This is a genomic window from Algibacter luteus, assembly GCF_900141715.1.
In the GTDB taxonomy this organism is placed as follows: Bacteria; Bacteroidota; Bacteroidia; order Flavobacteriales; family Flavobacteriaceae; genus Arenitalea; species Arenitalea lutea.
The window spans coordinates 57672-145786 of the sequence record NZ_FQYK01000007.1; the positions used below are offsets into that span (position 1 = coordinate 57672).

General features: G+C 33.0%; 85 protein-coding genes and 1 tRNA gene. 32 read left to right on the forward strand and 54 right to left on the reverse strand.

Annotation, left to right across the window (positions count from 1 at the left end; genetic code table 11):
* Window positions 1-109: 109 nt before the first annotated feature.
* The gene (fbaA, locus tag BUA46_RS12690) at window positions 110-1177 is read right to left on the reverse strand and encodes a class II fructose-bisphosphate aldolase (RefSeq protein WP_019387900.1); all 1068 of its coding nucleotides are present in this window, start codon (window positions 1175-1177) and stop codon (window positions 110-112) included.
* Window positions 1178-1380: 203 nt separating this feature from the next.
* Window positions 1381-3930 carry a translocation and assembly module lipoprotein TamL gene (gene tamL, locus BUA46_RS12695; RefSeq protein WP_019387899.1) on the reverse strand — a complete coding sequence of 850 codons (2550 nt, stop codon included), beginning with the start codon at window positions 3928-3930 and terminating at the stop codon, window positions 1381-1383.
* A gap of 117 nt (window positions 3931-4047) precedes the next feature.
* On the opposite strand from tamL, the gene BUA46_RS12700 reads away from it, so the two are divergent.
* A complete protein-coding gene (locus tag BUA46_RS12700) occupies window positions 4048-4770 on the forward strand; it encodes a TrmH family RNA methyltransferase (RefSeq protein ID WP_019387898.1) in 723 nt (240 codons plus the stop codon).
* A 55-nt stretch (window positions 4771-4825) separates the two neighbouring features.
* Here the strand turns inward: BUA46_RS12700 and porT are convergent, their stop codons facing one another.
* On the reverse strand, window positions 4826-5557 hold the full coding sequence (gene porT, locus BUA46_RS12705; RefSeq protein WP_019387897.1) for a type IX secretion/gliding motility protein PorT/SprT: 732 nt from the start codon (window positions 5555-5557) through the stop codon (window positions 4826-4828).
* Window positions 5558-5561: 4 nt separating this feature from the next.
* Window positions 5562-6287: a bifunctional demethylmenaquinone methyltransferase/2-methoxy-6-polyprenyl-1,4-benzoquinol methylase UbiE gene (gene ubiE / locus BUA46_RS12710; RefSeq protein ID WP_019387896.1), complete on the reverse strand. Its 726-nt coding sequence runs from the start codon at window positions 6285-6287 to the stop codon at window positions 5562-5564.
* A 137-nt stretch (window positions 6288-6424) separates the two neighbouring features.
* On the opposite strand from ubiE, the gene trkA reads away from it, so the two are divergent.
* Together trkA and BUA46_RS12720 are read left to right on the forward strand one after the other, a co-directional pair.
* Window positions 6425-7774 carry a Trk system potassium transporter TrkA gene (gene trkA, locus BUA46_RS12715; protein ID WP_019387895.1) on the forward strand — a complete coding sequence of 450 codons (1350 nt, stop codon included), beginning with the start codon at window positions 6425-6427 and terminating at the stop codon, window positions 7772-7774.
* A gap of 13 nt (window positions 7775-7787) precedes the next feature.
* Entirely contained in the window at window positions 7788-9281 is a 1494-nt protein-coding gene (locus BUA46_RS12720; protein ID WP_026010063.1) for a TrkH family potassium uptake protein, read from the forward strand.
* A 222-nt stretch (window positions 9282-9503) separates the two neighbouring features.
* Here the strand turns inward: BUA46_RS12720 and BUA46_RS12725 are convergent, their stop codons facing one another.
* Window positions 9504-10688 (reverse strand): pyridoxal phosphate-dependent aminotransferase, encoded by a 1185-nt coding sequence (locus BUA46_RS12725; RefSeq protein WP_019387893.1) that lies wholly within the window; start codon window positions 10686-10688, stop codon window positions 9504-9506.
* Window positions 10689-10724: 36 nt separating this feature from the next.
* Window positions 10725-11819 carry a fatty acid desaturase family protein gene (locus BUA46_RS12730; RefSeq protein WP_019387892.1) on the reverse strand — a complete coding sequence of 365 codons (1095 nt, stop codon included), beginning with the start codon at window positions 11817-11819 and terminating at the stop codon, window positions 10725-10727.
* Between the two features lie 226 nt (window positions 11820-12045).
* On the opposite strand from BUA46_RS12730, the gene rsmG reads away from it, so the two are divergent.
* On the forward strand, window positions 12046-12675 hold the full coding sequence (gene rsmG, locus BUA46_RS12735) for a 16S rRNA (guanine(527)-N(7))-methyltransferase RsmG (protein ID WP_019387891.1): 630 nt from the start codon (window positions 12046-12048) through the stop codon (window positions 12673-12675).
* On the opposite strand, the gene BUA46_RS12740 is transcribed toward rsmG, so the two are convergent.
* Window positions 12676-13635: a tetratricopeptide repeat protein gene (locus BUA46_RS12740; protein ID WP_162129535.1), complete on the reverse strand. Its 960-nt coding sequence runs from the start codon at window positions 13633-13635 to the stop codon at window positions 12676-12678.
* Between the two features lie 265 nt (window positions 13636-13900).
* On the opposite strand from BUA46_RS12740, the gene BUA46_RS12745 reads away from it, so the two are divergent.
* On the forward strand, window positions 13901-18844 hold the full coding sequence (locus BUA46_RS12745) for a DUF8202 domain-containing protein (RefSeq protein ID WP_019387889.1): 4944 nt from the start codon (window positions 13901-13903) through the stop codon (window positions 18842-18844).
* 67 nt (window positions 18845-18911) lie between these two features.
* Here BUA46_RS12745 and pruA read toward each other — a convergent pair whose 3' ends face one another.
* Window positions 18912-20540, reverse strand: a complete 1629-nt coding sequence (gene pruA / locus BUA46_RS12750; protein ID WP_019387888.1) for an L-glutamate gamma-semialdehyde dehydrogenase — start codon at window positions 20538-20540, stop codon at window positions 18912-18914.
* A gap of 151 nt (window positions 20541-20691) precedes the next feature.
* Between pruA and BUA46_RS12755 the strand changes: the two genes are divergently transcribed.
* Entirely contained in the window at window positions 20692-21414 is a 723-nt protein-coding gene (locus BUA46_RS12755) for an NRDE family protein (protein ID WP_019387887.1), read from the forward strand.
* Window positions 21407-22399: a DUF6695 family protein gene (locus tag BUA46_RS12760; protein WP_019387886.1), complete on the forward strand. Its 993-nt coding sequence runs from the start codon at window positions 21407-21409 to the stop codon at window positions 22397-22399. Before BUA46_RS12755 ends, BUA46_RS12760 begins: the two co-directional genes overlap by 8 nt.
* 122 nt (window positions 22400-22521) lie before the next feature.
* On the opposite strand, the gene apaG is transcribed toward BUA46_RS12760, so the two are convergent.
* Both apaG and BUA46_RS12770 read right to left on the reverse strand, forming a co-directional pair.
* The gene (apaG, locus tag BUA46_RS12765; RefSeq protein WP_019387885.1) at window positions 22522-22908 is read right to left on the reverse strand and encodes a Co2+/Mg2+ efflux protein ApaG; all 387 of its coding nucleotides are present in this window, start codon (window positions 22906-22908) and stop codon (window positions 22522-22524) included.
* A 169-nt stretch (window positions 22909-23077) separates the two neighbouring features.
* Window positions 23078-24328 carry a type IX secretion system plug protein gene (locus BUA46_RS12770; protein ID WP_019387884.1) on the reverse strand — a complete coding sequence of 417 codons (1251 nt, stop codon included), beginning with the start codon at window positions 24326-24328 and terminating at the stop codon, window positions 23078-23080.
* Between the two features lie 162 nt (window positions 24329-24490).
* Between BUA46_RS12770 and BUA46_RS12775 the strand changes: the two genes are divergently transcribed.
* The 7 genes from BUA46_RS12775 to BUA46_RS12805 all read left to right on the forward strand — a co-directional run bounded on the left by BUA46_RS12775 (window position 24491) and on the right by BUA46_RS12805 (window position 31479).
* Complete coding sequence (locus tag BUA46_RS12775) at window positions 24491-25846, forward strand: Na(+)-translocating NADH-quinone reductase subunit A (protein WP_019387883.1); 1356 nt, start codon at window positions 24491-24493, stop codon at window positions 25844-25846.
* 74 nt (window positions 25847-25920) lie between these two features.
* Window positions 25921-27147, forward strand: coding sequence for an NADH:ubiquinone reductase (Na(+)-transporting) subunit B (locus BUA46_RS12780; protein ID WP_019387882.1), 1227 nt, complete (start codon window positions 25921-25923; stop codon window positions 27145-27147).
* Between the two features lie 2 nt (window positions 27148-27149).
* Window positions 27150-27911, forward strand: a complete 762-nt coding sequence (locus BUA46_RS12785; protein ID WP_019387881.1) for a Na(+)-translocating NADH-quinone reductase subunit C — start codon at window positions 27150-27152, stop codon at window positions 27909-27911.
* A gap of 3 nt (window positions 27912-27914) precedes the next feature.
* Window positions 27915-28562, forward strand: a complete 648-nt coding sequence (locus BUA46_RS12790) for an NADH:ubiquinone reductase (Na(+)-transporting) subunit D (RefSeq protein ID WP_019387880.1) — start codon at window positions 27915-27917, stop codon at window positions 28560-28562.
* A gap of 74 nt (window positions 28563-28636) precedes the next feature.
* Complete coding sequence (nqrE, locus tag BUA46_RS12795; RefSeq protein ID WP_019387879.1) at window positions 28637-29359, forward strand: NADH:ubiquinone reductase (Na(+)-transporting) subunit E; 723 nt, start codon at window positions 28637-28639, stop codon at window positions 29357-29359.
* A gap of 1 nt (window position 29360) precedes the next feature.
* Window positions 29361-30668 carry an NADH:ubiquinone reductase (Na(+)-transporting) subunit F gene (gene nqrF, locus BUA46_RS12800; protein ID WP_026010062.1) on the forward strand — a complete coding sequence of 436 codons (1308 nt, stop codon included), beginning with the start codon at window positions 29361-29363 and terminating at the stop codon, window positions 30666-30668.
* A gap of 433 nt (window positions 30669-31101) precedes the next feature.
* Window positions 31102-31479 (forward strand): DUF8840 domain-containing protein, encoded by a 378-nt coding sequence (locus tag BUA46_RS12805; protein WP_019387877.1) that lies wholly within the window; start codon window positions 31102-31104, stop codon window positions 31477-31479.
* Between the two features lie 45 nt (window positions 31480-31524).
* Here BUA46_RS12805 and BUA46_RS12810 read toward each other — a convergent pair whose 3' ends face one another.
* Complete coding sequence (locus BUA46_RS12810; RefSeq protein WP_019387876.1) at window positions 31525-31974, reverse strand: hypothetical protein; 450 nt, start codon at window positions 31972-31974, stop codon at window positions 31525-31527.
* Window positions 31975-32164: 190 nt separating this feature from the next.
* Between BUA46_RS12810 and BUA46_RS12815 the strand changes: the two genes are divergently transcribed.
* Window positions 32165-32542, forward strand: coding sequence for a DUF8840 domain-containing protein (locus BUA46_RS12815; protein ID WP_019387875.1), 378 nt, complete (start codon window positions 32165-32167; stop codon window positions 32540-32542).
* A 9-nt stretch (window positions 32543-32551) separates the two neighbouring features.
* Window positions 32552-33529: an FAD:protein FMN transferase gene (locus BUA46_RS12820; protein WP_019387874.1), complete on the forward strand. Its 978-nt coding sequence runs from the start codon at window positions 32552-32554 to the stop codon at window positions 33527-33529.
* Here BUA46_RS12820 and BUA46_RS12825 read toward each other — a convergent pair whose 3' ends face one another.
* From BUA46_RS12825 to gpmI, 5 genes are read right to left on the reverse strand one after another with little or no spacing between them, the layout of a single operon-like run.
* Entirely contained in the window at window positions 33530-34294 is a 765-nt protein-coding gene (locus tag BUA46_RS12825; RefSeq protein WP_026010061.1) for a class I SAM-dependent methyltransferase, read from the reverse strand.
* 7 nt (window positions 34295-34301) lie between these two features.
* The gene (locus BUA46_RS12830; protein WP_019387872.1) at window positions 34302-35114 is read right to left on the reverse strand and encodes an SUMF1/EgtB/PvdO family nonheme iron enzyme; all 813 of its coding nucleotides are present in this window, start codon (window positions 35112-35114) and stop codon (window positions 34302-34304) included.
* A gap of 48 nt (window positions 35115-35162) precedes the next feature.
* Complete coding sequence (gene map / locus BUA46_RS12835) at window positions 35163-35981, reverse strand: type I methionyl aminopeptidase (protein WP_019387871.1); 819 nt, start codon at window positions 35979-35981, stop codon at window positions 35163-35165.
* A 41-nt stretch (window positions 35982-36022) separates the two neighbouring features.
* Window positions 36023-36427 carry a BT0820 family HAD-type phosphatase gene (locus BUA46_RS12840; protein WP_019387870.1) on the reverse strand — a complete coding sequence of 135 codons (405 nt, stop codon included), beginning with the start codon at window positions 36425-36427 and terminating at the stop codon, window positions 36023-36025.
* Window positions 36428-36479: 52 nt separating this feature from the next.
* Window positions 36480-37997, reverse strand: coding sequence for a 2,3-bisphosphoglycerate-independent phosphoglycerate mutase (gene gpmI, locus BUA46_RS12845; RefSeq protein WP_019387869.1), 1518 nt, complete (start codon window positions 37995-37997; stop codon window positions 36480-36482).
* 252 nt (window positions 37998-38249) lie between these two features.
* On the opposite strand from gpmI, the gene BUA46_RS12850 reads away from it, so the two are divergent.
* Window positions 38250-38660: an ankyrin repeat domain-containing protein gene (locus BUA46_RS12850; RefSeq protein WP_035106395.1), complete on the forward strand. Its 411-nt coding sequence runs from the start codon at window positions 38250-38252 to the stop codon at window positions 38658-38660.
* Window positions 38661-38725: 65 nt separating this feature from the next.
* Here the strand turns inward: BUA46_RS12850 and BUA46_RS12855 are convergent, their stop codons facing one another.
* Window positions 38726-39493: a M48 family metalloprotease gene (locus BUA46_RS12855; RefSeq protein WP_019387867.1), complete on the reverse strand. Its 768-nt coding sequence runs from the start codon at window positions 39491-39493 to the stop codon at window positions 38726-38728.
* A 91-nt stretch (window positions 39494-39584) separates the two neighbouring features.
* Entirely contained in the window at window positions 39585-40061 is a 477-nt protein-coding gene (locus tag BUA46_RS12860) for a GNAT family N-acetyltransferase (protein WP_019387866.1), read from the reverse strand.
* Between the two features lie 15 nt (window positions 40062-40076).
* Between BUA46_RS12860 and BUA46_RS12865 the strand changes: the two genes are divergently transcribed.
* A complete protein-coding gene (locus BUA46_RS12865; RefSeq protein WP_019387865.1) occupies window positions 40077-40502 on the forward strand; it encodes a GNAT family N-acetyltransferase in 426 nt (141 codons plus the stop codon).
* A gap of 48 nt (window positions 40503-40550) precedes the next feature.
* Window positions 40551-40623: transfer RNA gene (locus tag BUA46_RS12870), tRNA-Gly, on the forward strand.
* 176 nt (window positions 40624-40799) lie between these two features.
* On the opposite strand, the gene pepE is transcribed toward BUA46_RS12870, so the two are convergent.
* On the reverse strand, window positions 40800-41507 hold the full coding sequence (gene pepE, locus BUA46_RS12875) for a dipeptidase PepE (protein WP_019387864.1): 708 nt from the start codon (window positions 41505-41507) through the stop codon (window positions 40800-40802).
* Between the two features lie 108 nt (window positions 41508-41615).
* Between pepE and BUA46_RS12880 the strand changes: the two genes are divergently transcribed.
* The 6 genes from BUA46_RS12880 to BUA46_RS12905 all read left to right on the forward strand — a co-directional run bounded on the left by BUA46_RS12880 (window position 41616) and on the right by BUA46_RS12905 (window position 49035).
* Window positions 41616-42416, forward strand: coding sequence for a carboxypeptidase-like regulatory domain-containing protein (locus BUA46_RS12880; RefSeq protein ID WP_019387863.1), 801 nt, complete (start codon window positions 41616-41618; stop codon window positions 42414-42416).
* A 96-nt stretch (window positions 42417-42512) separates the two neighbouring features.
* Entirely contained in the window at window positions 42513-43316 is an 804-nt protein-coding gene (locus BUA46_RS12885; protein WP_019387862.1) for a peptidase associated/transthyretin-like domain-containing protein, read from the forward strand.
* 58 nt (window positions 43317-43374) lie between these two features.
* Entirely contained in the window at window positions 43375-43878 is a 504-nt protein-coding gene (locus tag BUA46_RS12890; protein WP_019387861.1) for a DUF6702 family protein, read from the forward strand.
* 107 nt (window positions 43879-43985) lie between these two features.
* Window positions 43986-46244: a M1 family metallopeptidase gene (locus BUA46_RS12895; protein WP_019387860.1), complete on the forward strand. Its 2259-nt coding sequence runs from the start codon at window positions 43986-43988 to the stop codon at window positions 46242-46244.
* 83 nt (window positions 46245-46327) lie between these two features.
* Window positions 46328-46615, forward strand: a complete 288-nt coding sequence (locus tag BUA46_RS12900; protein WP_019387859.1) for a Sec-independent protein translocase subunit TatA/TatB — start codon at window positions 46328-46330, stop codon at window positions 46613-46615.
* Between the two features lie 152 nt (window positions 46616-46767).
* Window positions 46768-49035, forward strand: coding sequence for a tetratricopeptide repeat-containing hybrid sensor histidine kinase/response regulator (locus BUA46_RS12905; protein ID WP_019387858.1), 2268 nt, complete (start codon window positions 46768-46770; stop codon window positions 49033-49035).
* Window positions 49036-49051: 16 nt separating this feature from the next.
* On the opposite strand, the gene BUA46_RS12910 is transcribed toward BUA46_RS12905, so the two are convergent.
* From BUA46_RS12910 to kynU, 9 genes are all read right to left on the reverse strand, one after another.
* On the reverse strand, window positions 49052-49696 hold the full coding sequence (locus BUA46_RS12910) for an O-methyltransferase (protein WP_019387857.1): 645 nt from the start codon (window positions 49694-49696) through the stop codon (window positions 49052-49054).
* A complete protein-coding gene (locus BUA46_RS12915) occupies window positions 49696-50778 on the reverse strand; it encodes an amidohydrolase family protein (protein WP_019387856.1) in 1083 nt (360 codons plus the stop codon). The genes BUA46_RS12910 and BUA46_RS12915 overlap by 1 nt, the downstream gene beginning before the upstream one ends.
* Window positions 50779-50816: 38 nt before the next feature.
* Window positions 50817-51350: a 3-hydroxyanthranilate 3,4-dioxygenase gene (locus tag BUA46_RS12920; protein ID WP_019387855.1), complete on the reverse strand. Its 534-nt coding sequence runs from the start codon at window positions 51348-51350 to the stop codon at window positions 50817-50819.
* Between the two features lie 195 nt (window positions 51351-51545).
* On the reverse strand, window positions 51546-52328 hold the full coding sequence (locus BUA46_RS12925) for an SDR family oxidoreductase (RefSeq protein WP_019387854.1): 783 nt from the start codon (window positions 52326-52328) through the stop codon (window positions 51546-51548).
* 97 nt (window positions 52329-52425) lie between these two features.
* Entirely contained in the window at window positions 52426-53865 is a 1440-nt protein-coding gene (locus tag BUA46_RS12930) for an aldehyde dehydrogenase (protein WP_019387853.1), read from the reverse strand.
* A 64-nt stretch (window positions 53866-53929) separates the two neighbouring features.
* Entirely contained in the window at window positions 53930-54250 is a 321-nt protein-coding gene (locus BUA46_RS12935) for a GIY-YIG nuclease family protein (protein ID WP_019387852.1), read from the reverse strand.
* Between the two features lie 42 nt (window positions 54251-54292).
* Complete coding sequence (locus tag BUA46_RS12940) at window positions 54293-54694, reverse strand: RidA family protein (RefSeq protein ID WP_019387851.1); 402 nt, start codon at window positions 54692-54694, stop codon at window positions 54293-54295.
* Window positions 54695-54696: 2 nt separating this feature from the next.
* Window positions 54697-56097, reverse strand: coding sequence for an FAD-dependent oxidoreductase (locus tag BUA46_RS12945; protein ID WP_019387850.1), 1401 nt, complete (start codon window positions 56095-56097; stop codon window positions 54697-54699).
* A gap of 71 nt (window positions 56098-56168) precedes the next feature.
* The gene (gene kynU / locus BUA46_RS12950; protein WP_026010057.1) at window positions 56169-57437 is read right to left on the reverse strand and encodes a kynureninase; all 1269 of its coding nucleotides are present in this window, start codon (window positions 57435-57437) and stop codon (window positions 56169-56171) included.
* A gap of 117 nt (window positions 57438-57554) precedes the next feature.
* Between kynU and BUA46_RS12955 the strand changes: the two genes are divergently transcribed.
* The gene (locus BUA46_RS12955) at window positions 57555-57974 is read left to right on the forward strand and encodes a (4Fe-4S)-binding protein (RefSeq protein ID WP_019387848.1); all 420 of its coding nucleotides are present in this window, start codon (window positions 57555-57557) and stop codon (window positions 57972-57974) included.
* Window positions 57975-58129: 155 nt separating this feature from the next.
* Here BUA46_RS12955 and BUA46_RS12960 read toward each other — a convergent pair whose 3' ends face one another.
* Complete coding sequence (locus BUA46_RS12960; protein ID WP_019387847.1) at window positions 58130-58789, reverse strand: hypothetical protein; 660 nt, start codon at window positions 58787-58789, stop codon at window positions 58130-58132.
* A 76-nt stretch (window positions 58790-58865) separates the two neighbouring features.
* On the opposite strand from BUA46_RS12960, the gene BUA46_RS12965 reads away from it, so the two are divergent.
* On the forward strand, window positions 58866-59666 hold the full coding sequence (locus tag BUA46_RS12965; RefSeq protein WP_019387846.1) for a class I SAM-dependent methyltransferase: 801 nt from the start codon (window positions 58866-58868) through the stop codon (window positions 59664-59666).
* 247 nt (window positions 59667-59913) lie between these two features.
* On the opposite strand, the gene BUA46_RS12970 is transcribed toward BUA46_RS12965, so the two are convergent.
* From BUA46_RS12970 to BUA46_RS12990, 5 genes are all read right to left on the reverse strand, one after another.
* On the reverse strand, window positions 59914-60102 hold the full coding sequence (locus tag BUA46_RS12970; RefSeq protein WP_019387845.1) for a KOW motif-containing protein: 189 nt from the start codon (window positions 60100-60102) through the stop codon (window positions 59914-59916).
* Window positions 60102-61016 carry a TolB family protein gene (locus BUA46_RS12975; RefSeq protein WP_019387844.1) on the reverse strand — a complete coding sequence of 305 codons (915 nt, stop codon included), beginning with the start codon at window positions 61014-61016 and terminating at the stop codon, window positions 60102-60104. The genes BUA46_RS12970 and BUA46_RS12975 overlap by 1 nt, the downstream gene beginning before the upstream one ends.
* A 118-nt stretch (window positions 61017-61134) precedes the next feature.
* Window positions 61135-61794 (reverse strand): peptide-methionine (S)-S-oxide reductase MsrA, encoded by a 660-nt coding sequence (gene msrA / locus BUA46_RS12980; RefSeq protein WP_019387843.1) that lies wholly within the window; start codon window positions 61792-61794, stop codon window positions 61135-61137.
* Window positions 61795-62032: 238 nt separating this feature from the next.
* Window positions 62033-62812, reverse strand: coding sequence for a zinc ribbon domain-containing protein (locus BUA46_RS12985; protein ID WP_019387842.1), 780 nt, complete (start codon window positions 62810-62812; stop codon window positions 62033-62035).
* Between the two features lie 3 nt (window positions 62813-62815).
* Window positions 62816-63910, reverse strand: a complete 1095-nt coding sequence (locus BUA46_RS12990; protein WP_019387841.1) for a Nif3-like dinuclear metal center hexameric protein — start codon at window positions 63908-63910, stop codon at window positions 62816-62818.
* A 47-nt stretch (window positions 63911-63957) separates the two neighbouring features.
* On the opposite strand from BUA46_RS12990, the gene lpxK reads away from it, so the two are divergent.
* Window positions 63958-64956, forward strand: coding sequence for a tetraacyldisaccharide 4'-kinase (lpxK, locus tag BUA46_RS12995; RefSeq protein WP_019387840.1), 999 nt, complete (start codon window positions 63958-63960; stop codon window positions 64954-64956).
* Here the strand turns inward: lpxK and BUA46_RS13000 are convergent.
* From BUA46_RS13000 to BUA46_RS13045, 10 genes are all read right to left on the reverse strand, one after another.
* The gene (locus BUA46_RS13000) at window positions 64946-67147 is read right to left on the reverse strand and encodes an ATP-binding response regulator (protein ID WP_143148136.1); all 2202 of its coding nucleotides are present in this window, start codon (window positions 67145-67147) and stop codon (window positions 64946-64948) included. The two genes, lpxK and BUA46_RS13000, sit on opposite strands and share 11 nt — an antisense overlap.
* A gap of 63 nt (window positions 67148-67210) precedes the next feature.
* Window positions 67211-68227, reverse strand: a complete 1017-nt coding sequence (gene gap, locus BUA46_RS13005; protein ID WP_019387838.1) for a type I glyceraldehyde-3-phosphate dehydrogenase — start codon at window positions 68225-68227, stop codon at window positions 67211-67213.
* A 2-nt stretch (window positions 68228-68229) separates the two neighbouring features.
* Window positions 68230-69108 carry a lipoyl synthase gene (gene lipA, locus BUA46_RS13010; RefSeq protein WP_019387837.1) on the reverse strand — a complete coding sequence of 293 codons (879 nt, stop codon included), beginning with the start codon at window positions 69106-69108 and terminating at the stop codon, window positions 68230-68232.
* Window positions 69109-69387: 279 nt separating this feature from the next.
* Window positions 69388-69933: an RNA polymerase sigma factor gene (locus BUA46_RS13015; RefSeq protein WP_019387836.1), complete on the reverse strand. Its 546-nt coding sequence runs from the start codon at window positions 69931-69933 to the stop codon at window positions 69388-69390.
* Window positions 69924-71036: a glycosyltransferase gene (locus BUA46_RS13020; RefSeq protein ID WP_019387835.1), complete on the reverse strand. Its 1113-nt coding sequence runs from the start codon at window positions 71034-71036 to the stop codon at window positions 69924-69926. The genes BUA46_RS13015 and BUA46_RS13020 overlap by 10 nt, the downstream gene beginning before the upstream one ends.
* A 6-nt stretch (window positions 71037-71042) precedes the next feature.
* A complete protein-coding gene (locus BUA46_RS13025) occupies window positions 71043-71246 on the reverse strand; it encodes a hypothetical protein (RefSeq protein ID WP_019387834.1) in 204 nt (67 codons plus the stop codon).
* Between the two features lie 176 nt (window positions 71247-71422).
* Window positions 71423-72211, reverse strand: a complete 789-nt coding sequence (locus BUA46_RS13030) for an anti-sigma factor (RefSeq protein WP_019387833.1) — start codon at window positions 72209-72211, stop codon at window positions 71423-71425.
* 8 nt (window positions 72212-72219) lie between these two features.
* Entirely contained in the window at window positions 72220-72753 is a 534-nt protein-coding gene (locus tag BUA46_RS13035; RefSeq protein ID WP_019387832.1) for an RNA polymerase sigma factor, read from the reverse strand.
* Window positions 72754-72824: 71 nt separating this feature from the next.
* Window positions 72825-73838 carry a UDP-N-acetylmuramate dehydrogenase gene (gene murB, locus BUA46_RS13040; RefSeq protein WP_019387831.1) on the reverse strand — a complete coding sequence of 338 codons (1014 nt, stop codon included), beginning with the start codon at window positions 73836-73838 and terminating at the stop codon, window positions 72825-72827.
* Window positions 73838-75028 (reverse strand): pyridoxal phosphate-dependent aminotransferase, encoded by a 1191-nt coding sequence (locus BUA46_RS13045; RefSeq protein WP_019387830.1) that lies wholly within the window; start codon window positions 75026-75028, stop codon window positions 73838-73840. Before BUA46_RS13045 ends, murB begins: the two co-directional genes overlap by 1 nt.
* A gap of 123 nt (window positions 75029-75151) precedes the next feature.
* Here BUA46_RS13045 and BUA46_RS13050 point away from each other — a divergent pair, with 123 nt between their 5' ends.
* On the forward strand, window positions 75152-76477 hold the full coding sequence (locus BUA46_RS13050; RefSeq protein ID WP_019387829.1) for a retropepsin-like aspartic protease: 1326 nt from the start codon (window positions 75152-75154) through the stop codon (window positions 76475-76477).
* Window positions 76478-76537: 60 nt separating this feature from the next.
* On the opposite strand, the gene BUA46_RS13055 is transcribed toward BUA46_RS13050, so the two are convergent.
* Entirely contained in the window at window positions 76538-76954 is a 417-nt protein-coding gene (locus tag BUA46_RS13055) for a DUF1573 domain-containing protein (RefSeq protein ID WP_019387828.1), read from the reverse strand.
* A 305-nt stretch (window positions 76955-77259) separates the two neighbouring features.
* Here BUA46_RS13055 and BUA46_RS13060 point away from each other — a divergent pair, with 305 nt between their 5' ends.
* Window positions 77260-79896 carry a valine--tRNA ligase gene (locus tag BUA46_RS13060; RefSeq protein ID WP_019387827.1) on the forward strand — a complete coding sequence of 879 codons (2637 nt, stop codon included), beginning with the start codon at window positions 77260-77262 and terminating at the stop codon, window positions 79894-79896.
* A 10-nt stretch (window positions 79897-79906) separates the two neighbouring features.
* On the opposite strand, the gene BUA46_RS13065 is transcribed toward BUA46_RS13060, so the two are convergent.
* The 7 genes from BUA46_RS13065 to rsfS all read right to left on the reverse strand — a co-directional run bounded on the left by BUA46_RS13065 (window position 79907) and on the right by rsfS (window position 85172).
* Window positions 79907-80293, reverse strand: a complete 387-nt coding sequence (locus BUA46_RS13065) for a hypothetical protein (RefSeq protein WP_035106387.1) — start codon at window positions 80291-80293, stop codon at window positions 79907-79909.
* Between the two features lie 73 nt (window positions 80294-80366).
* Window positions 80367-80633 (reverse strand): acyl-CoA-binding protein, encoded by a 267-nt coding sequence (locus tag BUA46_RS13070; RefSeq protein ID WP_019387825.1) that lies wholly within the window; start codon window positions 80631-80633, stop codon window positions 80367-80369.
* Window positions 80626-81282 (reverse strand): phosphatidylserine decarboxylase family protein, encoded by a 657-nt coding sequence (locus BUA46_RS13075; protein WP_019387824.1) that lies wholly within the window; start codon window positions 81280-81282, stop codon window positions 80626-80628. Before BUA46_RS13075 ends, BUA46_RS13070 begins: the two co-directional genes overlap by 8 nt.
* Entirely contained in the window at window positions 81272-82096 is an 825-nt protein-coding gene (locus tag BUA46_RS13080) for a phosphatidate cytidylyltransferase (RefSeq protein WP_019387823.1), read from the reverse strand. Before BUA46_RS13080 ends, BUA46_RS13075 begins: the two co-directional genes overlap by 11 nt.
* 1 nt (window position 82097) lies before the next feature.
* Entirely contained in the window at window positions 82098-82706 is a 609-nt protein-coding gene (locus BUA46_RS13085) for an LUD domain-containing protein (RefSeq protein ID WP_019387822.1), read from the reverse strand.
* A 121-nt stretch (window positions 82707-82827) separates the two neighbouring features.
* Window positions 82828-84792, reverse strand: a complete 1965-nt coding sequence (ftsH, locus tag BUA46_RS13090) for an ATP-dependent zinc metalloprotease FtsH (RefSeq protein WP_019387821.1) — start codon at window positions 84790-84792, stop codon at window positions 82828-82830.
* 8 nt (window positions 84793-84800) lie between these two features.
* The gene (gene rsfS, locus BUA46_RS13095) at window positions 84801-85172 is read right to left on the reverse strand and encodes a ribosome silencing factor (RefSeq protein WP_019387820.1); all 372 of its coding nucleotides are present in this window, start codon (window positions 85170-85172) and stop codon (window positions 84801-84803) included.
* Between the two features lie 93 nt (window positions 85173-85265).
* Here rsfS and BUA46_RS13100 point away from each other — a divergent pair, with 93 nt between their 5' ends.
* Window positions 85266-85997 (forward strand): biotin--[acetyl-CoA-carboxylase] ligase, encoded by a 732-nt coding sequence (locus BUA46_RS13100; RefSeq protein WP_019387819.1) that lies wholly within the window; start codon window positions 85266-85268, stop codon window positions 85995-85997.
* Here BUA46_RS13100 and BUA46_RS13105 read toward each other — a convergent pair.
* Window positions 85994-86389, reverse strand: a complete 396-nt coding sequence (locus tag BUA46_RS13105; RefSeq protein WP_019387818.1) for an SRPBCC family protein — start codon at window positions 86387-86389, stop codon at window positions 85994-85996. The genes BUA46_RS13100 and BUA46_RS13105 overlap by 4 nt on opposite strands.
* A gap of 65 nt (window positions 86390-86454) precedes the next feature.
* Window positions 86455-87099 (reverse strand): orotate phosphoribosyltransferase, encoded by a 645-nt coding sequence (gene pyrE, locus BUA46_RS13110; protein ID WP_019387817.1) that lies wholly within the window; start codon window positions 87097-87099, stop codon window positions 86455-86457.
* Window positions 87100-87348: 249 nt separating this feature from the next.
* Between pyrE and BUA46_RS13115 the strand changes: the two genes are divergently transcribed.
* Window positions 87349-88115: hypothetical protein (locus BUA46_RS13115; RefSeq protein WP_218587871.1), on the forward strand; the 767-nt coding region annotated here is incomplete at its 3' end.

The window sequence follows — 88115 nt, forward strand, 5'->3', positions numbered from 1 at the left end:
GTAAAACAGGATTTTATATATTATTTGTGTTAAAGAATCAAAGCAATGTTTCTTTCCGTTAACATTCGGGAAAGAATTAAAAATTCAACCCTTAACAAACGCCCTAATATTATAGAGTATTTACATTGTTTAAATCTTCAAAAGCCTTTTTTAAACGCTCCACAAAAGTTTTTTCGCCTTCACGTAACCAAACTCTTGGGTCATAATATTTTTTGTTAGGAACATCGTCTCCATCTGGGTTTCCAATTTGTCCTTTTAAATAATCAGCTTTAGAGTTCATATAATCTCTAATACCACTCATAAATGCATATTGTAAATCGGTGTCGATATTCATTTTAATCACTCCGTAGCTAATACCCTCACGAATTTCTTCAACTGTAGAACCAGATCCGCCGTGGAATACAAAATCGATATGATTATGCTCTACACCGTATTTTTTCGAGATATATTCTTGAGAATTTTTTAAGATTTTTGGAGTTAACTTGACATTTCCTGGTTTGTAAACACCATGTACATTACCAAAAGCCGCAGCAATAGTAAATTGATCGCTTACTTTACTTAATTCTTCGTAAGCATAAGCCACCTCTTCAGGTTGTGTGTATAATTTAGAATCATCAACATCGGTATTATCCACACCATCTTCTTCACCACCTGTAATACCAAGTTCTATTTCTAAAGTCATGCCCATTTTAGACATTCTTTCTAAATATTGCTTACAAATTTCGATGTTTTCTTCAATTGGCTCCTCTGAAAGGTCAATCATATGTGAACTGAATAATGATTTTCCAGTTTCTTTATAATGTACTTCACTAGCATCTAATAATCCATCAATCCATGGCAGTAATTTTTTAGCACAATGGTCTGTATGTAAAATAACAGTAACACCGTAAGCTTCAGCTAAGGTATGTACATGTTTTGCTCCAGCAACTGCTCCTGCAATGGCTGCTTTTTGCCCATCGTTGCTTAAACCTTTACCTGCATTAAATTGTGCACCACCATTAGAGAATTGTATAATTACAGGCGCATTTAAATCTCTAGCCGTTTCTAAAACGCCATTTATAGTGTCTGACCCTATTACGTTTACTGCTGGTAACGCATAGTTATTAGCTTTTGCGTGGTTGAAAATAGCTTGTACTTCTTTGCCTGTAGCAACCCCTGGTTTTATGTTGTGTCCCATTACTTATGTTTTAAATTTAATTAGTGATTAGTAAAATTCAAAAGTAATCAATTTTATAATAATTAGTGTCGGTTTTTACCTTTGAAAGCGTAAAGTTTGACTAAAACGTTTTAGTAGAATTTTGAGTTTAGTGACTTGTTATTATGAGTTTTACAGTGGTAATAAATAAGTTTAAATAGTGATAAAGGTAGAAACTGTATCTATTAAAAAGGGTAGTTGATACCAATATTATAAACAGCGTTGGTAAAGTTAAAGTCGTTTAACCACCTGTTACCCTCACTGTAAGAGGGGTCGTAGGATTTGAAACCAACATCAAATCTGAATATAAAAAAACTAAAATCGTATCGTAACCCAAAGCCAGAACCAACCGCAATGTCTTTTAATGAATTAAACCCTGAAAAAGTGGCAGCATCATCTTCAACATTGTCTAAAACATTCCAAATATTTCCGGCGTCAACGAAAATAGCGCCATTTAAATCGCCAAAAACATTGAATCGTTGTTCTACACTAAAAGCTAGTTTAAAATTAGCTTCATTGAACTCGTTCGTAGATTCAGAGCTTCCAGGACCTAAATTATAGGCACTCCACGCACGATTATCGTTAGGTCCACCGGCAAAGAAACTCTTTGCAAACGGAATACTGTTGGAGTTGCCATATGGAATAGCTATACCCACAAATCCTCTAGCTGCAAGTACATTTTTTTTGCCTAAATCCCAGTGTTTAATATAATCAAGTTCGGTTTTAACGTATTGGGAATAGGCAACATCAAGAAATTGATAACGACCTTCATCATCTTTTTTCAATCCTAAAAGTTTTGAAGTGCTAGCTAATACATTGCCTGCCAATTCAAGTTTTGCTCGAAAAATAGAAAAATCATTATCAAATAAATTCGTTCTATCATCTTTTGAATAACTAAAACTAGACGATAAAATTAAGTTGTTTTCTGTTAATCTGTTTTTACGTTCGCTGATGCCCGAAACGGCTTGATAGTCGGTTGAATTACTTGATTCATAGTTGGTATCACTCAAAACTAAATCGATAAAATCGTCTGCTTTTTCCTCTATTAAACTTTCAGCTCCAGCTTCATTTGTTGAAATATATTCTGAAGGAGTATTATAAGAGTCGAGTGCAATATCTTCCAAACTATCAAAGGCATTGGTATAAACACTAAAGTAATTATTTGGGTTTTTATTGTTTACAAATTGAATATTAAACAAGTCTAATCTGTTTGTAACCTTGGTGCTGGGATACCAATTATAACTAAAATTACCACTAAAAGTTTGCTTATCTAATCCTATGTTGGTTTGACTAGTGGTAGCTAAGCCAATACTTGTACTAGGAGACATGTATTTTGGAATGATGTTTTCTGTATAAAACGGAGAAAACAATCTTGGGATGGTTAATTTTACGTTTAAACCATATTCTACGATATCAAAAAACGGGTCGCCTTTTTCTCGAGCATCTTCAGATGCACCAATAGAACCAATACCCGATAACGACAAGGTTTCAGCGCCTTTAAAAATATTTCTAATTTGTAAACTTGGGTTAAGCGAAAAACCTACTTGCTGAATATTACTTTGCGATACATCGGCACTAAAATTTAAATTAAACTTTTTTAAAGGCGACAGTCGAATGGTATCTGTTAATGTGTTATCTGGATTCTCAAAATATTCAATATTAGGATATTTAAACGTACGAAGCTCAGTTAAATAACGATAGGTTCTAGTTCGGTCTATGTTTCGATAAACCGCTCCTGGAGATATAAAAATAGCATCTGTAATGGCCTTTGGTCTATATCGCATTTTACCATAACTGAACAATTTATAACCACCATACGACACCGAATCTTGAAAGGGTTTGTTTCGGTTTTCATAACTATAATCGGTAATAATATTGACATCACTAATTCTATAAACTTTAAAAGGTTCTCGTCGTATAGAATCTGGAGTTCTTATGGCTCTGTCTTGTATTTTAATGCCAACATTTACTTTTTTGTTGGTGCCTATAGTATCCATTTCAAAGGTGATATAATCTTGATTGAAATGATAAATACCAGAATTTAATAATTCATTTGATATGCGTTCGCGCTCTTGTTCAAAATTTGTTACTCGATATTGTTCTCCAGTTTTTATTAATGCATTTTTCTCAAACCTTTTGTACAAGGAATCAATAATTGGCGACTTTATAGTTTCTGTTATTGAATCTATTAAAAAGGCTTGTTTTGTTGCGACTTCGTAGGTTATTTGGGCACGTTTATTATCTTTTTTTTCAATATTATAGTCTGCTTCAACATCAAACCACCCATTGCTTATGTAATAATCTTTAAGTCTACCAACCGATCGTTTGGTTTTTTCTTCATTAACAATAACCGGGGCTTCTCCGGTTTCTTTAAGCCAATTATTAAAACCAACTGCAGTCTTTTTAAGCTTATCTACTTGCTTTTGCGAAAAACGTTTAGTTAGTTTTTCTCTTCGTTTAGGTTTTTTATCTAACCAAGATTCAAAAAGAGAATCTCGATTCGGTCTGGCCTTATTGTAAATATGGAGGCGAAGTGGAATACCGGCTATTTTTCTGTTGGGTTTTTGATATAGTAAATTGTTTATGGTTTCGGTATTATCTTTTTTCTCATTAACAACAACAGTCGTGTTAGTTAGTAAATACTCGTCTTCAGCAACTCTTTTCACTGCGTTACAAGAGTATAAATAACCTGCAAGTAATGCTAAAATTAATATTTTTGAGAGCTGTTTTTTCAAATGAAATTAATAGTTAATTTAAGTTTTAGACTTTTAAAGACGTCAGTATTTGTAAGTTTGTAATTGAAATGTTGATAATCGATTCAAAAATACATTATTTAAACATAAAAAATATAAATGCTTTCTAAAAGTCAAATAAAATTAATAACGAGTTTAAAGCAAAAAAAATATAGACAACAGCATGGTTTTTTTGTTGTTGAAGGAATTAAAACAATAAAAGAATTATTGCATTCAGATTTTAAGCTTCACTTATTATTTACTACAGAATCGTTCAATATTAATGCCAAAGATGAAGTTTTAATCACGGAAGTAGATTTAAAGCGCATTAGTTTTTTAAAGACCCCAAATAAAGCACTTGCAATTTTTAAAATACCAGAATTTAAAGCTATAGAACAGTCTGGTCTTATTGTTGCTCTTGATGCCATAAGAGATCCTGGAAATCTAGGTACCATTATTAGATTATGTGATTGGTTTGGTGTTAAGGAGTTGGTTTGCAGTAAAGAAACTGTAGATTGTTATAACCCCAAGGTTATTCAGGCAACTATGGGTTCAATTACACGAGTAAATATTTCTTATGTTGATTTGGTTTCGTTTTTAAAAGAAGGCAATTTACTTGTTTTCGGTGCGTTTATGGAAGGTGAAAATGTTTATAAAACTACACTCCCTGAAAAAGGTATTTTAGTGATGGGTAACGAAGCCAATGGCATTTCAAACGAAGTTGAAAAGTTTGTAACAGAAAAAATATCAATTCCAAGGTTTGGAGATGTTCAAGCAACCGAAAGTTTAAATGTAGCTACAGCAACTGCTATTTTATTAAGCGAATTTTGCAGACGATTCTAAAATAACAATCACGTAACAAATTAAAAATAATTATTGATTCTTTTTTACTTGTAGCTTATTGAAACGTAAAGTTTATAAAAACACCACGTGTCTGCATACCTGCTATATTACTTGTCCAAGGGCTATTAGGGTCGTTATCTCTAACTAATTCATCGTTAATTCCGAAAAGCCCACGAATAGAAGGTGTAAATTTAAAGTTGTACAAATAGAAGTCGATACCAAAACCTAATTCGTAGAAAATAGAATTTTTGGTTGTTCTAAATTGTCCGTTGCTATTGTCTTCAGGGTTGTTTTCGTTGCTAGATAGATTGAGTGCTGTTGAAAACCCGCCAACAATAAAAGGTTTAAAATTATTAACTCGTTTCGTCGATACTTTTAATAATAAAGGGATATGGATGTATGTCGATTTTACCTCTCTTACTAAATCTGAAGCTTTAACATCTGGTTCGTTTTGAAACCATTCTTGCCCATAATATAATTCTCGAGTCGTAATAAGTAAACCAGGTTCTAAACGCAAATCAATAAAACTATTTATACGTAAATTACCAATAAGACCAACGCTAAAGCCTGGGCTTCGTTTTACATATATATCGCGTAAATCGGTGTTATAGTCAAAATTAAAATCGTAATTATTAATGCCTAAAAAGTACCCCCAGCGTAACAAATTGTTATCGGTAGATCCTCGTCCTTGGTTGGCGTCATAGGTCACTTTTTCTTTCTTAAATAACTGAGCGTTAGAAGTTTCTATGATGAATAAAAAAGAAATAAAGGCAAAAAAATACTTCATATAATTACTTAGACGATTTATAAATAGTTGCAACACCAAAGGTTTGAGGGAAATCTTCAACATTTATAAACCCAATATTACGTAAAATATTGTTTAAGGCTTCTCCATATGGAAATACGGATGCAGAATCACTTAAATATTTATAGGCACTTCGGTCTTTAGAAAAGGCTTTACCAATAAGCGGTAAAATATTTTTGGTGTAAAACTTATAACCCTGTTTGAATGGTGTTTTTGTGGGAACAGAGGTTTCTAAAATCACAAATGTTCCATGAGGTTTTAAAACTCGGTATATTTCTTTCAAACCGTTTTCAAGAGTTTCAAAGTTTCTCACACCAAAAGCAACGGTAATAGCATCAAATGAATCATCTTCAAAAGGCATGTTTTCAGAATCACCTAAAACCATTTCAATTTTAGATTCTAATGATTTTTTGTTAATTTTTTGTTTCCCAATTTCAAGCATACCACTGCTAATATCCAAACCTACAATTTTAGTTGCATTGGTTTCAGCAAGATTTATAGCTAAATCGCCGGTGCCAGTAGCGATATCTAAAACAGTGTCAGGATTCGACTTTTTAACTATTTCAACAACTCTTTTCCGCCATTTAATATCAATACCAAAAGATATCACGCGGTTCAAACCATCATAATCACCAGAAATGTTGTCAAACATTTGGGTAACCTGTTCTTTTTTACCTAAGTCGCTGTTTTTATAAGGCTTTACTTTCGACAAATCTTAAATTTTTTCAGCAAATATAATCTTTTAAGAAAGCTAAACATAATAAGAATTCTAAATATTATAATAATCAATTTCCATCTTCAATATTTATTTTATACTATCTTTGCTATACTTTTTATGATAATTAAATAATGAAAATAATTATTGCTGGTGCTGGTGAAGTAGGATTTCATTTAGCAAAATTATTGTCTTACGAATCCCAAGAGATTACTTTAATAGACATAGATAAAGAAAGCTTAGCATACGCAGATACGCATTTAGATATTAAAGTTTTAAGAGGAGATACAACCTCAATTGCTATTTTAAAGGAAGCTAAAATAGACGTCTGCGATTTATTCATTGCCGTAACAGCAATTGAAACTACCAATATTACCGTTTGTGTTTTAGCGAAACAGTTAGGTGCAAAAAAAACCATAGCAAGAATTACCAATACCGAGTTTATAAATTTTAAAGATGAAGTCGGGTTTACAAAATTTGGTATAGATGAATTAATTTCTCCCGAATCGTTGGCAGCAGCAGAAATTGAACTGTCATTAAAACAATCTTCCTTTAATGAAACTTACGAGTTTGAAGATGGTGCGCTTACTATGGTTGGATTAACACTTTCTAGTTCTGCCTCTTTTGTTGGTAAAATGGTGAAGGAAGCAGCCGAAATTTTACCAGAAATTCATTTTATTCCTATAGCTATTCAACGATTTGGCACACAATATACTATCATTCCAAGAGGAGATACTGAATTTAAACGAGGCGATAATGTGGTATTTATAACCTCTGAGGGTGGAGCCGAAGAACTTTGTAAACTTACAGGAAAAGATAATACAGATATTAAAGATGTTATGATTCTGGGCGGAAGCCAAATAGGTTTTAAATCGGCCAGAGATTTAAGCGATAAAGGTTTTAATGTTAAACTTTTAGAAGCGAATAAAGAACGTGCTTTTGATATTGCTGACGATTTACCAAATGTATTGGTTATTCAAAGTGACGGACGAAATGTAGATATTCTTGATGAAGAAAATATAAGTGGTATGGATGCTTTTATTGCGGTTGGCGATAATTCTGAAACCAACATCATGTCATGCCTTGTAGCTAAATCAAAAGGAGTTAAGAAAACCATTGCACTTGTTGAAAACATGGATTATTTCGAGCTTTCGCATTCTGTTGGTATTGAAACTTTAATCAACAAAAAACTACTTGCTGCAAATAACATTTTCAGATATATTAGAAAAGGCGAAGTGCTTGCAATGACAAAGTTGAGCAACATGAATGCTGAAATACTAGAGTTTGAGGTAAAAGCTTCTTCGTCTATATGCAATAAATACATAAAAAATATCGACTTCCCTAGATCTGCAATTATTGGTGGTGTTATTAGAAACGACGAAGGTGTTATTGCTTTAGGCGATTTTAAGATTCAAGAAGGTGATAAGGTTGTAGTTTGCAGTTTATTACAATCCATTAAAGGTGTTGAAAAACTTTTCCGTTAGTATGCGCAAATCCATGAAGCTTAATTACAAAATTATTTTCCATTTTTTGGGATTGCTCATGTTGTTTAATGGTGGTTTTATGCTTTTGTCTTCTTTGGTAAGTTATATTTATAAAGATGGTGTATCACTTCAAATATTTTTAGCAGGTCTTGCTACCTTATTCTTAGGAGCTATCGCTATGGTTTTTACAAAAAATCATACCAAAGAAATGAATAAGCGCGAGGGCTATATCGTCGTTAGTTTTGGTTGGATTATCATGTCACTTTCAGGAACGTTGCCGTATGTTTTTACAGAAAGTATTCCAAGTTTTACAAATGCTTTTTTCGAAACCATGTCGGGTTATACAACAACTGGAGCTTCAATTTTAAACGATATTGAAGCAGTGCCAAAAGGTGTATTGTTCTGGCGAAGTTTAACACATTGGATAGGAGGTATGGGTATTATTGTTTTAGCCATTGCCATTTTACCATTGCTAGGTATTGGAGGAATGCAGCTTTTTGCTGCCGAAGCTCCTGGTCCAAATGCCGATAAATTGCACCCCAGAATTACCGATACAGCAAAACGCCTTTGGTTAATTTATTTTGGTTATACCGCTGCAGAAACTTTATTGCTAAGTGCTGCAGGTATGTCGTTTTTCGATGCTATAAATCATGCGCTTTGTACACTATCTACAGGTGGGTTTTCAACCAAAAATGCGAGTGTTGCTTATTGGAATAGCCAGCCAATAATTCAATACATCATCATCCTGTTTATGTTTTTAGCAGGTACAAACTTTGTATTAAGTTATTTTGCGTTTAAAGGTAAAGTTCAAAAAGTTATAAACGACGAGGAGTTCAAACTCTACTTCAAGTTTGTAGCTATATTTACAATAATAGCGGCATTAATTATATATTTCAGAGCCGATGTTTCGGCGTCTTCAGTAAATCATCCTATGGTTTGGGGTGAGGGCGAAAGCGCCTTTAGGCATGCCTTATTTCAAGTACTTGCTATTATAACAACTACAGGTTTTGTAACTGCCGACTATACCATGTGGACCCCCTTTTTGGTGGTCTTCTTTTTCGGATTAATGTTTCTAGGTGGTTCTGCAGGAAGTACCTCAGGAGGTGTAAAAGTAGTACGTCATTTAATCCTAATTAAAAACGGATTTTTAGAGTTCAAACGCACCCTACACCCAAGTGCTATCTTGCCAGTTCGCTATAACAAACGCGCCATATCTGGCGATATCGTATTTAATATCCTAGGGTTTTTCATCCTTTACATGCTCTCTTTCATTATTGGTTCTTTGGGCTTCTCTATTTTGGGCATCGAGTTTAAATCTGCCATCGGTTTAGCGGCCTCGACATTAGGTAATGTAGGTCCTGCTTTAGGCGATTATGGCCCTATAAACAACTACGCACCACTGCCATCCTTAGGTAAATGGTGGGCATCATTTTTAATGCTAATAGGGCGTTTAGAGCTCTTTACCGTCCTCATTTTATTCACCCCATTTTTCTGGAGAAATAGATAATAAGTTGGCTCCTGTTATTTGGGCGCCTGCCTGCCGATGGGCAGGTTACCGCAAGGGTCGGGCTTTTCATTACTAGTTTTGGCTCGATGCGCGCCTCGCCAAAAGCTAACCATTACAATCCCTAACGCGAGTGTTTCGTGTTAGTTTTCACAAATTAGAAATATCTTAAAACAAAAAAAAGCCACTATTTTAGTGACTTTTTTTGTTTTGTGTTATATCAACTTAACTAACGGCATCTTTAATTCGTTTAATAGCTTCAATTATTTGTTCTTGCGAAGCAGCATAAGAAATTCTAATACAATCAGGATTTCCGAAGGCTTCGCCGGTAACTGTTGCAACAAGTGCTTCTTCTAATAAATATAAAGAAAAATCAGTTGCATTATTAATCTTCTTTCCTCTTAAAGTTTTACCAAAAAAATAGGTAACGTCAGGGAAAATATAAAAGGCGCCATCTGGAGTGTTAGATTTAAATCCTTCAATCTCGTTAACTAATTTTAAAATTAAATCTCGACGTACCTTAAATTCATCAATCATGTATTGTACACGAGAAGCCGGTTCATTTAAAGCTGTAATTACCGCACGTTGTGCAATACAGTTGGCGCCACTAGTTATTTGTCCTTGCATTTTGTTACAAGCTCTAGCAATTTTTTCAGGAGCACCAAGGTATCCAATACGCCATCCAGTCATGGCAAAAGCTTTCGATACACCGTTTACTGTAATGGTATTGTTGTACATATCATCAAACTCTGCAATACTTGCATGTCCTTCACCATAGTTTATGTGTTCATATATTTCATCAGAAACCACATAAATGTTTGGATGTTTCACCAATACATCAGCTAATGCTCTTAATTCAGATTTACTGTAAACAGAACCACTTGGATTACATGGCGAGCTAAACCATAACATTTTTGTTTTTGGTGTAATAGCGGCTTCCAATTGTGCCGGTGTCATTTTAAAATCGGTATCAATCGAAGTTTCTACCTCTACAGGAACACCATCATTTAATTTCACAATATCAGCATAACTTACCCAATACGGGCATGGTAGTATAACCTCGTCGCCCTCATTAAGCATCACACCTGCGATATTAGCTAAACACTGTTTAGCACCAGTAGATACAACTATTTGTGTAGGGGTGTAAGTTAAATTATTATCACGTTTAAATTTAATGATAATCGCATCTTTTAATTCCCCATAACCATCAACGGGTGTATAAGAGTTGTAATTTTCATTAATAGCTTGAATTGCGGCTTCTTTTATAAAATCTGGAGTGTTGAAATCTGGTTCTCCTAGGCTTAAGCCAATAATATCTTTTCCTTCGCCTCTAAGCTCTCTAGCTTTTGCTGCCATTGCCAAAGTAGCAGACGTAGCCATGTTTAAAATTCTATCAGATAGTAATTGCATTTGTTTTTTTTAGGTATTTGATCGGTATATAAAAATTTAGGCTAAACTAGGTTTTTCTCCTAGTACTTTTAATTGGTTGTAATGCTCTGCTACAGCTTTCCAAAAAGTTTTGTACTCATTGTAAGGCAAGCTAAATTCTTGAGCAGTTTCTTTAACTATTTTAGCTATTTTGTTGTAGTGTATGTGGCTAATATTTGAAAACAAGTGATGCTCTACTTGTCGGTTTAATCCACCAGTATAAAATTCTACAAACCAACTTTTTGGCGAAAAATTAGACGTGGTATGTAATTGATGTATAGCCCAAGTGTTTTTCATGTTGCCTTCACTATCAGGAAGCGGCATTTCTGTATTTGGCATAACATGAGCCAATTGAAAAATAACACTTAGTATGATACCCGCAGTATAATGCATTACAAAAAATCCTATCAATACTTCCCACCATGCAAAACCTAATGATAAAGGTAAAATCACCCAAATAGAATAATACACTATTTTTCCAATTATTAGTTTAGTCCACTGTGTTGCAGGATTAGGCATTTTGCCATAGGCTAATTTTCTTTTTAAATATTTATAAGTTTGCACAAAATCGGTAGTTATAGCCCAATTTGCAGTTAACAAACCATATAAAAAGAAAGCATAAAATCTTTGGTATTTGTGAATTTTAAGCCATTCAGCATGTTTAGAAAATCTAATGATTCTTCCGGCATCAATATCTTCGTCATGTCCTTGTATGTTTGTGTAGGTATGGTGTAAAACATTGTGTTGCACTTTCCAATTGTAGTCGTTTCCAGCTAATATGTAAATACTGCTACCCATGAGTTTGTTAACCCATTTTTTACTAGAAAAAGAGCCGTGATTGGCGTCGTGCATCACGTTCATGCCTACACCAGCCATACCAATACCAACAATTACCATTCCTAATATTTGAACCCAAGCAGGTAAATCTAAAGTTAAAATTAAAACCACAGGAACTATTAATAATGCAAACATCACTATAGCCTTTGTGTATAACTTCCAATTACCAGTACGTTTTAAATCATTTTCTTTAAAATAATCATTCACACGTTTATTTAAAGTTTTAAAAAACTTTGCAGGGTCTTTTCTTGAAAACGAAAGTGCTTGCTTACTCATATTTTTTAATTTAGTTTAATCTGTATGGTATTTATAATCTATACCATGGGGCAAAGATATGTATTATCCAACTCAACAAAGAACGTTTTTATGTAAAAATATGTATATAAAAAGTATATTTTTGTTGAAAATTTAACAGACGTAGAAAGTGTATAGGCCAAATTTTCTATGTTTTAAGGGCGTACATTACGTTTGCTTGCAACTACTCGATTAAATAAAACAGCTAATGAATCTTATTTTAAAATACTTTCCAAATCTAACAGAAGATCAAATAAATAAATTTGAAAAATTGGAATCTTTATATCAAGATTGGAACTTAAAAATTAATGTTGTTTCACGAAAAGATATTGATGAGCTATATATACGCCATGTTTTGCATTCTCTAGGCATTGCTAAAGTAATAGAATTCAAACCTGGTAGTAAACTTTTGGATGTAGGTACTGGAGGAGGATTTCCGGGCATACCTTTAGCTATAATGTTTCCAGACTGTTCATTTCATTTGGTTGATAGTATTGCTAAAAAATTAAAAGTGGTAGATGAGGTTGTTGCAGGTTTAGGGTTAACCAATGTAAAAACAACACACAGCAGAGTGGAAAACATTGATGGTAAATACGATTTTATAATAAGTAGAGCTGTTGCCGCAATGCCTACGTTTGTGCATTGGGTAAAAGGCAAGATTGCCAAAGATCAGAAGCATGAACTTAAAAATGGTATTCTGTATTTAAAAGGAGGTGATTTATCTGAAGAACTTAAAGATTACAGAACCACAACTATTTATAATTTAAGTGATTATTATAGTGAAGATTTTTATGAAACGAAAAAAGTAGTTCATTTGCCAATGAAATATAAAGGATAATTAATCAATCTTAACTAAGGCATTAATTGCATTATTAAAGTAAAAATATTGTTCTTGAAACCAATATGTGTTATTATAATCTTCAATTGAAGAGGCTTGTTTATCGGGATTTAATATGCTATTAGCCTTATCGAAATTTAATTTCGCATTGGCAGTATCATTAATTTTTATATAAGCCATTGCTAGACCTAAGTAGGAATCAAAATCTAGTGAATCAAATTTTATGGCTTCTTGAAAATCAGAAATAGCTTCGTCGTATTTGCCAATAAATAAAGTAGCAGCACCTCTGTAAAAATATGCGTAGGGGTTGTTTTTGTTACTTCTTAATGATTTTGTTAAATCAATATAGGCATCTTTATAATATTTCATTTCCATTAAAAAGGCACCTCTATTAAAATAATTATCGGCGTTAGGCTGAATTGAAATAGCGGTAGTGTAATCTTTTAAAGCATTAGTATACTGCTCAATTGCCGAATAAGCTGTAGCTCTTAAAGCAAATACGTTGGCTGCTTCCGGAGCCTGTTTTATTATTGCAGTGAAATCTTTAATAGCACTTTCATATTCATTTAAATCTAATTTTACGCAAGCTAAACTATAAAGGGCATCAATAAATTTCTCGTCAAGCATGTAGGCTTTAGCATAATCTTCTTTTGCACCTGTAAAATCTTTTAAGCTGTATCGTGAATTTCCTCTGTTAAAATAGGTGTCGGCGTCAGGCTCTTCAACAATAATTTTTGAGTAATCAACGATTGCGCCACTATAATCGCCCATATCATTTTTAGCAATAGCCCTATAAAAGTAAAAGTCTAAATTCTCTGGTTCTAGTTTTATGGCTTCATTATAAAGCTTAATTTTTTTATTTAAATCTGTTTCACGGGAAGCTTGTCTTATAATTTTATTCGCTTGCCCAAAATAAAGTGTAGGGAATAAAATTAGAAAAAGTAGAAAGATTTTTTTCATAGTAGAATAGAAACAAATAATATGCCGTTTTATTATTAAAGTTAATATTTTTTTTTCAATAAATGATTTAAAGAATTTTATGTTTTCGTGAATTTTAGATAAAAAATTGTTAGAAATATCGATATAATACTCACAAAATAAAATTTTTTTGTTTTTTATCGAATAAATTTGCGTTATATCGATTTTTATTTTTATTATTGTGCATCGATTATTACATAATTGAACGTCTCTCATTATAATTTTAATGCCCTAAATCTAAATTAATATGAGAAGATCTTTACTTCAGAGTCTTTTAAGAAAAATTGTTTTTGTATTTGTTTTACTACTTGGTTTTGTAGGTAAAGCTCAAATTATCCAGGTTGAAATTATTGGAGGAGCCGTTATAACAGATGGCTCAACTATTTCAATAAATGAAGGAACACGAGTCGATTTTAGGATAACTAATATTGAACCTGGAAGTTGTGATAATGATAAAAGGTTAAAAGTTGACGATGTCGATATAGCAAACACTGCCGACTTTAATATCACACCAAATAACCCTAAAAGAAAGATAAAACAAGCATCATGTAATGGTAATGGAAGTAAATATCTTGATTTTGAAATTGAGAATACTAGTGGTAACTGTCCTTCAACAAGTACTTTAGTAACCATTGAGCTTAAAGATCAAGCCAATTTTACCTTTACAGTAGATGTTGAATCTACACCTGAAATTTTTGTTTTAGGAGGCGTTCCATATGCCGATATATATCATGGAGATACTACAACTGAAGATGATAATGGTACATTTTTTGGTGTTGTTGAAGAAGGGTCTTCAGTAACTAGAACATATGTTATTTCGAATATAGGAAGTTGTAATCTTGATATTTCATCGGTAGTTAGTAGTAATACTGATTTTGCAGTATCATCACCATTTTCAATTCCTTATAATGATATATTGCCATTTGGGTCTATTATTTTTAATGTAACTTTTACAGCTCCTGCTTCTACTGGTACGCAATCTTCTATAATAAGTATTGGTAATAGTGATAACACAACATTTACGTTTACAGTGAGTGCTGAAATGTATGATTTCAATATCCCGGGACCTGGTGGTATAACTGCAGATTTTAGACTTTGGTTAAAGTCTACAAGAGGAATTACTGAAACGGCATCGAAAGTTTCAACTTGGGCAGATTTAGGTACAAATGGTAAAGACGCGATTCAACCTGTAGGAGCAAATCAGCCAACATATTTAGACAATGCAACTGACAATATAAATTTTAACCCTGTAATTGAGTTTGAAAATGATGGCGCAACTGTAGAACAATATTTGTATAATGCTACCAATGGGTTTTACAGTCAGGATATATTTATCGTTATGATTCCTGATGCGACCATGACGAGTGCCTCGTCAAGAAACACTATTTTTGCAGGTATAACTGTAGGTACTGTTGGAGATATCACAGGTGTTGGCTTCGGTGATTATTCATCTGAATTTACAAACGAATCATTATCATACAACCAAGATATTGCTGGTGGAGGTAATTTTAATGGAGTTGCTGAAATCAATTCAACATACTCTAATGCGGGTATTATTAATGTAAGAAATAATTCAATCACTGTACTCACTGGCCAAGAGATTTTATATAACTCTAATTTATTAACAACATCTGAAGTTAACGATGCTCCTTATGCGAATGTAACTTCTGTAGATCCAGGTCCACCACCAACAGTTTTAGGAACTCGTTATTGGATTGGAAGAAATTATGATTTACAGGGAAGCTTAAATGGCAGAGTTGCAGAAATATTTACTTTTGCTGAACGTGTCCCAGATGCCGATCGCCAAAAAATTGAATCTTACTTAGGAATTAAATATGGTATCACTTTAGGTGCTGCCACCGAAGCTCAAAAAGACTACATAAATTCTTTTAATACTTCCGTTTGGGATATTTCAGCAAATGCTGGATATAATTACCATGTTGCTGGAATTGGAAGAGATTCTATTTCCGATTTAAATCAAAAACAATCTAAGACTATCAATTTAATAAACGAAGTAACTATAGGTTTAGGTGGTGTTTTTAATACCAACAGTGCTAATACTCACGAATTTAAAAAAGATGGTGATTTTTTAGTGTGGGGTAATGATAATGGTGCGTTTTCTGGGACTAATACCAACACTGTAACCGTAGCTTCTGGTTTAACAACGAGTTTAACTAGAATTGATAGAAAATGGATGATTGTAGAATCAAACGAAGATGTAAATGGAGATGTGGAAACAGTTTATGTATCTATTCCTTCAGCAGCGTTTAGTGGTTTTTCGAAAACAGCGACTGAAGAATATGCATTGATTGTTGCTGATAATCCTAATTTTGCAGATGGAGATATCATTGATGTGATTCCGCTAAGATCTGAGGATGGAGGTGTAAATCTTCAAACATGGTACGATTTTGATGGGACCAAATATTTTACTTTCGGAAAAACTTCAAAATTAACAGATGACCATTCAATCAATATAGCTTCAGGTGATTACCTTGTTGGCGAGTCTAGTTTAAACCTTAATACCGATAATTTTACAATTTCGGCTTGGGTTAAGTGTCCAACTTTAGCTGCAAATAGAACAGTTATGGCCAAAGGTGAAAAACTACAGATAAGATTAAATACTTCTGGAAATATTGAAGTTTTTATTGATGATAGTGTTACACCAAAATATACTTCAAATATGGATATTGATGATGGTAAATGGCATCATACCGCATTTGTATTTGATAGTGGTACTATTTTAATGTATATCGACGGGGTTTTAGATAAATCTGTGCTAGATATAGTTCATCCTACACCAAATTTCAATAACTATGCTATTGGTGCATTGTATATTGATAAAAATAATGTGATAAATCCGCTTTTAGGAGAAATAGACGAAGTTTATGTATGGGATTTAGAGCTAACACAAGAGCAAATAAGATTCTTGATGAATCAAGAAATTGAACGATTTGATATTAGTGGAACCGATTATACAACTGGAAAAATAATACCGCAAGCATCGGCTAGTAATGTGGTTGCTTCTATACCATGGAGTAGTTTAAGAGTATATTACGATTTTAACTCAATTTATGGCTCAACCATTGAAGGGTTAACCGACGATCGTTTCTTCTTAAGACTAAAGTATTTAGATAAAGATAAATCGCTTCTTGATGATCAAACTGCGCCTGTGCCTTATATTTCGGCAAATAATGGCGATTGGGATACTGCAGCAACTTGGACCAATAATGCAGATCAAGTCATTCCAAATACGCTAAGTTTAGATGGAAGTACTATGATAGATTGGAATATTGTACAGATAGGTCATGATATTGATTCAGGTGACAGAGATATTTCAGTTTTAGGTTTAATTCAAACCGATGGAACTCTAAAAATCGCAGACCCAATAGATCCGCAAAACGAAACAAATTCAGGACAAGGGTTAACCATTTCACACTATTTAGAGTTAGACGGGATAATCGATTTAGTTGGAGAATCGCAATTAGTACAATCTGAAGGTAGTGTTATAGATATTGACAGTGGAGGGTTTATTGAAAGAGATCAACAAGGAACTGCAAATGGTTTTAATTACAACTACTGGTCTTCTTCTGTGGGCCCAATTGCAGGAAATACAGCAACAAGAGGAACAGGTATTTCAACCACAAATGCAAACCATATAATTGCTAGTGTTTTAAAAGATGGAACAATATCTGGTTTATATCAAGATATGCTATTTAATAGTTCACCAAACGGCAGTACTTCAATACCACCTCCAGGTTTTGCAAGAACAATCAGTACACATTGGCTTTATAAATTTTATGGAGCAGCAGATGACTATAATGCTTGGGAAAAAATTAATGAGTCTACCTCATTAATGGCAGGCGAAGGATTTACAATGAAAGGAACTGCTGGAACTGCTTCTGTTCCAATATCAACAACACAAAATTATGTTTTTAAAGGATTGCCTAATAATGGTGATATTTCGTTAGCTTTAGATAATACGTCGGGCGAAGTAGACCGATTAGTTGGAAATCCATACCCATCTGCGATTGATGCAACCGATTTTATTTTGGATAATTTGAGTATAGCTGATGGTGGTAACAATACCAACGGAACAGTAATTAATGGCGCACTTTATTTTTGGGATCATTTTGGTCAGGCAGACTCTCATGTTTTAAAAGATTATGTTGGTGGTTATGCTACACGAAATTTAACAGGTGGTGCAGCAGCAATTTCAAATGATGTTAGGGTTAATGATAATATGGCTACAGGTACAAAAGTTCCAGGGCCTTATATTCCTGTAAACCAAGGATTTTTTGTATCGACATTAATAGACGGATTTAATAATGATAATGGAACTCCTATAGCAACAGTTGATGGCGGTACTATTGTATTTAAAAACAGTCAACGTGTATTTGTTACCGAACTGGAAGAATCTTCACCAGGGGTGTTAGAATCTGTTTTTATGAAAACTTCTAAAAAGAAAAATTCAAATACTTTAGGTAAAAAAACAACTTATAATGATAATCCTATTATTCGATTAACCTATGATTCGCCATTAGGATATCATAGACAAATTGTTTTAGGAACGAATAGTAAAGCTTCTGAAGGATTTGATTTAGGATTTGATGCCTTTATGGTTGATATTAACAAGGAGGACATGTATTGGAATTTAAATAATAATAAATTCGTAATTCAAGGTGTTGGAGGATTCATTTCTACTCAAGAATTTGACTTAGGATTAGTTGTGAATACCGCAGGCACTGCTAGAATTAATCTAACGTCTTTAGAAAATATGTCTGCTCCAATAGATGTATACATAAAAGATTTAGTGACAGAAGAAGTATTCAAAATTAACGAAACACCATTTGAAATTTATTTAGATGCTGGAACATATGATGATCGATTTAAATTGGTATTTCAATCGGATGAAGATTCTGTAATAACTGATGATGCGACTGAGGAAGTTGATAGTGTTACAAGAGGTATTTTTATCTCAGATACTTCTATATTTAAAATAATAAATACTGAAGAAATAGATCTTTTGGACCTTTCGGTTTACAATCTTTATGGTCAGAAAATCGAATTTGTAGAATTGAATACAAACACAGATACATCGGTACCATTATCTCTCTTAGAAGGTATTTATATTGTAAAATTAAAAACGGCTAAAGGCATAGTAACAAGAAAAATTATCAAGCAAATAAATTGAGAACGAGTGTTGAATAAAAAAACCCATCAATTTTGATGGGTTTTTTTTATGTATTTTTTTGAATTGTTTATTCTCCTAAAAACGGATATCTATAATCTGTAGGTGTTACAAAAGTTTCTTTAATCATTCTTGGTGATACCCAACGTAACAAGTTTTGTGCACTTCCGGCTTTATCGTTAGTTCCAGAAGCTCTTGCACCTCCAAATGGTTGTTGTCCTACAACAGCGCCAGTTGGCTTATCATTAATATAAAAGTTTCCGGCAGCGTTTTGTAAAGCTTCTGTGGCTTGTGTAATGGCGAATCTATCGGTTGATAAAATCGCACCTGTTAAAGCGTACTCACTGGTGCCATCAACAAGTTTTAAAGTTTCCGCGTAAGCGTCATCTTCATAAACATAAATGGTAATGACTGGTCCAAAAAGTTCGGTACACATGGTTGTGTATTTTGGATCTGTAGTAACAATTACAGTAGGTTCAATAAAATACCCTTTGCTCTTATCATGACCACCACCAACTATAATATCAGCATTTGTATCCGCTTTAGCTTGGTCAATGTATTTGGCTAATTTATCAAAAGAGCCTTCATGAATAACCGCAGTAATAAAATTGCTCATATCTTCTGGAGAGCCCATTTTAAATGAGTTTACATCTTCAATAACAAATTTCTTAACGTCACTCCACAAACTTTTTGGAATGTATGCTCTAGAAGCTGCGCTACATTTTTGCCCTTGAAACTCAAAAGCACCACGTACAATAGCTGTTGCTACTTGTTTGGCGTTAGCTGTTTTATGAGCAACAATAAAATCTTTACCGCCAGTTTCTCCAACTATTCTCGGGTATGTTTTGTAATTATGAATGTTGTTCCCTATTTGTTTCCATAGTTCTTTAAAAATATAAGTAGAACCTGTGAAATGTAATCCTGAGAAATCAGGACTCGCCATAACGGTGTTGGTAATCATTACAGGGTCTCCAAAAACAACGTTTATAACTCCCGCAGGAACACCGGCTTCTTTAAACACATCCATAATTACTTTAGCAGAATAAATTTGGCTATCACTTGGTTTCCAAACTACAACATTCCCCATTAATGCCATACAAGCAGGCAAGTTTCCGGCAATGGCTGTAAAGTTAAATGGTGTAACCGCATAAGTAAAGCCTTCTAAGGGTCTATACTCAACTCTATTCCATGCATCACTTGTGCTTTCTGGTTGCTCCATGTAAATGTCGGTCATAAACTGAACGTTGAAACGCAAGAAATCTATCAACTCACAAGCAGCATCAATTTCTGCTTGATGGATGGTCTTAGACTGTGCAATCATAGTTGCAGCATTAATTTTTGCTCTATATGGTCCAGCAATTAATTCAGCAGCTTTTAAAAAGATACCGGCGCGCTGTTCCCAAGGCATTAAACTCCAAGTTTTACGCGCTTCTAATGATGTAGCAATAGCTTCTTCAACATGACTTTGTTCTGCAAGGTGATACGTGCCCACAACATGTTTATGGTCGTGTGGTGGCGACATAGTTCTGGTGTTACCCGTAGTTACGTCTTTGCCATTTATGTATAAAGGAATGTCAATTTTACTATTAAACATGTTTTTGTAAGTCTTTAGGACTGCATCACGTTCTGGTGATCCAGGTGCATAAGATTTTACAGGTTCGTTAACAGCAATTGGTACATTAAAAAAGCCTTTTCCCATGATTTTCTATTTTTTGTTATTGAATTTTCAGTAAATCTGGCACAAATTTACGAATATTTAAATGATTTAATTGAAAGTTGACTTCTTAAAACCACGTTAATTTTTATTTATTTTTTGTAAGTTGCTATCCTGTTTTAAGACTACAGATTTTATGTGCACCGTAACCATTTATCCAAAAAATAATTATGATTTTGTATTAACGACAAATCGTGATGAAGCACCTGATAGGGAGTCTTTAGAACCTGATTTTTACACTATGGATAACACTAAATTGTTGTTTCCTAAGGATGTAAAAGGGGGGACATGGATTGGTGTTAGTGAAAAAAATCGCGTAGTTTGCGTGCTTAATGGTGGTTTTAAACATCATGAGCGTTTACCAGAGTATAGAAAGAGTAGAGGTGTTGTTGCCAACGATTTTATGCTTGCTGATGATATTGTTACATGCATAGAGGCTTATAATCTTGTTGGTATTGAACCCTTCACTATGGTTATTCCAGATTGGAACCAAACACTTAAAATCTTCGAATTGGTGTGGGATGGTAATTTCAAACACTTGGTTGAATTGCCTCCTGAACCTAGAGTATGGTCTTCTACGACTTTATATACCGATGGTATGCAAAAAGAGCGCCAGCTATGGTTTGAAAATTTTATTGCTTTTAATGTTTTGAGTGGAGAAACATTACTTGAGTTTCATAAAACTGAAGATGTAGATAATTTAGATTATGGCCTTATTATGGACCGTGGTTTTGTAAAAACAACAAGTATTACCCAAGTTGAAAAAACAGGTGGCCAATTGCAAATGCGCTATGAAAACTTAGAGCAAAACATAGTGACTACTAAAACTTTTAATGTTCCTCAAATTGTTAATGGATAATACGGGTATTATTTTAACATTAGCGTATCCTGATACCATTGTAATGGTTTCTGAAGAGTGGTTTTCACCATATTTAAGATATTTAGGTGTTGGTAAAAAGAATTATTTACGCGCAGGACATGCCGCATTGGTTTTAATTGAAAAATCAACGGGTGTTTTAGAATATCATGATTTTGGAAGGTATATCACGCCAGAACCCACAGGACGAGTTCGAGGTAGAGATACCGATAATGAATTACATTTCCCGCTAAAAGCTGAAATAGAATATAACGAGATTAAAAACTTAGATGCTATTTTAGAGTATTTAGGAACGCACCCCAAAATTACACATGGTGATGGTAAATTAATAGCTTCGGTTTGTAATGCGGTAAACTATAAAAAAGCGAGAGCCCATATAACCAGCATGCAAGAAAAGCATTTTATAAGGTATGCTGCTTTTGTAAAAGATGCTTGTAATTGCGCGCGTTTTGTAACCGATTCTTTGATTGCTTCGGTAACTGATGTTAAGATTAAAAAAAGACTGAAAAACTCAAAATGGTTTACACCTAGTACCGTTGGAAATGTGTTACTTGCTGATACTGAAAATCACCCTTATGAAGTTTCAGAAATGGGTGAAATAACAAAATTTACAGGGTCGCAACGAAGTGAAAACATTCGTTGTTTTCTAGATAAGTTGAAAGATCATGAAGTGAATTTGGTTGGAACTCAACATCCAAAACCGGTTAATGACTTACATGAAAAGGCACAGTGGCTTTCTGGAATAGCTGCTGGTGCTTGGTTTGAATTACACAAAAAAGGGCATGATGTAGAATATCATTTTAGACGGGTTTCGCCATACGGAAATATAGATATTCATGATGTATTTACTGTTGAAGATGACTCATTTGATTACGATTTAGAGTTTGAATTTATTCATTATTCTAATTGTAAATTTTTCCATGTCAAACAAAATGAACGTATTTATAGGTTTGAAAGAAAATCTTAATTTTAATAAATACGTGAAGTTGATTTGCGTTAGGGATTGCAATGAAAATCCTTTTTGTGAGGCACGATCAAAAAGATTGTAATGAAAAGCCCGACCCGATAGGGTAACGCCCAATTTATCTTCTAATTTATTGCAAAGGGTGCACTTAATTTAAATGTTGGGATGGTAACCTGAAATTTTTTGGTGGTTGTGAAGTTAACCATACTGTAATGACCTTGCATAGCACCAAAAGGTGAGGTGAGTAAACAACCCGATGTATAGGTGTGCGAATCGCCCGGTTTTAGTACTGGTTTTTTGCCAATAACACCTTCGCCAGAGACGGTTTCAATGTTATTTAGCGCGTCTAATATTTCCCAATGGCGCGCATTTAATTGCACAGAATCTTTACTCTGGTTTTCGATTGTAATAGTATATCCAAAGGCGTATTGTATTTTATAATTTTTATAAAACGAGCCCTCGAAGGTGGTTTCTACCGAAATTTTTATGCCTTTTGTTACTTGTTGAACCATTGTTGTGCAAAGTATTAGCGCGTGCTAAAATAATAAATATTAAGTGGTTAACGTAATTTTTAACGTCTTTGATGGAAAAATTAGATGAAATGCATTTTTAGCCTGCAATAATTGTTAAAATTCTATTTTAACTAAGTGTTAATGCGGTATTTATTATGTACTAGTCGACTTAGTTAGTGATGTTTGTAGACGATACTTGGTTAAAACCTATGATTCGGTCGTATCGAGCACCTAAATTTCTGTAATATACCAATACTTTATAATTGTTTTCGGTTTGCCAAAAATTGCCACTTATAGCGCCTTCATCTAAGATACCATTTTTATCTACTACCACATATTTGTAGTTATAAAACCCTTGCTTGAGCTTTAATTTTGTTTTGTAAACTCTGCCTTCGGGGTAGAAGTCCATTCGGTTCTCATCATTAAGAGCAAAGTTATTATAATTGCCATATACATATATGTTTTTACCATCGAGTAATTCAGGATATTGTAAAGAGAAATGTACTTGAACATAATCTGCTTCTACACTTACATCGTCTCTGTCTATAGCCACAATTTTAAATTGCCCGTTAATATCTGGATTATACGTATATGGTACGTTTTTTCGCGATCCATCCATAAATAAATAGGCTTGATAAATGTCTTCAAGTGCAATAGCTTGTACCCGCATCGTTGCAGCTCTTACATCTTTAGTCTCGAAAAATAAATATTCGTTACCACCTGGGAATGCAGTTTCTTTTATATATCTATAAATAAGTTTATTGCCCACAGTATATTGTGGTTTTAGGTTGCCAATGGCGGTGTTTAAATTATTATTTTGAATGATTAATGTCTTTACGGTTTGCTGCGGGTTGTTAACGGATCTGCCTGCTGCAATTTCGATATCTACGGTTTGCGTGGTTTCAATATTGCTAACATCTCTTGAGCGTTTTATGGCGATACCAGGGGTAACGATGTCTTCATAAATCATAAATTTTCTTGAAAACACTAAATCTCGAGAGTTGTTGTAAATGGAAATAATATAATTACCTGAAACTTTTAACTGTTTGGTTTGTGAATTAGGGAGTGATAATTTATAATGCGAATACAGTTGAAACGTATTAAAGGAGTTTTGATAGTCCTGAATACGAAAATTATCGATTCCTAAAAGGTATTCTGATTTTACGAGAACTGATGGTTTCCAGTTATAATCACAATGCTGAATTTTATAATAAAAATCCGGTTCGTTACTCACTAAAGCATCAAATTCTAAGTAAAAAGGTTCACCTAGTTTCATAATAGGAAGTTCTCCTAAATTGCTACTGGAGCTTTTAAAAGTAATTGATTTGATGTATTCAGGTGGGTTAACTTCTTGTTCTTGGCTATTAAGCACAAAACTGGTAGTGATTAAAAGAGATAACCATATAAGTTTAAACGACATTCTAGACTTTTTTTGTAAATATAAGCAAATTCTGTGCCTAAGCTAAATCGTATTATTTAGAATAAATATAAATAACAAGTAGAGATTAAATTGAGTATCAAATTAGCTATTTATTCGTATTTTTGCAGCGATTTTTAGACAACTAATTTCAATAAAATAAATATGTCAAACGACATTCGTATTAAAAAAGGTCTGGACATTAAACTTATAGGTGAAGCTGAAAAAGCCGTAGAACGTGCGATTATTAGCAACTACTGCACTATAAGACCAGAAGATTTTCATAGCGTTATACCAAAACTTGTTGCAAAAGAAGGCACTACAGTAAAAGCTGGAGGTGTATTGTTTTTCGACAAATCCAAAGAAGTAGTGAAATTTGTATCTCCTGTTTCTGGGAAAGTAGTTGAGGTGGTTAGAGGACCAAAAAGACGCATTGATGCTATAAAAATTGAAGCAGATAAAACGCAAGTTTTTGAAGATTACGGTAAATGTGATATTGAGGGGTTAAGCCCTGAAGAAATTAAGGCACATTTATTAGCTTCAGGTTGCTGGCCGTTTGTAAAACAACGTCCGTATGATGTGATTGCAAATCCAGAAAAATCACCTAAAGCGATTTTTATTTCTGGTTATGCAAGCGCGCCATTAGCAGCCGATTTAGATTTTACACTTCAAGGAAAAGAAGCGGAGTTACAAGCTGCAATTACGGCCTTAGGTAAGTTAACCGAAGGTAAAGTGCATGTTTCTGTAGGGAAAGATGCTAATTCACCTTTATCGAATTTAAAAGGGATAACGTTACATAAAGTTTCAGGACCACATCCTTCTGGAAATGTGGGGACTCAAATAAATAGAATTGATCCTGTAAATAAAGGTGAAGTTGTATGGACGGTTGCACCTCAAGATTTAGTTATTATAGGTGAATTACTTTTAACAGGTAAGTTTAATGCTGAGCGTATTGTTGCTTTAGTAGGTTCTGCCGTTGAAAAACCTAGATATTTTAAAACACTTGCAGGAAGTGAAGTTTCTACTATTATTTATGATAAAGGTTTAAGCAAAAAATCAAATGCTCGTATTATTTCTGGAAATGTGCTATCAGGAAAAGAAATTAGGCCAGATGGAGCATTAGATTATTACAGTAATGTCATCTCTATAATCCCAGAAGGTGATGATTATGAGTTGTTTGGATGGAATAAGCCTGTGTTTAATAAAATTTCAACATCTCGAGCATTAACATTTTCATGGTTAACGCCAAATAAGAAATATGATTTAAATACAAACACCAACGGGGAACACCGAGCGTTTGTAACAACAGGAACTTATGAAGAAGTTTTTCCATTAGATATTTATCCTATGCAAATCTTGAAGGCTTGTATGTATAAAGATTTAGACGAAATGGAAGCCTTAGGAATGTACGAAGTAGCTCCTGAAGATTTTGCCTTAACAGAATTTGTATGTGTATCTAAACAACCACATCAAAAAATTATAAGAGAAGGTTTAGACTTAATGCTTAAAGAAATTGGTTAATTATTCATTTTAAACAGTAAAATGAAAAATGTTTAAGATTATTCATTGAGGAACGAAATGAAAAATATTGCAAGATGGATTTAAAAAAGAGATTACATATTTTAAAGAGAAAGTATAAGTACAAAAAAATGGCTCCTGCCTTTAATGCACTTCATACGTTTTTATACTTACCAGATGAAACTACTCATAATGGTACCCATATAAAAGCAGCAGACGATTTAAAGCGTACCATGAATATTGTAATTATGGCTATGGTGCCATGTTTATTGTTTGGTATGTTTAATGCTGGTTACCAGCATTATATTGCTTTAGGAGAAATTGAAGCTGTTTCAGGTGGGTTTTTTAGTTCTGAATTCTGGACACTAGATAATTTTCTGGTTGGTTTAGTGAAAATTTTACCGCTTGTAATTGTATCATACGGTGTTGGTTTAGCAATCGAATTTTTATTCGCAGTAATTAAAAAGCACGAAGTAGAAGAAGGTTATTTAGTAACTGGTATGCTTGTGCCATTAATTGTTCCTGTTGATATTCCGTTATGGATGTTAGCTGTTGCAGTCGCTTTTGGTGTTGTTATAGGAAAAGAAGTTTTTGGTGGTACAGGGATGAATATCTTAAATCCAGCATTAACTATTAGAGCGTTTTTATTCTTCGCATATCCAACTTGGATGTCTGGAGATAAAGTTTGGGTTCATGGCGCGGTTGAAAGAGATCAAGCTATTGCAGCAGGACAAAACTTAGATGCTATTTCTGGAGAAACGATTTTAGGGAGTTTAGCACAAGGCAAAGAAGCAGGTTATGAAGTCATGGATATGTTCTTAGGATTTATTCCGGGTTCTGTTGGAGAAACTTCTACGTTATTAATAATTTTAGGTGGATTGTTTTTAGTATTCACCAAAATAGGTAGTTGGAGAATTATGTTATCCTCTGTTGTAGGTGCTATTATAATGGGATTAATTTTTAATCAAGTGGCAGCTTCAGGATGGATTACAGATAGTAGTAAATTTTACGGTTTAATGAGCGCTCCTTTCTGGGAACATTTAATAATAGGAGGATTTGCTTTTGGTACTGTGTTTATGGCTACCGATCCGGTAACTGCTTCGCAAACCAATAAAGGGAAATGGATTTACGGTTTCTTGGTTGGTTTTATATCAATAATGATTCGTGTGTTTAATCCAGCTTACCCTGAAGGTGTCATGTTAGCAATCTTGTTAATGAATGTGTTTGCACCAACCATCGATCATTATGTGGTTCAAGGAAATGTAAAGAAAAGAATGAAACGTTTAAAAGTAAAAACGGCTTAATCATGAGTAATAAAACAGATTCTAATATATATACAATACTATTCGCCATAGGAATGGTTGTGGTTGTTGGTGCTTTATTAGCTTTTACTGCAGCATCATTAAAGCCTAATATTACAGAAAATAAGCGTATTGAAAAGCAACAGAATATCTTATACGCCATGGGTGTTAATGAGAACGACGAAACAAGTGCTGTTTTCATTTCTGCAACAGAAGCACCTGAAGCTTTCCAATCGTTTATAAAAAAACAATTAGTTATTATTGACGGTGTTGCAAAAGAAGATGACCAAGCATATTTAATTGATATCAAAAAAGAAAAATCGGCTGCTAAAGATCCTGATTACTCTAGAAAATTACCATTATTTGTTGGTGAAAGAGAAGGTAAAACATATTACGTAGCTCCGATATATGGTAAAGGTTTATGGGATGCTATCTGGGGATATGTTGCTTTAGATGAAAATATGGTAGTACAGGGTGCTTATTTTGATCATAAAGGTGAAACACCTGGATTAGGAGCAAACATTAAGCAACGATTCTTTATGGATGATTTTTATGGAGAGCATCTATTAACTGAAAATGGTGCCTTTAAAGGTATTACCGTTGCAAAAGGTAATGCAGATCCTAAAAATCTAGATAAAACTGATAACGAAGTTGATGCCATTGCTGGTGCAACAATTACAGGAGATGGTGTTACAGCCATGATAAAAAGCGATTTAAAGTTATACAAGCCTTATTTCGATAGTTTAAAAACTCAAAAAACAAATTAATCTATGGGACTTTTATCAAAAAAAGACACAAAGTTAATCACAGACCCATTAGCGGATAATAACCCTATTACGATTCAAGTATTAGGTATTTGTTCAGCTTTAGCGATTACTGCAGAATTGAAAGCTTCAATTGTAATGGCTGTTTCGGTATTGTTTGTTTTAGGAATAGGAAACGTGGTTATTTCTTTGATGAGAAATATAATTCCTTCTAAAATTAGAATTATAGTTCAGCTTGTAGTTGTAGCAGCTCTTGTAATTATAGTTGATCAAGTTTTAAAAGCTTTTGCTTACGAGTTAAGTAAAACCTTATCAGTATTCGTAGGTCTTATTATTACAAACTGTATTATTATGGGACGTTTTGAAGCTTTTGCTTTAGGTAACGGACCATGGCGTTCATTTCTTGACGGGATAGGAAATGCAGCAGGTTACGGTGTTATTCTTATTATAGTTGGATTTTTTAGAGAGCTTTTAGGATCTGGTACTTTACTTGGATTTAAAGTTTTAGGAGATCCTATCGAGAAAACAGGATTGTATGCTTTAGGCTATGAAAATAACGGTTTTATGTTATTATCGCCAATGGCATTAATTGTAGTTGGTATTATAATCTGGGTACAACGTAGTAGAAATAAAGCATTAATAGAAGATCATTAAAATTTGGTTACAAGTTACTAGTTATTGGTTATTGGAACCAGTAACAATTAACAAATAACAAATAACTAATATATATGGAACATATAGAATTATTTTTCAAATCAATATTTATAGATAACATGGTATTTGCCACGTTCTTAGGGATGTGTTCTTACCTAGCTGTATCTAAAAAAGTAAGTACAGCCGTTGGTCTAGGTGCTGCCGTAATTTTTGTATTGGCTATTACAGTACCATTAAACTGGTTATTGGATCAATATTTATTACAACCGGGAGCATTATCTTGGTTAGGTGCTGAATATGCAGATTATGATTTAAGTTTCTTGTCATTCATCATGTTTATTGCAACTATTGCAACCATGGTACAATTGGTAGAAATTGTAGTAGAAAAATTTTCACCTTCATTGTATAATTCATTAGGTATATTTTTACCGCTTATTGCAGTAAACTGTGCGATTTTGGGAGGATCTTTATTTATGCAATCTCGTGAAATACCAACGTTAGGTTTAGCCTTAAACTACGGTGTAGGTTCTGGAATCGGATGGTTTTTAGCAATTTTAGCCATTGCAGCTATTCGTGAGAAAATTAGATATTCAAATGTGCCACCAGCTTTAAGAGGGTTAGGAATAACTTTCATTATTACAGGTTTAATGGCTATAGGATTTATGAGTTTTGGAGGTATGTTAACGGGTGGTGACGATGAAGCTCCAAAAGCAGATGAAGCTACCCAAGTAGAAGCTTCAAAAGAAGATTTAAATAAAGAAAAAGTGTTAGCTAACAACATAAAAGTAAATGAGTAATATGATATTAGCCGCAGGAACATTAGGAACCGTAATAGCAACTGTAACAGCGTTTTTAGTAATTACTTTGTTGTTGGTCGCATTGTTATTATTTGTAAAACAAAAACTTTCGCCATCAGGTCCAGTTAAAATCACCATTAATGGTGAAAAAGAAATTGAGGTAGCCTCTGGAGGAAGTTTACTTTCAACATTAGGTGCTCAAAAAATCTTTTTACCATCGGCATGTGGTGGTGGTGGAACATGTATTCAATGTGAATGTCATGTATTAGAAGGAGGAGGTGAAGCCCTTCCTACTGAAACACCGCATTTCACAAGAAAAGAATTGCAGCATGGTGCGCGATTAGCATGTCAGGTTAAAGTAAAGCAAGACATGGATATTACCATACCAGAAGAAGTTTTTGGTATTAAAAAATGGGAAGCAACTGTTGTGCGTAATTATAATGTAGCCTCTTTTATTAAGGAATTTGTTGTTGAAATTCCAGAGGATATGGGTTATAAAGCAGGTGGATACATTCAAATTGAAATTCCTCCTTGTCAGATAAAATATGCTGATATTGATATTACTGCACACCCAGAAGAACATGAAACTCCAGATAAGTTTCAAGCTGAGTGGGATAAGTTTGGTCTTTGGCCACTAGTAATGAAGAATGATGAAACCGTTGAAAGAGCTTATTCTATGGCTTCTTACCCAGCAGAAGGTCGAGAAATTATGTTAAATGTTCGTATTGCTACACCGCCTTGGGATCGTGCAAAAAATGGCTGGATGGATGTTAACCCTGGTGTTGCTTCATCTTACATTTTTGCTCAAAAACCAGGTGATAAAGTAACTATTTCAGGTCCTTACGGTGAGTTTTTCATTAATGAATCTGAAAGTGAAATGCTATACGTTGGTGGTGGAGCAGGAATGGCACCAATGCGTTCGCATTTATATCACCTTTTCAAAACATTAAAGACTGGAAGAAAAGTAACTTATTGGTATGGTGGACGATCTAAAAGAGAGTTATTCTATTTAGATCACTTTTATCAGTTAGAAAAAGATTTCCCTAACTTTAATTTCTATTTAGCATTATCTGAACCATTACCAGAAGATAATTGGAAAGTTAAAGAAACTATAGATTCACCAGGTGATGGATTCGTTGGATTTATCCACAATTGTGTAATTGATAATTATTTAAGTTTACATGAATCACCAGAAGATATTGAATTATATTTCTGTGGACCTCCATTAATGAACAAAGCAGTTCAAAAAATGGGTGAAGATTTTGGTATCCCTGATGAGCATATCAGATTTGATGATTTTGGTGGATAAGACTATCACACATTTTAAATAAAAAAACCGCCAGAAAAGGCGGTTTTTTTATGCCCAATTTTTAAGTAAGATGTTATCCTTACAGAGTCAATAAATGTAAAACTATGTATTTTATCGATAAAAATTTGCATTTCATCGAATAAATGTTATATTTGTCTTGTTGAACCCCAAAATTACTAAAATGAAAAAGTAACCTATTTATTGATTTTAGTCTACGTTTGTTCTTTTATGGTTGGTGTAAAATTAACTAATAGAATATCAAAATTACAAGCACATTATTTTTCCCTAAAATGTTCAAACTCATTAATCACTATGAGCACAAAATGCTTTTAATTGTTTCATTAATTAATGATTTAAATAAGTAAGATACTTTTTCTGTAAAATTTAAACCAGCAAAAATGTTGGTAGTTAATGTTTAATTAAATTTTATGTTATGAGTAAACCACTTACAGAACAGGAATTACACAATCTTGCAATGAATCATGTTGGCAAAGATTTAGAAGACCAAGGCTTTCAATTTATTACGATAAATAATAAATTAGAAAAGCATCCTCAATTTATATGTGTTGACAAAAACAATCAATGTTATTATGTAATTGTAAGAGCAGTAAAATTACCATTTAACCCTTATAAATATAATGTGGTTTGGATGGAATCATTTAAATACCATGCTTATAGAAAAAATGCTAAAGTACTTTACGCCGGAATTGGTTTAGGTAATGCAGAGGATGAAAATCTTCCGTTATATATTGATCAAGATTATTTGTTTGAATATACAGGAATACAAACTTTACAAACAATACTAAATTAAATAAAAGGTAAACATCCATTCTATTTAATAAAATTAAACCAATATTTATACTATGTCGTAAAAAGCCTTTTGATTTTTAACTTCAAACAATTTTGTATAATCCATAACATTGTCAATGCCATCCATTTCGCATAAAATTCGAATAACGTCACTTAATCCTTTAAATAAAATAATTTTGTCCGTTGGATTTTTTGGTTTGGTATTTTTATAATGTAGAGGTAATTGATAACCACATGCTTTTAAAAAAGTTGCTTCAATTTCAAGTAATTCTAGAGGCGAATAGCCATTAAACTTTCGTCCGATTCTTTGATGAACGGTCCCAATATAATTAAGTTTTATAGAACCATGATGGTCTGAGAGATGTTTCCAAATATCAGTATTATCTAATATATTCCCCACAGCACAATGTTTATTACATTCAGGGTTTAATTTATTGCTATGAAACGCGGTATAGAGCTTTTTCAAAGCAGATTCTAGTCTAGGAGAGGTTTTCATATTCATTTGTTTTGACCTTAAATTAATAAAAAATACACGCTTTTTTATAAAGTTTATCTTAAAATTAAAAAAAATCAAACTTTTTAGTTTATGTAATGAGGATGCTACACGTTGTATGATTAATATATCATCTCATCGAAACATTTATAAAATGGTATTATCTCTTCAGCATTTGTGCTATTTTTGATATATGAGTAAGCCACTTACAGAACAGGAATTACATAATCTTGCCATGAATCATGTTGGTAAAGATCTAGAAGAACGTGGTTTTGAGTTTATTGCAGTGAATAGTAAGCTTAAAAAGCATCCTCAATTTGTCTGTATTGATAAAAACAAGCAATATTATTTTGTAATTGTTAGAGCAGTGATTTTACCAGAAAATCCAAATAATTACGATGTGTTGTGGATGGAGACTTTTAAAAAGCACGCTAGAGAAAAAGATGCAAAGGTGTTGTATGCAGGTGTTGGAATTGGAAGTATAGAAGGAGAAAAGCAACCTATTTATTTAAACGAAGATTATTTATTAGAGTATAACGGTATTCAGGTTTTAGAAACTAATTTGAATTAGAGAAATTTTATGAAGCAAGTATTAGGCGTATTATTGGTTTGTCTTTTTATATCCTGTAATGGAGAACAAAAAAACACCAAACTTACTGGAGCCGTTTTTGGGACTAGTTATTCTATAATTTATGATTCCGATATTGATTATGAAAAACAATTTGATAGTTTGTTTTATGTGATTAATAAATCGATGTCTACATATCAAGTCAATTCCGATATTTCAAAATTAAATAGAAACGAAACTGTTGAAATTGATAATCATTTTATTAATGTTTATGATGCGTCAAAAGAAATTTTTGGATTAACTGAAGGCGCTTTCGACCCAACAATTGGTAACGTGGTTAATGCGTGGAAATTTGGAGCTGAGAACACTATAGAAGTTGTTGATAGTTTAAAAATAGATAGTTTAATGCAATATGTAGGCTATGATAAAACATACAGGTTAAAGCGTTCTATTATCAAATCGAATCCTAATGTGTATTTAGAGTTTAACGCTATTGCAAAAGGTTATGGCGTTGATCTGATTGGAGAGTTTCTTGAATCTCAAAATGTGAAGAATTATTTAGTTGAAATTGGTGGTGAGTTAAGAGCGAAAGGTAGAAATACTGAAAAACATAGTAAATGGAAAGTGGGTGTTGAAGAACCAAATTTTGAAGGCGGACAGTCTATATTAAAAGCTATTTCTTTAAAAAATGAAGCTATGGCAACCTCTGGTACTTATAGAAAATTTAAGGTTGATGAGAACGGCAATCGATATGCCCATATAATTAATACCGAAACTGGTTACCCGAGTAAAACCAATTTGCTTAGTGTTTCTGTAATTGCAGAAAATTGTATGACTGCTGACGCTTATGCTACAGCTTTTAAAGTCATGGGAATAGAAAAGGTGAAAACATTTTTAAAGCGACACCCAGAATTGAAAGTCTTTTTGATTTTTGTGAATGATAATCAAGAGCTTGAAACTCTCACATTAAATGGGTTTCCTGAGGAATAATTATTTGTAAACTACTGGAATTATTTCGCCTTTAGCTAAACAATATTCAGTAATTTTTTCAGGGGAAATTGTTTGAGTATAATCTACCGCTTCAACTTTAAAACCAATGGAGCGAAGTTTATCAAAATAATCTCGACCATATACGCGAACATGATCGTACTGACCAAATATTTTTGCGCGTTCTTTTTTATCTGTGATGGTATTATCTTCAAAAGTAATAGACCTATTTAAATCTTGCGGAATTTGAAAAATACCTATACCACCAGCTTTAAGCACGCGATACAATTCCTGCATAGCTTTGGTGTCATCAGGGATGTGCTCTAAAACATGATTGCATAATATCACGTCAAATTCATTATCGTTGAAGGGAAGATTACAAATATCGGCCTTAACATCTGCTAATGGGGAGTTTAAATCTGTGGTGACATAGTTTAGATTTTTCATATTCCTAAAACGTTTATAAAACGCTTGTTCAGGAGCAAAGTGAAGTACTTTTTTTTCAGCAATAAAAAAATCTGTTTCATTTTTAAGATATAACCAAAGCAATCGATGTCTTTCTAAACTTAAAGTTGAAGGCGATAATACGTTATTTCGTTGGCTGCCATAACCATAAGGTAGAAAGGATTTAAAAGATTTACCATCAATGGGGTCGGTATAAGTTTTTCCTTTTAAAAAGAAAGCTAAAATTGGTCTTATAGTATAACTTAGCCTTATGAGCAAGGGTCTAGGGACGGTATTAAGTATAAGTTTAAATAGTTTTTTCAAAATCTGCTTAATCATTAACTTCACAGACACACCTAAAACCAGTATAGTCGTTAAGTTTATTAATTGAATTTTTTTTCCGCCAATTAGAACCAAAAGGTAGGCTATCTAATACAAATTCAGATATTCCCTCTTTATAAAATAGTGCTTTTTTATACTTACTTCTGTATTTTGTTCTGTAAGGAAAAAGAGGCATTTCGTCTTTTTTAATAGAAATATTTGAATATCCAAATTTCTGAGTTGCTGTCAAAAGTTCATTTTTTGTTGGTAACCGATAAACAAATTTATAAGGATATTTATTTCTTTCTTCGATGTTTTCAGTGTTGATAGCCCAAAATAGTTTTACTGCATCTGTCCTCCATTTACAATATAAAGTAGCTTGTTCTTTAGAAATGTTTACTAACGGATGAAAAGAATATTTGGGGTGTTCAAGGTATACATTAGAATTTATGGTTTTATCCACCATTAAATTATTAGGTATTTTTTGATTTAACCATAATAAGTTATTGTTTGGTATATTTTCAAATAGTTTATAGGCTATGTCTTTGGTTAACCCATAATCAGGTATTTTTTTTATAGAGTCATGAATCCTTTCGGTCCAAAAGAATTTCAAATTTGTTAGAAATTCTAAATACATAAAATTATCTACAGGAGCAACATCAATGAAGATTGAATCATTTAGTTTTATAGTGAATGGAGGAGAAGTAGATTTATTAGATTTTGTTTGTTTTGGGTAATAGAATATTTCACGAGATTGAGAATTGCAGAAATTAACTAGAGATGAAAAAACAACAATAAGAGTTACAACTTTTTTAATTTTCATTTTAGATATAACATTCAAGTTGATTTTCGATTATAAGAAAATGCACTACTACAAAACTAATGCCTTTTGTCTAAATTCATTTTCCTCATCGCTTACAATTCCTAAAGCATCATAAATATATGCGAATGTTGAAAGTAATTCTGGTTTACCATCAATAAGTGCTACATCATGTTCAAAATGTGCCGAAGGTTTACCATCTTGTGTCGTAATGGTCCAACCGTCTCTATGTTGTTTTATACGGTGTGTTCCCATATTAATCATAGGTTCTATAGCCACAACCATGCCTTCAACAAATTTTTTGCCTTTACCACGTTTGCCGTAATTTGGCATTTCTGGGTCTTCGTGCATTTTGCTTCCTAAACCATGGCCTACTAATTCTCTAACTACACCGTAACCATGATCTTCACAATACTTTTGAATCGCATAACCCACATCGCCAACACGATTATTAGCTTTAAATTCTCTAATACCAACGTATAACGATTCTTTGGTTACCTGAAGTAATTTTTCTGTTTCTGGATCAATTTCACCAACCGCAAAGGTATAGGCATGGTCTCCATAAAATCCATTTTTTAATGCGCCACAATCAATAGAAATGATATCGCCTTCAACCAAAGGTGTAGCGTTGGGAATACCATGCACTACTTGTGAATTAGGACTCATGCAAAGGGTATTTGGGAAATCATATAACCCTAAAAACCCTGGAATAGCACCTTGGTCTCTTATACATTCTTCAGCAATTTTATCTAATTGAAGCGTAGAAACTCCTGGTTTAATTTCTTTTGCTAATTCACCTAATGTTTTAGATACAACTAAAGCACTTTCGCGCATTAATTCTATTTCTTCTCTTGTTTTAACAATAATCATAAAAATAATAATAGGAGTGCAAAGATACTTAAAAACTCAAGTTATTTAAATAGCCCAAAAAAACCTTTCTTTTTTTCGGGAATAGGAGGTGCCGTGTTTGTGAGCAGTTGATAAACTTCGCCCCAACCTGGAAAACCTCCAATATTTCTGTCGTCTATAAATAAATCAGCATTAATCTTTCTGCTTATATCATTTACGAATTCTTCTTCAGGAAAACTTTTATTTACAGCGTAAAAACGAATACCATTTTCTTCGCAAAAGTTAACAGCTTCTTGAAGTCTGTCACCGCATCTGTATGTCCATAAAATAAGGCGATGACCATCTTCTTGCAATTTTTTTAAAGTTTCAAATGCAAATAATATAGGTTTGCCAATTTTTGGATAGGCATCTTCAACGATAGTCCCGTCAAAATCAATAGCAATGATAAGTGTATCGTTAAAATTCATTTTTTTTCAATTACATAGATTAGGGCAAAGTTACGCTAATTAATTTTTTTTATTAAACTAAGGGATGTTGAGTCATTGCAGCAGGTTGTTCAACATTCATCAATTTTAAAATAGTTGGTGCGATATCTCCTAAAATACCATTTTTAATTGTTTTTAATTCATTGTCAATTAAAATTACAGGTACTGGGTTAGTTGTGTGTGCGGTGTTAGGTGAGCCATCGGGGTTTATCATGGTTTCACAATTACCGTGATCTGCAATGAGTAAGGTGGTGTAGCCATTGTTTAATGCTGTAGTTACCACATCTTTAACACATTCGTCTACGGCTTCACATGCTTTTATTGCAGCTTCCATAACTCCGGTATGACCTACCATATCACCATTGGCAAAATTTAAACAAACAAAATCAACATCGCCTTTTTCAAGTTCAGGAACCAGTGCATCACGCAATTCATAAGCGCTCATTTCTGGTTTTAAATCGTAAGTAGCCACTTTTGGCGAGTTTCTTAAAATACGCTTTTCCCCTTTAAACTCTTGCTCTCTTCCACCAGAAAAGAAAAAGGTAACGTGCGGATATTTTTCAGTTTCAGCTATCCTAATTTGTGTTTTGTTATTTTTCTCTAACACTTCACCCAAGGTTTCAGTTAAGTTTTCTTTGTTGAAAATAACTTTAATATTTTTATAGGTATCGTTGTAATTGGTTAGGGTTACATAATGCAAATCTAATTTGTGCATATTGTATTCTGGAAAATCAACTTGAGAAAGTACTTCTGTTAATTCTCTACCACGGTCTGTTCTAAAATTAAAAAAGATTATAACGTCACCATTTTTAATTTTTGTGAGTGGTTGGTTGTTATCATCAACCGCTATAATAGGTTTAATAAACTCATCGGTAACATCATTAGCGTAATTGGCTTCTATACTTTGAGTTATATTGTTTGAGTTTTCACCAACATTATTTACTAAGGCATCGTATACGAGTTTAACACGTTCCCAACGTTTATCTCTATCCATGGCATAATAACGACCAGAGATGGTTGCAATTTTAGCATTTGTGTTTTCTATATGGTTTTCTAACTGCTTAACAAATCCGGCACCTGATTTTGGGTCTACGTCACGTCCGTCTGTAAATCCATGAACATAAGAATTTTGAACTCCAAATTCGTTAGCAGCGTCAATTAATCCTAATAAATGATTAATATGCGAGTGTACCCCGCCATCACTTAAAAGTCCTAAAAAATGAACATCTTTATTGTTTGATTTAGCGTAATCAAACGCATCTACCAATGCTTTTTCGTTATTTAAGGTTTTGTTTTTTACAGCTAAATTTACCTTAACTAAATCTTGATAGACTATTCTACCAGCACCTAAATTCATGTGTCCAACTTCACTGTTTCCCATTTGCCCTTCTGGTAATCCAACATGCAAACCATCGGTACGAAGTGTGGCATATGGATATTTTTTATACAAAGAATCAATAAATGGCGTGTTAGCTTGATCGACAGCCGAAACTTTTGGGTCAGGTGAATTTCCCCAACCATCAAGAATCATTAAAATAACTTTTTTGTTCATTTTTTGTTAAAATTTAAAACCGAACAAAGATACATAAGTTTCTTATAAATGGAGTTAAAAAAACCTTGTAAAAGCCTGATTTTTTAAGGAATGTTCTCATGTTTTTTTATGCAAACGTTTTCGTTAACAATGTGTGAATCAAACGTTAAAAATGTGTTATAAATGTTTTTTTATGTAACAGATCAAAATTATTGTCGTCTCTTTAGTATATCAAAAAACGTAAATCAATTAATCAAATTAAAATCTTTCATCATGAAAAAAACAATCATTATTACCGCAATGGCATTATGCTTTTCATTAGTATCAGCAAATGCAGCTCCAGAAAATCAAAGTGTTAATTACGAATTAGAAGCTTTTTTTAAAGTGAATTCGTTTTGTGTATCTATTGCCAAAGGCGATTTAGAAACTGTTCAAAAACTTATAAGTAGAGGGGCAGATGTTAATGAAAAATCTAATGGCATGACTCCTGCGATGTACGCTGCAAAATACAATAGAACAGAGATTTTAAAGCTTTTAATTATTCATGGCGCTAATTTAAAAGCAAAGTCTGATAAAAAAATGACGGCTTTAGAATATGCACAGTTACATGGAGCTAGCGATACAGAAGCAATAATCATTGAAGCTTTGGCTGAAGCTAAAGCCAGTAAAAGAAAAATTATTTAAAATTTAGTAATTATTTGAGTTAGTCACTCGATTAAAAAAGCCTCGTTAAACGAGGCTTTTTTGTTTTATAAATTTTTGTATTTTTCGATGGCTTCTTGAATTTTTTCTATCCTATTGTCAGGATCTGGGTGTGTACTTTGAAATTCTGGAACGCGGTTTGGACCTGCTGCATCTTTTAATATTTTCATCACGCCAATCATTTCCTCAGGATTATAACCAGCTTTAATCATAAATTTCACACCAAGGTCGTCGCTTTCTAATTCATCGCCTCTTCCATTGGTTAATAAGGTATTTTGCCCAATACCACTAACGAGTCCTCCCATATCGGCACCTACAGACCCTGCGGTTGATAGTCCTTGCCAATATTCGCTTTCTGCAATTCTTTCTGCACTGTGCCTTCCTAAAACATGTCCAATTTCATGCCCTAATACACCAGCTAATTGGTCTTCGTTTTCTAATTTTGAAAAAAGTGCATGCGTGATAAATATTTGTCCGCCAGGTAATGCAAATGCATTAATGGTATTTGGATCTGCTAATAAATGAAATTCGTATCTATAAGGCGTCTCTCTCGCAATACTATTGTTTACTAATTTATTCCCCACATTATCAACTAAGGCTTGATATTGGGTGTTTGGATGCAAACCACCATGTTGTTGTGCCATATGTGGTGCACTTTGCAAACCTATGGCTATTTCCTTATCAGGAGTCATAGAAATGGTTTGGGTTCTACCTGTATAAGGGTTTACCTCTTGTTGGCTACATCTTTTGAAAACAAAAAATAACGCGATTGCTGCTCCTATTAATAGTCGGAATTTTAGATTTTTTCCTCTCATTTTAATAAAATTGGTTACTAAAATTACAAAATTTTAGGTTATAAAGGTTTGACACCGCAGATTTAAATAAGTCACTTCAATAAAATTCCGATTAAAGTTTTTTAATCATGACGTAATGGAGGCCTATATCTTTAATATTAAACGGTTTGCCAATTGTTTTGTATCCTTTTTTTTTATAGAAATTAGCAGCAACTTCCCTTGCATTACACCAAACTAAATTTATGTTTTTTGCTTTCAAGACGCGTTCTCCGTGTTTTAAAATAATACTGCCTAATCCATTATTTTGATAGGGTTTTAGTACCGCCATACCTCTTAGTTGATATTGGGCTTTTTCTGAAGTACAAGGCGTCGTGTTTTTTAAAAAAGTACATATGCCTGCTAAAGTTTCATTATCGAATATCCCGAAATGAAAAGTTGTTTCCAGATTATCTCCATCAAAAGCGCAAGTTTCAATAGGTTTTCCTGCTCTTAAAACTGGATGCCTTACCGTAAATGCTTCCTCGGCAGTAATTTGTTTTATTTTATAATCAGAAGAGTTAATATGTTTATTGATTTTAGTAATTTTCAAACTTAAAAAATAATTATGGCAATACAGTTTAAGATTTTAGAAAAGGATCAAATTTTTGCGGCTGTTCCGTTAGTTTATAAGTTGAACGATTTTAAGGTGACAGAAGATAGTTTGAGTCAGCGATTTTCTGAAATGATAAATCAAAATTATGAATGCGCTGGTATTTATGATAATGAAAAATTAATTGGAGTTTGTGGTTTATGGTATTGCACAAGACATTATTCTGGCAAGAGTGCTGAAGCAGATCATGTTTATATTGATGATGGCTATCGCGGACAAGGTTTAGGTAAAAAATTCTTTGATTGGATTTATAATTATTTGATTAATAAAGGTTTTGAAACTATAGAGTTGAATACGTATGTAAGTAACAACCAGTCGCATAAATTTTACTTTAATGAAGGCTTTAAAATACTGGGATATCATTTTTTAAAAAAGCTATAAATTTTCTTGCGCAGAAAGAAACAGTTTATATATTTGCAGCGCAATAATGCGGGAGTAGCTCAGTTGGTAGAGCGTCAGCCTTCCAAGCTGAATGTCGCCAGTTCGAACCTGGTCTCCCGCTCTAAAAGCCTCTTCAAATTGATGAGGCTTTTTTTATGCTAAAAAGTTCGATTTTTAGTTTAAAAACTAATGTTTGCTAAAACGTCCGCGTGAGGGATAGCAGTGGAAAGCCCACAGTGAGGTACGAACGAGGACTTGTAACGTATAGCCCGACCCTTTTTTTGGGGCATGCCCAAATTATTTTAATTGATTGAGTTGGGTTTCAGTTTCTACTTCATAGGGAACTTTGTTGTACTCGAAAACTCGAGCCGTTAGTGGTCCTTTTAAAATGATGGAATTCTGGGTGACGTGTAACCAGCTTCCTTCGCGCAGTCCTATTACAGGTGGCGTGTTGAAATGATGAAATTCTTTAATCCTGGTTTCTCTAGTTTCGCCCATATGTTTACTGTTGGCCAATGGGTCTAGATAATGCGGGTTGATGTTAAATGGAACCAAACCTAAGGCATTGAAACTTGGTGGGAAAACAATGGGCATATCGTTGGTGGTTTTAATGGTTAAACCACAAATGTTGCTCCCTGCGCTTGTACCCAAATAGGGTGTGCCATTTTTTACGGTTTGCTTTAAAATGTCTATAAGATTGTGTTTATACAGCTGGTTGGTAAGTACGAAAGTGTTGCCGCCACCCACAAATATGCCTTGTGCATTTTTAATGGCTTGGGCTGGATTGTAAAATTCATGAATGCCTTTTACCTTTATATTTATTTTTGCGAATGCCTTGTTGGCTAGTCGGGTATAATCTTCGTGTGATATGCCACCGGGTCGTGCATAAGGAATGAAAAGTATGGTATCTGCGTTTTTAAAAAACGCTTTTAAATCTTGTATAATATACTCTAAATAGCCGCTGCCATGTACAGTGGAAGTGCTCGCAATTATTATATTTTGCATGAAATTATTGTTTATTTTGTAAAGCTAATGAAAAATTATATTTGCTAAAGATTTTAGGAATTTTACTTCATAATTTGAATTTAAAGTGGTATTTTCAAAATAAAAAACATGAAAAAACTTATTTTCTTTTTAACTCTTATAACAACCTTAAATAGTGTTGCGCAAACAATAACTAGGGTTGAGGTGTCTGGTAAAATTATTGTTGAAGGTAGCGATGTTGCAGGTATTACAATTTTTAATACATCGACTAATACAGGAACTATAACAGATGAAAATGGGGAATTTAGTTTGAAAGTTGCTTTAAATGATAACATAGAAGTTAGCGCGTTGCAATATCAAAACATTGGTTTTAAGGTTAATAAAGCTATTTTAGATTCTAGAAGGATGAAGCTTTTTTTAATTGAAGAGATTAACAGGTTAGATGAAGTTATTGTTTCTACAAAAGGGTTAACAGGTAATTTAAATACCGATATGGAAGATGCTAAACCGTTTAAGCCCAAATTGGATGCTTTATATTTTGGGGTAAAACGTAGCAAGGAATATGATTTTGAAACCGATTATAAATCTGAGGTTAGTAATATTTCTGTGGATAGACAACACCAACCTATGGTAAATGGTCTTAACATTATAAACGTTGTAGACCAATTGTTATTACCGCTATTTAGATCTGGAGTTAAGGATAAAAAAACGGCTGGGGTACCTGAAGTTCCGATAGAATCAATTAAATATTATTTTGGATCGGAGTTTTTGGTTGATAATTTTAATATTCCAGAACATCGGGTTGAAGAATTTATAAGATATGTTGAAGCCGATGATTTTGATTATGCACTTCTTAATTACGGTAAAGAAATGGAGTTTCTTGAACTACTTAATAACAAAAGTGCAGAATTTCTGGGAAGAAAAAACTAAAACGTCTTGCTTTTAGGCCTTTTAACAAAACATTAAAAGCCATTTACATTTTCTTTAAGATTTGAAATACGTTCTTTACAACCTAATGTAACCAATTTGAGGCGCGTATTTTTTATTTTAGGACTTATTTTTTGGTCTATTTCTGCATTTAGTCAGTCTACAAATTTAATTGACATCTTGGGTAGAGTTGATAGTACTTCTGAAATAGAGAATATTCATGTTTTAAATAAAACAGCGCAGAAATTCACAATTACAGATCGTAATGGTCATTTTAAAATTGCTGTAAAATTGAATGACACTTTAACATTTACATCTATTCAACATTTTAATAAAGAGGTTCTTGTAACTAAAGAAATTTTGGCTAACAGAGTCGTTTATGTGAAATTAGATGAAAAAATTAATGAGTTAGATGAAGTGGTAATTGGTAAAGTGTTAACTGGTAATTTAATGTCTGATATAGGAAATATAGAAGGAGAAGCTCCTATAAGTTTTTATGATGTTGGAATACCTGGGTATACAGGAAAACCTGCAACACAAAGTGAAAGACGATTAAAGGAAGCAGGCGATTTCAAACCAAAAATGCTTTTAGGAGTTTTGACTGGTGGCTTGCCATTAAATCCAATACTTAATGGATTAAGTGGAAGAACCAAAAGACTTAAAAATAGGGTTAAACTTGAAGAGAAAGAAGCCTTAATACAAAGTATAAAAGCAAGATTATCGAAAGATTTTTTTGCTTCTAATCCTTTAGAGGAAGATTTAAAAATGGATTTCTTTTATTTCTGTGCTGATGATGCGAATTTTTTACAACATTGCAAGAACAACATAGATTTTAAAATTTTAATTTTTTTAAGAATGAAATATAGGCAGTACTTAAATAATTTAGATTCTAGTAAAAATTAATAAGCTTTGGAATGCTTTTTGAATTTCAAAGAGTATTTTAGTCATCTTAAATTATTGTATGAAATTATTAAAAATTTTAATAGCAGCATTTATCTTGCCGCTTGTTGCGTTCACTTCTGTGCATAAATATTATATCAGTGTTACGCAGATTAATTATGTGCAAGAAAAAGAATCGGTTCAAATTATTTCTCGAATCTTTATCGACGATTTAGAAAACGCTTTACAAACTAACTATGATGAGTTTTTAGTACTTTCAGATAAAGACGAGGCACCTATAATTAGTTCTTACCTAAACCGATATTTACAAGAACATCTTAAGCTAAAAATAAATGATGAGGATGTAAAACTTAATTTTATTGGTAAAGAATATGAAGGCGATATTGTACGTTGTTATTTAGAGGTAGAAGGCGTAACGCACATAGATACCTTCTCTGTTACAAATAGTATATTGTTTGATTTGTTCGATGATCAAAAAAATATTATTAAAACAAAAATAAATTCTAAAAATAAAAGCGTCATACTAAGTTCAGATAATCCTAATGCTTTGTTAAAATTTAATTAAATTCTAGTATTTAGAATACATAAATTAGTATTTTCGGCCACATTTAATAACAATCTTCTAACGATTATTGTGAAAAACATATTTTTTTCTAACAAAACAAAATAGCAATGAAAAAACACGTTTATCTTTTCTTATCATTTGTATTCCTTGTTTCAGGAGTATTTGCACAAGAAAAAGTTACCCAAAAGCCGCAAGGTCATACCGATCAAAACAAGTTCAGACAAATGAAAGATGTTTTGGCTACCCCAAATGAGAGTAGAACTGCTTCTGGAGCTCCAGGGCACCTCTACACACAGCAACAAGTAGATTACGTGATGAATATTCGTCTGGACGAAAACAAGAGCCAGATTTTTGGTGACGAAAAAATAACGTACCATAATAATTCAAGAGATCATTTAGAATATTTATGGGTACAGTTAGATCAAAATATGCGTGCTAAAGATTCTAAAACGCCAGATATCACTACTGAAAGTTTTGACGCGGCATTTAATGGGCCACAATCATTTACAAAAGCGAATTTAAAAGATCGTTTTGATGGTGGGTTTAATATAGAATATGTAAAAAACGAAGATGGTTCGGATTTATCTTATCTAATAAATCAAACTATGATGAGAATAAATTTGGCAAAACCATTAGCACCAGGTGAAATTTTTAAGTTTCAGATAAAATGGTGGTATAATGTGAATAATCATATTTTAGAAGGTGGAAGATCGGGCTATGAAGCATTTCCAGATGGTAATAACACTTATGTTATTGCTCAGTTTTATCCAAGACTTTGTGTTTATGATAATGTTGAAGGTTGGCAAAATATGCAGTTTTGGGGAAGAAGTGAGTTTGCACTTGAGTTTGGAGACTTTGATGTGAAAATCACGGTTCCTGCAGACCATATGTTGGAGGCTACTGGAGAGTTACAAAATAGAAAGGATTGTTTTACTAAAGAGCAGTTAAAACGTTACGAGAAAGCTACAAAAACTTTTGATAACCCTGTTTTTGTTATAACTCAAGAAGAAGCAGAACAAGCAGAAAAACAAAGAAGTACGAAAGAGAAAACATGGCATTTTAAAGCTAAAAACGTTAGAGATTATGCTTTTGCAACCTCAAGAAAATTTATCTATGATGCCATGGCGGTTGATATTAATGGAAGATCTGTAATGGCTATTTCATTATATTCTAAAGAAGGTAACCCACTTTGGGAAGAGCACTCTACGCGAGTTGTTGCTAATACTTTAGAAGAGTATTCAAAACTAACTTTTGATTATCCTTACAGTAAAGCGATTTCAGTTCATGCGCAAATGGGAATGGAATATCCAATGATATGTTTCAATTACGGTCGTCCTGATCCCGATGGAAGCTATTCTGAGCGATTAAAAAGAGGAATGATTGGTGTAATTACACATGAAGTTGGACATAACTTCTTCCCAATGATTGTAAATAGTGATGAGCGCCAATGGACATGGATGGACGAAGGTTTAAATTCATTTGTTGAAACTTTAGCTGAGTTAGATTACGATCCTAACTTCATTACTGGAAACCTTCCAAAAGATATAGTGCCTTACATGGGTGGCGATCAAAATTTTATTTCACCAATTATGTCACAAGGTGATTACGTACACAAGTTTGGTCCGAATGCATATACAAAACCTGCAGCAGGATTATATATGTTAAGACAAACTATTATGGGTCCAGAATTGTTTGATTATGCTTTTAGAACCTATTCACAGAGATGGATGTTTAAACACCCTACGCCTGCAGATTTCTTCAGAACAATGGAAGATGCTTCTGCAATGGATTTAGATTGGTTTTGGAGAGGATGGTTCTACACAACTGATTATACCGATATTGGTGTAAAAGGTGTAAAACAATACTATTTAACAGATAAGCCTACGGAAGCGGCTGTTGAAACAGCTAAAATGTATAACATGAATCTTGATGATTATAAGGATAGATTAGTTTTTTATGCTGAAGCGAAAGAAGGAGAAAAGCCAACAGAAGCAAAAAATGCTTCCGACTTTAAATTCATTACCGATTATATTGAAAGTTTACCAGAAGCTGAAAAAGCAAGATTAAAAGATGCACCAAAGTATTTTTACGAAGTTACTTTTGAAAAACCAGGTGGATTAGTAATGCCAATTATATTGGAAATTACTTATGAAGATGGTACGAAAGAAAGAAAAACATTCCCAGCTCAAATTTGGAGATATAATGAATGGGAAGTAAAAAAGGTGTTTAGAACAGACAAAGCCATAACAAGCTTAGTTGTTGACCCAGATTTAGAAACTGCCGATGTTGATACGTCGAATAATTCATGGCCTAAGCAAGCAGAAGATAGCGAATTCGATAAGTTTAAAGAAAAGGTAAGAGGTTAATTAAAACCACATATTTTATAAAAAGGCCGATTTTAACAATCGGCTTTTTTTATTCTAACAAAACAACTCACTATATTTGTACTGTGATACTACAAGCAACATTTTTATTTATTAGTGGCGCGGAAATAGCGTTTATACTATTTATTGTCATTATGGTTTTTGGCGCTGATAAGTTGCCAGAAATAGCTCGTGGATTAGGTAAAGGTATGCGCACACTTAAAGACGCTACCAACGATATTAAACACGAAATCACAAAAACCGCCGAAAAAAACGGAATAGATACTAGCATCACTAAAGATGTAAAGAAAGAACTTGATAAAGTAAAGGACGACTTAGACGACTTTACAGGTTCAGTTAAACGTAAATTTTAGCGTTTAAACTATTTATCCGATTATAACTCAACTTTTTATCAAGAAGTTAAATCGTTTTAACGATTTTTTAATTTTTGTTTTGGATTAAAAAATACCTTTGGAGTCCCTCCCAAACAATATTGGCGTCCCTCCCCAAATCAAATTTAATAGCCATGAGAATTAACCTATTCATCTGTTTTTTATTCTTTTCAATCTTATCTTTCGGAAAAGAAGACCGAGAAATTATCAAACAAATTGATCATATTAACTCGTCAGCCTTACAGTTTTATAATGATGATGAAATAGTAAAATCTTTTAAGGAATTTATTAGCGCTAAAGAATTGTCTGATTCTATCCAAGATCATTATGGTAGTGCAACTGCAAACTATAATTTAGGAAATATTTATTTCTTAATGGAGAATTACGAATCTGCCATACAATATTACAATTCAACAATTAATGTTTTAAAACCTATTGATGATAGCTATTTGATATCTAGCTCTTATCTAAATCTAGCTAAAATTTATAGAGAACAAAATATTGATACAAAAAGTATCCAATATTTTGAAAAAGCACTAAAATCTTCTGTGGTTAGTAAGTATATCAATGAACTTGAAAAAGAACAAATCCAAAAAGTTTTTGTTGAAGCAAGAATTAATTTATGTGAAATATATATTGAAAAGAAAAATTTTGATGAAGCGTTATTAAATCTTTTAAAACTAGAAAATTATTTAAAAACGAATGAAATCAGTTCAAACTTAAAGGGTTATTACAAGTACATTTATGGTGTTTATTCTGCGCATAATGAGCTTTATAATAGTGCTAATATTAAGTTTAGAGAAGCTATTGTATTATTAAAAGAAGGCGACCAAGAAATTGATTTAGAATTGTTGAGTAATGTTTATATGCAATTGTCAATTTCATTAGCAAAAGCAGGTAAAAGTACCGAGGCTTATATTACATTATTAGAACATAATAGTTTTAAAGATAAACTTCTTAATGAAGAAAAAAGTAGACAAGATTTAATAATTAAATCGAAGTTTCTTATTGAGGATTATAAAAATGAAGCTCAAATAGCCAATGCAGCAAGAATTCAGCAAGTTGAAATTGCTAACAAGTTTAAAAGAATTAACACGGTAATATTTATAACCTTATTCTTATTAATTGGTTCAATAATTATAATCTATAGAAGTTATAGCCAAAAAATGAAGCTAAGTAAAACTTTAAAGGTTAAAAATAGCGAACTAGAATTAGCTAAAGACGAGGCTTTAAAATCATCAGAATTAAAAAGTAAATTTATATCTAATGTCTCTCATGAATTAAGAACTCCGCTTTATGGTGTAGTAGGTATTACTTCGTTATTACTTGAAAATAATAGTCTAAACACCAAAGACAAGAAACATTTAAAATCATTAAAATACTCTGGAGATTATTTATTGAATTTAATAAATGATATCCTTCAAGTTGGTAAAATGGAAGCTAATAAGGTTGAACTTAAAAACGTATCTGTTAATTTAAAAGATATGTTAGCTGATATTGTTAATTCTTTTGATTATCGATTAGAAGAAACTAATAATCAAATTGAAATTTCAATTGATAATTATGTACCAGAATATATTAAATGTGATAAAGTAAGATTGTCTCAAATATTAATTAATTTAATAGGGAATAGTGTTAAGTTCACCGCAAACGGTATAATTAATTTAAGAGTAAAATTAGTTTCATTAGACAATAAAAATGTTGGTTTAAATTTTGAAATTGAAGATAACGGCATTGGTATTTCTAAAGATAAATTCAATATGATATTTGATAACTTCTGTCAATTAGAAGATAGTAATTTAAATTATCAAGGTACAGGACTAGGTTTATCCATTACTAAAAATTTAATAGAGCTTTTTGAAAGTGAAATTAAATTAGAAAGTGAATTAGGTGTAGGTACAAAAATTAACTTCGAAATTAATTTTGAATTAGATCAAAACAAAACGAAAGTCATTTCAGATTTCGATTCTAAAGCTGAAAAGATTGAAAAGCCCGAAGCAAATTATAATATTTTAGTTGCCGAGGATAATAAAATAAATCAAGTTGTAACCAAAAATTTATTGAAAAAACACGGGTATTTATGTACAATTGTTGAAAACGGTAAAGAGGCTTTAAAAGAAGTTAAAAATAATAAATACGATCTTATTTTAATGGATATTAATATGCCAGTAATGAACGGGAACGAAGCAACCGCTTTAATTAGACAGTTTAATAACTCCATTCCTATAGTTGCATTAACAGCAGCCGATATAGAAGACGTAGAACAAAACTGTAAAGGTATTGGGTATAGCGACATCATCATTAAGCCTTTTGATAACTATGAGTTTTTCCAAGTAATTAACGAAAACATTCAAAACGCTCAGAATAATAATGGCGATGTGCAGTTAGTTTTAGCTTCTTAATTGAAGTTTCTAAGTGCTAAAGTTTTCTGGTAATTGTAAGTCCGTCTCGTATAGGTAAAACTACCGTTTCAACGCGATTATCAGCTTTCAAGAGTTTATTATATTCAATTAATGCGGGTGTAGAAGTATCATCTTTTTTAAAAGAGGTATCCAAAACTTTGCCACTCCATAAAACATTGTCTGATAAAATAATACCTCCTGGGTTTAGCTTATCAATAATCACGTGAAAATAGTTTGAGTAATTTTCTTTATCGGCATCGATAAAAACCAGATTAAAATTAATATTGAGGTTAGGTATAATGTCAATAGCATTTCCTAAATGCTGATGAATTTGCTTCCCAAAACCAGATTTATCAAAATATTTTCGCTGAAAATCAACTAATTCTTCATTAATATCAATGGTGTGTAATTCTCCCTCGGATTGCATGCCTTCAGCTAAACACAACGCAGAATACCCAGTGTAAGTTCCAATTTCTAAAATGTTTTTTGGGTTAACCATTTTTGAAATGATACTTAAAACACGCCCTTGATAATGCCCACTTAGCATTCTAGGTTGCAATATCTTTTGGTAGGTTTCTCGGTTTAGTTGTTGCAATAATGTAGGCTCATCTTCGGAATGTGCTACTACATAATTATCTAATTCTTCTGGTATAAAATGCATTAACTTAAAATCCTATTAATTAATTTCTGTTTGGCGTTTTCGTCGTCTCCACAAAGCCATTGTATCACGTTATGTTCCCAAATATCGTCGTATTCTTTTTCATTTATAATTTTTCTTTCCATAGCAAGGTCAAGTATTTTTCCTGGATAAGACGATTGTTTATCGCTTTCCATTTCTCCTAACGGATAAGGATCGTCAAGACCCATGATAACCTGTTTAGAACCGTGATTCCTAATCAAAAGCTCCAATCCTCCGGTATCGTGCACTAAGGTGTCAAAAAAGATGTTTTTATGCCCTACGGCTTTTCTTGGGTGGTGCTTACCTTCAAATAGGTCCGGTCTGCCATCAAAACCTTGAATACGTCGCCCTAAGTTTATTTGTGCTAACTGTCCGCCATGGGCAAAACACGTACGCATATTAGGAAACTTTTCTTGATATCCATTTAAAGTTAAAAAATGATAAGCATCGCCACATTGCGCCAACATCCAAATTAAGTGAAAGCGCCATGAGGTATTTTCTAATTTTATAAATTTTTCACCATCATAAGGATGAATTTCTACGGCTAGATTATACTGACTCGCCAATTCAAAAATAGGCTCGTTTTCTTCATCAAAAATGCAACGCCAAGTACCAATAGTATCCATATAATGTGTTGGTAAACATAACAATTGCATGCCGTGGTTTTCCACACAGCGTTCTATTTCCCAACAAGCACTTCTTATAAAAGCAGGATGTACAACAAAACCACAGGTAAATTTACTAGGGTTATCATGCTGTACTTTAGCATTAAAATCGTTTTGAAAACGTAAGGCTTTTTTCATTTCTTCAACGCGTAAACCATTCCCGTATAGTTGCGATAAGTTTAAAACTACAGCATGGTCTAACTTGTTGCGTTCCATCCATTCCAGCTTTTCATCCAAGAAAAAACTAGAGTCTGTTACTGGGCGTTTCCAGTCCTTCTGAAGCATGAATTTTCGGTCTTTATCCACCCAAAAAATACCTTTCTCTTGCATAAATTCTGGAATCTCTTCCGGGTAAGGTAATAAGTGCGAATGACCGTTAATTCTAAGTTTACGTTTCATTTTATAGTCCTGAGGGGTCAGGAATCTTTAAGTTAAAATTAATCAATTTGTACTTTCTTAGGAGGTTGCATTACTTCACCACAATTTGGGCAACTACGTTTGTCCTTATCGCCATAATATTTATCAAAAATCTTAGGCATATCGGTTTCAATATTGTCTAAAGTGAAATCCTCTTCATACAGTTTTGTTACACAATTTTCACAAAACCAAAGCAACGCATCGCGCACGCCTTCTGGTCTTTTATATTCAATAACTAACCCAACGGTATTGGCACCTCGCTGCGGTGAATGTGGCACTTTAGGAGGCAATAAATAAATATCACCCTCTTTAATATGCACATCTTTTGGTGTGCCTTTATCAATAATTTTTAATACAATATCACCTTCAACCTGATAGAAAAACTCAGGCGTTTCATTATAATGATAATCTTTTCTACTGTTAGGTCCGCCAACAACCATCACAATAAAATCGCCGTCTTTCCAAACCACTTTATTACCCACTGGCGGTTTTAAAAGATGCCTGTTTTCTTCAATCCAAGCTTTAAAATTTATAGGAGAAGTTAAATGACTCATAGTTTTATATTTTTGGCGTTACCACAAGGGTCAGGCTATCCGCTATATCTTTTTTGTTAGTTCTCGTTATATTTTGTTCATACTTCACAAAATACTCGAGCCAACAAAAAAGGATGCCGCTTCTATCCTTAACGCGAATTTGTTATAAAGATACAAATACCAGAAATTTTATAGTGTTTTAGTTTCGTTAAATAATTACAAAGACTTTGTTCTTCCGCCATCAACAGGAACGTTAATTCCGGTAATATAACTGGCCGCTTCACTTGCTAAAAAAGTTATGGCATTTGCTGTTTCTTCTGGTTTTGCAAAACGTTTTACAGGCGCATAATTTTTCATGATTTCGGTCATGTCTTCAATAGATCGCCCTTCAATATTCGCTTTAATTTTTATAATTTCAGTTAAACGTTCGGTGTCTGTAAATCCAGGAAGCACATTGTTAACTGTAATGCCAAATTCGGCAACTTCTACCGAAAGGGTTTTACTCCAATTACCAACAGCACCTCTAATGGTATTACTTACGCCCAGTCCAGGGATAGGTTCTTTAACCGATGTAGAAATTACATTAATAATCCTTCCAAAACCCTCAGCTTTCATAAAAGGAATAGTGGCCTGTGCCAAAAGATGGTTGCATTTTAAATGCATAGTAAATGCGTTATCAAAAGCTTCTAAACTTGCAGTTAATAAGCTTCCGCTTCTTGGTCCTCCAGTATTATTTATAACAATATGAAAACCATGTTCTTTTTCAATAAATTTTATAACCTGCTCCTGTAGTTCTCTTGGGTTCGAAAAATCGGCCACAATATAACTATGGTTTCTATGTTGTGGTAATTCTTCTAAAACTTCTTTTAGTTTTTCACGGTTTCTGGCCACGAGAGTTACATTAACACCTTCGGCAGCTAATGCCATAGCTGTGGCTTTTCCAATGCCTTGTGTGCTTCCGCAAACAAGTGCGTTTTTGTTATTTAGTTTTAAATCCATAATTCTTACTGTTTGGTCAAGCGCAGTCGAGACCTAGTTCTTTAATTATTATATTTTAAACGAGATGCCGAAACAAGTTCAGCATGACATCAAAGTGTCAATATTTTATACAAACATTTTTTGCTTCTGTAAAAAAGCGTAGTGCTTCAAAGCCACCTTCACGTCCAACTCCAGATGCTTTTGTGCCACCAAAGGGAGTGCGTAAATCGCGTAACATCCAAGTGTTTACCCAAACTATACCAGCTTCTAATCGATTGCTTAAATGCATCGTACGTTTTAAATTGTTAGTCCATAAAGTAGCCGATAAGCCATACTTAACTTTATTGGCCATTTCTAAAACTTCATTTTCAGTATTAAACGGCATTATGGTAACCACCGGCCCAAAAATTTCTTCTTGATTCACACGACATTCGTCGGTTGCAACTTCAATGACTGTTGGTTCCAGATAATAGCCATTTTTTAAACCCTTTACCAAAACTTTTTGACCTCCACATAGGATTTTACCTTTTTCGGTTTTGGCAAGGTCTATATAGCGTAAAACTTTTTCTAAATGCTGTTTAGAAACTAAAGCACCAAGATCTGTTATTGCCATAGCCGGATTTCCGACTTTTAATTGTTTTACTCGTGAAACAAAATCGGTTTTAAATTTTTTATAAATCGATGCTTCTACAAAAATGCGGCTTCCACATAAACAAATTTGACCTTGATTGGCGAATGATGAGCGCACTGTGGTTTCTAACATATCATCATAATCACAATCTGAAAAAATGATGTTTGGGTTTTTGCCTCCTAGCTCTAAAGATAGCTTTTTAAAAAGGGGCGCCGCCATTTTAGCAATATGAGCACCTGTTTCTGTGCCTCCAGTAAACGAAATGGCCTTTATTTCTGGGTGCTCAATAATAGCCTGTCCTGTGGTGCTACCCAAACCGTGTACAATATTTAATACACCATGAGGTAAACCAGCTTCAGTACAAATTTGCCCTAATAAATAGGCGGTCATAGGTGTTACCTCACTTGGTTTCGCAACAACACAATTGCCAGCAGCTATAGCGGGTGCAATTTTCCATGTGAATAAGTAAAGTGGAAGATTCCATGGCGAAATACAACCTACCACACCTATGGGTTGCCTTAAGGTGTAATTAATAGCATCTTGCCCTACACTTTCATGACTTTCACTAGCAAACTGTGTAATGGCATTGCCAAAAAACCTAAAATTACTGGCAGCTCTAGGTATGTCAATAGATTTAGCTAAGCTTATAGGCTTGCCATTGTCTTTACTTTCTGCTTCGGCAAATTGATCTAAATTGGCTTCAAGTAATTCTGAAATTTTTATTAAAATTCTACTCCGCTCTTCAAAAGTGGTTTGAGACCAATGCTTAAATGCCTTTTGGGCACTTTTATACGCAGTTTCTACATCTTCTTTTGATGAGTTGGGTATATGTCCATAAACTTCGCCATTGGCTGGACAATAATTGTCTATCCAGTCGTTTGAGATTGGATTTACGAATTTGCCGTTTATTAAGTTTTGGATTTTCATTTTGTTTTATATGTATGCTTAATGTAAATTACTTCATGCTTGTCTGGTCGAGCGCAGTCGAGACCTATTTAGATTCTGGTTTATACTTTGAATGTGTTGCATTTCTGCATTCAGCTAAAATCTCTAATAAATCAAAATTTTCATTTGCTAGAGCCAGCTTTTTCTTCCCACTCCATTTTTTAATTTTCTTTTCAAAATATATAGCTTGATTTACATCATTAAATTCTTGATGAAAAATTAATTCTAACGGTCTTCGTTTAAAAGTAAAACAATTTTTATTTAGTCCATTTTGATGTTCTTCAAATCTTCTAGAGATGTCATTTGTTATTCCTGTATATGTCAAACCGTCTGAACATTTCAGTATGTATACAAAATAAGATTTCATTACAAACCTCTCGACTGCGCTCGAGGAGACATTTAGTTTAATTTATTTTTTTTTATAAGCCACAACCTTAATCTCCACCACCAAATCAGGATGTGGTAATTGATGCACTGCAACTGTAGTTCGTGTTGGTCCTGTAGCTACATCAAAAAACTCTGCATAGGCTTTGTTATAGCCGGCAAAATCGTTCATATTCACTAAAAACGATGTCACATCCACAACATCCTTTAACGAAGCACCTGCTTTGGCTAAGTTCTTTTCAATATTTTTTAAAACTTCTCGGGTTTGTACCTCAATATTTAAATGTTTTGTTCCCATGTCGTCAATAATATCAACGCCTGCAATAGTGTTATCAGGTCTTCGGGAACTTGTTCCAGATACGAAAATAAAATCGCCAACACGTTTGGTATGTGGGTATGCGCCTCTAGGTGTTACATTGTCGTCCATTATTATTGATTTAATCCAGCTATTCTATCATCTTCAAGAATGGCTTCGGTTTCTTGTTTTACTTGTTCTAAAATTGTCTTTAAATCGCCGTTGATATCAATTTTTTTATCAGCTAGTAAATTCAGTATGGCTTTATCTTGAGCTCGACCTCGCAACATGGCTTCTCTATAGCCAATATCTTCATTAAAAGTGACTAAGGCATATTTTGATGTATAGTCTTTAGGAAATTGTTTTTCTAAAGCCATCTCCAATTTACGCTTTTCTTGAAAAATAGCTTGATTAACATGCCCTTTCATTTCGTGAAAGTTGTCTATCGCCAAATCTGCAATAGCATCGGTATCTTTTTTGCGTCTTTTTTCGAAGGTTTTAAAAGTGGCTTCCCAACTACTTAAATTTTCATCTAAAACAGCATCAAACTCCACGACATCTTCAAACGAAGCATTCATACCTTGACCGTAAAAAGGAACAATAGCATGTGCCGCATCTCCCATTAAAAGGGTATTACCTTTATAATGCCATGGTGAACATTTTATGGTGCCTAAAGGCGCTGTGGGGTTCGTGAAAAAATCTTCCAATAAATTAGGCATTACAGCCAAAGCATCTGGAAATTCTTTACTAAAAAACTCTAGCACACGCTCATCGTTAGTTAAATTATTAAAATTGTATGTGCCTTCATCATAACTTAAAAATAGCGTTACCGTAAAACTGCCATCTAAATTGGGTAGTGCTATTAGCATGAAACTACCACGTGGCCAAATATGAAGGGCATTTTTATATATTTTGAAATCGCCATTGTCTTTAGGTAAAATACTTAATTCTTTGTAACCATGAGTTAAATAGGCTTGTGAAAAGCTAAATAAGAATTTTTTACCTAAATAGTAACTCTTACGTAAAGCTGAACCCGCACCATCGGTGGCTATAATAACGTCCGCATCTTCTAGAAATTCGTCTTTGCTTTTGTAATCTTTAAATAATGCCGTGGTATTTTCAAAATCAACAGATTTACATTTTTTATTGAAATAAATTTTGACATTCTCATGTTTTTCTGCCTCATCCAATAGTAAAGCATTGAGTTCGCCACGAGAAATAGAGTTGATGAATTCATGAGTTCGACCGCTGTAATTGGATTGAAATGTATTGCCATGTGCATCGTGAATCATTCGACCGTGCATTGGGATGCAAAGCGCTTTCACTTGGTCTTCTAAACCTACTAGTTTCATGGCTTTATTCCCTCGGTCTGAAAAGGCTAAGTTTATAGATCGACCTGCGGAAATATCTACTTTTCGTAAATCAGGACGCATTTCGAAAACCGAAACATTGTATCCTCTTTGGCCTAAACGTAAAGCTAAAAGCGAACCACAAAGTCCGGCGCCTATAATTAATATGTTTTGTTGTTTTTTCATATTTTTTTGTCTTTACGAGCGCAGTCGAGACCTTTAAAACCTCTTGAACGTGCTCAAAGAGAAATTCGTATTTATTTTAATATGCCTTTCAATTTCTCAACTAGCCGATAAACATCTTCAAAAGAATTGTATAACGGTACAGGAGCACATCTTATCACATCAGGCTCTCTCCAATCACTAATGATGCCTACTTCAGTCAATTTATTGTGTAATGATTTATCAGCATTTTTCACCTGAATGGAGAGCTGGCAACCACGTTCTTCAGATCTTTTTGGTGTTATGATTCTAATGGTGTCTTCGCCTAATTGTTTCAATAAATATTCAAAGTAGCCCGTTAGTTTTTTTGACTTGTTAATCAACTTATCCATCCCAACTTCATTAAATAAATCTAACGATGCTTTTATGGCCGCCATAGATAGGATAGGAGGGTTGCTTAATTGCCAACCTTCAGCACCTGGTAATTGATCGAACTCTCCACGCATGTTAAACCGCGTTTGTTTATTGTGGCTCCACCAACCCGTAAAACGGTTTAAATCTTTTCTATAAGCATGTCTTTCATGTACAAAACAACCTGCCAAACTTCCAGGGCCAGAATTTAAATATTTGTAGGTGCACCAAACCGCAAAATCTGCACCTGAATCGTGGAGGTTTAGCGCTACATTTCCAGCGCCATGTGCACAATCAAAACCAACGTTACAACCCTGTTTGTGTCCCAACTGTGTTATGCGTTTTAAATCGAAATATTGACCAGTGTAATAATTAACGCCACCAATCATGATCAAAGCAATTTCATCACCTTGAGTTTCTAATATAGTTTCTAAATCATCATAATTTAATAATTCTTCTCCTGGTCTTGGTTTCCAAAGTACAACACCTTCTTTATCATCAAATCCATGATGACGCAATTGCGATTCAACAGCATATTTATCAGATGGAAAAGCATCACTTTCAATTAAGATTTTATAACGGGTTTTAGTTGGTTTGTAAAACGATACCATCATGAAATGTAAGTTGGCAGTAAGCGTGTTCATAACCACAACTTCAATAGGTTTGGCACCTACAACTTTTGCCATACTTTCGGTTAAAAATTCATGATACGCCAACCAAGGGTTTTTGGCTTCAAAATGCCCTTCTACGCCTAAATTAGCCCAATCATTAAGTTCTTGATTTACGTATGCCTTGGTTTGTTTAGGTTGCAATCCCAACGAATTGCCAGTCATATAAATCCAAGCATCACCTTGCTTATCTTTTGGGATGTGAAACTGATTTCTGTAAGATTTAAGTTCGTCTTTACGGTCTTGATCTAAAGCATAATCTAGACCTAATTTATAGTCGGACAATGTGCGTATGTTTTCGGTTTCTAACAAAAATAAGAATTATAAAGTTAGTAACGAATGGCATAAACAAGATTAAAGTGGCGTGATATTTTTTTGTATATTTAGTTAAAACTTGAAGCCATGTCTAAAACTAGAGAATATACCAATGGTGCAGTTACTGTAGTATGGAAACCCGAATTATGTATTCATTCTGGAATTTGCGCAAAAGGCTTGCCAGATGTTTTTAGACCTCGAGTACGTCCATGGGTTAGGATTGAAAAAGGTACGACGGAAGATTTAATCAATCAAGTTAAACGGTGTCCTTCTGGGGCTTTAAGTTATTATCTAAACGAAGCGAAAGAAAATAAACCAGAGGCCACTGAAACCAAGGTAGAAGTTTTAGAAAACGGACCCTTATTGGTTTACGGTACATTGAAAGTTATCGGAAAAGACGGTACAGAAGAAGTTAAAAATAAAACAACCGCTTTTTGTAGATGTGGTGCTTCAAAAAATAAACCGTATTGCGATGGTACCCATTCAAAAACTAACTTTACAGGATAATTAAATTAATCATATACAACTGAAAAGCGCATCAATAGTTTTGAACTATTGATGCGCTTTAATATATATAGACGCATAACGCGGAAAATAAATTGTATACTTTATATACGCAATATATTACGCTTTTGGATCTCTTTATTTGTAAAAAGTTAGAGTTATTCTAAAACAACCCGAATATTTTCAAGCTTTAAATTCCAATCATCATCACCTTTTTTATGGTCTTCAGCGAGTTTTAGGCCATTAAAATCTTGATACTTCTCAAATGTATTGGCTAATGAAGGTTCTGCCTGATTCCCTTTTCTAAATACCCATTCTTTGATTACATAGTTGTCATCAAAATAAATATCATAAGCATCGCCAGGTGTATATCCACCTTCGTTTGGATAGGTAAGCGTGATTTTTTGCATCAATGTTTTGTGCACTGGCGACTCTGCTTTTACAGGTTCTGAAATTTGAGCGCTTGTATCCCAAACCAACTGAAACGGGATAAGCAACCAGAATTTATCGTTTATAAAGGCTTTATCAACATTCATAGCAATACTATCCATTGCTTTTCTGTTAAAACTAACGGTGTCTTTAGCAGTGATTAGAGTTACTTCGTTTGTTTTTGGTTGCCATATCCAACTTCGTTTTTCGGCAAAAGTAAATGCAATTTCAGATACATGTTGCCAATGTTCAAAACCATGGGCGTTAGCGATTTTTTGCGCTGCAGTTGGTTCTTTATCGATAGGATTTAGGTCTTTTTTAGTTGATTGATTCTGTTTGCAGCTAAAAGAAATTGCTAGAACTAAGATGAGGTAAATAAACTTTTTCATGTGTTTGTTGGAATGTTTAAAGCAGTATTATGCCGATATTTCCTAATTTAGGTTTTTGTAAAGATATAATTTGATAATGGAATCTCACGATAAATATTTTGAAACCAACAAGCAAACTTGGAATGCTAAAGTAAAAGTGCATGCCAAAAGCAATATGTACAATTTGGAAGCTTTTAAACAAGGGCAATCGTCTTTAATGTCTTATGAATTACAGGCTTTGGGCGATGTAAAAAATAAGTCGTTATTGCATTTACAATGTCATTTTGGGCAAGATACCTTAAGTTGGAGCAGGATGGGGGCAAGGTGCACTGGCGTTGATTTAAGCGATGAAGGCATAAAATTAGCACAAACCTTAAATGCGGAACTTAACCTAGACGCAAATTTTGTGTGTTGTAATGTATTAGATACTTCAAAATATATTAAAGATACGTTTGATATAGTTTTTACCAGCTACGGTGTAATTGGTTGGTTACCCGATTTAAAACCTTGGGGTAAAATGATTGCAGATCGTTTGAAGCAAGGTGGTACTTTTTTTATGGCCGAATTTCACCCGATAGTTTGGATGTTTGATTATTTAGGAGATAAGCCTGTTATGAAATATGGTTACATGCAAGACGAGGTGATATATGAAGAATATGAAGGGACTTATGCTAATCAAGATTCAAAAGTGGTGAGTAAAGAGTACGGTTGGAATCATGGGTTAAGTGAAGTTATAAACGCCTTAACTGAAGCTGGATTGCACATTGAATATTTAAAAGAACATGATGAAAGTCCTTATGATGTTTTGCCAAATTTGATTAAAACGGATTCAGGAATGTTTGTAACTGAAGATAAGTTGTATCCTTTAATATTTACTTTGAAAGCTACTAAATTTTAGATTTTAGTAGTTCGTTTAACGGTCTCGTATAACCATCAGTTACGGTTTTTAAGTTACTATTTTTCGGTTAAGCACTGACGCTCGCAATTCCGAGTGGATTCAGACATAGTCGAATCCGCCGTAATTGCGGTTATACATTGTTGGCAGCTGGCTTTTTTTATACGGTAAATTCAATTTATTCCATTATTTTCTTTTTATTAAATAAGTCGGTCGAATTATTTTCAACTTTTGATGTTTAAATCCCTGCTTATTCCTGTATTTCAACATTACGGGCGAGTGTTTTAAATCTTACTCCGTTTTCTTGAACAACCGTAATTGTCACATTACCACCTTTACTTTTGTTTATGTCTCTCACAACTCCTTTTTTTCCTTTGTGAGTTCCTCTCACTACGTGGCATTTAGCTCCATCTTTTATTTTTCCTGAATTATCCTCCATTATTTTTTCCAAATCGGACTTTCATTCCGACCATCTGTATTCGTTAATTGAATTCGTTCTTTAGTTTCGATATTTATTTTCCAAATGTTATAATTCCCTTTGCTACCAGCTGCATAAACAAGCCATTTTCCATCTTTTGACCAATCAGGTGAATAACACTCAATTGAATCAGTCGTTAGATTGTATAAGTTTGTGCCATCACCGTCCATTATATACAAATCCCAATTGTCATTCTCATTACTACCATAAAAAGCAATTTGTTTACCATTAGGCGAGAATTTAGCGCCAGAATCGTATCCAGCTTTATTCGTAAGTCTTGTTAGGTTACTGCCATTTGAATTTATTCTGAATATTTCTCCATTGGCTGCGTGAGATGTGTCTGAAGAATCTCGTAATTGTCTTGTAAAAATTATTTCTTTTCCGGATGGCGACCAGTTTGGACTTTCTTCGTAGGATTTATTTTGTGTTAATTGTTTAATATTCGAACCGTCTTTATTCATTAGATAGATGTTTTTGGAAAGGGAATCTCTATCACTCATAAATACAACCGTAGTTCCATCAGGCGAAAGCTCTGGAAGAACATCAGAAGATGGATGATTTGTAAGTCGCCTTAATTCAGTTCCGTCAGATTTGAGAGAATATATTTCTGCATTCCCATCTCTTTTAGAATAGAAATAAAGACTTTTTCCGTCATAGGACCAAGAAGGATTGAAGTCAAGAGAATCGTTTTTTGTCATGTTACGTAAATTCTTTCCATTTATATCCATTACATAAATTTCAGAATTGCCGTCTCTATTAGTTACAAATGCAATTTCTTGTTCGGATGATTGTTCCTCATTACTTGGCTTTTCTTTTTTAGTTTCATTACAAGAGCTGAAAATTAAAAGAAAAATTAAAAATTTAATTGTATCCATAAGTTTGTTTTGCTTGCTGCCAACTAAGGCGGATATCAAACGTTTAAATGTTTTATATCCGACGTTAAACGAAGTTAGCCAATTTTTCTGACAAAGTCAAGCCTTTAACCAAGAGTTCTTAGTGACTCTCTTTTAGGAATTGTTTTGGAAAATTAGCCTTAAAACGATTTAACCTTGGAATAGAAACATTTTGGATATAGGGATGATTTGGATTTCGTTTTTCGTAATCTTGATGATAATCTTCGGCAACCCAGAATTTTTGAAAAGGATAGACTTCGGCTGCAATTGTAGCATTAATTTTTTTAGCCAAAGCAGCTTTTTTTTCTAAAATGATTTGTTTTTGGGCCTCGTTTTGGTAAAATAGTATTGAACGGTATTGCGATCCGCGGTCGTTACCTTGTCCGTTTACTTGAGTGACGTTTTGTGATGCAAAATACACATCTACTAGCGTTTCAAAACTCACAACATTAGGGTCGTAAATAATTTCTACCGCTTCGGCGTGTCCTGTTCTGCCTGTGTTACTGGCTTCGTAAGTTGGGTTTTTGGTATATCCGCCAGAATACCCTGAAATAGATTCTTCAACACCAATTACACTTTCATAAATGGCCTCTACACACCAAAAGCATCCGCTTGCGAAATAGGCTTTGGCTTTTCCGTTTTCAATGGGAACTTCAATAGGAATTGCGTTTATAACGGCTTCTTGTTCTTTTTTTGATTGTGCGGTATTTTGGCAACTAAACAAAAGGGCAAGTGCTAATACAGGTAGAATTCGATTCATAGCTTTTAATTTTTCTTTTGTTAGACGTATAAAAGTACGAAACCTTATCTGGTTTGTGTTAATGTTGTTTTAAAATTGTTTTGTGTTGGTGTGTGCAAGCCGTAATCTAAGGCACGTTGTTGGCAAGCAAGTCCGACCCTTGTGGTAACCTGCCTGCCGGCAGGCAGGCGCCCAAAATATAAGGCATAAAAAAAGCCTCCAGTTTTCTGAAGGCTTTGTTATTCCATTTAAAAATGGATTATAGTTTTGCAAACAATTTTTGCATTTTTTCTTTTTGCTCTTCGGCTAAAGCCGCATCAACTAAAATACGTCCACTATGCTCGTCGGTAATTACTTTTTTGCGTGACGCAATTTCTACTTGAACTTGTGGTGGAATAGTAAAGAAAGAACCCCCAGAAGCACCTCTTTCTATTGGTACGACTGCTAATCCATTTTTTACATTGGTTCTAATTCTGGTGTAAGCTGCTACTAAACGCTCGTCGATTTGTTTTTTGTACTCTTCAGACTTGCTTATTAAAGCTTGTTCTTCTTTTTCAGTTTCAGCTAAAATAGCATCCAACTCACCTTTTTTATGTTTTAAGTGATTTTCGCGCTCTTTTAAACGCTCTTTAGTTTCAGCTATCACTTCTTTTTTCTGCTCTATTTGAACTTTAAATTCTTTAATGTGCTTTTCGGCTAACTCAATTTCTAATTCTTGAAATTCAATTTCTTTAGTTAACGAGTTGTATTCTCTGTTATTTCTAACATTTTTTTGTTGCTCACTGTACTTTTTCATTAAAGCTTTAGACTCTTCAATTAAATTTTTCTTTCCAGCAATATCGTTATCAATAACCTCTAAATTAGATACAAGTTTTTCCAATCTGATGTTTAATCCAGCAACTTCATCTTCTAAATCACGAACTTCTAATGGAAGTTCTCCACGAACATTTCTAATTTCATCTATACGAGAATCGATGAGTTGTAAATCGTATAAAGCTCTTAAACGCTCTTCAACAGTAACTTCTTTCTTTTTAGCCATACTTTAAAAATACTTAACGGGATTTGTATTTGTCTTTGATAAAATGATTGCAAAATTAGTAATTTTTTTTGTAAGATATGCTACTAAAAGATTTTTTGTGAATTGTTCACTTTCATAATGCCCAATATCGGCTAAAAGGATGTTGTTTTCAGCGGTAAAAAAGTCGTGATATTTTAAATCGGCTGTCACAAAAGCATCAGCATCATTAGCTTTAGCGGCATTTATGGCAAAACTTCCTGAACCGCCCAAAACGGCAACTTTTTTTATTTTTTTATTTAAAAATATGGTGTGCCTAATGCAACCGGTGTTCATTTTTGTTTTTAAGTGGTTTAGAAAACTGGCTTCGTCCATAGATTTTTCAAATTCTCCAATCATGCCCATGCCAATATTTTGATTTTTGTTTTCAATCGTGGTGACCTCATAAGCTACTTCTTCGTAAGAATGGGTTTTAAAAAGCGTTGACAGAATTTGTGATTCTAAATGTTTGGCATAAGTAACGGTTATTTTAGTTTCGTTTTCCGTATGCGTTTCGCCTTTTATCCCAAGAGTAGGATTGGAGTTTTCGTTGCCTTTATAAGTGCCGTAGCCTTCAACATTAAAACTACAATCTGAATAGTTGCCAATATGACCTGCGCCTTCTTTAAATAAAGCTGTTCTTAGTTGTTCTGCTTCTTTTTTTGGAACATAAGTGGTTAGCTTTTTTATAGTTTCGCTTTGTGGAATTAAAATGCGTTTGTTAATTAATCCTAATTGATTACAAATCATATCGTTTACACCTTGCAGCGCATTATCAAGTGCTGTATGGATGCTGAAAATAGCAATATCATGTTTTATGGCTTTGATTATAACACGCTCTACATAATTTTTACCGGTAAGCTTTTTCAAACCTTTAAAAATAATAGGGTGGAAGCTCACAATAAGATTACAGTTTTCTTGAATGGCTTCCTCTACAACCGTTTCAAGCGTATCAAGTGTAACTAAAATTCCTGTAACTTTTTGTGTTTTATCACCTACTAAAAGCCCCACATTATCAAAATCTTCAGCGTAAGCTAACGGCGCAAGGTCTTCTAAATGATTTATAACGTCTTGTACAATCATATTTATTTGTGTTTAAATTCAAAGATAAAATAATTACATTCGCTTAAATGAAGTTAATAAGAAAAATATTATTCCCAATAGTTCCAATTTATTATTTGGTAACTTGGTTAAGAAATAAGTTGTACGATTTAGGTATTAAGAAATCGACAACTTATGATTTACCAGTGATTTGTGTTGGTAATTTAAGCGTTGGTGGTACAGGCAAAACACCTATGATTGAATATTTAATTAACTTATTAAAAGCCGATTATAAAGTAGCAACGCTGAATAGAGGTTATAAACGAAAAACGAAAGGTTTCCAGTTGGCTAATGAAAATTCAACTGCTGAAACTATTGGAGATGAACCGTTTCAATTTTACACAAAATTTAAAAAAGAAGTTTCTGTAGCTGTTGATTCTAATAGGCGAAACGGAATTGAGAATTTAAAAAAAGTCAATCCTGATGTTATTTTATTAGACGACGCGTTTCAACATAGAAAAGTAAAAGCGGGATTTAATATTTTATTAACCACTTTTGATAATCCATATTTTGAAGATATTTTGCTGCCTACAGGCGATTTAAGAGAGCCAAGAAGTAGTGCAAAACGAGCCGATATTATAGTGGTAACTAAATGTCCTGAAGCTATTAATGAAAAAGAAAAAGCGAATTTTATAAAGCGAATAAATCCTAATAGGCATCAACATGTTCTTTTTAGTACGGTTGTGTATGCTGATACTTTGTTTTCTACTAAAAGCACAATGCAACTTAATAAGATAGCCTCTTTTACATTGGTTACAGGCATTGCTAATGCGCAACCATTAGTTGACTTTTTACATTCTAAACAATTAAGTTTTGAACATTTAAATTTTAAAGATCATCATGATTTTTCTGCTGAAGATATTGCTGCTTTAGAAAAAAAGGAGCTCATTATTACAACTGAAAAGGATTTTGTGAGATTGAATCCATATAACGTATTAAAAGATAAACTTTATTATCTACCAATTTCGGTTAATATAAACAGTGCAACTGCACTCAATAAACTTGTTAAAGATTTTGTTAAGCGCTAGATGAGGTATTATTTTTACTAGCCAGAGCGTTATAAAGTTTTTTCTCGAATTCTTCTTGCTTAAACGGTTTTGGAATGATATCTGTAAAACCAGCTTCTTCAAACTCGTGCATTTTATCTTCAATAGTTACCGCAGTAAGGGCAAAAATGGTAAGTTCTTTATCAAACGATCTAACAATTTTAGTGGCTTCAATACCGCTAATTCCTGGCATATGAATATCCATTAAAATAATGTTATAATCGTTATTTTTTATTCTATCAACCGCATCCTCACCATTATCTACAATATCGCACTTAAGATCCATTTTAGTTAGAATCTTTTTGGTAATCATTTGGTTAATTTTATTGTCTTCAACAACTAAAATTTTAACTTTACTTAAGTCAATATTGCTTTTATTGCCATCAAAATAGGTGACTTTATTTTCTTCGGCCTCTTTAATATTGGTGTGTTCAAGTGGAATTTCAAAATAGAAAGTAGTTCCTACTTCCAATTCACTCTTAACATAAATCTTACCTTTTAAAATATCAATTAATCCTTTAACAATAGAAAGACCTAAGCCTGTACCGCCATACTTACGATTAATTTGAATAGACCCTTGAGAGAAACTTTCAAACATATGGTCTTGCTTCTCTTGGCTAATACCAATGCCATTATCTTCTACTTCAAATCGAAGGGTATACAATTTACCTTTTTCTTCAATTTTATAAACACGTATCCAGATGTCGCCATCTTTGGTGAATTTAATGGAGTTTCCAATTAAATTAATTAGGATTTGTGAAATTTTTAATTGGTCGGCAATGTAATTTTCGGGTAAATCTTTGTCGTATTCAAAATGAATTTTAACGTTATTATCTTGCGCAGAATTGTTAAGTGCTAAAATAATGTTGTTTATTTTCTTTTTTAGATTGAATGATTCAGGTTCTATATCAACTTTATTGGCCTCAATTTTATTTATTTGAAGAATATCGTTTATGAATGTTAATAAATAGTCTCCAGAAAATTTAAGCGATTTTAAATGCTGTATTTGTTCTGGTTTTGGGTTTTCGTCTAAAAGCATATTGCTTAAACCAGTAACAGCATAGAGTGGTGTTCGCAATTCGTGAGTAACAGTTGATAAGAAGTTGGCTTTAGTTTTCGAGGCTAATTCTGCCTTCTCTTTTGCAATAATAAGTTCTCCATTTTTTTTATGAAGCATATTATTGGTTTTCAGTCTAATATTATTGTTCTTGTAAAGGGATAACGTTAAAAGCGATAAAATTGTAATTAGCGCCACACTCAAAATAGAAATTAGCGTACCTAGGTTTTTATCATCTTCAGCCTTCTCTAATTTTTGTACTACTTCTTTGTTTTTTTCTATTTCTTCATTTAATCGAAATTGAGTTTCTTGATTTCTAGACGAATTTATTCGCGTTAAACTTCTAATAGAGTCTGATAAATTGAGGTGAGCACTTAAAAAATTTCTAGAAAGTTTATGGTTATCTAACTCGTAATATAAATCACTTACTACAACATAACCTTCATTAAGAATATTGGTATAATTGTTAGTTTTAGCAATTTGTAATCCTTCTAGTGCAACCTCTAATGCTTTAGTTTTATTGCCAAGTTTATTATAAATTTTTGCGTGATTAATTAATGTTTCACTCTGGATTTTTAAATAATCATATTTTTTGGCAATTGCTAAAGATTGCTCAATAACATCTCTTGCTTTTTTGTAATTTTTTAAATCGCTATAAGTTTTACCTTCACACAATAAGGTTTCTGCTAATTCTTCATTTAAATCTTCTTCTTCAAATTTAGATTTTGCAGCCGTATATGAGTCTAAAGCAGAATAGTAGTCTTTTTTAGCAAAATAAATATCACCAAATGTTTTGTACGAGCTACCAAGGTTAACGTTGTCATTTATTATACGTTGTATTTCTATAGCTTTATTTAAGGATTTTATTGCCTTTTCTTCTTCTTCAAGAATAAGTTCTAACCTGCCTTTTATAGCGTAAATAACACCAATACTTTTTTTAAAATCTGCTTTTTCTGCTAATTCTAAGGCTTCGTCAAGATTTTTTTTAGCCTTATAATAATTGTAGTTTTCTAACTCTGTTTGCGATTGAGCAATACGGTAGTTGATATTATTTTGTACTAATTCAGGGTCTTCATCAATTGCTTTTTGGGCAAAAGCACTAATGTTGATTAGCATAAAAATTAGTAATATGTAGGATTTTATTTGGGGCATATTAATAAATGTTGCGGACAAATATAATTATTTTATCGATAAAAGACACTTTTTTTCCGATAAATTACATAATAAGTCGATAATTCTCTGTGAATAGCCTGTTTCATTATCATACCATCCTATTATTTTTACCATATTTCCAATTACGGATGTCATTTGCGAATCGAATATGCACGAATGTGGGTTACCAACAATATCAATAGAAACGATAGGATCTTCAGTATATTCTAAAATGCCCTTATAATTTGTTTCAGCGGCATTTTTAAAAGCATTATTAATGTCTTTGATAGTAACCGTTTTTTTTACATTAAATGTAATATCGGTTAACGATCCATTTATTACTGGCACTCTTATGCCACAGCCACCAATGACATCAGATAAATCTGGGAATATTTTAGTAAGCGCTTTTGCCGCTCCTGTTGTTGTAGGCACTATTGACTGACTTGCAGCTCTTGAGCGTCGTAAATCACGATGTGGTTGATCGTGTAAGCTTTGGTCGGTAGTGTAGGAGTGCACCGTTGTAATGTAAGCTTGATTAATGCCACACAGTTCATTAATAATTTGAATCATTGGTGCAGCATTATTTGTGGTACACGATGCATTCGAAATTATAGTTTCGGTACCGTCAATACTATCATCATTAACACCTATTACAATGGTTTTTATATCTTCTTCAAGTGGCGGAACACTTAAAACAACTTGTTTGGCACCATTATTAATGTGATGTTTTAAATCTGATGATAGTTTAAATTTGCCCGTACATTCAATTACAAAATCTATATCAAAAGGAGTCCAATTAATATCTTTCGGATTATTTTTATTTAGAAGCGGGATGGCATGTTGGTTAACAACAATCTCGTTTTGGGTATGAGTTATATCACCATTAAAAATACCATGAACACTATCATATTTAAGTAAATGCGCTAATGTTTTAGTATCTGCTAAATCGTTAATAGCAACTACTTTGATGTCGTTATGGTTCTGAAGTAATCTAAAAACGCGCCTGCCTATTCTACCAAAACCATTGATAGCAACATGAATCATAATTAGTTTATGTGTTTTTGCGCCTTGTAAGACGATCTTACTAAAGCACTACTTTCAACATGGCGAAATCCTAAATCCAATCCAATTTCTTCGTATTCTTTGAATTGGTCTGGATTAATAAATTGCTGTACTGGTAAGTGTTTTTTACTGGGTTGTAGATATTGTCCAATCGTAACCACGTCCACATCGTTAGCCTTCAAGTCGTGAAGCGTTTCTATGACTTCTTCTCTGGTTTCACCTAAACCTAACATAATTCCAGACTTTGTGCGTCGTTGCCCTTGTTGTTTCAAGTATTTTAAAACGCCCATGCTTCGGTCGTATTGCGCCTGTATTCTAACTTCGCGAGTTAAGCGTCTTACAGTTTCAATATTATGAGATACTACTTCAGGTGCCACATCTATAATTCTATCTATATGTTTTTCAATACCTTGAAAATCAGGAATTAGAGTTTCTAGTGTCGTTTCAGGATTCATTCTTCTTACCGCCTTAACGGTTTCTGCCCACATAATGCTTCCCATATCTTTTAAATCATCTCTATCTACACTAGTTAAAACCGCATGTTTAATACTCATAATTTTTATCGAACGTGCCACTTTCTCGGGTTCATCCCAATCTACGGTTTCTGGTCGCCCAGTTTTTACACCACAAAACCCACAAGAACGCGTACAAATATTACCAAGAATCATAAAAGTTGCGGTACCTTCACCCCAGCATTCCCCCATATTTGGGCAACTTCCAGAGGTGCAAATCGTGTTTAACTTATATTTATCTACAAGTCCTCTTAATTCAGTATATTTTTTTCCGGTTGGAAGTTTAACACGAAGCCATTTGGGTTTAGCTTGTCTTTCAGGTAATATATTTGAAGCCGTTTCGTTGTTCATATCTTGAAAATATAGGCAGCAAAGATACGAAGTATTCTTTTAAAAGCTGCTAATTTAAGTTGTTCAGTGCATCACAGAAAACATTAATATAGCAAAGATTAATTGACTTAATTTTAATTTTTTGGGCGTTCCCTAAAGGTCGGGCTTTCCACTACAAGTCCTCGTTCGTGACTCCCTGTGGGCTTTTATTCAAACTTTTTTATTTTATATTAATGAATTCATGAACATAAATGTTTCGCTGCAATCCCTAACGCGGTATGTCATTTCAATTAAAGTTTACTACTTTTCTTGAATAATTTCGGCCAATAGTTTTTTAGCACGTAGCAACTTTACTTTTACATTATTAATAGGTTCATCAAGTTCTTCAGAGATTTCTTTATAACTCAGTTCTTGAAAATAGCGCAGATTTATAACTTCTTGATAATGAGGCTTTAATTTTTTAATATCTCGAAGTAATTTAGCTAAATGTTGCTCGGTAATAAGCTTGTCTTCAGGAGAAGGCGATTCATCTAAAACCTGAAACATATTTCTATCATCTTTCGAAATAACCTGAGTAATAGAATTCTTTTCTTTTCTTAATAAATCAATATGAATGTTTTTGGAAATGGTAATCAACCATGTTTTAAACGTGTACTTTTCATTAAAAGTTTCAATTCTATCGAAAGCTTTCGAAAATGTTTGAATCGTGATGTCTTCAGCGTCATTTTCGTTTTGTGTGCGTTTTAATTGAAAACCATACACATCATCCCAAAACTTATCTAATAAATAATTAAATGCCTTTTGGTTGTTTTTTTTAGCACGAGCAATGGCTTCCTCTATTTCCAATGGTTGGGTTTTGAAACAAGATTATTTATAAAGATAGTTAATTGCATAACAATTAGAAAAATTTCCAGAAATGGAATAAAGAAAATTAAATCTAATTCTTTTAATTTTTTTGACGATAAACCCATTACAGTGTACTGTAAAATAATTCTAGTTAAAAACAAAGCAAGTACAATTTTCCATTTATATAAGGTTGTTAGAAGTAGTATACTCAATATCCAGAATAATAAATTCGATGCATATAATAGGGCTAACAGCACTTTGTGTTTTAGCTTATAATGTTTTGCCGTGGATACGTGTCTTCTCTTTTGTTTAAACCACGCATCAAATGTTTTTTTAGGAGTCGATTTAGTAAAGCTTCCGCTAGTATAACATACGGCTGTGTTTCGTACTGTCGCCATTTGATTTACAAATAAATCGTCATCGCCCGATCTTATTTTTATGTGATTGATAAACCCATTAGCATTAAAAAACTCTTTTCTGGTATAAGCCAAATTTCTACCAACACCCATATATGGCATACCTAACTTAGCGAAAGAAAAGTAATTAATTGCGGTAACAAGGGTTTCAAATCGAATTAATTTATTTAAAAACGACTTATTAATTTTGGCATATGCACCATAACCAAGTACAATAGATTTTTTATTACTGAAATGAGAACTCATTTTTTTTATCCATTGTTTTGAAACGGGTTTACAATCTGCATCGGTAAATAAAAGATAATCGTTTGTGGCTGCTTTAATACCTAATGTTAATGCATATTTTTTATTGCCCCAAAAGGCTTCAATACTTTTTACATTAACAATTTTTATGTTGCGATGTGCTTTTGAAAAGTGCTCCATCACTTCTAAGGTATCATCTTTAGAAGCATCGTTAATAAGCACAATTTCAAAGTCGGGATAGTATTGTGCAATTACTGAAGGCAGAAATGCTTTTAAATTTTCGGCTTCATTTTTGGCACATATAATAACAGAAACAGGAATGTTTTTTTGAGAGACTTTTTGCTTTTTTGCAAAGGCAAATTTACTAAAGAAAAAAACGTGAAATATAACTTGAATGATAACTACAGCAACAAACCCGTAGAATACAATATCAAGAAAACCCATATAATATTAAGAGTGTTGTGGTTCGTTGCAATCGCTAAATTGATCTGGAGTTTTACCGCAAAAACCACAAGCCTCACCATCTTGATTTAGCATCGGGTTTTGACTCGCGCAAGTTCCTGCGAATTTGCCGTCTTTTTTTGCCCAAATTTTAATGGCTATTCCTGCAACACCTAACCCTAAAATGGCTATGGTAATTAATATAAGTTTCATTGCGAAGTTGTAATAATTTATGCAAAGATATGATTTTAGTTAGTAAAATTTATAAGAAATAATACTGAAACTTTTGAAACTATAAAAAGTTATATTTTGTAATTATTTGTCGAAATAAATTAATAAAAAAAGCCTCATTTAATTAAACGAGGCTTTTAACTTCCTTGTAATTTGTTTTAATGCAAACTAATTTGTGCTACTGAGTTTTTTACCGAAGCAATATTATTACCGCCTTTAGGCTCTATGGTAATACTTAAAGCTAAAGCATCTTCCATATATGGTATGCTTCTAAGTTTTCGGTCTGCCTTATCTAAAATTCCTAGGTTTACCATTTTACCTTGTAACTCTGCCCAAATTTGATAGCATTGCTCTTCTGGTAATTCTGGTAAAGAAACTACATCAATCATAGATGTTTTTTCTTTAGGATTAATGTATGCTACCGTTTTTAAATCTTTAGCACGCTCATTACCTTTAATAATATACTTTTCAGTTTCAGGATTATTAAGTTTTAATAACTGCCTCATAACGTTATCCAGCATCTTGTTGTTTTGCTCTATATCGCTACGTAAATCAAATAATTCTTCAACTACAATCTGATTCTCTTCTGAAAGTTTTTGATTGTGGGTATAGAATAAATAAGATGTTCCGGCAAAAATTAATGCAGCAATACTTGCCGCTACACTAAATTGATACCATTTTCTGTATCTAGTTCTTGATTTTAATTGAACAACTGGTGTGTCGTCAAGTTCATCTAAAATATTATTTAAGATGTGTTCTGGTGCCTCAACAGCATTAGCTTTCGCAACTACTTCTAGGTTGTGTTGCATAGTGTTGTAGGCGTTCTCTATTTCTGGGTATCTTGCAATATAAGACTCCACCTTTTCCGCTTCTGCAGAAGTGGTTTCACCTAAAAGATATTTGTCTAATAGGCCAGAATTTAAAAAAGTATTTATTTTCGCATTCATGACTCGTTTTATTTAGGGTCGTAAATTTTCTTTAATTCACGTAATCCAATTTTTAATCTTGATTTAATTGTTCCTAACGGAATATTCAGTTCGTCGCTAGCTTCTTGCTGCGTCATGCCCTCAAAAAAGAGCGCATTAATCACTATTTGATATTTTTCATCTAAACTATTTAAATGTTTTTTTATATCTAAAACATCCTGATTTAGTTCGTTGGATGTTACTTTATATACGTTTGAAGTTTCCATTTGGACTTCTTTACCTTGTTTATTTTTCTGCGAACGTACTTTGTCAATAGCCGTGTTATAGGCGATTCTGTATAACCATGTAAATAATTTTGCTTTGCTAGCATCGTATTTATTTGCATAACGCCAAATTTTCACAAAACTCTCTTGTAGTACATCTTGTGCAGTATCATCGTCCTCAATAACCTTTTTAATAACACCAAACAGGGCATCTGCATAATATTCATATAGCAAACCAATAGCTTTTTTATCGCTATTTTGTAATAAGGTCACTATTTGCTTTTCAATAGGTGAAATCAAGACGTGTTGGTTTTGGTTATAAGTGTTTAGTTGGTAATTGATATTACCAAAGTTAGAAATTTCTTTTTAGATTATAAGATATTTACTTCAGCTTCAATTGAAATGTCAAAAAGGCGTTTCACGGTTTTTTGGATTAATCTTGAAAGATTTAGTATATCCGTTCCATTAGCATTCCCATAATTAACAAGAACTAAGGCTTGTTTTTTATGCACACCATAATCACCAAAGCGTTTTCCTTTAAATCCAGCTTTCTCTATAAGCCAACCTGCAGGAACTTTTACTAGATCATCTGAAACACGATAACATGGTAGCTCTTCAAAATTTTTAATTAAGGTATTGTAATGTGTTTTAGAAATAACCGGGTTTTTAAAAAAACTTCCGCTATTACCAATTTCTTTAGGGTTTGGTAATTTACTTTGCCTAATATTTATAACGGCTTCAGATATAGTTTTAATGGTTGGATGAGAAATTTGCATCGCTTCCAATTCTGAAGAAATGGCACCATAATTAATATTTAATTTATGGTTTTTTTTAGTTAATTTGAAATTGACGCTGGTAATGATGTATTTATTTTTAGCTTCTTGCTTAAAAATAGAGTTGCGATAATCAAAATTGCAATCTGTTTTAGCAAATGATTGTAAAGAAAGTGATTCTATAGATATGGCTTCGCAAGAAACAAAAGTGTCTTTAAGCTCAACACCATAAGCACCTATATTCTGTATTGGGGCGGTACCTACATTTCCTGGAATTAATGACAAATTTTCAACACCGCCATACCCTTTATTGATGCAGTATAGCACAAACTCGTGCCAGTTTTCTCCTGCATTGGCTTTTATTATAACGGAATCTTCATCTTCACTAACAATATTTATACCTTTAATATTGATGTGAACTACAAGTCCTTTAAAATCTTGAGTTAACAGAATGTTGCTACCCCCGCCAATAATCAGCTTTTCTGGATATTCAGATAAGTTTAAAATATCCTTTAAATCTTCAATGTTATTTATCGAAACAAAATGTTTCGCTTTTACATCAATACCAAAGGTGTTGTATGGTTTTAGGGATATGTTATCTCTTATTTGCACTAATCTTTATAAACTTTTAGGGCTTCTTTTAAAATGTGTACAGCTTTTATTAAACTCTCTTTATCAAGTACGTAAGCAATTCTTATTTGGTTTACACCTATGCCTGGAGTTGAGTAAAACCCTTCAGCTGGAGCAACCATAATCGTTTCATTATCTACTTCAAAATGCTCTAATAACCATTGCGCAAAATCGTCAGTATTTTTTACAGGCAACTCAACAATACAATAAAAGGCCCCTTGAGGTAGTGCAACTTTTAGTTTATCTATTTTTTGTAATTCTGAAATTAATGTATTTCTTCTTTCAACATATTCCTTGATTACATCATCAAAATAACTTTGAGGTGTATCTAGCGCCGCTTCACTAGCTATTTGCGCATATGTTGGCGGACTTAACCTTGCCTGTGCAAATTTGAGTACCGTTTGCATAACGGTTTTGTTTTTAGAAACTAAACAACCTATACGCGCACCGCACATGCTATATCTTTTTGACACCGAATCAATAACAACAGCGTGTTGGTCGATCCCTTCAGCCTGTAAAATTGAAAAATGTTTATGACCGTCGTAAACAAATTCTCTGTAAACTTCATCGGCCACTAAAAATAAATCATGTTTTATTGCTATTGCTGCAAGCTTTTTTATATCATCTTCAGTATATAAACAACCTGTGGGGTTCCCCGGGTTGCAAATTAATATAGCTTTGGTTTTTGGAGTAATTAATTTCTCAAAAGTTTCTATTGAGGGTAACGCAAAATTATCGTCAATATTACACACTGCAGGAATTATATTAACACCTGAAGCTTTAGAAAATGCAATATAATTTGCATAAAAAGGCTCAGAAATAATTACTTCATCCTCAGGATCCATTATACTACTAAATAAAAAAAGTAGTGCTTCACTCGCACCTGTTGTAACAACTATGTCTTTATAAGTTACATGAATGGCATGTTTGCTGTAATATTGGGCTAATTTTTTTCTGTATGTTTCAGATCCTTCAGATCTTGAGTAGGACAAGATTTCAATATCATTATTTTTAACCGCTTCTAAAGCAATTTCAGGGGTTCTAATATCCGGTTGACCGATATTTAAATAATAAATTTTTCTTCCCTTCTCAATAGCCTGTTCAGCATAAGGAACAAGTTTTCGAATAGGTGAAGATGGCATATCTCGACCTTTTTTAGATATTGTTGGCATTATTAACTGTTTGGCTACAAAGTTGAGAAAATTATCTTAAAGTTTTTTTAAAATACGCTAGTAAATAAAAATGCTCGATTAAAGATTTGTAAATTGATATTCTAATTAATTATTTTCTCTTCGATGAATAAATGGTTTTATGCCTTATTGTTTGTTTTAAGTATATGCCTTTCTGGATATTCTCAAGATAAATTTGTTATTCAGAATAAAAAGCAATCGGATAAAATTCGATTTAAATCGGTTAATAACTTAATTATCATTCCTCTTGAAATTAATGGTGTTACACTTTCATTTTTATTAGACACGGGAGTGAGTAAACCAATAATATTTAACTTCTTAAACGTCTCAGATTCGCTAAAAATAAAAAATACTACTACAATTCATTTAAGAGGTTTAGGTGGAGGAGATACGGTAGAAGCCTTAAAGTCTACCAACAACGTTATTAAAATAGGAGAGGCTGTCAAGTTAAAACAAGATTTATATGCTGTTTTTAATAATAATTTAAATTTTGCGCCTAGGTTAGGTGTTCCTGTTCATGGTATAATAGGTTTAGATGTATTTAAAGACTTGGTTGTTGAAATAAATTATGCTTCTGGCTATTTAAGGCTTACTATGCCTGAAAAATACAAGTATAAATCATGCAAAAAATGCGAAAGAATCAATCTGGAGTTTTACAATGGTAAACCTTATATAAATGCCAAGGTTACCATAAAAAACAAGGAAATACCAGTTAAATTATTAATTGATTCTGGCGGTAGTGATGCTTTGTGGTTATTTGAAGACGACTCTTTGGGCATTACATGTGGTGATAAATATTTTGAAGATTTTCTTGGTCTTGGATTAAACGGAAGTGTTTATGGAAAACGTTCTAAAATAGAAGCATTTTCATTAAATAGTTTTGTACTTAAAGATGCCAATGTGGCCTATCCAAACGATGAGAATATATTTTTTGCAAAGAAAATAAAAGACAGAAATGGTAGTGTTTCAGGAAATATATTAAAACGGTTTAATATTATTTTCGATTACCAAAATGCAAAAATGACAATTTCTAAGAATAGTAAGTTTAAAGAGAGTTTTAGTTATAATAAAAGTGGTATGGAGCTCGCTCATGATGGGGTGAGAATATTAAGAGAAATTAAACGTAGCGCAATTAAAGCAAACAGTAATACTCAAAGTACTAATGATGGTATTGTTTTAGGCAACCAATATAAATTATCGTTAAAACCAGCTTATGCGATTGTTGAATTACGATCAGGTTCGCCCGCGGAGGAGGCCGGTTTACAAATAGGAGATATTATTATAAGTATAAATGGCAAGCAAACCTATCAATTATCACTTCAACAAGTTATGCATCTATTTTATGAAGAACATGATAAAAAAATGAAGATTAGAGTAGATAGGAATGGTAAATATTTAACATTCAATTTTAAACTAAAAAAATTGTTATAAGACATAAAAAAAGGCTTGAAAATTATTCAAGCCTTTTTTACTTAATGTGTTTATCTTTTACTATTGCTGCATAACGCTTTTTTCTTGTTTGTCAAGAACACTTACTTTACTAGGGTCAATGACTTCACCTTTAATTTTTAATGCAACAGTTGGAGTTTCAGCATTCGAAATTACCGTTATTGTTTTTCTAATTGGGTTTACTCTATTCGTATCATACTTAACCTCAATTTCTCCAGTTTTTCCTGGTAAAATTGGATCTTTAGGTTTTTTTGGTATTGTACATCCACAAGTAGATGAAACTTTAGATATTATCAAAGGTTCATTGCCAGTATTTGTAAATTCAAACACACGTACACCATTCGACCCTTTTTCTATTGTTCCGTAATCAATAACTTCAGATTTAAATTCAATTTTAGCTTGAGCGTTTACAGTAAAACTGATTAAACCAATAAATAAAATAGTAATTAATTGTTTCATGATTCTATTTTTTGTTGTTTTTTGTTTTTCTTGTTTTACCCTGAAATCTTCAAGGTTTTGGTTAAAATTCGTTCATTTAACAAGTCAAACATAGTTACTTTTTCTACAACCTACAAAAATAATAGACGTAATGCAGGGATATTAACATATTCAACTCGTTCAAAAGTACGTATAGCTTTTAATGAAATAGCCCATATACAGCTTAAATATGTTGTTTTCAATATTATCATTAAACTTATATGGCTTTCATAGAAAAAGAAATATAAGTACTTTTGCAAATCATTATTCAAAAACTATTCCAAAGCATGCAAATTCCATCAAAATATGATGCAAGTCAGGTAGAAAGTAAGTGGTACGATTACTGGATGAAACATAATTATTTTCATTCTACACCCGATGAAAGAGAGCCTTACACTATAGTTATTCCTCCACCAAACGTTACTGGAGTACTTCACATGGGGCACATGCTTAATAACACCATTCAAGATGTTTTAATACGTCGTGCACGTTTATTAGGTAAAAATGCTTGTTGGGTGCCAGGTACAGATCATGCATCTATCGCCACCGAGGCTAAAGTTGTTGCCAAGTTAAAAGAGCAGGGGATTGATAAAAATGACTTATCGAGAGATGAATTTTTAAAACATGCTTGGGACTGGACGCACGAATATGGCGGTGTGATTTTAGAACAGCTTAAAAAACTTGGATGCTCTTGTGATTGGGATAGAACCAAATTTACCATGGATGATGACATGAGTGAAGCCGTTATAAAAGTTTTTGTTGATTTATATGAAAAAGGTTTGATTTACCGAGGTTATAGAATGGTAAATTGGGATCCAGAGGCAAAAACGACATTGTCTGATGAAGAAGTAATTTATGAAGAAAAACAAGGTAATCTTTACTATTTAAATTATAAAATTGAAGGGAGTAATGATGCTTTAACGATAGCAACTACGCGACCTGAAACCATTTTTGGTGATACAGCAATTTGTATTAATCCGAACGATGAGCGTTTTACGCACTTACGTGGAAAAAAAGCCATTGTACCAATTTGTAATCGAGTTATTCCAATTATTGAGGATGAATATGTTGATATTGAGTTTGGTACAGGTTGTTTAAAAGTAACACCTGCGCACGATGAAAACGACAAGGTTTTAGGAGATAAACATAATCTTGAAGTAATCGATATTTTTAATGAAGATGCCTCGTTAAATAGTTTTGGCTTGCATTACCAAGGAAAAGATCGTTTTGAGGTAAGAAAAGATATAATTGAAGAACTAAAATCAGAAGGTGTTTTAATTAAAACTGAAACACATACCAATAACGTAGGAACTTCAGAACGAACCAAAGCCGTTATTGAACCTCGCTTAAGCGACCAGTGGTTTTTGAAAATGGAAACCTTGGCTAAACCAGCAATTGAAGCTGTTTTGGGGGAGAATCCAGATATCAATTTATTTCCAAAAAAGTTTGAAAACACCTATCGCCATTGGATGGAAAACATTCGCGATTGGAATATATCCAGACAATTAATGTGGGGGCAACAAATACCGGCTTATTACTATGGTGATGGAAAAGAAGATTTTGTTGTTGCTGAAAGTATTGATTTGGCATTAGAAAAAGCGAAACAAAAAACCAATAATCAAGAATTGACAGTTGATAATCTTACGCAAGATAAAGATGCTTTAGATACTTGGTTCTCCTCGTGGTTGTGGCCAATTAGCGTTTTTGATGGTATTCGTAATCCTGACAATGAAGATATTAATTATTATTACCCAACAAACGATTTAGTAACCGGACCAGATATTTTATTTTTCTGGGTGGCTCGAATGATTATTTCTGGGTATGAATATAAAGGTAAAAAACCTTTTGAAAATGTTTATTTAACAGGATTGGTGCGCGATAAGCAGCGCCGAAAAATGAGTAAATCTTTAGGAAATTCTCCTGATGCTTTAAAACTTATTGAAGCATATGGTGCTGATGGTGTGCGTGTAGGTTTACTATTAAGTTCGGCAGCAGGTAACGATTTAATGTTTGATGAAGCGCTCTGCCAACAAGGAAAAGGTTTTGGCAATAAAATATGGAATGCATTTCGCTTAATTCAAGGTTGGGAAATCGATGAAAATATTCCGCAACCAGAAACAGCAAAAATAGGATTAGAATGGTACGAAGCTAAGTTTCAAAAAACTTTAATTGAAATTGAAGACCATTTTAGTAAATACAGATTAAGCGATGCCTTGATGAGTATTTATAAATTGATAATGGACGATTTTTCTTCTTGGCTTTTAGAAATTATAAAACCAGCATATCAAAAACCAATTGATGCAAAAACTTATAAATCGGTTATTGAAGCTTTAGAAAATAATCTTAAAATTCTTCATCCGTTTATGCCATTTTTAACCGAAGAAATTTGGCAATATATTTCTGAGAGAACGCCAGGAGAAGCGTTAATTGTAGCTAAATGGCCTGAAAATAAAGCTATAAATGAAAATCTAATAACAGAGTTTGAATTTGCAGCAGAGGTTGTTTCTGGAATAAGAAATGTTAGAAAACAAAAGAATATCGCTTTTAAAGATGCGATAGGTTTTTCAGTGATTAATAATGAAAACACAAGTCCTAATTTTAATACCGTTATTGCGAAATTAGGAAATCTTGAAAGCATTAAAGAAACTTCTGAAGCCATTGATGGTGCATTGACTTTTAGAGTAAAATCTAACGAGTATTTTATTCCTATGGTTGGTGCTATTGATGTTGAGGCTGAAATCAAAAAATTAACCGAAGAATTAAATTATACTGAAGGCTTTTTGAAATCGGTGCAAAAGAAATTATCTAACGAACGATTTGTAGCAGGGGCTCCTGAACAAGTTGTAGCTAGTGAAAAGAAAAAAGAAGCAGATGCTTTAGCTAAAATCGAAACCTTGAAGGCAAGTTTAGCTAGCTTGGGTTAATTCGTTTATTCTATTCTTTAATTCCTGTCGAGGGAGCTGTAAATCCTCGTTTTGGACAATAGGTTATGCCGTAAAGTTTACCATCTTTTAAATATCCTGAATGATAGTATTCATTGCTTTGATCTGTAGTGGAGAATGCAAAATACAATTCTGGCCAATTGTTATTTAGTATGCCGTTTGTAATTTCGCTACTGTAGAATGTTCCATTAAAGGCATTTTTATTTATAGTTTTCACGACAAAATATTGAAAATATTCATCAGAATCTGGAGTTGGCCTTAAGTCTATCTTCCAATTGCCAATAAAAGAATTGCTAGTTTCTGAAGTTTTTGAAGGTGCTTCTTGCGCTACACCATATTTTGGTAATGACAGAAACAACATAAATATTAAATATTTCATCTTATAGTAATTATTATAAAACGAAGATACTCAATTCTTTATAAGGGGCCAATGGGCTTTATAATAGGGGTTTCTATTCTCTGTATAAAAAATAGTTATTTACCAAGTCGATGTAGTTTTGTTTAGCTTCGTCTTCGCTTAAGCTTTTAGCTTGAAATAGTGCATTGGTTTTAAAAGCATTAATTATAGGTTTTTTGCTTCTTGGTTTGCCGTAGTCGTTAGTTGCTTTTTTATAATAAGCATATAATTTTAAAAGTGTATCAGCGGGAAAAGGCTCGGTATGAGCATTAACGCGATCTACAGCCTCAAGAAATTCTATGTCTAATTTTTTACTACTCATTAATTTCTGCGATAATACTTTCGCCACCTCGAACTTTATGGTTTAACGCAACCTTAATTTTAGTGTCTAATGGTAAGAATAAGTCCACCCTAGATCCGAATTTTATAAATCCAGATTCTCCACCTTGAATGGCTACATCGTCAACTTTTGCGTAATTTACAATACGTTTTGCTAATGCTCCAGCTATTTGTCTGTGTAATACTTTACCGTATGTTTTGTTTTCTACAACAACAGTTGTTCGTTCGTTTTCTTCACTGGCTTTAGGATGCCATGCTACTAAATACTTTCCAGGATGGTATTTACTAAACACCACTTTGCCTCCAATTGGATAACGCGTTACATGCACATTTATTGGGGACATAAATACACTTACTTGTAAGCGTTTGTCTTTAAAATATTCTTTTTCAAAAACTTCTTCAATCACCACTACTTTTCCGTCAACAGGTGATATAACTTGACCGTCGTTGAGAGCAGTGTTTCTTTTAGGGTTTCTAAAAAATTGTAATATTAAAAATAGAAATATTAACAAAGCGATCATGATAAGTGTTCTCAGCCACATGATATCAATAAAATAATCAGTTAGTAAATAACCCCCAACAACAAGTATCAGAGTTATCACTATAATTTTATGTCCTTCTTTATGAAACATATTTCAATATTTTTAAAAATAAATATACAAATGGTGCAGCAAAAATAATACTGTCAAGTCTGTCTAATAATCCGCCATGACCAGGCATGATTACACCACTATCTTTTACCTTAGCTTGTCTTTTAAATTTAGATTCTATGAGGTCGCCTAAGGTGCCAAACACACTAATTATAATGCTTAAAATTAGCCAACTTGTAAAATCTAAAGTCTCGGTAAAGGTAGTAATAAAATAACTTGCGATACATGAAAAAAACAACCCACCAATAAATCCTTCAACAGTTTTTTTAGGTGAAATAATTTCAAAAAGTTTTTGTTTCCCAAAGTTTTTTCCAACCAAATAAGCAAAAGAATCATTAACCCAAACTAAAATGAAAGCACCTAGTAAAATTTTTGGATTGTACGTGTCTTGAAAATAATTTGCTATTAATATTAAAAAAACAAAAGCACTAGATAAATAAAATGTGGTAAGTAAAAAGCGCTTGGTGCTAAATAACGGGATGCTTTTAATAGAAAATAAATCTTTAATTAAAAATAGATTTATAAATATGGATAAAACCGTTAAAATCTGTGTGGCTTCTTTTAATCCCGTATCTGTTTTGAGAACAACTTGCCAATATCCAAAAATAGCGTATATAATAATAAAAATAAGATACGGAATATTGCTTTTTAGCTGAATCAATTTTTTAAATTCGGCCAAACAAATAAGTCCGAATACAAAAAATAGTAAACTTAGTGCGTGTTCAAAACAAAGACTAATGAGTAATAATGCAACATAGATTAAACCAGAAAGTGATCGTACAAGCGTTTCCTTCATGTTATAAATCTTCTAACAGTAAAAGGTATAGGTTTTTAGCGCTACTACCATAACTCAAAAAATCTTTCTCATCGCCAGATTTAAAATGTTTAATGGTCGTAATATTTGTAGGGATGCGTTGTTTGTTTTTAGATTTAATTCCACGTAAACCTTCGCCAATGTTTTCAACAATTTGGCTAGTGGTGGCAAAAACAATAAAATTAAAAGGAAGCTCTGGAAGTTTTTTTTCAAATATTTGTTTTGATGAAATTAATAATGATCCATCATTAGCAATCAAATTTTCACAAGTGGTTAAAAAATAAGTCGCTTCACTAATTTTTTTCGTTGGAAGTAAATGAGAGTTTTTGAATTTCTCTTTTAAATCAGAGTCCAACATTAAAACTTGTTCTTCTTCCCAACTATTTTCTTCGATAATATTCCCAAGATTACTGTAAATTTCAGTTAAATTTTCGCAATACAAGAACTTACCGCCATTAGCTTTAAAGTTTATAGTAAACCTTTCGTCTATTGGTAGTTTTATCTCCGGCATATATTTGCCACGGTCGTCAGATTTTAATTCTTCACCTGAACGTTCAGATTTAGAACCAAAAATTTTTCTAAAAAGACTCATTTAATGTATTGCTATTAACTGAATATATTCTGAGGTTTTCCAAATATAAAAAATCTTAAATTAACCTTACGATTAATTCAAGATTTTTACCAAATGCTTAACAAATAGTAATGGTTTGGACTTATTCCTCTTCGTCTTTTACTTTATCACTAGAGTTTATAGGTTGCTCCTTTTCAAAAGCACGCTTTCCAAATATTTTTTCAAGATTATCCTTGAAAATAACTTCTTTTTCTAACAATACCTCTGCAAGTTCTGTTAGTTTATCTTTATGTTCTTCTAATAATTTTATAGCACGTTCATATTGCTCCTCAATAATACGAGAAATTTCTTTATCTATAAGTTCGGCAGTCTGTTCGCTATATGGTTTTGTAAATCCGTATTCGCTTTGTCCAGATGAATCATAATAGGTAAGGTTTCCAATTTTATCACTTAGCCCATATACAGTAACCATGGCTCGAGCCTGTTTAGTAACTTTTTCTAAATCACTTAGTGCTCCAGTAGATATTTTATTAAAAATTACTTTTTCTGCAGCACGACCACCTAAGGCTGCACACATCTCATCTAGCATTTGCTCTGGACGAACAATTAAACGTTCTTCTGGCAAATACCAGGCAGCACCTAATGAACGGCCACGAGGCACAATAGTTACTTTTACTAAAGGTGCGGCATGTTCAAGCATCCAGCTAGTTACAGCATGACCCGCTTCGTGAAATGCCACTGCGCGTTTTTCGCTAGGGGTAATAATTTTGTTTTTCTTTTCGAGTCCGCCTATAATTCTATCAACAGCATCAAGAAAATCTTGTTTATCTACAGCTTTCTTACCTTGTCTCGCAGCAATTAATGCGGCTTCGTTACACACATTAGCAATATCGGCTCCTGAAAATCCTGGGGTTTGCTTTGATAAGAAATCTAAATCCAAATCTTTAGCTTTTTTCAAAGGTCTTAAATGCACTTCAAAAATTTCTTTACGCTCACGAACATCTGGTAAATCAACATATATCTGTCTATCAAAACGTCCAGCACGCATTAAAGCTTTATCTAGTATATCAGCTCTGTTGGTTGCAGCAATTACAATAACATTTGTATTCGTGCCAAAACCATCCATTTCAGTTAATAACTGGTTTAAGGTATTTTCACGCTCGTCATTACTACCAGACATAGCGTTTTTACCTCTTGCTCGACCTATGGCATCAATTTCATCAATAAAAATGATTGAAGGCGATTTTTCTTTGGCTTGCTTAAACAAGTCTCTAACACGAGAAGCACCAACCCCTACAAACATTTCAACAAAATCTGAACCTGATAGAGAAAAGAATGGTACTTTTGCTTCACCTGCCACTGCCTTTGCTAATAAGGTTTTACCGGTTCCTGGAGGGCCTACAAGTAAGGCTCCTTTTGGGATTTTACCACCAAGCTTCGTATATTTTTCAGGAAATTTTAGGAAGTCTACTATTTCTTGAACTTCTTCTTTAGCCCCTTCAAGTCCTGCAACATCTTTAAAACTAGTTTTTACCTCTGTATTCTGGTCAAACAGTTTTGCTTTAGATTTTCCTATATTAAAAATTTGACCACCAGCACCTCCTCCGGCCCCACCAGACATACGTCTCATGATAAATATCCAAACACCAATTAAAAGTATAAATGGTAAAATACCCATGAGCAAATTCCCCCAATCGTTCGTTTCAGTATCAAAAGTTACAACTGGTTTTACAGAAAGGTTTTCAGTTAATTCTTTTAACTGATTTTCAAAATTTTGGAGGTCACCAAATTCAAACCTATAATTAGGTAATTTGGTCGCAGACGGTATAATTGTTTGAGGTTTAGAATTTTTATGAATTTCTTTTGTCTCGGCATCTTTGGTCAAATAAACTTTTGCTACACGTGTGTTTTTGACAATATCAACTCGCTCAACGTCACCATCTTCTAAATATCTAAAAAAATCTGATGGTGTTGTTTTATTTGCGTCTTGATAGGTGCTACCATTAAATAATTGATAGCCCAAAAACAATGCTATGAGTATGCCATAAATCCAATAAGGACTGAATTTAGGTTTTTTATCTTTTATATTTTTCTTTTCGTTTGCCATTCGTTTTTTTAGTAACTCGTTTCTATTATTGTTGTTTTAGCATCGCCCCAAAGACTCTCAATATCATAATAATCTCTTATATGTTTCTGAAAGACATGTACAACAACGTTTACGTAATCTATTAATACCCATTCGGCGTTATCTACACCTTCGGTATGCCATGGGTTATCTTTAAGTTCTTTGCTAACCTTTTTTTGTACAGAACTAACTATGGCGTTAACTTGCGTATTTGAAGTACCTTCGCAAATAATGAAGTAATCACAAACGGTGTTTTCAATTTCTCTTAAATCAAGAATATTTATTTCTTTACCTTTAACATCTTCAATTCCACTAATTATTACAGATATTAATTGGTCTGCGCTTATTTTTTGTTTCGCCATTAATTATTTTTAATTTATGCAAAGTTATTATTTTTTTAGTTCTTTATACTTTAAAATAAGCATAAGATTTTAGAGTATTTTAATAACCTTTATATGCACTTAATCAAACTTAATGCCATTGGCTCCACAAATAGCTATTTAAAACACTTAAATGCTACAGAATCTATAGCGGATTATACTGCCGTAATAGCCGAAAACCAAACAGAAGGTAGAGGGCAAATGGGCACAATTTGGAACGTCGAAAATTCTAAAAACCTTACTTTTAGTGTGTTTAAAGACCTTTCTGAATTTCAATTTGAATCGGCCTTTTATATTAGTATGGTTGCTGCTTTATCTGTATATAGGACTCTCGATTTATTTTCTATTCCTAAACTAAATATTAAATGGCCTAACGACATTTTGTCAGAAAACAAGAAAATATGTGGTATTTTAATTGAAAATGTCATTAAGCAAAATACTGTAAATGCTTCAGTTATTGGAATTGGGTTAAATGTGAATCAAAATAATTTTGATAATTTACCTCAAGCATCTTCATTAAAATTGGTTACAGGCAAAACTTATGATTTAAATGAATTAGCAATTACGATTATCAATCAACTCAAAGAATATTTTTTATTACTAAGTGATAATAAATTAAATGTGATAAAAAATGAATATGAATCCTATCTATTTAGAAAAAATAAACCTTCAACATTTAAGGATGCGGAAGGTGTTATGTTTTCTGGATTTATAAAAGGTGTTTCTGAAACTGGTAATCTTCAAGTTTTGTTAGAAGATGAAATATTAAAGGAATTCGATATGAAGACTATTACCCTTTTGTACTAAATGGCTTTTGGAATACTGCTAGCCAATGTTTCAATAAATTTACTTATTGGACTTTTAATCATCATTGCCATCATTGGGTTAAAATCGCCAGTAAAATCTAATTTTACTTCACTTGAATCTGAGTTTACTTCTGTAATATTTGCGATAAGCGAAAAATCTATTTTACCCCCAGCAGCACCTAATACTATTTTATTTGGCGGGATAACTTCTTTTTTCTTTAGTATAATTTCTGGCATTCCTTTTAATGCGAAAAGAAATTTATCTTCACTTATAACTTCAAATTTACTTATGTTTTCAGGCATTAAAGATTCGAAGTTTTTTATATCAGCTAAAAAATTAAAGACATCTTCTGGAGATTTATCTACACTAATTTTTGGAGATTCTAAATTCATTATTTTTTTTAGTTATTAATTGTTAAGTGGTTTTGTAAAATCCAACTCCACCGTATAAGGCTATATCAATTAGCGTTCCATTTACTTGGATTGGAATTCCAATCTGATAATGTTTTTAATTCTTTCTCAGAAATATAATTGGTTTCTAGAGCTTCTTCAAGTAAGTTTTCATAGTTGCTTAATGTATTTAGTTGTATATTCTCTTTTTCAAAATTTTCAGCAGCAACATCAAAACCATAAGTAAAAATAGCAACCATTCCTTTTACGTTAATGCCGGCTTCTTTCAATGCTCTAACGGCATTTAAACTGCTTTTACCTGTGCTAATTAAGTCTTCTACCACTACAACATTTTGTCCGCTTTCTATAAAACCTTCTATTTGGTTTTTGCGCCCGTGTCCTTTAGCATCTGGTCTTACATAAATGAATGGTAAACCTAAATATTCGGCAACTAAAATGCCTATACCTATGGCTCCTGTTGCTACGCCTGCTATAACATCTGGTTTGCCATATTGTTTTTCAATATGTTTGGCCATGGTTTCGCGAATGTAATTTCTAATGGTAGGAAAAGATAAAAGTATTCTATTATCACAATAAATTGGGGATTTCCATCCAGAAGCCCATGTAAATGGCTCCTTTGGGCTTAGTTTTATAGCATTTATTTGCAATAAAACTTCAGCTGTTTTTTTAGCGGTGTCTTTGTCAAAAATCATGGTAGCAAAATTACGTATAAATTTAAATTTAACTCATTGTAATTAATATATAATCGGTTTTTTTTTAACAATTTAAAAAGCGGCTATTTATATGTGTTCTTTCAATTTGCTTTTTACAAATAGGAAATAGATTACATTTAAATCTATTTTTTCGATAAAGCGTATTTTTTATTTGTTTAAATATATTTTACAAAAGTTAAACAAATAATATTATTGTTTAACTTTGAACAGAATAAATCAAACAATATCATGAAAGCAACACTACCAAGCCAAAGAACCAAATCTAGGAGCCTATTATTTTTTGCCTTTCTTTTTATTACATTTCAATCATTTGCAGATGTGACATGTGGAAATATTGAAGGATTCGAATTTACCAACGGACATGAGTCAACAACTTTATCTGATGGAGGTGTATACTCTATTGAGAATTTGCCTGATAATTTTTATATCAATTTGCATGTTGATGGTTATTCACAGAGTGTACGTTACGTTTTGGAAAATTTAGATACTGGTAAGAAAATAAAAATTACTGAAAACTTATTACCATACACTTTTCCAGCTGGAAATAAACCTTGGTATCTAGGAAACGCCAATTATAAATTAACCGCATCATTATATAAATACGACTTGGGGTTTGGGCGTTGTGATACTAAAACAATTTATTTTACTCTCGGAGATACATGTAGTGCGGATGCCGGTGGCTTACATGCCAATGCCGATAGCGTTGTATTAAGTGGCGGTAAAGCGATGCTTAGTGCTACAGCGGATGGCAATATCAATATTCCAGAAGGATATAGCAGTATTTATGTCTTAACTTCAGGAACAGACTTAGTGATTGAAGCTGTAAACACAGATCCAGAGTTCACAGTAAACAGTGCAGGCTTATACACCATCCATACCTTAGTGTATGATGGCAGACCAGAGAGTGCCAACTTTTTAGATTTAAGCATAGTAACTTTTGGAAGCACCACAGGTGTCGATGTATTAAATGTGGTAACCAATGCAGGTTTATGTGC

Excerpts from the sequence above, each read along its gene's own strand:
- BUA46_RS12970 (WP_019387845.1), bottom strand. The coding sequence starts at position 60,102 with ATGGAGGATAATTCAGGAAAAATAAAAGATGGAGCTAAATGCCACGTA.
- BUA46_RS12820 (WP_019387874.1), top strand. The coding sequence starts at position 32,552 with ATGAAGCAAGTATTAGGCGTATTATTGGTTTGTCTTTTTATATCCTGT.
- BUA46_RS13025 (WP_019387834.1), bottom strand. The coding sequence starts at position 71,246 with ATGAAACTTATATTAATTACCATAGCCATTTTAGGGTTAGGTGTTGCA.
- rsmG (WP_019387891.1), top strand. The coding sequence starts at position 12,046 with ATGAATCTTATTTTAAAATACTTTCCAAATCTAACAGAAGATCAAATA.
- BUA46_RS12880 (WP_019387863.1), top strand. The coding sequence starts at position 41,616 with ATGAAAAAACTTATTTTCTTTTTAACTCTTATAACAACCTTAAATAGT.
- BUA46_RS13100 (WP_019387819.1), top strand. The coding sequence starts at position 85,266 with ATGCACTTAATCAAACTTAATGCCATTGGCTCCACAAATAGCTATTTA.
- BUA46_RS12770 (WP_019387884.1), bottom strand. The coding sequence starts at position 24,328 with ATGTCGTTTAAACTTATATGGTTATCTCTTTTAATCACTACCAGTTTT.
- apaG (WP_019387885.1), bottom strand. The coding sequence starts at position 22,908 with ATGGTTCAACAAGTAACAAAAGGCATAAAAATTTCGGTAGAAACCACC.
- gpmI (WP_019387869.1), bottom strand. The coding sequence starts at position 37,997 with ATGAACAAAAAAGTTATTTTAATGATTCTTGATGGTTGGGGAAATTCA.
- BUA46_RS12810 (WP_019387876.1), bottom strand. The coding sequence starts at position 31,974 with ATGAAAACCTCTCCTAGACTAGAATCTGCTTTGAAAAAGCTCTATACC.
- rsfS (WP_019387820.1), bottom strand. The coding sequence starts at position 85,172 with ATGGCGAAACAAAAAATAAGCGCAGACCAATTAATATCTGTAATAATT.
- lpxK (WP_019387840.1), top strand. The coding sequence starts at position 63,958 with ATGAAGTTAATAAGAAAAATATTATTCCCAATAGTTCCAATTTATTAT.
- msrA (WP_019387843.1), bottom strand. The coding sequence starts at position 61,794 with ATGAATCGAATTCTACCTGTATTAGCACTTGCCCTTTTGTTTAGTTGC.
- BUA46_RS13105 (WP_019387818.1), bottom strand. The coding sequence starts at position 86,389 with ATGAATTTAGAATCTCCAAAAATTAGTGTAGATAAATCTCCAGAAGAT.
- BUA46_RS12725 (WP_019387893.1), bottom strand. The coding sequence starts at position 10,688 with ATGCAATTACTATCTGATAGAATTTTAAACATGGCTACGTCTGCTACT.
- BUA46_RS13020 (WP_019387835.1), bottom strand. The coding sequence starts at position 71,036 with ATGGGTTTTCTTGATATTGTATTCTACGGGTTTGTTGCTGTAGTTATC.
- BUA46_RS12755 (WP_019387887.1), top strand. The coding sequence starts at position 20,692 with ATGTGCACCGTAACCATTTATCCAAAAAATAATTATGATTTTGTATTA.
- BUA46_RS12730 (WP_019387892.1), bottom strand. The coding sequence starts at position 11,819 with ATGAGTAAGCAAGCACTTTCGTTTTCAAGAAAAGACCCTGCAAAGTTT.
- BUA46_RS12960 (WP_019387847.1), bottom strand. The coding sequence starts at position 58,789 with ATGAAAAAGTTTATTTACCTCATCTTAGTTCTAGCAATTTCTTTTAGC.
- BUA46_RS12740 (WP_162129535.1), bottom strand. The coding sequence starts at position 13,635 with ATGAAAAAAATCTTTCTACTTTTTCTAATTTTATTCCCTACACTTTAT.
- BUA46_RS12775 (WP_019387883.1), top strand. The coding sequence starts at position 24,491 with ATGTCAAACGACATTCGTATTAAAAAAGGTCTGGACATTAAACTTATA.
- nqrF (WP_026010062.1), top strand. The coding sequence starts at position 29,361 with ATGATATTAGCCGCAGGAACATTAGGAACCGTAATAGCAACTGTAACA.
- BUA46_RS12920 (WP_019387855.1), bottom strand. The coding sequence starts at position 51,350 with ATGAGTCATTTAACTTCTCCTATAAATTTTAAAGCTTGGATTGAAGAA.
- lipA (WP_019387837.1), bottom strand. The coding sequence starts at position 69,108 with ATGAACAACGAAACGGCTTCAAATATATTACCTGAAAGACAAGCTAAA.
- BUA46_RS12840 (WP_019387870.1), bottom strand. The coding sequence starts at position 36,427 with ATGAATTTTAACGATACACTTATCATTGCTATTGATTTTGACGGGACT.
- BUA46_RS12760 (WP_019387886.1), top strand. The coding sequence starts at position 21,407 with ATGGATAATACGGGTATTATTTTAACATTAGCGTATCCTGATACCATT.
- BUA46_RS12925 (WP_019387854.1), bottom strand. The coding sequence starts at position 52,328 with ATGGATTTAAAACTAAATAACAAAAACGCACTTGTTTGCGGAAGCACA.
- BUA46_RS12790 (WP_019387880.1), top strand. The coding sequence starts at position 27,915 with ATGGGACTTTTATCAAAAAAAGACACAAAGTTAATCACAGACCCATTA.
- BUA46_RS13045 (WP_019387830.1), bottom strand. The coding sequence starts at position 75,028 with ATGCCAACAATATCTAAAAAAGGTCGAGATATGCCATCTTCACCTATT.
- BUA46_RS13000 (WP_143148136.1), bottom strand. The coding sequence starts at position 67,147 with ATGCTAATCAACATTAGTGCTTTTGCCCAAAAAGCAATTGATGAAGAC.
- BUA46_RS13050 (WP_019387829.1), top strand. The coding sequence starts at position 75,152 with ATGAATAAATGGTTTTATGCCTTATTGTTTGTTTTAAGTATATGCCTT.
- BUA46_RS13085 (WP_019387822.1), bottom strand. The coding sequence starts at position 82,706 with ATGAGTCTTTTTAGAAAAATTTTTGGTTCTAAATCTGAACGTTCAGGT.
- BUA46_RS12830 (WP_019387872.1), bottom strand. The coding sequence starts at position 35,114 with ATGAAAATTAAAAAAGTTGTAACTCTTATTGTTGTTTTTTCATCTCTA.
- BUA46_RS12910 (WP_019387857.1), bottom strand. The coding sequence starts at position 49,696 with ATGCATTTTATACCAGAAGAATTAGATAATTATGTAGTAGCACATTCC.
- BUA46_RS12780 (WP_019387882.1), top strand. The coding sequence starts at position 25,921 with ATGGATTTAAAAAAGAGATTACATATTTTAAAGAGAAAGTATAAGTAC.
- ftsH (WP_019387821.1), bottom strand. The coding sequence starts at position 84,792 with ATGGCAAACGAAAAGAAAAATATAAAAGATAAAAAACCTAAATTCAGT.
- BUA46_RS13030 (WP_019387833.1), bottom strand. The coding sequence starts at position 72,211 with ATGAATGCGAAAATAAATACTTTTTTAAATTCTGGCCTATTAGACAAA.
- BUA46_RS12865 (WP_019387865.1), top strand. The coding sequence starts at position 40,077 with ATGGCAATACAGTTTAAGATTTTAGAAAAGGATCAAATTTTTGCGGCT.
- BUA46_RS13055 (WP_019387828.1), bottom strand. The coding sequence starts at position 76,954 with ATGAAACAATTAATTACTATTTTATTTATTGGTTTAATCAGTTTTACT.
- BUA46_RS12985 (WP_019387842.1), bottom strand. The coding sequence starts at position 62,812 with ATGGCTAAAAAGAAAGAAGTTACTGTTGAAGAGCGTTTAAGAGCTTTA.
- BUA46_RS12990 (WP_019387841.1), bottom strand. The coding sequence starts at position 63,910 with ATGATTGTACAAGACGTTATAAATCATTTAGAAGACCTTGCGCCGTTA.
- BUA46_RS13065 (WP_035106387.1), bottom strand. The coding sequence starts at position 80,293 with ATGAAATATTTAATATTTATGTTGTTTCTGTCATTACCAAAATATGGT.
- BUA46_RS12945 (WP_019387850.1), bottom strand. The coding sequence starts at position 56,097 with ATGAAAAAACAACAAAACATATTAATTATAGGCGCCGGACTTTGTGGT.
- BUA46_RS13060 (WP_019387827.1), top strand. The coding sequence starts at position 77,260 with ATGCAAATTCCATCAAAATATGATGCAAGTCAGGTAGAAAGTAAGTGG.
- BUA46_RS12745 (WP_019387889.1), top strand. The coding sequence starts at position 13,901 with ATGAGAAGATCTTTACTTCAGAGTCTTTTAAGAAAAATTGTTTTTGTA.
- BUA46_RS12805 (WP_019387877.1), top strand. The coding sequence starts at position 31,102 with ATGAGTAAACCACTTACAGAACAGGAATTACACAATCTTGCAATGAAT.
- BUA46_RS12700 (WP_019387898.1), top strand. The coding sequence starts at position 4,048 with ATGCTTTCTAAAAGTCAAATAAAATTAATAACGAGTTTAAAGCAAAAA.
- pyrE (WP_019387817.1), bottom strand. The coding sequence starts at position 87,099 with ATGATTTTTGACAAAGACACCGCTAAAAAAACAGCTGAAGTTTTATTG.
- BUA46_RS12720 (WP_026010063.1), top strand. The coding sequence starts at position 7,788 with ATGAAGCTTAATTACAAAATTATTTTCCATTTTTTGGGATTGCTCATG.
- BUA46_RS12850 (WP_035106395.1), top strand. The coding sequence starts at position 38,250 with ATGAAAAAAACAATCATTATTACCGCAATGGCATTATGCTTTTCATTA.
- pruA (WP_019387888.1), bottom strand. The coding sequence starts at position 20,540 with ATGGGAAAAGGCTTTTTTAATGTACCAATTGCTGTTAACGAACCTGTA.
- BUA46_RS12935 (WP_019387852.1), bottom strand. The coding sequence starts at position 54,250 with ATGAAATCTTATTTTGTATACATACTGAAATGTTCAGACGGTTTGACA.
- BUA46_RS12915 (WP_019387856.1), bottom strand. The coding sequence starts at position 50,778 with ATGAAACGTAAACTTAGAATTAACGGTCATTCGCACTTATTACCTTAC.
- BUA46_RS12815 (WP_019387875.1), top strand. The coding sequence starts at position 32,165 with ATGAGTAAGCCACTTACAGAACAGGAATTACATAATCTTGCCATGAAT.
- BUA46_RS13080 (WP_019387823.1), bottom strand. The coding sequence starts at position 82,096 with ATGAAGGAAACGCTTGTACGATCACTTTCTGGTTTAATCTATGTTGCA.
- gap (WP_019387838.1), bottom strand. The coding sequence starts at position 68,227 with ATGATTCATGTTGCTATCAATGGTTTTGGTAGAATAGGCAGGCGCGTT.
- fbaA (WP_019387900.1), bottom strand. The coding sequence starts at position 1,177 with ATGGGACACAACATAAAACCAGGGGTTGCTACAGGCAAAGAAGTACAA.
- BUA46_RS12975 (WP_019387844.1), bottom strand. The coding sequence starts at position 61,016 with ATGGATACAATTAAATTTTTAATTTTTCTTTTAATTTTCAGCTCTTGT.
- BUA46_RS12940 (WP_019387851.1), bottom strand. The coding sequence starts at position 54,694 with ATGGACGACAATGTAACACCTAGAGGCGCATACCCACATACCAAACGT.
- BUA46_RS12895 (WP_019387860.1), top strand. The coding sequence starts at position 43,986 with ATGAAAAAACACGTTTATCTTTTCTTATCATTTGTATTCCTTGTTTCA.
- BUA46_RS13075 (WP_019387824.1), bottom strand. The coding sequence starts at position 81,282 with ATGTTTCATAAAGAAGGACATAAAATTATAGTGATAACTCTGATACTT.
- BUA46_RS12905 (WP_019387858.1), top strand. The coding sequence starts at position 46,768 with ATGAGAATTAACCTATTCATCTGTTTTTTATTCTTTTCAATCTTATCT.
- BUA46_RS12965 (WP_019387846.1), top strand. The coding sequence starts at position 58,866 with ATGGAATCTCACGATAAATATTTTGAAACCAACAAGCAAACTTGGAAT.
- porT (WP_019387897.1), bottom strand. The coding sequence starts at position 5,557 with ATGAAGTATTTTTTTGCCTTTATTTCTTTTTTATTCATCATAGAAACT.
- trkA (WP_019387895.1), top strand. The coding sequence starts at position 6,425 with ATGAAAATAATTATTGCTGGTGCTGGTGAAGTAGGATTTCATTTAGCA.
- BUA46_RS12890 (WP_019387861.1), top strand. The coding sequence starts at position 43,375 with ATGAAATTATTAAAAATTTTAATAGCAGCATTTATCTTGCCGCTTGTT.
- BUA46_RS13070 (WP_019387825.1), bottom strand. The coding sequence starts at position 80,633 with ATGAGTAGTAAAAAATTAGACATAGAATTTCTTGAGGCTGTAGATCGC.
- BUA46_RS12955 (WP_019387848.1), top strand. The coding sequence starts at position 57,555 with ATGTCTAAAACTAGAGAATATACCAATGGTGCAGTTACTGTAGTATGG.
- BUA46_RS12930 (WP_019387853.1), bottom strand. The coding sequence starts at position 53,865 with ATGAAAATCCAAAACTTAATAAACGGCAAATTCGTAAATCCAATCTCA.
- BUA46_RS12855 (WP_019387867.1), bottom strand. The coding sequence starts at position 39,493 with ATGAGAGGAAAAAATCTAAAATTCCGACTATTAATAGGAGCAGCAATC.
- pepE (WP_019387864.1), bottom strand. The coding sequence starts at position 41,507 with ATGCAAAATATAATAATTGCGAGCACTTCCACTGTACATGGCAGCGGC.
- map (WP_019387871.1), bottom strand. The coding sequence starts at position 35,981 with ATGATTATTGTTAAAACAAGAGAAGAAATAGAATTAATGCGCGAAAGT.
- BUA46_RS12785 (WP_019387881.1), top strand. The coding sequence starts at position 27,150 with ATGAGTAATAAAACAGATTCTAATATATATACAATACTATTCGCCATA.
- nqrE (WP_019387879.1), top strand. The coding sequence starts at position 28,637 with ATGGAACATATAGAATTATTTTTCAAATCAATATTTATAGATAACATG.